Raw genomic sequence first — 82626 nt, 5'->3', positions numbered from 1 at the left:
GGGTAGCCAGTTTCGGTGCCGGGTTCGCGCCCTTGTCGGCTCCGGTGGTGGTCACGGTCAGACGGTCTTCGGCGAGGTCTGGCAGGCCCGCCATCTGGGCGAGGCTCATGATCGGGACGAGCCCGGTAGTGGCCGTCAGGTTCGCATCGTCGAAGGAGTGAGACACAGACGCGGGTGTGTGGTTGAATAGCACCTGAGAGGTGCCCCTTTCTTGAACGGGAATGTTGACTTCGAACATCATCATTTTCCCAGTTCAGAAGGGGCATTTCCATTTCACGCGCGGCTTGATCCTGCTACTCGCATCGGTGGATCAAGGCTAAGCTGAAAGGATGACGGAGGACAGAACGAGCGAACCACGGACCTCGGCACGCCTGTCGGCCGAGGCTCGCAAGCCGAACCGTTCCGACTTCTGGCTCGTTGCCGCCCTTACCGTCGGCTCGCTCATCTTCGCCATCCTCTATGAAGGCAGCGGGTTCTGGGAATTCAAGGCCCCTCTGTGGGTCGTCTGCATCCTCTCCGTCGTTGTCACCGTGCCCCTGGTGTGGCGTCGTCGGTTCCCGAATTTCATCGCATGGTTCATCACCACGCTCTACGTCACCGCGCAGATCCTGCAGATGATGGAACCCGGCGTCTCTCAGATCGTCCTCTTCACATCGGTCTATGCGATCGGCGCGTTTCGCTACAGTCAACGTGCCGCGTTCATTTCACGCTGTCTGCTGTGCCTGGCCATCCTCATCTATGTCATCGTCTCGGCGGCCCTGCAGTTCCAGGATCTCGGCGACCTGACTTTCGTCCAGTTCGCCGCGGCTACCGGGGTGACTTTCCTGATCAACACGGTCTTCTTCGGTGGAGCGTGGCTCTTCGGCAACCGGGCGTGGAAGCAGCGGCGACTGCTAGAGGAACTCCGTGCGGCCAACGAAGAGGTCCGTGAACAGGAGCAGCAGCTGACTCGGCAGGCTCTCGACCTCGAACGCGTCCGCATCGCGCGGGAACTCCACGATGGAGTCGCCCACCATATCGCCGGGGTCGGAATCCACGCCGCTGCCGCACGCCGCAGCCTTGAGAAGAACCCCGCCAAGGCCAAGGAATCGCTCCAGGTCATAGAATCCTCGACTCGCGAGACCGTCGACGAACTCCGAGCCCTCGTCTATACGCTGCGCGAAACGGACTCGTCGACCGACGTCACCGCCGCCACGGACGGCACAGCCGCGACCGGCGGCCAAACGGCTGAAAAGCTGGCTGACGCCGCTACGGCGGCATCGACGAAAGGCAACCCCAGCCTCGGCGACCTTCCGGAACTCATCGAATCGGCCCGACGATTCGACCAAACCGTCGAGTACGCAACGATCGGGGACCCTCGCCCGCTCACTCCGATCACCGAGATGTCGATCTACCGGGTCATCCAGGAATCCCTGACCAACTGTTCTCGTTACGCGGGCGTCGGCGCCGAGGTGGATGTGCGGCTGCGCTACGGCAGCACCGATCTCGAGGTGGAGGTCAGCGATTCGCGCCCGTCACGAGGTTCGGTCACGTCCGGTTCCACTGAGACCCGGGCCGAGGTCAAGGGGCTAGCAAAGAGCGAAGGATTGGGACTGGGCATCGTCGGCATGAGGGAACGCATGACCGCTCTCGGCGGCAACCTCGAGGCAGGACCGAAGTCCCGCGGAGGATGGATCGTCCGCGCCCGCATCCCCTACCCGCGCAGCACCGCAGATCACTTGTCCTCTGATACTCCAGCAAAGGCAACCACATGATCCGAGTCCTCCTCGTTGACGACCAGTCGATGGTCCGCACCGGCTTCCGCACGATCCTCGAAGCGGAGGACGGCATCACGGTCGTCGGTGAGGCCGAGAACGGGCAGATCGCCATCGACAAGGCACTCGAACTGTCCCCGGATGTCATCTGCATGGATGTGCAGATGCCGGTCATGGACGGGCTCGAGGCGACCGAGGAGATCGTCCGCCGAGGTGCTGCCGGAGCCGTCCTCATGCTCACGACCTTTGACCGTGACGACTTCCTGTTCCGCGCACTCGCTGCCGGCGCCAGTGGGTTTCTGCTCAAGACCGCCGAGGCCGAACAGCTCATCGACGCGGTCACTGCTCTGGCTGCCGGAGACGGACTGCTCTCCCCCGAGGTCACCCGCCGGGTCATCGAACGCTCCGTGTTCACCCCGGAACCGTTAGCACCGAGCGCGCCCGAACTCGCGCAGCTCACCGACCGCGAGCTCGAGGTGCTGCGGCTGGTAGCAACCGGAGCGAGCAATTCCGAAATCGCCGGCGGACTGTTCGTCGGCGAAGCGACCGTGAAGACTCACGTGTCGAATCTGCTGTCGAAGCTCGGCATCCGCGATCGCATCCATGCCGTGATCTGGGCGTATGAAAACGGGGTCGCAAAGGTCGACGGCTGAGCGCCGAGCGGGCGTCGGCCCGATCCCGACCAGCTGCCTCGGTGAGAGGATCGTCAGTCTCGGGGAGGGTGCCGACGGTCAGAAAGCGGACGCAGGATTTGAGAAATCGACAACGGGAGTGATATACGTCTCAGTGTAATAGCGAAATACTTTTCATCCCTCCCCACCGACCCCACCCACCACATTCACGGTCGCCCCGGCGAACGGCATCACGGGCCTCCTCACGGCCGCTCCGCTTCGCAGACCGGAAAGGCTGCGTCTCCATGCACAGTGTGGACGGCTTCGTGCCCGTCGATCCCGCCTACGACCGACTCGTACACCGGGCCCCGACACGCAGTCGCGAGTCAGCGCAGATCCTCAGCTTCCTCGATTCCGGGCAGTCCGTCCTCGTGGTCTGTCTCCCCGGGGACGGAGCCTTGGACTTCGCCCGCTTCCTCGCAGCCGCGCTCGGTCGACCTGAGCAGACCCTGTTGCGGGTGAGTGCCCACACCACCGCCGAGGAGGTCGCCGAGTTCGTCGACGACGCCACGCTGAGCGGAGGCCCTCGGATCATGAGCGGAGCACACCTGCTGACTTCCGAAGCCAACATCCTCATCGACCAGGCACTGCACGAGAAACGGGTGCCCGTCGCCTACCTTGTCGATGGTGATCAGCTGCGCCTGGTCCATCAGGGCGACGACAGTGTGCTCAAGCAGATCGCCGAGAGTTGGAGCGCCGGGGAGATCGGACGGGTCGACCTGGCTCCGCTCACGGGCCGCGAGTCCATGGCGCTCGTGGCAGGCCTGTCCCCGATGACGCCGCTCGATGATCTTCAGCTGCGCACCCTGGCGGCGCTGTGCGCCGGCAGACCGCTCGTGGCTTCCGACCTCGTCGCCTGGGCTGAGGAGGACCCTCTCCGGGTTCCTCGCCACTACCCTCACTCCAGTTCGGATACCCCGTTCTTCAGTTCACGCGTGCTCTCGCGGTTCGCTCCGGTCTATCCGCGGATGCGCGCCTCCACGCTTCTGGCCGCTCGCCGCCTCGGCGACCTCAGCCCGATGCCCACGCGCACAGCAAAACAGCTCTTCGGGGATGCGGTCGTCACCCGGCTCGTCGACCTCCGTCTCGCTCGGGAGTTCGAGGTCAGCGGTCAGCCATCGGTGGCGGTCTCGCCGCTGCATGTCGGCAGCATGGCAACCAGCTCATCGGGGAGGCCGATGCTGCAGATGAGGAGAAGTTCGCTCGTCGTCTCACGATTCTGTGGAAGGCCGGCTATCCGGTCGGCGAGGCCGCAGAGATCAGTCTGGCTCGCGACATCATCAACGGGGGTCGTGAGATCGATTCCTCTGAGGCCGAACTACTGCTGACGGCTGCACGCGTCCTCAACCGCCTCGGCGATCCGATGGAGGCGATGATCTTGCTCCATGTGGTCGAAGACGCAGCGAAAGACGATGCTCTGATGCTGCTCGAATGGAAGCTGCAGTCGATCACGGCACGACTCCTGAGTGGCGATCGGACCGGAGCGATCGAACTCGTCAGAACCGGTGTCGAGCATGGACCGCTGAGCTGCAATCGGGAGGCGGTTCTGCTCGAGCTGTTATTCACATCGGCCGCGGCGATGGCAGGTGAGCCCGAATTGCCCCAATGGTGGACGGATCACCTGCGGGATAAAGTCGACCCACTCATCCCAGGCATCGCGAACCTCGTGACTTCGTTTGCCGGGAGCGGGATGACCCGAGTCGACGATGCGCGGGCGGTCGCGGACTCCCCGCAGTCGTCAGATGCCCTGCGCTTCGCCGCATACGCGGCTCTGTGCCAGTACTATCTCAAAACCGACAATGCCGATGCGCTCCGCGCCGCCGCCAAAGAAGGCTACGAACTCTGCGTCAAACTCACGACCGTCCGTCCCGGGGAACCGGTCGGCTTCACCTACACCATGGCCTGGTACTTCATGGTCGGAGCGACGGTGAATTGCCTCCTGGCCGGGATCGAACCTCAACGGTCGGAGTTCATCACTCACAAACTCCTGGAAGCCGCCAGTGCAGCCTCCACGCACAGCGGCTGGCAGCTGGATGCGACAGCGTCATGGTGCATCGGCGTCCAGCGTCTGCTCGATGGGGAGACCGATTTGGCAGCTCGGGACTACGAGGCGTTCGCAGCGTCGGTCACTCCTGCACTGCTCGCCGTCGGTTGGGGACTGCGCGACACCCTCGGACGGTGGCAGCGCAGCAACGCCCCTTACTATCGCGCCGCGTCGAACGAGGCCTCGACTCCGGCGCGGGGCTATCGCTTCCACGACGGGCTGGCCGCCTTCTTGTTGGGCCCCGGGGCGAAGAATCCCGGACCGATGCCTGCATGGATGCATACCATGTTCGCTCATGCGCGCGTCCTCGACGGCACCATCACCGCCGCCGAGGCGTGTGCGAGCCTTCCGGACGAAGCCGCTGACCTGAATCTGCCCGGGCCGCGTGCCGCGCGGCGGCATCTCGATGCCTCGGCCGCTGGGGACGCCGAGGCGCTCCTGGCCGCCGGTCTGGAACTGCGGTCCGTCGGCTACCGGGGTGCTTGCCCGCCACGCCTTCGCCGAGTCTAGGGCTCTGTTCCTCGCTCAACGTCTCAGTTCCCGCGCACGCGTGGCCGGCGAAGCACTCGATGCGCTGCGTCAGCGCGCAGCTACGCCTCCGGAACATCCGCAGCCACGTGAAGACACCGCGATCTCCGATGCTGCGGCTCCGGCCGTCACCCTGACTGAACGGGAGCTCGAGGTGTGCCGACTCGTCGCCGAGGGACTGACGAATGTGCAAATCAGTCAACGTCTGGTCCTGTCGGTGCGCACTGTCGAGTCACATGTGCTGCAGGCTCGAGCGAAGCTCGGTGCCGAACGTCGCCGGGACATCCCGAAGCTCATGCTGGCACTTCGCGATACCGGCCGAATCAGTGCCGTGGGCCGGACGGGGGCTTAGCCGTCTTCGTGAACTGAGCTGCCGCCTCGGCGGGGATATCGGTCACCGGCTTCCCACCTTTCGGTCGCACGGGTCGACCTGACCACCAGACGTAGATTCCGGCGGCCACGAGGCCTGCGGCCATGATGACGATCCACCAGGGGAACCCGGGCAGATCGGATTCCGCGAGCCCTGATTCCTGGTCGGCGGCGGGGGTCGGGTAGACACGTTCCGCGGTGACGAGGATCCGCTGGGAGTTGATGCCCAGGGGCGTGCACGTGACGAGGGTGACGAGGTCACGGTCGGAGATCGTGCCCAGGGATTCGGTCTCATCGGGGTCGACGACCTGAGTCCTGATGACCTGGTAGCTGAGCACCTGCCCGAAGGTCGTGAGCGTGAATCGGTCGCCCTTGCCAACCTTGTCGAGGTTCGTGAACATCGTCGCCTCGGCGAGTCCCCGGTGGCCGGTGATGACCGAATGGGTGCCTTCTCCGCCCACGGGCAGGCTGGTGCCTTCAAGGTGACCGAGTCCTTTGAGCAGGGTCGCGTCGTCGGTGCCGTGGTAGACGGGCAGGTCGACGTCGATGGAGGGAATCCGCAGCCGGGTCATCACTCCGGGTCCGCCGTCAACGAGCACATCCTCATACGCCGGAGCACCAGCGGCCGAGATGCCTTTCCCGGACGGCAGACGGTGGTTCGATTCCAGCTGCGCGCCCGATTCGAGCGCCTCGTTGTACTTGTGGGCGAGCGCGATCTGCCGGGCGTTCTCAGCCTTGTCACCTTCGGTCACCCCAGCTGCGTTGTCGACGATCTTCGACTGGTCGAGCTGGGAGAACCACGCCGCCGCACTCGGGTAGATCCAGATGCCCAGACCGGTCAGGGCGATGAGCGCGATGACGAGGGAGAGAACAGGCACGCGCCAGCGGCGCCCGTCGGTGGACGGACGCCGCGTGGACGTGCCCGGCACGGCAATCTGGGTGGACTGCCTGCCGACAGGTGAATGGGTCACACCTGGTTCTTGCGGCGGTTGGCTGCGACGATGCCTGCACCACCGGCGATGAGCATGAGGCCGACTCCGGCGATCATCGCGAGCAGTTTGCCGTCAGCACCGGTCAGCGGCAGGTCGGGGTGACCCTGCTGGGTGTTGGCGAATTCGTACTTGACTGCGGCAGCGGTCTCGCCGGCCTTCACGGTGACTTCATTGATGCTCTCGTCGAGGATGTAACCGGTCGGAGCCTTCGTCTCCTTGACCCAGTACTTCTTCTCGGCGACATCGTTGTTGCCGACCCACAGGGTGATCGAAACAGTGCCGTCAGCTGCGGTCGTCACCGAGGCGACCTTGTTCTGTCCGTCCTTGTCGGAGAAGATGTCGAACTCGGCGCCAGCCAGGGTGCGCGCTTTGTCGCCGGCGACGTGCTTGATGATCTGCAGCGAGCCCCAGTTGGTGCTCACGGCCGGGGTTTCGACGGACGAGTCGTTGGTGTTGACCAGCGCGGTGTTTTCGATGGTGCCGTCGCCCTGCGAGGTGACCTTCGTTGTGACGGTTGCAACGACCTTCTGCCCGGTCTCGAGCTTACCGATGCCGGCTGCGGTGAAGTTGATGGTGATCTTCTGACCAGCTTCATCGATCGTGTAGTCGGTGCCTGCGGTGAAGCCGGCAACCTTGGCTGAGACGAAGCTCAGACGTGGGTCGAGCTGGTCGACGATCGAGAACTTCTTGATGCCGTTGTTCGCAGCCGGAACCGGTGCGGTGATCGTCCAGTCGACGGTCTCTCCCAGGACGGGCGCCGAGGGGTTCGAGACCTCCTTGGTCGGTTCCGTGTTGTTCACCGAGTTCTTCGGGTAGACGTTGACGTCGTAAAGCCACTTGCCGTTCGACTGTGCAAACGGCAGGGTGACGAGGAACGGGTCGGTCGTCGACGTCGCGTTCGTCGGAGCCTTGGTCTCTTCCACGAGGTAGAGGCCCAGCGGCAGTCCGCCGAAGGTCGCAAGTCCGCCGTTCGCGGTGGTCTTCGAAACACCGTTGCCCAGCGAGAATCCTCCGCCCTTGACATCGGAGGCCTTGAGACCGCTGATGAGGTCCCAGCCTTCGGGGGTCTTGAGGTCGATGGTCTGGCCGTCCTTGGCCGTGACCTGCTTGACCGTGAACTCAGCACCGTCGAGTGGCTTGCCGAGGTTCGAGGTGTCGGTCTTCACCGATCCGTCACCGCCGTCGGTGCCATAGGCACCGTCGTACTTGTGGACGATGATCGAGCCGGTCTTTCCGGTGTCGATGTTGCCCACGTTGCTGTCGGCCTGCGCCGTGCCGGCCAGGCCGAGCACGCTCAGCGAGGCGATCGCGGCCACCGCGGTCAGACGCCGCAGAAGACCCATTTTCTTAACTTTCATTGTTTCCCTTTCAGTGCTTCCGGTTCCTGCGGCGCAGGCCCTTGAGAAGTGCGATGGCACCGGCGGCTGCGAGCAGTGCTGCTCCGCCGATGAGGTAGATCTGGCTTCCGGTTCCACCCGTGAGTGGCAGCGCCACCTGGGGCTTCTGCTCGTTGGTGTACGACCCGAGCTTCTTGTCGAGCTCGGATCCGGAGACCGTGAACGTGTGTGGGGTGTCGTCGAGGATGTATCCGGCCGGGGCCTTCTTCTCCGTCAGCGTGTAGTCGCCCCATTTGAGGCCGGTGACCGAGAATTTCCCTGCCACCGGGTCCTTGTCCTGACCGTTGCATTCACTCGCCGAGGCGGCTGCGCAGTCCTCGATGGTCAGTTCGGATCCGTCGGGTCCGGTGAGGGTCCACACCGAACCCTTGAGGGCATTGCCGGACTCGTCGGTCTTGCCCCAGGTCACGGCGCCGGTCTTCGCGGTGTTCGTGATGGTGCAGGTGACGTCGTCACCGGACTTCAGGGTCACGGAGCTCTTGTCAGAGGTGACGACTCCGGAGCCGGAGGTCGGCTTGCACACCCAGTCGGAGGCCTCGTAGCCCTTCGGAGTACCCGCCTCGGACAGTGAGTACTTGCCGGCCTTGACCTTAGCCTTCGTGACTTCGGTCGATCCGGTCTTGCCTTCGATCGTCTTGTTTCCTGAGGCGGTGTCACCGGCTGCCTTGAGTGTCCAGTCGGTGTCCTTGGCGGTGCCGGCGGCGGCCTTGTTGTCGACCTTCTTCACCAGGGTCAGCGCGGTGTCGCTGACCTTGTTGACGTAGGCGCAGTCGACGTTGTCGCCCGGCTTGATTCCGGTGAGATCGGTGCTCTTGTCGCTGGTGAGCTTCTTCGTGTCCTTCGACCCGTCGAGATGGGTGATCTCGCAGGAGCCGCTCTTGAACTCGAAGCCGTCCTGCTGGGTTTCGGAGATCGCAACCGTGGCCCGGCCGGTGGTCTTCGAGAACTTCAGTCCCCACTTCGCGTCGCCGTTAGAGTTGGTCTTATGTGTGGCAGCGGTGGGGTTTGAGGTCACCGAGTCAGTGGTGGCCGTCGCTTTCGCACCGACCGTCCAACCCTGGCCCGGCTTCTTGTTCGCACCGTTCTCGTCGACAACGTCCTTATGGATCGAGACATTCGCCGTCAGCGGAGCGTTCGTAATCGTGCAGACGACGGCTTCGCCGGTATTGGGAATGGTCACCGTGCCCGAGGTTCCAGTGCCCGAAGATTCGGCGAGTTCCTTACCGTCGACGGTGCACGAGTAGGTTCTGGCGTAGTCGCCCAGGTCGGCGCCTGTGGCTGCGGATTCGGAGAAAGTGATTTCGGCGCCGCGCTTGGCTGGCAGTGGTCCGACGATCTCGTCCTGGATTCCGGTCGCCGTCCCGGTGGTCGTTGTGGCTCCGAGTTCTGTGTCGCCCTGTTTGAGGGAGAGGCCGAACTGATCGCTCGATTTCGCGCGGCCACCCTGCACGTCCTTCTGGAGAGTGATAGTCGCCGGGGAGGAGCACGAGGCGAGGTCAGTGCTCGACCATGATCCGCTGGCGAACGACTGTTTGTTCGACCAGTTGGGCATGTCGTAGCTCGTAATGGTGTCACCGGTGCCGAGATAGGCCTTGCCGGCGGCGTCGAATGACACACCGTTGACGTTGGAGTTCGTCGTGAAGCCGGCGGAGTTCGACGAGGCAATGGTCCCGCCGTTCGCCTTCGCCAAGCTGGCCGCGGTGACGGAGAAGACGGTCGTCGTGGTCTCGGATCCCCTGACGATGAAGAGGTTGCCGTTAGTATCGAAGGCGATGTCACCGTTGGCCGCGCCACCGGAGCCGGCGCTCGTATCGATGGTGCCTTTGTACGCGATGGCATTGGTCGAGGCGTCGTAGACATAGAGCCTGAATGACGTGCCGCTTCTGGTGTAGCCGCCGAAGTAGTACCGTCCAGTGGAGAGATCAACCGCCCCGCCGATGAACCCGATTCCGCTTACGGTCACTGATTTGCCCGTAGACGCCCACTTGCCCGTGCTCGAGTTGAACCTGAAGACGGTAAGACCTGTTTCCGAACCCAACCAGTTGAAGTTGCGCTCATAGGCATAGGTTGCAGAGCCGTCCGGTCCAATGCCCAGTCCGTTGAAGTTGCTGACGCGACTTGCAGCATCGCCAACATTCTTTGGCGATCCGCCAGAGATCTCACGTATCTGCCCCGACTGCGACACCGAATAGACGACGCCGGGCTCGCAGGTGATCGACACCGGGGCCGCCTGGACAGGAGCGGCTGGCAGCACGATGGCACCGCCGGCGGCAACCAGGAGCACAGCAGTGAGTGCAGCCCACCAGGCGCGCACGCGCAGACCTAACCGGGTCATACATTCCTCATTTCGAAGTCGAGCAAGGTGTTTCAGCTCGCTTCGGGTCCCTGAGCGCGCACGACGAAGTGCGATCGATTTCGGGGATGGGGAGAGACGAGCTGGTCGAGCGCCTCCGAGCTATGGAATCGCAGGCTCAACTTCATTGCTCAGACCCTGCCCTTCAGCAGTATTCGAGTAGTCCGCGACCATCTGAGTAGTTTCGGTTTCGACTACTCAGTAGTTTGACTTTCAATCACTGAAATATCTGTCGAGTGCTTCTCCACCGCAGGCAGGGCCGCAAATTCACCCTCAAGACTGATCCGCTCACGCCGGTCTCCGCATAGCGTTGAGACATGATCACCTTGGAGAACATCAACCGCAGCTTCGGCGGCAAGCAGGTGCTGCACGACCTCAGCTTCGACATCGGCGACGGCCGGATGACCGGCTTCGTCGGCTCGAACGGCTCCGGCAAGACCACAACCATGCGGATCCTCCTCGGGGTGCTGGCCGCAGACTCCGGCCGCGTCCTCGTCGACGGCACCCCGATCACCGCAAGCCACCGCAGTGCGATCGGCTACATGCCCGAAGAACGCGGCCTCTATCCGAAGATGCCGATCATCGACCAGCTCATCTACTTAGCCCGCTTCCACGGGCTGTCCCGTCAGGCCGCGAAGAAGCGCGGTCTCGAGCTCCTCGACCAGCTCGACCTCAAAGGCGAACCCACCGATACCCTCGAATCGGTCAGCCTCGGCAATCAGCAGAAGGTCCAGATCGCCGCGGCCCTCATTCACGATCCGCAGGCGCTCGTCCTCGACGAACCGTTCTCCGGACTCGACCCTGTCGCCGTCGACCGCACCCTGAACGTCCTCACCTCTTTCGCTGCCTCCGGTGCTCCGGTTCTGTTTTCCAGCCACCAGCTCGACCTCGTCGAACGTCTCGTCGACGACCTCATCATCATCAACGACGGCCGGCTCGTCGCCGCCGGCACCACTTCGGAACTGCGCCGCCAACGCAGCCTGCCCGAATGGACGCTGCAGACGGATTCCGACCTCGGCTGGGTGCGGGGACTACCCGATATCTCCGTCGTCGAATTCGACGGCAATTGGGCCCGGTTCACAGCCCCGAACGCCGATTCCGCCGAGGCGGTCCTGCGCAAAGCGCTCACCGTCTCCTCGGTGTCATCCTTCACCCCGCACGAAGTCGCCCTCAATCGTCTCTTCCAGGAGGTCACACAGTCATGAGCGCTACCGACACGACCAGCACTGATAGCGCCCACACGACGCAGACCGGGGCGAACCGCGCCGGATTCACCACCGCGATCGGACTCGTCATCGAACGCGAGATCATGGTCAGGCTGAAGTCGAAGGCCTTCATGGTCTCGACGATCTTGAGCATCGTCCTCTTCGGCGTACTCGTCGGGGTCTCCGGAGCGCTGCCCTCACTGTTCTCCTCCACGGACAAGGTGGCGGTCACCTCGGCGGGGGCGAAGGCAATCGAGGGGATCGACGGTATCGAACCCGTCGCCGTGGATGACGTCGACGAGGCAAAAGCCCTGATCAACTCCGAGGAGGTCGAATCCGCCGTCGTCGAATCGGAGGATTCGCCGACCGGGGTGGCGGTGCTGTCCCTGCGTTCGGCACCGGAATCGCTCATCGGCGCACTCAGTCTCACCCCCCAGGTGGAGCTGCTCGACCCGGATGCCCCGGACCCGGCGCTCACCTACTTCATCGGGCTCGGGCTCGGGCTCGTGTTCTTCATGGCGGCGATGACGTTCGGGAACACGATCGCCTCGTCCGTGGTGGAGGAGAAGCAGTCGCGGATCGTCGAGATCCTGCTCGCGTCCACCTCGGCGCGGGTGCTCATGTTCGGCAAGGTCATCGCGTGTACGATCCTCGCCTTCGCGCAGATCGGGCTCACCGCGGTCGCGGTCCTCGCGGGTGCCGCCATCAGCGGAAACGACATGGTGTTGGGCAAGGTCGCCGAACCGATCGCCTGGTTCATCCCGCTCTTCATCGTCGGCTTCGTCATGGTCGCCGCCCTCTATGCGGCCGCCGCCTCTATGGTCTCGCGCACCGAGGACCTTCCCTCGACGAGCACGCCGATCATGATGCTCATCTTCCTGCCCTATATGGGCGTCATCATCTTCTCCTCGAACGAAACGGTCATGGCGGTGCTGTCCTACATTCCGTTCTCGGCAGCGGTGGCAGTGCCGATGCGCGTCTTCCTCGGCACCATCGCCTGGTGGGAGCCGCTGGTGTCCCTGCTCATCCTCATCGTCACTACATTGTTGGCGTTGCTGCTGGCCACAAGGATCTTCGAGCGCTCGATCCTGAAGTCGGGTCCGAAGCTGTCGTGGGGGCAGGCGCTGAAGAAGTGACGATGCTCGGGCCGAACAGTGAGTTAACTGACGCTTCATGTTCTCTCCACTCGTTTCGCGTGAGTACTGAGTAGGTTGGAGGCCGTCCGCTCCCTCACCTCATCCACGCACCCGTCCGGGCCCAGCCTCCGGCGCTGCTCGGAACCCTCCGACTCAATCGACTTCGTCAACGAGGCGAATCTGGACTCGCTTGTGCTCGGTATCTTCGCAGAGGGCAATTTCCCCGTTCGCTGGGAGAAGCCGAGCGCCACAATTTATAGTCGAACCCGCGCCGATCACCGGCGTCATTCGTCATCCCCACAGGTCGACCTGGCAGAGTAAGCCCATGGAATCACTCGAGCTCCCGCTGACCACTGACCGACTGCGCCTGCGCTCGTATCGCGAGACCGACGCCGAGGCGCACCTTCCGATCTATTCTCGCGAGGACGTCTCCCGGTTCCTCCTCCAGGATCCCTGGACCGCCAAGGTGGCCGAGACCGAGATCGCCAAACGCCTCACCCGCACTGGACTCGAGACCGAATCCCGTACCCTGGCGCTGGTCATCGAAACTGCCGACGGTCTCTATTCCCTAGAAGGCTCACGCGTCATCGGCGATATCGCGCTGTGGCTCGAAGACGGCAGTGATGAGAAAGCGGAGATCGGCTGGATCCTCGATCCGGCCGCCAGCGGCCACGGCTTCGCCACCGAAGCGGCCATCGCCGTCCTCAACGTCGCCTTCGATCACTACGGCCTCCACCGGGTATTCGCACAGATGGACTCGCGGAACACAGCCTCGGCGAAGTTGGCTCGCAGGATCGGCATGCGCGAGGAAGCACACCTGCGCAAGGACTGGTGGTCGAAGGGCGAGTGGACCGACACCCTCATCTTCGGAATGCTCGCCAGTGACAGGCAGACGGCTTGAGTGATCTCTGACTCTTTGCTCCGGGGTCCGTCTACTACCTCCTTGTCCATATGAGATTCTGAGATGGCCGTGGGGCCGAGACAGAACGCGGATTCGAAGGGTGGCCCCGGGCAGTCGAGAGTCAAGGACACCCATGGTTTCAGCCGACGAGCACGGGGAGAACGCAGGCCTGAAAAGAGGCCTGACCGCTCGCCATATCCGTTTCATGGCCCTCGGCTCGGCCATCGGCACCGGCCTCTTCATGGGCTCGTCGGAGTCGATCCAATCGGCCGGACCTGCCGTACTGCTGGCCTACATCATCGGCGGCGCCGCCGTCTTCATGGTCATGCGCGCCCTCGGCGAACTCGTCGTCCGCCACCCCGTCTCCGGCTCCTTCGGCCAATACGCCTCCCACTATCTCCACCCGTTCGCAGGGTTCCTCGTCGGCTGGACCTTCGCCTTCGAAATGGTCCTCGTCGCCGTCTTCGACGCCACCGCGATCGGCGTGTACATGGGCTTCTGGTTCCCAGAGGTGCCGCGGTGGATCTGGGTGCTCGCCGTGGTGTTCTTCATTGCGGCGATCAACATGATCGGAGTGAAGGTCTTCGGTGAGCTTGAGTTCTGGTTCGCGCTCATCAAGATCGTCACAATCATCGCCCTCATCGCCTCAGGCATCGCGATCATCATCTTCGGCTTCGGCATCGCCGACCACGACCATATGGGACCGCAGGCCCTGTTCGACCACGGCGGCTTCTTCCCCAATGGAATCTGGGGTCTGCTCACTTCGTTCACCATTGTCATGTTCGCCTTCGGCGGCGTCGAAATCATCGGCGTCACCGCTGGAGAGGCGCAGAACCCGAAGAAGGTGATCCCGGCAGCCATCAATTCGGTGCCGGTGCGCATCCTGCTGTTCTACGTGCTCACCCTCGGCGTCATCATGTGCATCCTGCCGTGGAACCAGATCACCTCCGACGTCAGTCCCTTCGTCGCGATCTTCGACTCCGTCGGTTTCACGGCAGCCGCTGCCGTCCTCCAAGTCGTCCTCATCACTGCGGCGCTGTCTGCGATGAACGCCGATATCTACGGCGCCGGCCGGATGCTCCATGGGCTGGCTGAACAGGGACAGGCCCCACGGTCCTTCGCCCGCACCTCCCGCAATGGCGTGCCCGTGATGACAGTCATCACCATGGTCGTCGCCCTGCTCGTCGGAGTGCTTCTCAATTACCTCTACCCCGACCAGGCTCTGTTCCTGCTCGGGGCACTGGCCACCTTCGCCACGCTGCTGGTCTGGCTGGTCATCCTCGCCGCCCACCTTCGGATGAAACGCGCGATCACCCGGGAGAACCGTCTGCCCAGCGAATTCCCCGTGCCTTTATGGCCCCTCGGTTCCTGGCTCACCGTGGCATTCATTCTCTTCGTGCTGGTCATGGTCGTCCCCGACTCGCGCCCGGCGCTGTGGGTCGGCCTGCTGTGGGCTCTCGCCCTGTGGCTGTGCTACCTCGCGTTCGTCCGCGGGGACGGTCGCCGACCCCACGAACTCAGTGACCGCACCGAGCCCATGGGGTCCGGAACGAACTGGTGCCTCAGCTCGTGGCACCCCATGGGCTCGGTGCGTCTCACGGCGTCCGACGCCGAAGGGTGAGCGAACCGACGATGACGGCGCCGACGATCCAGCAGGCGATGAAGAGCACTCTCAGCCAGATATAGGCGGTGTCCTCGTCACCGGTCGACACCGCGTCCAGTGCATCGATCGCGTGCGAGAGCGGTAGCCAGTCGCCGACCACTTCGAGCACGTCGGGCAACTGGTCACGCGGAAGGAAGATCCCGCCGAGCAGGATCTGCGGGAACACGAATACCGGCATGAACTGCACGACTTGGAATTCGGTGCGCGCAAAAGCGCTGGCCAGCAGGCCCAGAGCCGTACCGAGCAGGGCGTCGGCGATTGCCACGACGAAGAGGAGGACCACCGATCCTTCGATCTCCAGACCGCACACCAGAGTCGCGTAGCCGACCGCCACAGCCGTCTGAATGACGGCGAGCAAGCCGAAGGCCAAGGTGTAGCCGAGGATGAAATCGCCGCGTCCCAACGGCATCGACAGCAGCCGCTCCAGCGTTCCGCTGCGGCGTTCGCGCAGGGTCGCGATGCTCGTGACGAGGAACATGACGATGAACGGGAAGAGCGCGAGCATCGCCGGACCGATCCGCGAGAACACATCGGTCTCGTCGAAGATCCATGCCACCAGGCCGATCAGCAGGCTGGGCACGATGAGCAGCAGGGCGATCGTACGCGGGTCGTTGCGGATCTGGACGAGCACCCGTCCCGTCGTCGCCAGGGTGCGCATCGGGTTCATCGCCGGCCTCCCTCCCTCGTCCCGCGGCCCCGCCGATCGTGGCTTGGCCGACCGGCACCGTTCACGTCCCGGGAGAGCAGATGGGTCCCCGACCGGCGTCCGTGCCCGGCAGATCCCCCACCGGCCACGTCCTTCTCGATGATGTCGAGGAACGCCTCCTCCGCCGAGGCGGCCCCAGTGCCTGCGAGCAGATCGTGCGGTGTCGTGTCCGCGATGATCGCGCCCTCCCGCATAAGCAGCAGCCGGTCACAGCGCGTGGCCTCATCCATGACGTGGCTCGAGACGAGCAGCGTGGTCCCCTCCTCGGCGAGCCCGCGGAAGAGATCCCACAGATCATTGCGCAGCACTGGATCAAGGCCCACCGTCGGTTCATCGAGGACCAGCAGGTCCGGGGAACCGAGCATCGCCGCAGCCAGGGACACCCGGTTGGCCTGGCCGCCAGAGAGCGTCCGGGCCAGCTGATCGGCCTGCCCGATGAGGTCCGTGCGCTCGAGCACACGGTCGACATCGGTCTTCGGAGCGCCCTGCACCCGTGCGAAGTAGGCCAGGTTCGCCCGCACGCTGAGGTCGTCGTAGATGCTCGCCGACTGGGTCATGTAGCCGACCCGATGCCGCAGATCCGCCGATCCGGCAGGCTGGCCGAGCACCTGCACACGTCCGCCCGCGACGATCTGCACTCCGACGACGGCCCGCATCAGCGTCGTCTTCCCACTGCCGCTGGGACCCAACAGCCCGACGATCGCCCCGCGGGGCACATCAATATCCAGTGAGTCGATGACGGTCCGACGACCCCGCCGAATCGTGAGACCCCGCACCTCGACTGAATTGTTCTTCATAAGGTGAATGAGACATCCGTGAACGCCAGCCGTCAATGGCTCCGCATATGCGACGCCGTTACCGAAACCGCCCAGATTCCACTGAGATCCCGGGAGTAAGGTGAACCCGGCATCCCAAAGGTCTGCACAACGGTCCTCCGAACCGAGCAAAGGTCTGGGAAACGGGCCTCTGATTGGTCAGGGCCGCCTCGGCGAGGGCATAGCGTGGGAGGTGGAGCACTCCCCGAATGAAAGGTTCCACGGTTCACATGTTCAGGCAGTCGTCGAAGTTGGCCAATGTCCTCTATGACATTCGAGGACCCGTCCTCGAAGAGGCCCAGGCGATGGAAGCCGCCGGGCACACGATCCTCAAGCTCAACATCGGCAACCCTGCCCCCTTCGGATTCGAAGCCCCCGAGGCGATCGTCCAGGACATCGCCGCGAACCTTCCCGTGACGCAGGGGTATTCGGACTCGCGGGGGATCCTGTCGGCCCGCCGTGCCGTCGTCCAGTACTACGAGACCCGCGGCATCCACAATCTCGGCACCGACGAGGTCTACCTCGGCAACGGAGTCAGCGAACTCATCACCTTGAGTCTGCAGGCCCTGTGCAACCCGGACGACGAGATCCTCGTGCCCGGCCCGGACTATCCGCTGTGGACCGCCTCGGTGGCGTTGTCCGGCGGCACCCCGGTCCACTACCGCTGCGCGGAGGAAGACGCCTGGCAGCCGGACCTCGACGACCTCGAATCCCGGATCACCGAACGTACCCGCGGAATCGTCGTCATCAACCCGAACAACCCGACCGGTGCGGTGTACTCGCAGGAGACGCTGCAGAAGATCGCCGACATCGCCCGCCGGCACGGCCTCATCGTCTTCTCCGACGAGATCTACGAGAAGATCACCTACAACGGCGTCGAACTGGTCAACATGGCCACGCTCACCGGCGATGATGTTCTGTGCCTGACCTTCTCCGGGCTGTCGAAGGCCTACCGGGTCGCCGGCTACCGTTCCGGCTGGCTGGCGATCACCGGACCTCTGGACGAAGCGCACAGCTACCTCGAGGGCATCAAGCTGCTCGCGAATATGCGCATGTGCTCGAACGTTCCGGCCCAGCACGCCATCCAGGCGGCCCTGGGCGGAAAGCAGTCGATCGACGACCTCATCCTGCCGACGGGCCGCCTCGGCCACCAGATGCAGGTCGCCTACGAGGGGCTGAACTCGATCGACGGGGTCTCGGCCCACCGCGCCGACGGCGCCCTGTACATGTTCGCGAAGCTCGATGTCGAGAAGTTCGGCATCACCGACGACGAGCAGTTCGCCCTCGACCTGCTGCGCGAACAGAAGATCCTCGTCTCCCACGGCACGGCCTTCAACTGGCCCAAGCCCGATCATTTCCGACTCGTCACCCTGCCGTCGGTCGAGGTGCTCTCCGAGGCGATCGAACGTCTCGACACGTTCCTCTCCGGTTATCGGCAGGTCGCTCCGACGACGTGTGAGCTGCCCATCGTGCGCGAACCCGCACACGCCGGATCCGCAGCAGCCGGCTGACGGCGACGACCACTCAGGTGCTGCGCCCGTCCGCCATCGGGTGCAGCGGAGAAGACGGAGCCCTGCGACACTGGTCTCATGACTGAGATCGAAGATGAATCGGGGACCGTGTCCGCGGCCGCCGTGGCCGAGATCGTCAGAGCTCTCTCTCGCGGAGTCGATCTCGACCGCACGGCGCTGGCCCGCGGTCTCGAGCACCACCCCGAGCTCATCGACTCCTTCTCCGATCTCTCTTCGACCATGACCCGGTGGAAGCAGAAGGATCGAGAGCGTTCGGCCCTGCTCGAAAGCGCCTCGGAGCTCATCCGTGTGCGAGACACCGAGAAGCTGCTGCAGAAGCTCGTCGACCGTGCCCAAACACTCATCGGATGCGATATCGCCTACCTCTCCCAGTACTACCCAGAGACCGACGACCTACGTGTTCAGGCAAGTCGCGGAGCGATCTCGGCGAATCTCAAAGAACTGCGAGTGCCTCCCGGCGTCGGACTGGCAGGACAGGTCGTGCGTGATCGCGCCGCACAGTGGACGTCGAACTACGATCTGACCCGACTGCCTCACGAAAGACGCGTCGACTCCGCGGTGAAGGCCGAGCGCATGGAATCACTCCTCGGAGTGCCGATGGTCGTCGACGGCGAAGTCCTCGGCGCCCTCTTCGCGGCCAACCGCTATCCACATGACTTCACCACCGACGAGATCACCCTGCTGTCAGCTCTCGCAGACCACGCTTCCGTGGTGCTGAAGACGGCGCAGCTGATGGGAGACCTCGCAGAGGCGGCCCAAGCCTCCGCGGAAGCCGAGGAGACGGCAGCCGCGCAGGCCAGCACCCTCCAACGGCTCGTCGAGGTCGAGGAGCAGCTGACGCAGCTCGTCCTGCAGGGACAAGGAGTCCCCGCAGTTCTCGACGCCATCTCCAAATTGCTCCAGGCCGACGTGATCGTCGTCGACAGTGGACGCCTCGGCTCTCCGAACTTCCCCGCCGACGAGGAATTCTTCGACGGCATCGCGGTGGACAATGCTGACGTCCACGCGGCGCTGAGTCACAGCCGGGCGACGGGCCGAAGCGCACAGGTCGATGGAGCACAGCACCTGTATGTCGCCTCGGTGGCTTCCCACCGCCGACAGCACAGCGGACTGTTCGTCCGCTTCACCGACGAACCGGCGGACGGTGACGCGAACATCGTCGCCCAGGCGGCGCAGACGCTCGCGCTCATCCGAATGAACGAACAAGCCCGGGCTGATGCCGAGAACCGAGTCCGTGGCGAACTCGCAGTCGACATCATTGCCGGCACTCGTGATCTCAGTGAGCTCGAAGCCCGTTCCCGAACCGGCAGCTTCAGCCTCTCCGGGCCCTGGAGACTCATGACGATTCAGGGCGATATCGAAAACGATGACCGCATCGCCGCTCGCCTGGTCCGCGTCGAGCCGCGCATTCTCATGACGCAGCGATCCCCCGGGATCACGGTGCTCCTGCCCAGCGCCGTGATCCGCGACAGGCCCACCCTGGACACCCTGTTCGAAGAGTCGGGCGCCCTCGAAAGTTCGCTGGTGATCATCTCCGACACCGATTACGACAGGAAGCAGCTGCGCACCGCCGAGGACGAAATGTGGTCGTGCATCCGCATCCTCAATTCCCTCGGCATCAGCGAAGGAATCTTTCCCACGGAGGATTTCGCGCCTTACACCGCAATGTTTGGCACCGCGCCGGAGCAAACGGAGAGATTCATGCAGCGGATGCTCGAGCCGCTGCGCCGATGGGACCGAACCCATTCAGCCGAGCTGCTCTCGACTCTGCGGGAGTATTTCGAGTCCGGCATGAGCATCCGTCGAACCGCGACTCAGATGTCAGTGCATGTCAACACCGTCAAGCAACGACTGGAGAGAGCCGATCTCGTGCTCGGTCAGGAGTGGAGGACACCGGAGCGGGCGTTCCGCCTCCAGGTCGCGCTCCGCCTCGAAAAGTTGAAGTCATCCTTCTAAGCCTCTATGTCTGGAACAGCCAAAGGCGAGCGATATTCACATCCGAAAAAGACATGGCAGATTCACGCGTGCATTGTTTGACTGATCTCTGCGGAGGAACTCCGACCGACAGCCTATGTCGGCCAATGACGACCTGACTGGAGATACACGATGGCAGTGAACAGCCGAATTGCCGACTTCCGAAACATGTCGGTCGGTGATCGCAGGAAAGCCGTCGCAGCCTCGACTGGGCTCGACGCCCAACTGTTGAGCCAGCTCGATGCGGATGCCTTCGGTCCCGAAGACGCCGCCAACCTCAGCGAGAACATCTTCGGCGTGTTCTCGCTTCCTCTCGGCGCAGCCACCAACTTCACGATCAACGGCACCGACGTGCTCGTACCCATGGCGACCGAAGAGGCCTCGGTCATCGCCGCCGCCAGCAACGCAGCACGAATGGCACGTCCGCACGGCGGTTTCTGCACAAGCTCGACCGAGCCCGTCATGCAGGCACAGATCCAGCTCATCAACGTGGCGGACCCGCAGGCCGCGCGCACACGTGTCCTCGAACGGCAAGCCGAGATCATCGATCTGGCCAATGCGCAGGACCCCAAGCTCGTCGAGGTCGGCGGCGGAGTCAAGGGCCTCGAGGTCCGTCTCGTCGAAGCGCGGACGACCACGTACGTTCTCGTCCACCTCCTCGTCGATGTCCGAGACGCGATGGGGGCGAATGCAGTCAACACGATGGCTGAGGCGGTCTCCGGAGCCGTGGCAGCCATTGCCGGAGGCGACGCACTCCTGCGCATCCTCACCAACAAGGCGGACCGTCGACTGTCTCGGGCACGGGCCGTCTTCGACAGGGATCTGCTCGGCGGGAATGAGGTCATCGACAACATCCTCCATGCCTACGAACTCGCCGCAGCCGACCCCTATCGAGCGGCCACTCACAACAAAGGCATCATGAACGGCGTCTCCGCGGTCGTCCTCGCAACCGGGAACGACACCCGTGCGGTCGAGGCCGGAGCGCATTCCCATGCGCTCGTCGACGGCCGATACTCTTCTCTCTCGACGTTCGAGAGGAATGCCGACGGCGACCTGGTCGGCACCCTCGAGATGCCCATGCCCGTCGGCCTCGTCGGGGGCGCCACCAAGGTCCATCCCGCCGCGCGCACTGCTCTGCAGATCGCCGAGGTGGCGACCGCACAGGATCTCGCCGAGATGATCGTCGCCGCCGGCTTGGCGCAGAACCTCGCGGCACTGCGAGTTCTCGCCACCGAGGGTGTGCAGCGCGGACACATGTCTCTGCATGCGAAGAACCTCGCTGCCTCTGCCGGAGCGAACGCCGAGGAGACCGCGATCATCGTGGACCGCCTCATCGAAGAGAAGGCATTCCGGTTCGACAGGGTCCAGTCCATCCTCGACGAACTCCGCTCCGGTGCATCGCGATGACGGCACAGCTCCCACAGCAGTTCGTGCCGTCGAACCTGCCGACCGAGGTCAGTGTCTGCGAGGTCAGCGCTCGAGATGGTCTGCAGTCGCAAGCACGCACGCTTCCTGTCTCAACCCGGCTCGAACTGATCCGGCGGCTCTCCGATGCCGGCCTGAAGACCATCGAAGCCGGAAGCTTCGTCTCTCCGCGGGCCGTTCCCCAGATGGCCGACACACGATCGGTGCTCGCAGGCCTCGACCTGAACTCCGAAATCGCGTTCCCCGTCCTCGTCCCGAATCGAAGGGGTCTCGATGATGCCGTCGCGGCGGGAGCGAAAGACGCCTCGGTCTTCATCAGCGTCACCGAATCGTTCGCCCAGGCCAACCTCGGCGGTCCACTTCAGCACACCACAGACCGCAGCATCGAGGTGGCACGCGCAGCAACTGCGGCGGGGATGCGGGTGCGGGGCTATCTGTCGATGGTCTTCGGGGATCCCTGGGAGGGCGCGGTCGATCCTGAGCACGTCGCCACGGCTGCGCGTCGCCTCGTCGATGCCGGCTGCCTGACGATCTCGCTCGGCGATACCATCGGAACCGCGACTCCCGGTCATGTGACCGCTGTTCTTGATAGCCTGGTCGGCGCCGGGATTCCGATCGATCGGATCGCCCTGCACACCCACAACACCTATGGCCAGGCGCTTGCGAATGTCTACTCCGCGCTTCAAGCAGGTGTCAGTCAGTTCGACGCATCGGCAGGAGGGATCGGTGGCTGCCCCTTCGCCCGCACAGCGTCCGGAAACCTGGCCACCGAAGATCTCCTCTGGATGCTCCAGGGTCTGGGCATCTCCACCGGCGTCGACATCGACGCCGTGGCGACGGTCAGCCAGTGGCTGGGCAAGCAGCTCGGCATTCCGCTTCCATCCGCAACATCATCGGCCGTCCTCGGCCGGTAGTTCCATCGTTCACGTTCCCGACAGCCGTCGGCCGACAGAAGGCAGGCAATGATGCCGCAATTGCTCGAGGTGTGGAATGACACCGTCGACCCCAGACATCTCATCGGCGGTATCGCCATAGCCGTCGGGACAGCAGTCCCGGCCTACCTCATCGCCGATCATCTCTTCGCCGCCGGAGGCGATGAAGCGCTGGGTCACTCCTATGCTCTACTCGTCGGCATCGTCGGCTGCATCGTCGGGGCCGTGATCTCCGGGTTTCTGTTCAAACCCAAGAGAGTGATCACCACCTCGGCGGCCGACACGCGCAACCGGCAGGAGATCATCGACGAGGTCGTCGAGGAATACGGGGATCTCGGCGACCCCCGCGACCTCGGCCCGGCGGTTCAGGCAGAAGTCCGAGCCCTCGGTCTCTTCGACGCCCTCGTCGACAACCATGAGGCACGCGCCCAAGAGAAGGGTGGGCACCAGTGACCGCGGAACTCATCGAACCAGTCCTGTGGGCCGTCGGGATGGCGCTTCTCTCCGGGGTGCTCTTCACCGGAATCGGACTGATCTCGGGCACGGACGAGACGGCGATCGTGGCACCGCTGGCGTTGCTTGTCATCCTCATCGGGGTGCCTCCTGCCGGGGTGCTCGCGTTCTTCCTCGCCGCGATCATTGCCAAACACATCTCCCACGCCGTACCGACGACTCTCCTCGGAATCCCCGGTGACACCACAGCGGTGCCGATGCTGCGTGAGGCGCAGCTGCTGAGGTCGCTCGGAATCCCGCATATCGCACTGCAGAAGGCGATCTCCGGTGGAGTCGTCTCAGTTGCCATTGCCATTCCGCTGTCGATCGTGTTCGCCCTCGTACTCACTCCTTTCGCCGAGGCGATCGGCGCTGCCGCTCCCTGGATCTTCATCGCCGCGGCCGTCCTCGTCGCCTACACCTCGAAGGGCAGACTCGCTGCGGTTGCGGGGCTCGTCCCGTTCGTCCTGCTCATCGTCGGGCTGCAGGCCTTCATCATGGAGCAGAAGGAAGCGACCTTCACCACCTCGTTCTTCCTCGGCATCGCCACCGGGCCGCTCATCTTCGACCTGTTCGCTGCGCTCTCCCCCGCCGGACGCCGCTCGATGCAGCAGTCGGGCAAGCGGGAGTTCAATCTTGCTCCCGACGTCCGGCCCGCAGGGGGATCGAGGATGCCGCACCCCTTCAAGGTGCTGACCGGAAAGCAGCTGGCGTATACCAGCGGTTCGGCGGCGATCACCAGCGCGACCTTCGTCTTCTCCCCCGTGGCCATGGCGGTGCTCATGGGCGAGATCGTCGGAAGCCGGGTCAAGAACGGGTATGAACGACTCACCACCGTCATCACTGTCCGCAACGGAACCACAGAGTCGACCTATATCGCCGAGACTCTCATCCCGCTCATCGCGATCGGCTTGCCCCTGTCACCGATGGCGGCCGGTCCTGCAGGGCCGCTGTTCAACGCTCCCCCCGTCTACACGCTCGATGCTGAGACGGGAACGACGAACAATCTCCACGACCTGCTCACGACTGGTCAGTTCGCTCTCTTCTCCGTCATCGCGGCGATCATCGCCGTCGCCATTGCCTACCCCTTCGTGATGACGAACGCTCACCGGGCGGCGACCTGGGTGATGAAGTCGGTCTCCCACGAAGCGATCATCGCCGGCTTCGCCGCGCTCATCTGCGTCATCTGCCTCTATGAAGGCGGACTGTTGGCTCTGGGTGTGACGCTCACCGTCGGACTCGTCGGCGGCCTGTTCAACCGGTTCATCGGCATGCACGCCGGCGTCCAGTTCATGGGCTACTACGTCGCGGTGCTCACGGTGCCCGCGATCCTCGCGCTCTGAGACGCATTCTGACCGCTGCTCTGAAACCGCGGCGTCACCGCCACTGCCGGGTGACGGTACGGACGTCGGCGACCACCTCGGCGATGGCGGAATTGTGCGCATCGACGATCGGGTCATGACGAGGGCGCCCCTGCGGCCGCGAGGACCGGGAGACGAGCAGCACGTCACGGCGGCAGTCGCTGAGCGGCATCGGGATGACGGTGATGTCCGGGTCTGGCGACAGCGATGACTCAGGGATCATCGCCACCGCCAGACCGGCCGAGATCATCCGGTTGATAGCCGCATAGTCGTCCATCCGCATCCCCACGCGGGGCTCAAACCCAGCGCTCAGACAGAAGGAGCGGACCACCTCGTCGATGGCGTCACCGGGGTCGATGCTGAACGCCCAGGTCTGGGACACCAGCGCTGTGAGGTCGGGTCGGCCATGATCGTCGAGGCCGATCGACCCGATGGTCTTCGGCACGCACAGAAACAGCCGCTCCGAATACAGGTGAGCAGCGGTCAGCGTCGCCGGAATCCACGTCCGATCGAGATCGGTCGACACGAGCAGCGCGAGATCGAGGTCCCCGGACTCGAGCCGGGAGACGAGCTTCGCGTGCTCATCCATCGTCACGTCCAGGGCCGCGGTGAGCACGTCGGTCCTGTCGCCGGCGACCGCCTCGTCACGGGTCTGCCATCTGGGGCGAGCCTGCAGCTGATCGTGGAGGCGCGGGATGACGCGAGCGCCGACGGTGGGCACGGCCCCGATGCGCACCGGCACAGCCTGAGATTCGCGCCAGAGGGCCACCTCGGCGCCGAGGCGCTGGCACAGTCCTAGGATCTCCACGGCTCGGGTCACCACGAGGCTGCCCACTGTCGTCGGCTCTGATCCGCGCGGAGTGCGATCGAGCAGAGTCGCGCCGAGAGCCCGCTCGAGATTGCGCAGATGATGATTGACCGTCGGCTGGCTCCACTGCAGCGCGGCGGCGGCCGCGGCGACGGATCCGGTCTCGGCGACGGCACGCAGAGCGGTGAGGCCGCGAGTATCCAGAGGTTCCATTGCTCTCCTCCATCGAGTTCGATACTGACTATAGAGCAAGGGAGGAAAGTTGCTATTCTCCCGTACCCACTCACCTCTTTAACCTGGACGCATGACCGTGCACCAGGACTCCCCCATGCCCCCGGCCCCGCACTCCTCCTCGGGGTCGGCGACGCATCCTGCCTTCACACAGTCCCGCGCACCCTATGCCGACGCTCTGGCGTACGCGGCCGACCGCAATTCGCTGCTCCTGTCCACTCCCGGACACGGCGGCACGATTGAAGGCATATCCGCAGGTCAGGCCGAATTCTTCGGCGAGCACACCCTCTCCCTGGACATCCCCCCGCTCTTCGACGGAATCGACCTCGGCATCGATACCCCGAAGGACGAAGCTCTGCGCCTGGCCGCCGAGGCCTGGGGCGCCCGCCGCACCTGGTTCCTCACCAACGGATCCTCTCAGGGCAACCGCATGGCCGCCCTGGCCGTCGGCACGCTCGGGTCCGGCGTCGTCGCCCAGCGCAGTGCGCATTCGAGCTTCATCGACGGCATCGTGCTGGCCGGGCTCAACCCCGGCTTCGTCTACCCCAACGTCGACGAGGTCAACGGCATCGCCCACGGCGTCACCCCCGACGCACTGCGCCGGGCCATCCGCAATCACCCCGAGCCGGTGACCGCCGTCTACCTCGTGACCCCGAGCTACTTCGGTGCCGTCGCCGACGTCGAATCCCTCGCCGAGGCGGCCCACGAAGCAGGTGCGGCACTGATCATCGACGCCGCGTGGGGTGCCCATTTCGGCTTCCACCCTGATCTGCCGGCATCGCCTGTCACCCAGGGCGCCGACATCGTCATCATGAGCACGCACAAGCTCGCCGGTTCGCTTACTCAGTCCGCGTTGCTTCACCTCGGTGACACCGAGTTCGCCGATCGCCTCGAACCGGCGCTGGCACGCGCATTCATGATGACCGCCTCGACGAGCGAGAACGCCCACCTCATGGCCTCGATCGACCTGGCCCGCCGCGAACTCATGACCTCGAACGAGGCGATCACGGATTCGCTAGAGAACATCCGCCATATCCGTGCGCAGATCGAGGCCACCGACCGCTACCACCTGCTGTCCGGCGAGTTCCTCGGCCATGCCGACGTCGTCGATATCGACCCGTTCCGCCTGCCCATCGACATCACCGCCACCGGACTCGACGGCCACACCGTGCGCAAACGTCTGGCCGAGGACTTCGACATCTTCCCCGAGATGTCGACGGCGACCACCCTCGTCGCCCTCATCGGCATCGGAAAATCCCCGGACATCGGTCGCCTCATCGACGCCCTGGAGACTCTGCGCCGCGAAACCGCAGACTCCGCCGCCGCGCCGACGCAGGCCGCCGGCCTCCCGCCGCTGCCCATGGCCGGCCGACTGGCGATGACCCCGCGTGAGGCGTACTTCGCCGATTCCGAACTCGTCACCGCCGCCGAGGCGGTCGGACGGGTCAGCGTGAGCTCGCTGGCCGCATACCCGCCCGGGATCCCCAATGTCCTGCCCGGCGAGGAGATCACCGCCGACACCATCGACTTCCTCCAGGCCGTGGCGGCGAGCCCGTCCGGACACGTCCGCGGTGCCGCCGATCCCGGGCTCGAGACCTATCGGGTCGTCAGGAACTGATCGGCGCGCAGTCACCGCCCCGGCAGGCCCAGGCAGTCTTTTGGCACTGTCTACTCTGAACTGCTCACGTTCCTCCCTGTGCAGTTGAGAAGAAGGTGTACCGATTCGCCGCAGCGGGCTTCAGCCGTCGGCTGTGGCCGGGACGCGTTTGAAGAAGTAGAGGTTCGCCGTGACGAGGTCGGCCGCCTTGGCGGAGTCCCCCGACTCGATGAGGTCGACGATCCTCGGCAGCTCGCGAGCGGACTCGACCGCGATGGTCCCGATCTGATCCTGGCGTCGGTAGAGGCGCGACTGATCGCGCAGGCGCAGGCTGATCGCGGCGGCTCGCCCGCCGAGGCCGTGCTCGAGCAGAGCCTCATGGAACCTGCGGTCCTGCGTATAGAACTCGGCGGGTTCGCCGGCCTCGGTCGCGGCCACGGTCGCCTCGGCGAGTTCGCGCAGTCGGACGATCGCCTCGGATTTGGTCGTTGCCTCGCCGGTCTCGGTCACCGACCCGTCCGTCACCGCCTGTACGCCGTCAGCATTCAGGACACGACCGACGATGTCATCGCTGCCGGCCTCTGCCAGACTGCGGGCGGCGGGGACAGCGAGAAGAACGCGGATGGCGATGATCTCCTCGAGGTCCGCCTCGGTGATGTTGACCAGGCGGAAGCCGCGATTGGGCACGGCCTCGACGGTCCCTCGGTCACGAGCGCCATCATCGCCTCGCGCACCGGGCTGAGTGAGATGCCGAGCTGTTTGGCCAGGCCCGCGGCCGAATAGATCTTATCCTCGGTGTCGCGACGCTGTGCGGCGGCCGGCTTCCAGCCGGAACAGGCCCATCAGTCTCGGGAGTGGGAGACGGGTGCGTCGTTGGTCTCCGCGGGACTCGGAGTTGCGCTCATTCCTCGCCTGGCACGCCTGCCGGACGGCTTCGATGTGGTGCGTGTGCCGCTGCGCGGTGATCCGGTGCCGTCGCGGAAGATCCTCTCGGGCGTCCGCCGTGGTTCGGGCGCTCAGCCGATCATCGCCTCGGCGTTGGAGGTCCTCCGGGAGTCTGCTGAAACGGCGGCCCGCCAGGGGGCCTGACCATCCGGACCTGCGGTCGCATTCGGCGCCGCTTCCTCGCGACGACGGTGGTGAGGACGATCCCGGCGATGAGCACCAGAACGGATATGACAGCCACAACGAAACCGGTGATGAAGAAGCCGGAGGCGACATCGTCGAAGGCGTCGACGTTGCCACCGCCTCCGAGGAGGAACAGGAACATCGGGATGACAAGGATGCACAGTCCCACCCCGAGGCCGAGAACTCCGGCGATGATGAGGAGGATTCCCCACACCACCGACGGTTTCTTCGCAGGCACGCCTTGCGGCGGGACCCCTCCGGGCTGGATCATCTGCGGGTGATGCGTCATCCGGGCCTCCTTCTTTTCCCCCGATCCTATCGGGGACTCGAAACCACGCCATGACCTGCGCGTAGAGTTGAAGCACATACTTCGAAAGACGGGCACCACGATGGACGATATGACCGCCGATGATCGGTCCAACCAGGTCGACAGCGAAACTCAGCCTTCCGCACCCGAGGGCACGGCCGCCTCGGCGCGAGGTGGGACGCTCAAACGGACGATCGGCCTGAGCGAGCTCGTCTTCTTCGGACTCGTCTTCATCGGCCCGGCGGCCGCCGTCGGGGTGTTCGGCACTCTCGATGCCCGGTCGGGCGGGGCGGTGGCATTGGTCTATATCGTCGCCACGATCGTCATGGCCTTCACCGCGGTCAGCTATATGCGCATGTCACGGGAGGTCCCCCGCGCGGGCACGGTCTTCGCCTACGCCTCGGCGGGAATCGGGAAACCGGCCGGCTTCGTCGCCGGGTGGATGATTCTCCTCGACTATCTCTTCATCCCCTCGGTCGCCTATCTGTTCACCGGGATCGCGCTGAACTCGATTTTCCCGGCCCTGCCTGTCTGGGTGTTCGTGGCCGTCGCCGTCGTGCTGACCACCGGGCTCAATCTCGCCGGGGTCAAGGTCGCCTCCCGCGTGATCACCGGGGTCGTCCTCGCCGAGGTGGCCGTCCTCGCCTTGGTCCTCGTCCTCGGCATCGCCTACCTTATCCAGCAGGGGCCGGCACGGGGATGGTTGACGCCGCTGACCGGGGTCGATGCGTTCTCCGTGACCGCGGTGCTCGCGGCCGTGTCCGTGGCCGTCCTGTCCTACCTCGGCTTCGATTCGCTTGCGACGTTCTCCGAGGAGGCCAAGGGCGGGCCGCGGATCGTCGGCCGGGCCACGCTCATCTGCCTCGTGCTCGCCGGCGTCTTCTTCGTCGCGCAGACCTGGGTGGGCAGTCTGCTCTCACCGCTGACCCCGGCGGAGCTGCAGGCAGATCCTTCGCTCGAGGGAGCCGCCTACTACGACGCCGTCGACTCGACTCTCGGCCCGTGGCTGCACTGGCTGCTCGCCTTGGCCAAGGCCGTGGGCGCGGCGTTCTCCGCGATGATCGGTCAGGCCGCAGGCTCCCGCATCCTCATGGACATGGGACGGTCCCGTCAGGTGCCGAAATTCCTCGCCGAGGTGGCCCCGAAGACCGGTGTTCCGTGGAAGGGAATCCTCGTGGCCGCCGGCGGCAATGTGATCGTGGCCGGGTGGGCGGCGACCCGTGCCGACGGGCTCGACCAGCTGACCTCGATCGTCAATGTCGGGGCGCTGACGGCGTTCATCTTCCTGCAGGCGTCGGTGGTCGGATACTTTCTCGTGAAGAAGCAGGGCAGCGAGACTCCCAATTGGTTCAACCACGGCGTCATTCCGGTCATCGGCGCCGGTCTGCTCATCGCCGTGCTCGTCAGCGCAAACCCTCTGGCCCTGGTCATCGGAGCGATCTGGCTCGTCATCGGCATTGGGGTATTCGCGGTGAACAACCGGCGCAAGATCCGAGCGTGAAATCTCGGTGCCCTGGTAGGTCCACGGTCGGGCCGCCTCGGCGAGGGGTTCGTCAGTCCTGCAGGCGGGTCGTTCCGTCGTGGCCGCCGGAGGTGTTGAGCTGTTTGGCATAGCAGCTGTCGGGGCCGAGTCCGTGCGATGAGCACCAGGACAGGGCGTCTTCGGGGTCGTCGTATCCGATGCCGACGACGGTGACCCAGAAATTGTCTTCCTTGAAGCTGCCGAAGTCGCCGGACCAGATGAGCTTCACGCGGGGGAACTCTTCGCGCAGTCCTTCGAATTCTTCGAGGATCGCTTCTTCGTCCCAGGTCTTTCCTTCGGCTTTAAGACCGACCTTCTTCGAGCTCAGCTGCGGCACCCATTTGCCGTTGAGTTCGCTCTTCGCAGTCTTCCCGTCGGAGTCGGCGAGCTGTTCGAGTGCCTTCTTCGGGTCGTCGGGCAGCGCCGATTCGGTCTCGGTGGGTTCGGGTGGCTGGCCGGCCGCGGCCGAACCGTCGTCGCTGGCGGAGTTCGTCGGCTCAGTCGTGGAGGCGACGGTGTCGGGATCATCGGAGTCCTTCGAGAAGAAGGTCGCCGCGCCCCATCCGATGCCACCGGCGAGGACGATGCCGACGATGACGAGAAGAGCGATGAGTCCTCCGCGCTTCTTCTGCGCGGGCTGTCCGGCCCGCTGATACGGTCCCGGACCATAGCCAGGTGGCGGCGGGGGCGGTTGCTGGTGAGGAGGCTGGCCGACGCCGTGAGGCGGGCCGCTCTGCGAGTGCGGGGTCTGGATATAGGGGCGCTGCGGCGGAGTGCTCCAACCGTTGCCCGACTGGGGTCCTGACTGCGGGCTCGGCGGGGGTCCCGGCTGGGATCCGGGCTGCGAGGACCATTGGCTTCCCGACCGGTCGTTGACGTCCCATTCGTTCTCATCCCCGCGCCCGGGAGGGTTCGTACTCATCCGTAACTCCAGATCGATCACGCCGTATTTCAGAAAAAGTCCCAATATAGAACTTCTCTTGCATTAACAGCCTAATATAAGTTGTGAACTACACATGCTTGATCTGCTCAGTTGATTGTTTCGATTTGAACTACATTGCGCAGCTGTCAGGCAACTGCACTTGAGGACTGGGTATGCACGACGAATCCGACGAGACGACACCGACCGCCGCCGAGGATCCGAAGGATCAGACCGCCGAAGACCAGGCTGCTGAGGACCAGGAGAGTCCCGAATCGTCTGATGAGGCGGGCACCGAGGCTCCGGACTCTCCCCAGGCTCAGGAAGATGACGCGACCGAAGTGATGGATTCTGTCGGACCCGACTCCACTTCCGATCCTGCCTCCGATGCCGAGAGCTCGGAAACGATCGGTTCTGCAGATTCAGCAGCGGCCGACAATTCCGATTCCACCGAGGAGACCGCTCGCTGGGCACCGCCCGAAGACGGATCACCCACCGCCGGACAGACAGCCGACCCGTACGCTCAAGGGCCCGGCACCAACCAACCCGATCCCTACCAGCAGAGCCCCGACCAGCAGAATGCCTACCAGCAGGGCGCCTATCAGCAGGGCGCGTACCTGCAAGGCTCGGGCCCTTACCAACAGGACGCTTACCAACAGGACGCTTACCAACAGGACGCTTACCAACAGGACGCTTACCAACAGGACGCTTACCAACAGGGGCTCTACCCACAGGGCTCCGGCCCCTACCAGCAAGCCCCTCACCAACAGGGACCCTACCCTCCTGGCCAATCCGGTCCGATGCCCTACCCTGCACCACCGGGTTACCCTGCGAACGCACCGAAGTCGAAGTTCGCCTCGGCGCTGGGGAAGGGATCCACGTGGAAAACCGCGCTGATCCCACCGGGGATCGCCCTCCTCGGCGGCATCATCGTCTCCATCATCCTCACTGCCATCCTCACGTCGATGTCGGAGTTCGACTCCGTGACGGGGGAGACCGGACTCAACCTCGACAGCCTCAACTACGCCCTGCCGTTCATCCTCATGGCGCTGTCGCTGTTCGGTTCGGCGGCGCTGCGCCTGGACATCAACGCCCCTGACGGCTTCAATGCCCAGCTGAGCATCTTCACCACCGGAGCACCTCTGGTGGTCACCATCGTCATTGTGGGTCTGCTGTGGTGGATGACGAAGATCAGCGAACGCCGATCCCCCGCGCCCAATCGGGTGTCCACGTGGATCCGCATCGGGGTCGCGACTCTGGCGATGACGCTCGTGCTCTTCCTCCTCCAGGTCATCTTCGCCGCCCGCGCCTCCGCCCTCGAAGAGGAAGGATCGTTCACCTTCTCCTTCTCCGCGGTCACCGCCCGATCGTTCTTCCTGCCGCTGCTCGTCATCCTCATCACGAGCATCGCCGGCCGGGTCGCCGGGCATTTCAAGGGCACCGAGGCGATCGGTGCACCATTCCTGCGCTGGGCCGTCCCACCTCTGCTGGTGACCTGGATCCACCTGGCCCTCACCGTGGCCGTGTTCTCGATCGTCGCGCTCTTCGTCTTGCCGCTGTCCGTCGAGATGCCGGGCCAGCTGGTCCCGCTGACGTTCGTCAACATGGGCCTCATCCTCACCTCGCTGACCCACCTCGGCGGAATCAGCGCCACCGCCCAGGGCGACTTGGGCTTCTACTCGGACACCTTCTCCGAAAGCCTCACCCTGTTCAGCCGCGAGGCTCCCGGCCTGCTGTGGCTGGGACTGCTCGTCGTTGCGGTCACCGTGCTGATCGCCACGGTCGTCGCCACCGTCACGCGTCGACCGGCCTGGACCGTGATCGAGCAGGACAAGCAGCAGTGGTCGAGTGCGTGGAAGCTGCCGGTGGCGTTCTGCCTCGTCTGGGGTCTGCTGTCGCTGCTGGCCATTCCCGCGAACATGTCGATGTCCGGATCCGCCGAGGCGGCCATGTTCTTCGGCGGTTCCGGTGCGGCTCGTGCGGGGATCGGCCCGTTGGCCTGGACCTTCCTCATCTTCGCCCTCTGGGGTGGGGTCATCGAGGTGCTCTCGCGCACGCTCGGCCCACGTCTCGCCCTCACCTTCCCCGCGGTGGCACGGATCGCCGCCGGGCGGACGGTGCACCCGCACTGGGGACCGTATCTGGGAATGAGCGAACCGCAGTTCGCGTTCGTCCATCCCGATCTGGCTGGGGCTGCAGCTCCGACACCGCCGCCGATCGCTCCCGGACCTGGCGAAGTCGGACCGCAAGGGCCCGCCGGTTATCAGGGCCAGCCGGCATCGCCGGACGCGTTCGGCTCGCAGGGTCAGGGGCAGGGTCAGCCGCAGGCCCATCCGGGAAGCCAACCTGGCAGTCATCCGGGCGCTCCGCAGCAGGGACTGCAACAGGGCCCCCAGCAGTTCTCCGCCCCGGGCGCTCCGCAGCAAGGCCCGCAGCAGGGTCCACCGCCGCCTCCGACTCCGTCCGACCAGCAGGCTTATGCCTGGCCGCAGGGTTCGGCCGGCCAGCAGTCGTACTCGGCTCCGCAGGGAATGTACGCCGCGCAGCCGTACGCGGGTCCGGCCCAACCCTTCGACAAGAAGAAGGCGAAGCTCGTCTCAGTCGTCGCCGGCGGTGCCGCCCTCCTCCTCGTGGCCGCGATCATCGTCGTCACCCAGCTCAACGGGCACATGTTCGGCCCCGAGGCGACGGTGGAGAAGTACTTCTCGGAGCTCTCCGACGGTGACGCCAAAGGTGCACTCAAGGTCGCTGACGTCGACGTTCCGCAGGAGTCACGCACCCTGCTGACCAACGACGTCCTCGGCGGCTCGAAGGCACTGCCCGACGATGTCGCCGTCGAAGACGCCGAGATCTCAGGAGACACGGCGACGGTCGCAGTCACCTACGATGTCGGCGGTTCCAAGGGCAACAGCACCCTGACCCTGTACAAAGCGGGGAAGAAGGCGCTGTTCTTCGACGACTGGGCGCTCAAGAGCCCGGACCTGCTCACTCTCACCGTCGACACTCCCGGCCTCAAGAAGGTCAAGGTCAACGGAATCGACGTCGACAGCGACGGGTCGACCCTGTCCCTGCCGGCCTTCCCCGGTCTCTACACGATCGACCTGGCCGAGAAGTCCGATCTCATCACCGCCGACGCGGTCGAGGTGCGGGCGTTCCTCGGCGATGACGCGAACATGGAGGGCGAGGAGACGCCGGTGCTCTCAGCCCACCCCTCGGACGCGTTCCGCACCGAGGTCGACAAACAGGTCAAGACCCTCATCGACAGCTGCGCGAAGAAGTCCGTCGCCCAGCCCGACGGGTGCCCGTTCGGATCCTCACTGGCCGAAAGCTATGACGCCACCGGACTCACCTGGTCGATCTCGTCGTATCCGACGGTGACCGTCGCCGATGACTCCTTGGGTGCCGACCAGTACTCGAACCCGGAGGACGCGACCGGTCCGAACGGCGGTCCGGCGTGGCTGATCTCCTCGAACACGTCCGGTGAGGCCCTCGTGACCGGCACCTACGACATGTTCGACGAGTCCGAACCCTTCGATGACACCGTGTCCTTCGACCTCAACGGCACCGCCGAGATTGTCGACGGCAAGATCGTCATCACTGTCAGCGACAACCCCTGGGACTGGTGACCGACGCGGCGTGGCCCGGCCCCAGCCGGGGCACGCCGTTCAGTCCAGGGACACGCTGGTCGACACACGGTTCAGTCGGGAGCACGTGGTTCAGTCGACGAAGATCGCCGAGGCGGTGCTGCCGATCCGTTCCACGAGCCCTCGTCCTTCATCGACGTAGGCGGCGCACTCATCGTCGGGGACCATCGCCCCACCGGTGAGCCACACCAAGTGGATGCCCGGCGCCGATTCGGCCGCTGCGTCGCCCATCCGCCACGGGATGGTCAGTCCGGCGGTTGCCGAGGGTTCGACGTCGATGCCTTCGGTTTCGTGGAGCACCCCGACTCCGGCCCGGATGACCTCGTCGGGGATCGCAGCGAAACCGGAGATCAGCGGCCCGATCGTCGGTCCGATGAAGCGTGACGGGCGGGCGACCGCCAACCCGTCGGCCGCGGTGACTCCGGTCAGGCCGATGTCCTGCACGGAGATGTCGCTGTGCCGGCCGGTGCGCACGCCGAGGAACATCGCTGGGGCCCGACTGGGTTCGACGAAGATGCAGCGCACCGCCGTGCCGAAGACACGTCGGAGTCCGAAGGTCACTCCCCCGGGCCCGCCTCCGATTCCGCACGGCAGATAGACAGTGAGCGGATTGCGATCATCGATGGTCACGCCGACGGCCGCGAACTGGCGTTTCAGTCGCAGCGCTGCCACCGAGTATCCGGCGAAGAGGCTCACCGAGTCCTCATCGTCGACGAAGTGCGTGTTCGCAGCAGTTTCCGCCGAGGCGCGGCCGGCTTCGACGGCTTCGACGAAGTCGCCGACATGTTCGATGACGTCGACGCCGTGGTCGCGCAGCATCGTCTTCTTCCATTCCCGGGCATCGGCAGACATATGCACCGACGCAGCGAATCCGAGTCGAGCGCTCAGAATTCCGATCGACAGCCCGAGGTTGCCGGTCGATCCGACGACGATGCGGTGGTTCGCGGCGATCTCACGGAACTGAACACTCGAATAGGTGGCGGGATCGAGTACGTCGAGGCCATGGTCAGCGGCGACCGCCTCGGCGAATTCGAGCACCTCGTGGAAGCCGCCACGGGCCTTGATCGACCCGCTCACCGGCAGACTGTCGTCGCGCTTGAGCCACAGCCGTCCGACCAGGTCGGATCCGAACAGATCGTCGAGGCGACGCTGCGCCGCCGGTGCCGGCATCAGGGTCGATTCGATCATTCCGCCGCCGGCTTCCGGGAACGCCTCGGCGAGTTCGGCCGGGACCGTCGATGTCTCCGGGAAGGTCGTCGCGAACCAGGGGGCGAAGCAGTCGAACCGGGCCGCCGCGGAATCCATGACCGCGCCGAGATCGGGCAGGGCCGCCTCGGTGGGGGTGGAGCGGAGCCACGTCGTCGGTCGGCCCGATGCCAGGGATCGGATGATCTCGTCGGTGCTGAGGTCGTCAGGCAGTGCGGTCATGCACCGATCGTAGCCCGGCAGGGTGCGGGCCTCAGTTCTTGACGATCTTCTTCGCGGATTCGAGGACATCGGCGAGTTCGTTCAGCCATGTCGCGTAGCCGTCATAGGTGTAGGCGCGTTTGTCGTCCCAGGTGCCCAGCTGTCCTGCCTCGACTGCGGGCAGTCGTCTGTAGACCGGATTGTCCTCGTAGTCGGTCGAGGCGTCGTGGACGAGGACGACGTCGGCCGGGTAGTCCGACATCTTCTCCCAGGAGACTTCGGCCCAGCTGCTGTCTCCCGTGGCGTCGGGTCCGACGAGGGTGAGCCCATCTTCGGTGAGCATCTCGGCGATGCCCAGGGAGTTCGAGGTGTAGTTGATCTCTGCGGTGAAGTTCGCCAGCAGAACTGTCAGATCGTCCTGCTTCTTCGCCACAGTGCGGATGCGTGCTCGAGCGTCATCGAAGGCCTTGCGCTTGTCCGCGATATCGCCGGTCTCCGTGTCCTTGCCCAGTGCCTTCGCGATGGCCGCATACTGGGCGAACATCGCGTCGGGACTCTGCCCGCCGAGTTTGACCGGGACGAAGGGCACGAGCTCGCTGACCTGGCCCTTCACCTTCTCGTCCCACCACGTCCACCCGTCGCCGGTCTCATTGCCGTAGGCGACGAGGATGTCCGGCTCGGCGACGGCGAGGGCTTCGATATCGAGTTCCATATCGGTGCCCACGACCTCGACGCCATCTTGGTCGAAGGCCTTGCCGGGGGATTCGTTCTGTCCGAAGCCGAAGACCGCGACCGGCGTGATTCCGTACTGCGCAAGGCCGGCCGCCGAATAGAAGTCCGCGGCGATGCGCTTCGCCGGACGGTCGAGTTCGATCGTCAGTCCGTCATATCCTTCCGGCGAATACCTGAAGTTCGGGGCGCTGTCAGTAGCACCGGAAGCACCGCTTCCCGCCTCACCGTCGGCCTCGCCCCGGCAGGCGACGAGGGCGAACGGGGCGAGCACTGACAGGGCAAGAAGCTGACGACGACGCATCGAGAGCCTTTCGGTGAGCGTCCCCGCGGGGACGGAATTGGTGCGCCTGTAGTGACGCCGGGACCACCGTAGCATTATTTGGAAAGGCTAGCCTTACTAAATTAGAGTAGAGTAGCGTTGCGGATGTTCCGTCTTCCACGACAGCTGCACACACGAACAGAACGCGTCCCCGCGGGGACGACCTCACGACCACGTGGTCGCTGAGGATGCGAAGGAGTATCAGTGTCACGAGCCCCCATCGGCGCCTTCGAAGCAGAGGTCCTCGCCGTCGACGATCTCAGCCCGTCCTTCCGTCGGGTGACGTTCGGGGGTGCGGGACTCGAAGACTTCGGCCCGAACACCCACCCTCGTGATCTGCGGATCAAACTCGTCATCCCGCCTCAACGCTCCGCCGCACCGAAGTTCGATCTGCCGGCATTCCTCACCGAGCAGGAAGCCGCCGGGGTGTCCTGGTACCAGGCCTGGCTGCAGGTCAGCCCCGAGGAGCGCGGTGCGATGCGCACCTACACCGTGCGCGAATGGAACGATGCCGACCGCCGACTCGTCATCGACATGGTCCTCCACACCGATGAGCACGGCCATTCGGGCCCGGCAGCCGAATGGGCCGAGGCCGCCGAGGTGGGGCACCGTCTCCACATCATCGGCCCCTCCCGCACTTCGGAGACTCCGTGCGCCGGGATCGAATTCGCCCCCGGCGATGCCCACCAGATCCTGCTCGCCGGCGACGAGACCGCCGTACCCGCCATCGCCTCGATCCTCGATTCGCTCAAGGACAGCCGGGCCCGAGGGAAAGCCGTTCTCGAGGTCCCCAGCGCCGAGGACATCATCGACATGACTGCTCCCGCAGGCTTCGAGATCGAATGGCTGCCGCGCGGGGAGGCCGAATTCGGACAGCTGCTCGAACCCGCCGTCCGCGAGGCGGTCCGTTCGGAGACCCGGATCCCCGCCGAGGTCGGAGCCGGATCGGCAGGGTCAGCGGGCACCACAGATGGTCCGGCCCGAGAACTCGACGACGTCAACATCGACGAGGAGATCCTCTGGGATGTTCCCGCGGCCCTCACCGAGGCGGCTCAGGGAAGTTCGAGTGCCACAGAGAAGGACGAGCGTCCCTTCTATGCCTGGATCGCCGGTGAGGCCGGGCCGGTCAAACGTCTGCGCCGCTACCTCGTCCAGGAAGTCGGAGTCGACCGCAAGCAGATCGCGTTCATGGGCTACTGGCGTCAGGGCAAGGCCGAAGGCTGAGCCGCGGTCACCGCTAGGAGTGGGACTTGGGCCGATACCAAGGCTGAAGCTAACCCTGAGTTCAGGCCTGAAGCTGGGCCTGAGCCGGTGACCGCCGCAGAGCCCGCACGATCTGCGGCCCGATCGCAGTGGCCGCACCTCCCAGGCAGAGCACACCGCCGAGCGCTGCCAGCGGAGGCGGAACCTCCCCGAGAACGAGCCAGGCCATCACCACGACGATGGCGGGGACGAGGAGGCTCGACGAACTGAGCAGTCCCGCCGGCAGGAACTTCAGCGCATATCCCCAGAGATTGAAGGCGATAGCGGTCGGAACGACGCCCAGGTAGACGACCTGAAGCGTCATCTCGATGGGTGCCGCGGCCACCTCGTCGATGAGGCCGGGGGCGAAGACGAGACTGACGAGTGCACCGATGAGGATTCCCATCCAGGTGACGGTCACCGAGTCCTCCCCGGACAGGAAGTGCTTCTGCAGCAGCACGCAGGCTGCGTAGAGCACCGCGGCAACGAGGCTGAGGATAAGACCGCCGACCGTGAAGAAGCCGGTGAAGCTGGCTGCCGTGATCATCCCGATGCCGAGCAGGGAGACGAAGATGCCGATGAGCAGACGCTTCGGCAGCCCCTCTCCGAAGACGAGGCCGGCGAAGACGGCGATGATGAGCGGTGCGATATTGACGATCATCGAGGCGGTTCCGGCATCGATCGACCGCTCTGCGGCGTTGAGGACGACGACGTAGGCGGAGAACCAGGCGATGCCCCAGAGGGCTAGGATCAGCCAGACGACCTTGCCGGAGGGGAACCTCGGGCGGCGGAAGAGCATCCAGACGGAGAGCACCACGGCTGCGGCCGCGCCCCGCAGCAGCGCCATCGGACCGGGCGAGAACGCTTCGCCGGCATCGCGGATGACGACGAAGGATGACGCCCAGAAGGTCATGGTGAGCAGGGCAGCGATCCACGGGAGGACGCGGGGAGCCGTCATCTGTCGGGGACTGGGACTCGCGACTGGAGTACTGAGCGCTGATCTGTTCATAAGGATGATTATTCGTCTCTTCACGATGAAAGAAAAGCGCACACAATTGCACGACTGTACGTGATATGCGTACGGTTCAACTGTGTACAACGTCGCGCATCTGAAAACGTTCAAATCGGTCGCACTCACCGGGTCAGTCCGTTCCGCAGCGCAGCATCTCGACCTCTCCCCGTCCGCAGTCAGCCATCACCTCAAACTCCTCGAACAGGAGACGGGGCTGACGCTCTTCCAGCGACAGGGACGCGGTCTGTGCCTGACCGACACCGGTGGGGCGATCATGTCTGACGTGGACTCCGTGCTCGAGAGTTCCGGGCGCCTCGGGCAGCGCATCTCGGAGCTGCATGAGAATCGAATCGGACGCCTGTCGATCGGGTATTTCGCGACGGCGGGGACTCGGTGGCTGCCGGAACTCGTCGTCTATCTCGAGAACCGCCACCCCGACGTCACGGTGCAGCTCAATCTGGCTGAGGGGCCGTGGAACGAGTTCCACTCCGATCTGCAGGTGATCATCTCGGAATCGAAGAACCCCGAGTTTCCACCGCAGGTGAAGGGGCACTTCCTCACCGCGGATCCGTATGTGGTCGCGGTGCCGGATGACCATCCGCTGGCCGATCGTGCGGGGGTGAGCCTCAGTGAGCTGGAGAGATACCCCTGGATCGACAATGACACCGGGGACGGCCCGTGCCGGACGATTCTCTTCGACGCCTGCTCCCGCGCGGGAGTGCGAGTGCACTTCAAACACGAAGCGCACAGCTTCGTCACGGCCCTGCACATGGTCAGTCGGGGCCTGGGTCTGACTCTGCTGCCTCGGCTCGGTGTCGAACCCCTGCCACCCGGGGTGGCCATCATCCCGCTGGCAGCGCCCGAACCGATCCGCTTCATCCACGCGATCAGCGATCCGGGCCACCCGCAGCAGGACCTCATCGAGGATGCGGTCACGGCCTTGTGCGAACTCGCCACCAGCTGACGAGGGGCCAGACGGCCGAGCCCCTCCGCTTTTGGGGCGCGAGCCGGCACATGCGCCCTACGACGGCGGCCCGGCTGCCCTCAGATCTCGGCGAGCATCTTGCCCGGGTTGAGGATGCCCAGCGGGTCGAGCGCGTTCTTGACAGCCATCTGGATCCGTCGTGACCCTTCGTCGAGTTCGTTCGGCAGCCAGGCCCGCTTGAGGAACCCGACCCCGTGTTCGCCGGTGATCGTGCCGCCGAGTTCGAGGCCCACGCGCATGATCTCTGCGAACACGTCCTCGGCCCTCCCCGTCTCGACCGCGTCCGAGGAATCGAAGAACACCGACGGGTGCATATTGCCGTCACCGGCGTGGGCAACGAGGGCGATCTCGAGCCCGGATGATGACCGCAGCTCGGCCAGCCGGTCGCAGAACTCGGGCACGGCGGTGCGCGGCAGGCACACATCGTCGAGCAGCTGACCGCCACCGTGGGCGGTGGCGAACTTCTCATAGGCCGGCTGGATCATCCGCCGCGCGGCGATGAGTGCCGCGGAGTCGCTCGGGTCGTCGGAGTACGCGACGTCGAGGGCACCGCAGCGCTGGGCCACCTCGGTGAAGGCCGACATTGCAGCTTCCGCATCGGTCGGGTTGTCGTCGACCTGCATGATGAGCATCGAACCGGCGTCACCGTCGAGGCCGAAGTCGCCGTAGTCGTTGAGCATGCGCAGGCTTGCCCCGTCGAGGAATTCGAACAGGCTCGGCACCCCGCCGTCGGCCATGAAGTCGGCGACGGTCTGCAGTCCGCTGCGCTCATCCGGGAAGGTCGCGATCGCGGTGAACGGCTCGGGCAGGGCGGGCACGAGGCGCAGCGTCGCCTCGACGACGATGCCCAGGGTGCCTTCGGAGCCGATGAAGAGGTGACGCATATCGAGCCCGGCCACGCCCTTGGCCGTCTGCGGGCCGAGCGTGGTGATGGACCCGTCGGCCAGAACGACCTTGAGTGAGCGGACATAATCCCTGGTCACACCATATTTAACGCAGCAGAGTCCGCCGGCGTTCGTCGCGATGTTTCCGCCGATCGAGGACAGGGCCACCGACCCCGGATCCGGCGGGTAGGACAGTCCGAACGGTGCGAGGTGGTCCTTGAGATCCTGGTTGATGATGCCCGGCTGGACGGTGACGAGGCGTTCAGCCTCGTTGACTGCCACGACGTCCTTCATCTTCGACACGTTGAGCAGGATCGCCCCTGGTGAGGCGTTCGCGCCGCCCGAGATCCCGGACCGAGCCCCCTGCGGGACGACCGGCACCCGATGTGCGCTGGCGAACCGCATGACCTCTTGGACGTCTTCCGCCGAGGCGGCCCTGACCAGGGCGATCGCCCCTTCCCGCGGACAGAACAGGGCTTCGTCGCTGGAGTGGGCGTCGATGACATCGGGGTCCGTGGTCAGCGCGCCCGGGCTCAGTCGGGCGATGAGGTCGGTGAACTGGACGGTTTCCGATGGTGTGGCAGTGGACAAGGAGGCTCCTCAGTTCGACGGGGATTTCACACTATCGGGTGCGGGCGCCGCCTTGAGGATGAGGGTGACGATTCCGGCGGCCACCATGACCGCTCCGACGACCCACATGCCGGCGTTCTGAGTGCCGGTGAGGTCAGCGAGCCAACCGGTGATGTAGGGGGCGAAGAACCCGGACGAGTTGCCCAGCGAGTTGATGAGCGCCAGACCTGCGGCGGCACCGGCGCCGGCGAGGAAGGTCTGCGGCAACGGCCAGAACGTCGGCAGGGCCGCGCAGATGGCCATGCAGGTGATGGTCACGGCGATCATCGTGGTGAACGGTGAGGACAGGTAGAGCGCGATCGGGATCGTGACTCCGCCGACGAACAGCGGCAGGGCCACGTGCCAGACTCGCTCACCGGTGCGGTCGCCGTGGCGGGACCAGAAGTACATGGCCAAGGCGCCGAAGACATAGGGGACGGCCGTGATGAAGCCGATCTCGACGATCGAGTACTCGACACCGAAGGTCTCCTGGAACCCGGAGATGATCGTCGGCAGGAAGAAGCTCATGGCATAGAGGCCGTAGACCATGCCGAAGTAGACGAAGGACAGTGCCCACACGCGCGGCTGGAGCAGGGAGCGGCGGACCGGGTAGTGGAAGGTCTCTTCCTTGCTCCTCTCCTCGGCGTCCATCGTCGCCTGCAGCCAGTTGCGTTCTTCGGAGCTCAGCCATTTCGCGTCGCGCGGGTGGTCGGTGAGGTAGAAGATGCACATGATGCCCAGCAGCACGGCCGGAACGCCTTCGATGATGAACATGAAGCGCCAGCCGGCGAAGTTCTCGAAGATCGCGTTTCCGCTGGAGATCAGCCACGAGGACAGGGGCGTGCCGATGACGCTCGACATCGGAATCGCGAGCATGAACAGGGCGGTTGCCCGGGCGCGCATCGAGGTCGGGAACCAGTAGGTGAGGTAGAGGATGATGCCGGGGAAGAATCCAGCCTCGGCGACGCCGAGGAGGAACCGCAGCACGTAGAGCCATCCGTGGTTGGGCACGAAGGCCATGGCGGCCGCGACGATGCCCCAGCTGATGAGAATGCGGGCGAGCCAGATGCGGGCGCCGAATCTGTGCAGGGCCAGGTTGGAGGGCACCTCGAGGATGAGGTAGCCGAAGAAGAAGATGCCTGCCGCAAACCCGAATTGGGTCGCGTTCATCGCGAGGTCTTCGTTCATGCCGCCGGGTCCGGCGATGCCGAGGTTCGTCCGGTCGAGGTAGTTGATGAAGTACATCGCGATGATGAACGGGATGAGGCGGATGAGAACCTTGCGCAGGGTCCTCTTCTCGAGAGCCGAATCGGCGGGGGTCTGTCCGCTGGTCGGCGGGCTCACCTCGGATGACATGGGATCTCCTTCGATCAGGTCGGGCCACTGTGGTGGCTCAGCGGTGGCGCGGACTCGTGCCGCGGACGTGCGACAGCGGTTCGCTGCGGGTGCATCGGCGCGGCAGCCAGCGCACTACGGCAACACACTACGACAGTGCAGACGGCTGACCTAGAGTTCACGCCGAAAGTACCGAATACCGGGACGCCGCGCCGAATCCGCGCCCACGTGCACACCAGCTGGTTCAACGTGCAAACGCTTAACGCAAATGCTGGGCGCACACACTTTGAAGCAGTTGTTGCGCTGTCCGGTTGCGAGTGCAGCTGCGGCGACACGGTTACGATGAGTGCAGACAACCCGATTGCGAAGGGGAGCCGCAGTGCAGCCGATGACCGAGCTCGAGGCCGAGACACTGCGCGACTACTACGGCACGTTCGCCCGCCTCGAAGCGGCCGGCACCTCCCCGATCTACGCCATGTGGGCCGAGGGAGTGGCCGCGGACGACGCGGTCATCTCGCTCCTGCTCGAACTGCCCCGACCGAAGCGCCAAGCCAACCTCCTCTTCGCAGCGGCGCGCCACCTCGGTGCGGGCGAGGGTTCCTATGCTCAGCTGCGATCGTGGCTGCTCGAACACTGGGACGACATCCGGGAGTTCATGCTCGCCCGGTCCACGCAGACGAACGAGGCCGGCCGCTGCGCCACGCTGCTGCCGGTGCTCGCGCAGATCCCCGGACCGCTTGCGCTCATCGAGGTCGGAGCCTCGGCGGGTCTGTGCCTCGATCCCGACCGCTACAGCTACAGATTCACCGTCACCGAGGCGGCCGAACGCACCGCAGCCGACGATCGGACCGCTCACGGAGGCGCAGTTGCCACCGATCGTTCTGCTCCCGGGACGTCCGGTGCGAAGTTCGAGCAGTCGGTGACGCTCGACCCGCCAGAGGGTCCGAGCCCGGTCCTGCTCGAATGCGCACTGGCGAACACCACGGTGCCGGAAGACCTCCCCGAGGTGGCGTGGCGGGCCGGAGTCGATCTCAATCCTCTCGATATCACCGACGCTGACCAGCGGGAATGGCTGACGTCGCTGATCTGGCCGGAGCATGAGGCGAGACGGGCGCGCCTCCTCGCCGCCGCCTCGATTGCAGCTGCCGATCCCCCGCACCTCGTCCGCGGCGACCTGCTTGAGACCGTCGAATCTCTGCTCGCCGAAGTGCCCTCCGGAACCCAGCCGGTCGTCTTCCACAGTGCGGTGCTCGCCTATGTCGATGCCGAGGCACGTGCCCGCTTCGCCGCCCTCATGCAATCACGCGACGACGTCGTATGGATCAGCAATGAGGGAGCCGGAGTCCTCCCTGACACTCGCGCGCAACTCGAGACACTCGGGATTGAGCCCGATGGGCGATTCGTGCTCAGCGTCGACGGCCGAGCTCTCGCCCTGACCGGTCCTCACGGGCAGAGCTTCACCGGACTGTCACAGGCCCGCTGATTGGTCCACCCGCTTCGAACAAGTCACAACATGGTGCCGAATTCGCGCCCACGTGCACACCAGCTGGCTCAACGTGCAGGCGCATAACGCAAATGCTGCGCGCACACACTTTGAAGCAGTTGTTGCGCTGCAAGCCCCGCCCCGCTCACGCCCAACCGACGACGAGGCGGGCCGCCTCGGCGGGGATCATCGGGTCGACGCCGGTGAGGTCGGCGAAACGGCGCAGGCGATTGGCCACAGTGTTGCGGTGGCAGAACAGCCGCTCGGCCGACGCGCCGATGCTCCCCGTCGCCAGATACACCTGCACCGCCTCGATGAGACGCTCTCGCTCGACCGGCCCGCACTCACCCAACGCCGATTCGACATCGGCGAGGATCGGGTTGCCCGCGGCATTGAGCGACCGAGCGGCCAACCGTGCCCATCCGCGCCTCCATGTCATCGCAGACGTCTCATCAGCGGCGATGACGTCGGCGAGGTCTCGGGCCGTCAGAGCCGAACGCCGCAGGGCCCCGATTCCTTCGGCGCGGACGTACCCCACCCTGGCCTCGGCGATCCTGCCGGCGAGCGCCCCCAGCGAATGACCGACTCCGCCACCGACGGGATCGGAAACATGGCCCACGCCTTCTGGAACCTGCGTGAACGCGATGAGAACCTCGCCGAGGTGGTGCGCGAACATGGTTCCGCCCGCGCGGACATGATCGGAGATGATCACCTGCAGGGCCCGGACATCGTCCCCGGTGGCGGCGATGACGAGCAGCGGGCAGTCGACGTCGAGACCGAGCCCGGTCGCGATCGTCGACAGTCGTTCGCCGGTCGGGTCCGGATCCTCGAACAGACTGGCGATGAGGCCGGCGTGCACCGAGTACTCCTCGGCCCGCATCCGCGCGAGCTCGGCCGTGTAGGCCTGTTGGACCTGGGAGACGTATTCGTCGACCGTGGACAGCACGATGCCCGTGTGGCGGATGACCAACTCCGCATCGTCCTGGGTCGCCACCCGAGTGAGCACCTCCCAGAGCACGCTGAAGTCGAGGCGGATCGCCGTCATCAGCGCCTCGAGCGGGATGCCGGCCCGGGCCCGGGAGACCCCGACCTCCGTCGAGACAGTCACAGGCCCGTCGAATCCTCCTGCGCGCAGTCCTTCGATGAGGGTACGGAACGAATCACGCCCGGTCCGACGAAGTTCCGAGACCGGGATCGGCGCGGGATCATAGCCGGGAACGCGGACGACACGGGCCATGAAGCGATCGGTCAGCTCGTCGAGGTCGAGGGCATCGAGGAGCTCGAGCCATCGGGCCGCGTCTCCCGGAAGCGGACGATCGCGGAGTCGGCGGTCACGATAGGCAGTCATCACCCCACAATATGTGCAGATGCACAATCCTGCTGTCCTATTCGGCGACAAATGTGTCTGGGAAGAGACGTACGACACTCGGTAAGGTCGATATCTGCCGGTCACACACCACCGAATGCGACCGGTCCGAACGACTCGACCGACACCGGACCCGCATGGGCCCACCGGCCCAGCCGCCGACCGGCGGAGCCGCGGACCGCGTCCCGATCCTCAACGGAGCACACTATGAGCGAGCAGAAAACCACGGCGTCCGCCGAGGCCAGCGCCACAACAGAACTGAGCATCAAGGACGCGAACAAGGTGGCCGCCGGTGCGCTGATCGGCACCGCCCTCGAGTGGTACGACTTCTTCCTCTTCTCGGCCGCGGCCGCCCTGATCTTCAATGTCCAGTACTTCACCAGCGAGAACGCCACCGCAGCCGCGCTGGCCTCCTTCGCGACCTTCGGTGTGGGTCTGGCCGCTCGCCCGATCGGCGGTCTCATCTTCGGCCGCATGGGCGACAAGGTCGGCCGTCGTCGGGTCCTCATGATCACGATCGTCGGCATCGGCGTCGTCACCGGCCTCATCGGCCTGCTGCCGACCTATGCGGCCATCGGGTTCGCCGCTCCTGCCCTGCTCGTCCTCCTCCGCATCTTCCAGGGTCTCTTCGTCGGCGGCGAATGGTCGGGGGCGATGACCCTCGTCGTCGAGAACGCGCCCCTGCACCTGCGCGCCCGCTATGCGGCGATCCCGCAGATCGGCTCGCCCATCGGCACGATCCTGTCCTCGGGCGGATTCTTCGTCTTCACCCTCATCCTGTCCCAGGACAGCTTCCACTCGTGGGGCTGGCGCATTCCGTTCCTCGTCGCCATCCCGCTCCTCCTCGTCGCCGTCTACATCCGCAGCCGCCTCGAGGAGTCACCGGTCTTCCGCCAGTTGGAGGAGTCGGGAGAGGTCGAGAAGAGCCCGATCACCACAACCTTCCGCGACTCGTGGAAGCAGATCATCATCGGCATGGCCGCAGCCCTCCTCGGCGTCGGCGGTTTCTACCTCGTCACCGCATTCTGCGTCTGGTACGGCGTCAACGTCCTCGGCTACGACGATTCGCTCCTGCTGCTCGGCAGCATGGTCGCCGCCGCCGTCGAGATCTTCGTCCTGATCTGGGGTGGCATGCTCGGCACGAAGTACGGTGCCAGCCGGGTCATCCTCTGGGGCGGTGTCGCCTCGGCAGTGGTCGCCGTTCCGGCCTTCTTCATGTTCGAGTCCGGGGTCCCCGCACTCGTCGTCATCGCCATGACCCTCGCGGTCGGCACACTGTCCCTTCCCTACGCGGCCTCGGGTACCGTGATGACCGGCCTGTTCCCGGCGACCACCCGGTACACGGGCGTGAGCATGTCCCAGAATGCCGCGGGCATGATCTCCGGATTCATCCCCCTGCTCGCGACCGGCTTCGTCGCCTCGGCGGGCGACCACTGGTGGCCGGCAGCCGCGATGCTCGCCTTCCTGTCCCTGTTCACCGCTTTCGCCGGCGCCATCGCCCCGAAGCTGAGCGTCGATCTGCCCGGCTTCAAGCACTGAGAACCGTTCGACCCTCGAAAGGACACCCAATGTCGCGTTCCGCCGGCCACCTCATCGTCGACACCCTGGAGAGCGCGGGCATCGAACGCGTCTACGCGGTCCCTGGCGAGTCCTACCTCGACGTCCTCGACGGACTGTATGACGCGAACATCGAGACCGTCGTGTGCCGGCAGGAGGGCGGTGCGGGGTTCATGGCGCTGGCCGAATCCCGGCTGACCGGTCGTCCCGGAATCGCCATGGTCACCCGCGGTCCCGGGGCGGCGAATGCGATGATCTCCGTCCACACCGCCTGGCAGGACGCGACCGCGCTCGTCCTCTTCGTCGGCCTCGTCCCCCTCAACGATCGATCCCGCGAATCCTTCCAGGAGTTCAGCCTGCCCGAATGGTTCTCCTCGACGGCGAAGCGCGTGCTCACCATCGATGACGAGGCCCGTGCCGGTGAGATCACCGCCGACGCCCTGCGCATCGCCGCCTCCGGTCGCCCCGGCCCCGTCGTCGTCGGCCTGCCCGAAGACGTCCTCGTCCGTCTCACCGAGTCCCCCACCCCGACACTCGCCGAGGTGGCCCCACCGACCCCGGCCCCCGCCGTCATCGACGGGTTGGCTTCTCGGATCGCGGCGGCCGAGCGTCCCGCGTTCGTCCTCGGCGGGGATGGGTGGCACAACGGGTGCGGCGCCGAGCTGGCCGGTCTGGCCGCCTCGGCGGGGGTGCCGATCTTCTGCGATTGGCGCGCCTACGATGCGATTCCGCATTCCTCGCCGGCGTGGGCCGGCTGGCTCGGCTACGGTCGCGCCGATGCCGTGGCGGCCGGTTTCGCCGAGGCGGACCTCGTCGTCTTCGTCGGCTGCACCCGGTCCGACGTCTTGAGCGACGGGTACACGATCGGCTTCGACGCCGAAACCGTGCTCGTCTCCCTCGACATGGAGGCAACCCAGCACGCAGGGCGCATCGATGAGCACATCATCGCCTCCCCGGATTCCTTCACGCAGGCCCTGACCAGGAACGATGCCGGTGGCGCTCGCGATCCCGGGCAGCTGCGCGGGACTCGGACGGATGAGTGGATGCAGTCACGTGCCGACGTGCAGTCCCGGTTCGCCGCGCACCGCCCCGACGCCGAGGCGGCACCGGAGAACGCGAACCGTGCCGGGGTCGATCTCGGGGTGGCGTTCGGGATTCTCGATGACCGCCTCGGCGGGGATGCGATCCTCACCTATGGAGCCGGCAATGCGACGATCTGGGGGCACCGGTTCATCCGGCATGAGCGCCCGGCCGGCCTCGTCGGAGCCCGCAACGGGGCGATGGGCCTCGCCGTTCCCGCCGCGGTGGCGGCCTCTCTGGCGTACCCGGAACGGCGTGCGGTCGCGATCTGCGGCGATGGGGACTTCCTCATGAACGGCCAGGAGATCGCCACGGCCTTCGCCCACAGCGGATCACCGCTCATCATCGTCGTCGACAACGGTGTGTACGGCACGATCGTGTCCCACCAGGAGAACCACTATCCCGGGCGGCCCTCGGGCACGCGGATGGTCAACCCGAACTTCGCGGCGTGGATGTCGGCATTCGATCTCGGCAGCTCCGGGGTCGCCTCGGCGAGGGTCTCCGGCTCTGTTCCACCGGGAGCAGACGGTACTGCGACGGGAGCGGGAATGGTCGGCCACGGCGAGCGCGTCGAGGCCACCGAGGACTTCGCAGCCGCGCTCGACCGGGCCTTGGCTCACGACGGGCCCGCCCTCATCCATGTGCTCATCGACCCGGCGACGATGCCTCCGGCCGCAGACGAAACCGCCTGACAGCTCTCCGAAAGGACCCCTCATGACCGTTTCACCCTCCCTGATCAGCGCCGATCGCGAAGCCGAGTTCCTCGCCGATTGGGCCGTGCATTCGCGTTTCGGTGCCGTCGAGGGCACGAACGGGGTCGACCGTCAGGCGGCGAGCGCCGCCGATGGCCAGCAGCGGAAATGGTTCGAAGAGCTGCTCGTCAAGCACGGTTTCAGCGTCCACCGGGATGTGATCGGCAATCAGTTCGGGCTCCTCGAGCTCGTGCCCGGGGCCCCGTATGTGCTCACGGGTTCGCATATGGACTCGCAGCCGACGGCCGGTCGTTTCGACGGTGCCTACGGGGTGATGGCTTCGGCGCATGCGTGTTTCGCGATCGCCGATGAGCTGCGGGCGGACCCGTCGAAGGCGACGTTCAACCTCGCCGTGGTCAACTGGTTCAATGAAGAGGGCTCACGGTTCAAACCGTCGATGATGGGATCCAATGTCTTCACCGGCAAGGCCGAGTTGGAGGCGGCCCTGACCACGCGTGATGCCGCGGGAATCACCGTCGCCGAGGCGCTCGATGAGCTGGGGGAACGCGGAGACTTCACGCCCCCGGAGATCGCCGCCTATGCGGAGATCCACGTCCAGCAGGGCCGCAGCATGGAAGAGGACGGAGTGAGCATCGGGCTCGTCAATGCCACGTGGGCGGCTCACAAGTACGAGTTCAAGGTCACCGGCGCACAGGCCCACAGCGGGTCGACGCTCATGGCCGATCGGCAGGATGCCCTGCTCGGTGCCGCCCGCCTGGTCGTGGCCGCACGGGAACTCGTCGACGACTTCGAGCCGGGTGCCCTGCACACCTCATGCGGACAGCTCACCGTCTACCCGAACTCACCGGTCGTCGTCGCCAGCGAAGTCAGCCTGTTGCTCGATCTGCGGTCCCCCAGCGCCGAGGTGATCGCCGCCGCCCATGAGACGCTCATGGCCACGATCGCCCAGGTCAGCGCGGAAGATCGCGTGGAGATCGAGATCGTCGCCGAACACAGTTGGGATCAGAACCCGTATTCCGAGGACGGGGTCGAGCTGGCGCGCACGGTCGCCGATGATTTGGGACTCACCTCGGCGACGGTGATGACCGTGGCCGGGCACGACTCGACGAACATGAAGGACGAAGTGCCCACCGTCATGCTCTTCATTCCCAGCGTCGACGGGGTCTCGCACAGTCTTGCCGAGTTCACGAAGGACGAGGATCTCGTCTCGGGTCTCCATCACCTCACCGAGGTGGTCCGCCGGCTCACCGCCGGCGCGCTGGCAGAGTGACCGCGAAGGAGGTCAGTCCTCCCAGGGATTGAGCAGTCTGACTCCGATATTCGCGAAGTCCGCGATGTTCCTCGTGACCAGGGTCAGAGAGTGTGCGAGTGCGGTCCCTGCGATCAGGCTGTCCATGTCGGGCATCGGGTCAGGGACGTGCAGTTGCGATGCCTGCACAGCCACTTCGGCATCGACGGCAAGAATTCTTCCGTCGAAGACCTCAGAGACCTGTTCGTCGAACCACTGCCGAAGGACGGACCCAGCGCGGGCGTCCCGTCGCTCTTTCCGTCGGACGCCGACGTCGAGTCCGAGGACCGTGATGGCGCTGATGGCCAGATCATCGATCTTCTGTGCGGCGATCCAGGATCCGACGGGCGTCCGGTTGCCGCGGCGAGCGTCACTGATGATGTTGGTGTCCAGCAGATACCTCACAGTTCGGGCACCCGCAGCGTTCGCTGAGAACGATGAGGCAGATCGAGGTCCGGATCATCGTCGTGGATGACGAGGGCATCTCCGACGAGGTCCGATCTGCCGCTGAGTTGATCGTACTCATCGGCAGTCAGCAGAACGTGCGCGCGACGACCATGTTCGGTGATGGTGACCGGTCCGTGCTTGGCCGCACGTTTGGCAGCCGATACGTCCCGGTTGAATTCCCGACTCGACATCGTGGTCATCGTCCACCTCCCGAAATGTCACTACTGTAGGTACATTCTATCTCGGGGTTGTGGACGAATCCATAGCCAGATGCCGAGTTGACAGGACTCTCGGACCCGCGGTCATCAGTCGATGGAGTCGACGTCCTGGTTCTCGTCGACGAGCTTCTTCGCTAGCGGTTCCCACTTGTCGTAGGCGTCGGGGTAGCCGGAGTGCTGCACTTCCTGTGCGGCATCACCGGGGTCGATGCTCTCCCAGTCGGCGATCTGGGTCAGACCCGGGTTGGCGGTGCCGGAGTCGACCCCGTAGAAGGCTTTCGACGCGTACACGGTGTCGGTGACTTCGTCGGCCGATCCCCAGTTCATCGAGGGGCGCTGCTGGAAGGCACCGGCGGAATCGCGGTCGCCTCCGTCGAGGTCATTGAGGCTCGATTCCTGCAGTGCGGTCATCACGGCGATCGTCTGTGCCTGCTTGGACAGGTCTGCGCCCTTGCCGACGCCGATGATGGTGCGCGCATTGTCGATCTGTTCGGCGCTCAGCTCATCCGGGTCGTCGATCCCTCCGGTCGAGCCGGCGTCGGACTGGGCGGCTTCACCGTCCTGGCTGACGTCTCCGGTGATCGGGTCGGCCGAGGCCGAGGTCGCCGTTGCCAGGGAGACTCCTCCGGCGAGGACGGCGGCGGACAGTGCAGTCACCGCAAGTGTGCGCGCACGTTTCATCTGTTCTCACTTTCTCTTGATCGGGTCCTCGACCCGGTCGGCGACTCCTGGTGCGCGGCACACGTGGTGGGTTCTGCGGCATCTGCCCTGTGGTCGGCACAGGAACACCCATGCAGAAGGTGCCGTGGAATCGCCCCACACAACACTGACGGACCGGACGGCCCCGTTCAATGCAGAGAGACTTCGAGATGACTCATTCTCGCCGCAACGAATCTTCACGGGTCCGCGTGTAAGCGATCAGAGTTCACTGAACGCCGCGCGGTGACCAGCGGTGCTCTCACCCGCCCGTGACCGGGGTCTCGATCCGCTCGTCGGGCTGTTCGCAGGCGTGGGCCATGGAAAGTTCAGGCGCTCGAACGCGACCGTACTGCTGCCGGCGAGCGCTGCGGACGCAGCGGTGGGACGTGATCCTGGATAACCTGGCCGCATGCGCTCACAGCTGCCGCCGGACGCCGCAACCGCCATCAGGTCCTATCTGCGTATTGCCGATCGGGTCCTGCCCGGCGGCATCATCGCCTGCGCTGTGACCGGGTCCATCGCGCTCGGTGCCTACCGCCCGGGCCGCAGCGACATCGACCTCGTCGCGGTCATCGCCGATGAGTACCGGACACGGCCAGATCTCCTCCGCCGCCTGCGGCTGCTCTATCTCTCGCAGGTGCCCCGCCTGGTGGTCGGGGCGGCGCGCGGGCGAGGTGTGAGCGCCTGTTGCAATACCGTCTTCATCGCCGAATCCGAGGTCGGTCGACCCGTCACGCAGATCCGTCCGATCGCTTCTCACACCGGTGAGGTCTTCGACTCGAACGGCGCGTTCGACGTCAATCCGGTGACCTGGAAGGAGCTCGTCGACGGCGGGATCACGGTGCGAGGTCGGCCGATCGCCGAGTGGGATGTCGATGCGCAGCCGGAGGCGCTTCGCCCGTGGATCCGCACGAATCTGCGCGAGTACTGGACTCCGTTGGCCGCACAGCTGCGCGACCGACCGTCGCGCAGCCCGGGATCGCTGCTTCGTCGATTCGTGACGTCCCCGCGGGGACTTTCAGCCGGTAGCGTCGAGTGGTGTGTGCTCGGTCCCGCGCGGATGCATCATACGCTTGCGACCGGTGAGATCATCGGCAAAGAGGAAGCGGGATTCCACGCGCTGACCGCATTTCCGCAGCATGCCCCCATCACCGAGGTGGCCCTGGCCAAGGTGCGCGGCGCGCGGATTCCGTCCGCACCGTCACGACGGCAGTGGCGGGGGCTGACCGCCTCGGCGATGGATGACATGATCACCGCATCACTCGGCTGACTGACGACCGTCGTGGGTTGAGTCGCAGCCGGGAGCTCGACGACGATTGCAGTGGTCTTGGGGTGAGGCGAACTGACCCTATTTTGCGATGAAGTGGAGGCGCTTATTCACGAACTCGCCCATCCCGATCGGCCCCATCTCACGACCGAAACCAGACCGCTTCACCCCACCGAACGGCAACTCAGCCGCCTCCGCCGCAATCGTGTTCACATGCGTCATCCCCACCTCAAGACGAGCCGCCACACGATCAGCACGCCCCTCATCAGTGGAGAACACCGACCCACCCAAACCAAGGGCACAATCGTTGGCCAACTCGAGAGCCTCCTCGTCACTGCTGACCTTGAACACAGTGGCCACCGGCCCGAAGATCTCCTCACCATACGACTCGGAATCCCGGGGCACATCGACGAGCACGGTCGGGGCATAGTAGGCCGCCGGACCGTCGCCCAGCTCACCACCGATGAGCACCCGGGCACCTTCAGCCACGGCCTTGGTCACCTGTGCGTCAACAGTCTCCGCGGCAGCACGGCTCGACAGAGGCACGTATTCGCTGTCGCCGAGGTTCAGCGGATCTCCCGGTTTCAACCCGGTCCCCAACTTCACGAGCTCGGCAACGAAGTCGTCATAGATGTCGTCCATGACAATCAGGCGCTTATTCGAGTTGCACACCTGACCGGCGTTATACGTCCGAAACTCCCACGCCTCACGAGCCACCGCGGCCACATCGTCGGCGTCGAGAACAACCATCGGATCGATGCCACCAAGCTCCAACACAGCCTTCTTCAGATTCTGACCCGCCTGGGCACCGATGATCGCACCCGCCCGCTCCGACCCGGTCAACGACACTCCCTGAACCCGGGAGTCAGCGATCATCGCAGCGATCTGATCATGGTTGGCAAACAAGTGGCTATATCCGCCGGCAGGGACACCGGCGGCGAGGAAGATCTCCTCGATCAGCAGCGCCGACCGTCCACAGATATCGGCATGTTTGAGCATGATCGTATTGCCCAACACCAGATTCGGGGCAGCGAACCGGGCCACCTGGTAGTAAGGGAAGTTCCACGGCATCACACCCAACAGAGCACCGACCGGCAGAGACTCGATGCGGGCGATACCAGGGATGGTCGACGGGATCTGGTAATCCGTGACCAGACTGGGTCCGTGGACGCCGTAGTAGTCGATGATGTCGGCAGCGAACTCGACCTCGTCAACAGACTCGGCATACGACTTGCCCATCTCCACCGAGATCGTCCTGGCGAGTTCGTCCTTGCGTTCATGGAAGATCTCCGCCGCCCTGCGCACAATCGACGCCCGTTTCTGGATGTCGGTGTCCTTCCACGTCAGGTAGGTGGTGTGGGCGCCAGCGACGGTGGATTCGATCTCGGCGTCGGTCGCCTCGGGGAAGGTCTCGACGATGTCGCCGGTGGCGGGATTCTCAACACGATAGTTCGACATGTTTGCTCCTGTGATGGTTCCGAAATTGCAGAGGGGTGAGGGAATAATGGTGTGCTGCGGCCCCATCACCGCAGTCAGTTATCACCCATACCATCGACGGAAGCGCCGGAGACGGCGCGAACGATCATTCCGACATGATCGTAATACAGGTCACGGGGATTCGCCGAGGCGGCTGCCCACCGACCCGAGGATCGATCGGCTATCGCGGATGCCCGACCGATGGTGCCGTGCCCGTCCTCAGCGCACGACTTCGCGGTGTGTGGTGTCGAGTCGGCGCGTCCAGCCCCGGCCGTCGAGGTGTTCGAGCAGGGGGATGACGACGCGTCGGGTCGTCCCCAGCGCCTGCCTCGCCTGGCTTGTGGTGAAGGGCCGGTCAAGACCGGCGAGGATCCGCATCGCCTGCGCGGGGGTGCGCGGAGCCACGATGATTCCGGCGCCGAGGCGCAGGATCCGTCCCGCCTTCGCGGCGACCGCAAGCTCCCGCGCTCCGAGACCGAGTTCGCGCAGGTCGTCGGCTTCCGGTGCCGCGAACGGGTCGGCTGCGAGTCGGCGCTCGATCTCGGCGGTACCGGCTTCGGCGGCACCGAGTCTCGAGGTATGCCCGGGCGGGCGGACCATTCCGTCGACGGCTTCGAGCCCGGCGCGGGAGATGATCGCATCCAGCAGTGCCCGATTTGCGGTCCCCGTCCCTTCGGGCAGGGTCGGCTGATCGTTCGCTTTCGACACGGCATCGCGCCTGGTTTCGCCACCGTGTCTCCGGCTCGTGTTCGGGCTCCTGCGCAGCGCCTCGGCGACGGCTTTGACGGGGACTCCCGCGGCCATCGGTGTGGCGGCGAGTTCACGGCTGACCAGGGATTTCGCCTCCTCGACCCAGGCGGTCAGCGTCGGTGAGTGAACGAGCCAGCCGCCCACACTCTCGACATCGGCAGGCAATCCATCGTCTTCGGGCACCTGCAGACCGAACCGAGTGAGGTCGGAACGTTCGACGGCTCCGCGGCGGGCCACCTCGACGAGGATATCGCCTGCGATGGGTCGTTCGGCGAGCTCTCGGCCGCGCCTGGCACCGTCGCCTCTCCGGGACAGTTCGGGCGGGTCGACGTCGAGGACGAGGAGGCCTGCGAAGACGTTGCGGCTGCCCGGGGCGCGCAGCACGATCCGGTCGCCGACCTGCAGGGGAAGCGGCCGGTCAAGGGTGAGTCGAGCGTGATCGGCATCGAAGTCCCGCAGCCTGGCGGGCACGGCGGCGGTGCCGATATGGGCCATGAGTTCGTGGATGCCGGAGTCGAGGGCCTCGCCCATGGAGCGGCGCACGTCGATCGTGTCGACGATCGGCCAGGCCCCGCTCGTGAGCAGAGCATCGCCGCGGTGGAGGTCGTCGGCGGGAACGTCGCGGAGGTTGACGGCCACGCGGGCCTGCGGGACCACCTCGGTGGTGGTGGAGTTCCGGGACTGCAGGCCGCGCACGCCCACGGTCCGAGCGATGGCCTCTCCGCGCAGTTCGACACTGTCGCCCGTGGTCAGGGTGCCTGAGGTGAGGGTGCCGGTGATGACGGTGCCGGCTCCCTTGATGGTGAAGGCCCGGTCGACCCACAGTCGCACCCTCCCCGAGGTGGTCGGAGGCTCGGCTGAGGCCGTGACCTCGTCGAGGACGCTGATGAGTTCGGGCAGGCCCTCCCCGGTCGTCGCCGAGACCGTGACGATCGGCGCTGCTTCGAGTGGTGTTCCCCGCAGTTGAGCGCTGACCTGCGCTTGTGTGGTCTCGAGAGAGTCGGGGGCGAGGTCGGCCCGGGTGATGACGACGAGGCCGTGGGTGATGCCCAGCGCATTGATCGCGTCGCGATGGTCGCTCGATTGGGCTTGCCAGCCCTTGTCGGCGGCGATGACGAAGCAGGCGATGGGGGCGGGGCCGAGTCCGGCGAGCATGTTCGCAAGGAATTTCTCGTGTCCGGGAACGTCGACGAAGGCGAGTTCGCGTCCCGAGGGCAGGGTCGTCCAGGCGAAACCGAGGTCGATGGTCAGTCCGCGTTTCTTCTCCTCGGCCCAGCGGTCGGGTTCCATCCCGGTCAGGGCGCTCACCAGCGTCGACTTCCCGTGGTCGACGTGCCCGGCGGTGGCGATGACGAAGGTGCCCGGGGTCGCGTGCGCGGATCCGTGCGGTGTTTCAGGCATGGCTGCCACGGACTCGGGCGATGGCATCGGCGACGCGTCGATCGTCGCTTTCGGGCACGCAGCGCAGGTCGATGAGGCATCGTCCCTGGTGGACACGGGCGACGATCGCCGGTTCGCCGAGGCGCAGCGGCTCTGCGAAGGTTTCGGGCAGTTCGACTGCCCAGCCGGGCAGGGGCACGCCGGGAGCTCCCCCGCCGCCCACTCGTCCGTCGTGTTCGACGACCGTGGCACCGACCGCCTCGGCGAGTTCTTCGGTGCGTTCGCGCAGACGGTCCGGGTCGATGTGGAGGGCATCATTGATCGGGTTCGCTGCGTGGGTGATCGTGGCTTCGAGCGCGGCGAGGCTGAGTTTGTCGGTGCGCAGCGCTCTGGCCAAAGGGTGTTTGGCCAGTGTCTGCACTGCTTCGGTGCGGCCGAGGATGAGGCCGGCTTGCGGGCCGCCGAGGAGCTTGTCTCCGGAGACGATGACGAGGTCGGCACCGGCGCGCAGGGCGGTGTCGATATCGGGTTCGTCGGGCAGGGCCGGGTCGGGGGTGAAGAGTCCGGAGCCGAGGTCGACGATGAGCGGCAGGTCGTGCTCATCGGCGAGTCTGCGCAGGTCAGCGACCTCGACGGAGGAGGTGAATCCTTCGACGCGGAAGTTGCTCGTGTGGACCTTGAGCAGGCACGCCGTGTCATCGCTGATGGCGTCGACGTAGTCGGCCAGGTGGGTGCGGTTCGTCGTGCCGACTTCACGCAGCCTGGCGCCGGTGGTGGTCATGAGGTCGGTGAGGCGGAAGCCGGCGCCGATTTCGATGAGTTCGCCGCGGCTGATGATGATCTCGCCGGGATCGCCGGGGCAGGACCTCGCACGAGGCCTGCGGCCGCGCAGCGCAGTGACGGCCAGCAGCAGGGCGGCCGCTCCGTTGTTGACGACGAGGGCGTCCTCGGCTGCCGGGCAGGCCCGCAAGAGTGCGGCTTTCGCTCCGGTTCCGCGCTTGCTGCGTTTGCCGGTGCCGAGGTCCATTTCGACGTCGACGTAGCCGGCCGCCTCGGTGATGGCCTGAGTTGCCGCAGGTGAGAGCGGTGCTCGGCCGAGGTTCGTGTGGACGAGGATGCCGGTGGCGTTGAGCACCGGGGTCAGGGAGGAGGCCGAACGGGAACCGAGCTCGGCGGTGATGGTGGGGGCCACCTCGGCGACGGGGATCTCACCGGTTCGGGCCGCGGTCTGCACTTCGGAGATGATCGCTTTGATGGTCGCCTGGTTGAGGTTCTCACCTGCGGCGATGACCTCGGGAAGGGCGAGGAGGTGATCCGTGCGCGGAATGGATCGACGCGGGTCGGGATCGACCATGGGGCGGCCTCCTCGGTGCAGGGTCACGGCGGCGCCGCTGGGTCGGCGGGACCGCAGAACGGTTGGCGGAGGCGGACGGGAATCGAACCCGCCAGACCGAGATACTCGGTCTCACTGGTTTTGAAGACCAGGGCGCCCACCAGGACACGGACGCCTCCATCGGTCATCCTATCGCGGGTGTGGGCGAGTGCTCACAGCTGAGCGCGGAGCAGGTCGCTCTTCTCGAGGTGCACGCCCATCGGACCTGGTGACGGTCTCGTCATGTGAGTGTTAGTCTCCGAGTATGACTGCGATTCAGGACCGTCTGACCTCGTTTGCCCACGGTGGAGGATGCGCCTGCAAGATCCCGCCGGGCGAGCTCGAGGATGCGGTGCGCGGGCTGGTCGGTCAGTCCGGTCCAGACGTCCTCGTCGGCCTCGATGACGGCGATGATGCCTCGGCGGTGCGGGTCCGTAACGATCTCGCGGTGCTCTCGACGGCGGACTTCTTCACCCCCGTCATCGACGACGCGTACGACTGGGGACGGATCGCCGCAGCCAATGCGCTCTCCGACATCTACGCGATGGGCGGAACCCCCGTCACGGCGATCAACCTCGTCGGGTGGCCGCGGGAGAAGCTGCCGATGGAGCTGCTCACCGAGGTTCTGCGCGGCGGGCTCGACGTTGCGGCACAGGCGAACTGCCCCGTGGCCGGCGGGCATTCGATCGACGACCCCGAACCGAAGTACGGGATGGCCGTGACCGGTGTGGCCCACCCGGATGAACTCATGCGCAATGATTCCGCCGAGGCGGGGCTGCCCCTGACATTGACCAAGCCGATCGGCGTGGGGATCCTCAACAATCGGCACAAAGCCACTGGTGAGACCTTCGACGAGGCAATCGCCACGATGACCGCGCTCAATGCCGAAGCGTCACGGGCGGCCGTGGCTGCAGGCGTACTAGCGGCCACGGATGTCACCGGTTTCGGTCTGCTCGGGCACTTGTTCAAGATGGCGCGGGCCTCCGGGGTCGGAGCGGTCATCGATGCGGCCGCGGTTCCCCGCCTCGGCGGTGTCGATGAGTCGATCGCTGACGGGTATGTGTCCGGCGGGACGAGGCGAAACCTCGACTGGGTACGGCCTCATCTGACCGCGGATGATTCGGTGACCGAGGACGACCTGCTGCTTCTGGCCGATGCGCAGACCTCGGGCGGATTGCTCGTCGTCGGCGAACTGCCTGGTCACCCGGTGATCGGCGAGGTCGTCGCCGGCTCGGGCGTGCACGTGCGGTGAGGTCAAAGTCAATCGCTCAAAAGTCATGTCAGTGCGGCTCTATAAACTGCTCAGGTAGCCAAGGTAGAATTAGAAACATTCTGAAGGAGGCGCCATGACTGCAATGACCCCGGTGTATTACACACTTGACCAAGCACATGCTCGCCGTAACGAAATCCTCAGCATTGTCGGCGACGAAGCTACGTTCAAAGAGCGCGGCGCCAGATATGAGCTCGACGCTCAACAACTTGCTCTATATAACGAGCTTACTGATCTCGAGTTCCTGATCGGTGACTGAATTTTCCTCGCTCGAACGTCAGGCAGCAGAATTCGCAGATGAGTTGACGGACACGGTTAAAGCGGTCTCTCCCAACTGCTCGCCTTTTGTTGCCAAGGCAATCCAAGACGGATCCCGCTTCACGGTTTCTCAAACTCCATCGGAAGGCATACCACTAAACGTCGATGAGAAGCCGCTTTTATCGATGACTGCAGGCTACTGGTGCACTGTCGACCGCGCCAAGAGGTTTTTGGCTGTAGAACGCTCAGATATTGCCGTCTACCCTGGGGCGAAGGCCCGCGGGGAGCCCCTATTTCGCTACGAATATCTTAGAGAAGCTCGCGACGTCCCGGCGGCGCACATTCAAGTACATGGCCATCGTGATGCACTTTCACATGTCCTGTCTAGATCTGGAACTTCCACTAACCGGGGTAAACGGAGAGCCACGGTTGATGACATTCCCCGAATGAGTGAGCTTCATCTACCAGTAGGCGGACATAGATTCCGACCCTGTTTGGAAGACATTCTAGAAATGCTTCTCGATGAGTTTGGGATTGACGGAGCAGCTGAATCACGAGCTACGTTGCAATCGGGACGCAAACGCTGGAGGATGACCCAAACTGCCAGCGCAGTCCGAGACGATCCTGATTCTGCAGTTTCTGTTTTGAAAGAGTTGGGATATCATATAGAACTTGCCGACGGGGAAGAGGCACCGCCGACCAACGAGTCTCGTCTGACCGCGAGATAATCGGGGCACTGAGGACGCAACGAGCGCGGGTTCAGAGCTGAAGTTTAGACATCGCCTTGCGTGCCTCTTCAACGGCTCGGCTGGATACCCTGAGACTTTTCATCGATGAGGCCAGTCTCTCCAACGCCTCTTGTTCCGCACGCGATCCGCCGATCAGTTGCTGAAGTCGCTGACCTCGTTGACGAAGTTGTTCGCGTTGTTGTTCGAGTCCCGCTTCCAGGTTCTCCAGTTGCTGGTTGAGACCCCGCAGATTCTCACGCAATTGCTGCACCATGCTGCCACCAGTCGTTCCACCGACTGTCGCGCCGACCACGCCACTACCGAGTCCACCAGTTCCGGAGGCCCCTCCTCCCGAACCACCTGAGGAGTTTCCGCCTTCACCGTCTGATTCAGATCGCTTTGCGGCCCAGAGTGCAACTCCTGCACCGGCAATCGACAACCCTGCTCCAGCCGCCATCAGCGGCACGACTGGCGCTAGTCCGAACGCTCCCGCAACTACAGCAGAACGCCCTATGACGGTGCCCAGATCTGTAAGCAGAGAAGAACTGGCCGCCGCTCCGGAGGCTGCCTGAACCTTCCACCCCTGACCACGTGCTTTGCCTACGGCTTCAGAAATCTTGAGAATGTCACCTGGCACCGCGGTGGCCGCGCGGCCAAAGTCCAAACTGCGTGATGCCATCGTCAGAGACGAACTGATCGCCTCTGCCATGTTCTTGTCGTCGACATTCTTGTCCACCCACTCGGAGCCCTGGTCGACCATAGTTTTCGCCACGGCAATGCCCTCACTGACTACCGTGACTTTCCGGGCGAAACTCCCCGCGGCGGCACCGCTTCGGCGGAAGCTCGCCGCAGCCGACTGTCTAAAGCCATTACCGGTGGACATAAGTGTTTCTTCAGCGTCTCAATTCGTTTCTGCCGCGGACGCGGTCAAGTCCAAGCGGCCCAGGTCCACTGCCAGCATGTGCATCAATGCGGCAGACACATCCGACTCACTCGCATTGGAAACATTGGAAACCGCAGCCTCCATGCGCAAGAACTCGAGCACCTCCGCGATGGACCGACCAGTTCGGGAGTACAGCCACAACCAGTAGTAGACAGGCGCCACCTGATAGACCTCATCAGAAGGGGAAAGTAGGTTCAGAGCCCCATCCCACCCCAAGCTGCGACCCCATGGCACAATCGTGCAGTCCTGCAACCAATCCATTGCCGATTCATCAGTACCGATCCGCAAGAGTCCAGCTTCGACGAGTTCGTCAAACACCGTGGAATCGATCTGTTCGTTCCCCAACCACTCGTCGAGCTCCGTACGCAGACGCAGATGCCTACAGAAAGCCATCACGTCGGCCTGCTCATCGCTCAGGCGAATTAGGGTTCCTGCGATCATCTGCGCGTCCACGAAAACCGGTTCCCTATTCGTGCCCTTCTCGTGGAACGGCAGAGAGCCGAGGTACTCGCCGATCGGCACAACAACCTGTTCAGACATCAGAAGCCCTAGTTCGCCAGGCTGACGCCGAACCGATGGGCTTCCATAGCAGCTGCCTTGGATTCGGCTTCGATCTCATCCCAAACTGCCGCCGCATTGTCCAAGCCATCGACCAAATCACCTGCATCATAGCTGCTGTAGAGAGACGATTTGGCTGCTTTCAAGGATGCAACAGCTCCGTGATCGGCATCGGATAGCCGAGCACACGACTCCCCGAACATCTTCACGGCCTGGGCCAACTGTCGAATTTCGCTCATGATCCGATCCCTTCCACGGTTTAGTCATGCGATTCACGATCCAACGCAGCACGGAGCTCTATCTCCAAGTATTCGTATTCACGATCCAATTCGTCGATGCGCGAACTCATCTGCGCGTAGGCATCCTGCAGATGCTGTTTGAACCGTCTTCCGCCTTCCGCCGCAGCGTTCAAACGCGCGCTTATCCGCCCATCAGCTCCGCTTGCGGCGCCGCCGACCAATCCCGCGGTCGTCACCGAAGCGTTTCCTGCGCCTCTGATCAGACGATCAGCATCAGACATCGGAGCATTCAACCGGCCTTGGGCCGAACGGATCGCTTCCTGAGCGATTCGAACCTCCCTCATCCGCGCGAGAATATCGTCGGAGTCCACAAGTGCTCAATTCAGGCCAAAGACTTGGCGTAGTTCGAACTCACCTTAGAGGCGTTCTCCAGCGCCGAAGTGGCGTTCTTCACCGCCTTACGCGCAGCTTCCAGGGCGTCAATGACCTCTTGGTCCTTGCGTTGTGTGGAACCTTCGATGGCTTGCTTGACCGAAGTCACGTGCTTGGTGAATTGCGAGTCGAAAGCCTCGAGGTTGGCAGACGTCTTCTTTGTCGCCTGTGAAATTCCGATCACCGTCTGCGATAGTTTCTGCAGATCTGAACCTGCCATATCGATTCCCTCCTGTTTGCTCTGAACAATCGAAGTATTGCTTCAGTTCGCCAGACTGGCGAACACGACCATTGCTACCGTACCCACTCCGGTCAGGCCCAACCACCCCCACAACAGCCATGGTTTAGATTCGGCCCTGAGTGCCATCTCTAGAGCATTGAGCTCGTCGATGTGCTCCCATGACTTCTTCAATTGACCGATCTCTTCTGCCAGCTCCTGCATCGTGCGCGGGGTCCCGCCGAAGTCGCTGCCGATGATGCCGCGCTGCTGGCACTCGTATTCAAAACCGCCGATCTCCTGGCCTGCGAGCTGTTCGGCAGCGGCTCGCGCCCCATCCACCTGTACGCCTAGCGTGTTCGCTACGTTTGCACCTGCGGAATCATACTCGTGCTTGGCTCGTTGCTTTGCCTTCGCATAGGCGTTGTCGGCATCGCGCATGGATTTGGCATAGACGGTGTCAATCTTCGCCCGTTCGGATTCTGCTGAAACCAGAGTTGCAACGGCATTGTCGATCGTCTTTTGATTGATCTGCGTCATGGCGCTTCACCTGCCTCGTCTCCCCCGAATGGAATCGTCAGAACTCCGCCCGTGCCCGAGCCCGCCTGGCTGTAGATGAAGCGGGGGGACTCATCGGTCTGTTCGGCTCCGTATCCAAGGAACTGCCGCAATTCCTGCAACGGCACCCGGGCCAATGCATAGGCTGCGATTCCATTTCCGCCATCGCGGTCGTAGCCGAAAATTCGTTCCAGGGTGGAGAACAGCTGAGCGCTGACAACCAGATCGGACCGGGTCTTGCTCGACTTCGCCAGATCGGCCAACACCGAGGCGGCCGTCCGGTCGTTCCAACCCGCAGACGTGGATGCGAACACGTCCTCGAAGTCGGCCCCGTCATCAACTGGAGCAAACAGTTTCGCGACCTCCTCTTCGCGGTCAGCGGCGGAATCTGAAGCATCGATTGGCTCGTCTATCGACACTATGCTCGGCAGTTCAGTGATGACGACGAGGGTCCGATCCTGCCGCAGCTGTTCCTCGTGGCCGAGAATCCAGACTGCGGCCTCGTCGTGGGTGACTAGATCCGCAGAGATCCCGGTTTCGGCCTGCAACGAGCGGGCCAAGTCCAGTAGGCGAGCGTTGCCGATAACGATGATCTGTTCATAGGATCCACTCCGGAATCCACTGTGGATCGCCGAGACTTCAAGTTCTCGGGTCACCATTTGGTCGGAACCGAGAATGGCGAGCGCTCGGAGCGGATTGTGGGTGAACTCATGCACCACCTCGGTGCCGGATACATTCACTGCCTGGCCCAGCCCCAGGGTGCGCGGGCGTGGAGTTGATTCCGCACGCGGAGCGAACTCCGTGCCCCTGAACAGGCGCGGTGGGTGCTTGGTGTTAGCTTCTGTGAAGAGGCGTTCTTGGAGCTGCGTGGTGTATCCGATCTCGGCGTGGGTGACGACACCGGTGATGTTATGGTCTTCGTCCTCGCCGGTGTTGTTGTTCACGACAACCTCACCGCGATGCTGCAACCTGGCCGCTGCCGTATTGCCCTGGGCGAGCATGAGTTGGGAATCGTTTCGCCCGAGTTTAAGCGCTATACGCACCTGCATCTGTCCGAAGATTGCATCGCCCTGCACGGAAAGTTGCCGGATTCCGCTCAGTGTCTGTGTGGAGAGCACCAGGTGGATGCCGAATGCACGTCCTTTCCGTGAGATCTTGGTCAGTGCCTCGACTGCACTGGCAGCGATCTCATCGTCGTTCTCGAACAAGGTCTGGAACTCATCGATGATGGTCACCAATCGCGGCATAACCGCTCTGGTAGACCGGAACGAGTCGTAATCACTCGTTCCTGCAGCTTTGAAGGCATCGGCCCGTCGGTCCATTTCGACCAACAGTTCCTCCAGCACCGAGAGTCCGAAGGCCCGGTCGCTTTCAAGACCGACGAGCCTGGCGTTGGGCAACCAATTCGATGTGCCGTTGCCCGCGGAGGTCGTTTGGCGAGCGTAGCGCTGGAACTCGGTGCCACTCTTGAAGTCAAGCAACATCATCTCGACCTCTTCGCGACGGTACTTCGCAGCGATCGAGTAGACCAAGGTATGCAATAGATTCGACTTACCGGTGCCCACCGCACCGCCGATGAGAGCGTTCGATCGCGGCGGATTGGCGGAGCGAAGTTCGAATTTCAACGGTGAACCGTTCTCGCGGTCGCCTATGTTGACCTCGATACCCTGAGCCGCCGAGGCTGTTCCCTCTTCGGGCAGCAGACGTTCCGGCCCCACAACTGGCCCCGTCTGCTGTGACTGCAGGGTAGCGACTTGACCGATGAGTTCTTGTACCGAGAGGTGGTTCATTCCCCCAACAGGACGAATCGTCAGGTCGCCCTGGGGCAGGCAGAGAACCGCGTCGTCGGTGCGCTCGTCGAGGGTGATCAAGTTGAGTTTGTCGTCAAGGTAGAGCTCATTGTCGATCTGTTCTGGGGTCCGCTCATCGAAAGCATTCCGTGAGGAAGTGCGATCGACCCGGTCCCCGGTCTGAAGCAGGATGACGAAGGCTCCGCTGGCGGGTCCACTGTCGATGATCCTGCGCAGCAGTTTGCGAGTCTGATCATCCATGGTGCCCGGGCGGTCATCGATGACGAGGACTTCGACCACCATCTTCGGTGTGGCCGACTCCCAGATCGAGAGTATATTGCGGTTGCCTGAGGATCTGATTCGTTCGGTATTGCGTTGTAATCGGCCCAGCACACCTTCGAGCTGTGTACGCAGAACATCGTGGCTGTAGCTGGCGGGTTTGAATCGATCGACCATGGTCGCGCCCAGTTCACCGAAGGTACCAAGTAGACCTCCGATATCTTCTGGATCGAAGCGCGTGACATAGAGTGAGCTGAGCGGGATGGATGCGATGAGTCTGGCGAACACTGCGTCAACCACTTCCGCAGCAGCAGTCGCAGAGCCACGCAGCAGCAGGCCCTTCTGCCCCAGCAGCGGGATCACCACGGGCACTGGCTGTTCTCGGTCTTCTGTTCCCGACACTTCGCCGATGACACCGTGTGAGGGAGGAACGGTCAGAGTTTCTGCACTGACCCGATTCTGCAGCCGGCCGAAAGGACCCTGTATCTTCTGCGATTCTTCACGCAGGGCAAATTCGGCTGAAGCCAACAGCCCGTCCAGACTGCTCCTATCCTCAAAACGGGTCCGATCGGCTCGTTCAGTGTCATCGTTGCGCTTCTGCTCGGCCGCCGCTTCTGCCTCACGTCGAGCGGCAGTCGCAGAGGCATGAGCTTCGTTCTGATACTTACGGGCGTAATCTTCGGCAGCAGCGTAATCAGCATTCGCCTGTCCCCTATTCAGTTCCCGCCGGGCACGGTATTCCCCAAGGACGTCTGCGGTGCGCGCACGCAACCTCACTCCCAGACTGTTATTCATCAGCGATCACCGCTCTTCACTACCAGAATAATGAACCAGACAATCAGACCGATGAACGCAAAGGCGGCAAAACCGCCCACACCCCCTTGGGCAGAAACGATAGCAATCATTCCGGCAGGGAAGAGCCACAGCAGACCGATGAAACCGAGGATTGCGATGATTACCCGCAACCACTTTGCCCATCCGACCAGGATTCCAGCGAAGCACAGGAAAACAAGAACATAGGGTGCGTACGCCATAAAAGTGAATGTGGCAACTTCTGACGGCGTGCCATGTTCTTTGATTTCGGCCCAGAGCGGCCCGCCCCGGCCGAGGCCCATTAGATTGAACAAGAGGATGAAGACCAGGACGAGATTGATCAGCGTCGACACGCTGGCACGCGGCCGTAGACCGCTCTGCCCTCGATTCTTCGACTTCAGATAAGAGACCGCTCTTCGCGCCCGGTAATGTTCTTCTGCGTTGAATCCCTGCTCACCCGAGCTCACCCAATTCTGCAATCTGATGGCATCGAGGTGATCAAACGTCCTACCGCTGAGGTTCACCATTCGTAGACAACTTCCTATTTCCTGGCCCAAAACAACCCGACGCGGCCTCTAAACACCAAGCACCTTGTCAGACTACTCAACAACTTAGCACAGCCTTATGGCTACCGGGTCTCCATCCGTGCTTCTTCGAACCATGCCGGATACCGGACATCTATTGACGAAATATGTACCCTGCGACATTTGGTCTTGTCAGGGCCAGTCATCTGGCTGATTTAGTCGATGATTTAAGTGGGCGCAAGTGGACCGAGTCTGCTTCAAGGTCAACATCGATTCTGCGCTTTCACCAGAAGAGCAGCTCACAGCGCAGCGGCAGGTGCGAGAGAGGACCAATATGCCCGACGACGCCTACGAAGCGGCGGTTCGCAAAATCAAAGAGAGCCAGACTACCTGGGAGTGACGTCCTCGTCGCGGAACTGGCGGAAGCTGGACGTGAAGAACCAGAAGAAAACTCCAGTGAAGAGCCCGCCCAGCAGAGTCTGCCACCAGTTGAATGAATCGCTGCCCCAGCCGAGCAGATGCATGGCGAAATAGACCAGTGGGAACATCAGAGCCACAAGCACACCGGCTCTAATTGACTGACGATCCTGGAGCAGCTTCTTCATAGGTCTCTCACGCTACCCGAAACACTTTGTTTCGCAAGGTTCGTCGCCTAGTAGGTGGCAGGCCCGCGAGGATCTTCGTCGACTCGTCGCCCGAATCATGGCCCGGCCAGCCAGAGTGTGCCGCACTCCTCACCGGCAGCGGCAAAACACCCCGTTGCACAGGGGTGATATCGAGCCAACGGTGCGGGATGCCGAGCGAACTGTAGACGGTGGCGGCCTTGTAGGCAGCGGCGCTGGCTGTCAGGGATGATCGCGAAACACCAGTCGGTGCCCCGGCGGTGAGGGATGCTTGCGAGGCACCGACCGGAACGTTACCGGCCAGTCGTGATGGAGTCGTCGGTGATGCCCGCTGCGCGACGCTCTTCGAGGCGAGCGCGCTGCGGTTCGACCACGTGACGCGGGTCCTTCGTCGATTCGATTCCGGCTTCCAACACGCCGAAACGCGTGTACGCCGAGGCGGCAGCGAGCGCCGCACCGGAGACGACGGACAGCCCCCGCAGCACAGCCCGAGTCTTCCAACTCCGCTTTCCCGAGACGCTGGTCCCAACCACAGTGCCCACAGCATCGGCGATCGCACCGGCGACTCCTCCGCCGGAACCACCAACACCACCACGTTCCAGCTTCTTCGCGAACACGCGCGCCCCCACCTCGACGGCGGCGGTGCCGACGGCTCCGGCGATGAGCAGCTTCTCGGCGCGGTGGAGCTTGTGACCCGGTTCGCCGTCGTCCATCGGATCGACCTCGGCCGGATGCATGCGCTTCCTCATCGCCGACATCGCGTAGGCCTCACCAGCGGTCCCGGCGAGCGCGAGCAGCCGGGCCGGGCCGGTCTCGGCCACCGGCGCCAAGGCCATCGCGGCACCACCGGCGGCCATCGACGCCGAGGACACGAACACGTACGGCAGACCGTTGCGGCCGGCGGCGTTCCAGGTCGGAACGGCCGTCGCCCCGAGCAGCACAGCGGTATAGGCAGCCAACGGTGTGGCAAAGAACGCGGACTCGACCGCAGCCGGCGTCTCCAGACCATGGAGCACCTTGCGCAGCGGGCCCAGCGGCAGCAGCTTCTCGCCGGTGATCCGGTCGAGTTCGATCGCGAAGGTCACACCCGATCCGACGCCGAAGCCCGAGAGGATCCACGTGCCCAGGCTCATCGGCGACGACACTTTGACGACGCGCATCATATTGAGGAATCGTTCGGGCCTGCCGAGGTCGGCCACGAGAGCGGCACCGCCGATGCCGGTGGCCGCTATTGCAGTCATCCGGGAGGCGATGCGCAGACCCGGCCGGTCGGTCAGCTGCGCGCCGAAGCCGAGCAGAGACGAACCTCCGGCCAGACCGCCGAGGAACAGGTACGTCCCGATCTCATCGCCCCACGGCGGGGCCTTGACGATCGGTCGACCGTAATAGGACGTGAACTCGACGTCCTCGACCATCGGCATCTCACGGTTGCCGTCGGCACCGCGGTTCTTCCACCCGCCGCCCCGGCCGTTGCCGCCGCGACCGCCCCGACGGCCACCGGGACCCTCAGGTCCGCCGGAACCTCCACGTCCGCCTCGGCGACGTTTTCTGCGTCCGCCTTCCGGCTCGGGTGGGCGGTAGGAATCGTATTCTGATGTGCTCATGAACGGCGGCTCCCGAGGAACGCGAGTCCGGCGGCGGCGACCATGCCCAGCGCCGCGATCCCGGCGTTGGCGTACATCTTCGGCAGATCCTTCGTCGCGACCCGCGGGTCCGGCGGCAGGCCGTAGACCTCGGGTTCGTCGAGGAGGAGGAACACGGACCCTGTGCCGCCGACTCCGTCGTTCGGGTTCGCCCCGTACAGGCGAGCTTCGGTCAGTCCCTTCGCATGGAGTTCGGCCACGCGGTCATGTGCCTGGTCGACCATGTCGTCCCGGTCGCCGAACTTGATCGACTGGGTCGGGCATGTCTGGGCACATGCCGGTTCCTGGCCCTCGACGAGGCGGTCATAGCAGAGGGTGCACTTGTTCGCCGTGCCCGCGTTCGGCACGTCCATGTCCGCGGCTTTGCGATCATCCCGGTCGGTGGGGGTGTTGATCGTGCCGTCGTCGCGGCGTTCGATGACGCCGAAGGGGCAGCCGGCCACACAGGTGCCGCAGCCGTTGCAGACGTCGTTCTGGACGACGACGGTGTCGAATTCGGTGCGGAAGAGCGCCCCGGTCGGGCACACGTCGAGGCAGCCGGCGTGCGTGCAGTGTTTGCACACGTCAGACGACATCAGCCAGCGGAAGTCAGCGGTGTCCGGAGGCGTCGTATCGACGTTCGACAGGTCGGTCGGTTCCAGTGCCCCGGGGGCCAACAGGTCGACTCCCAGTTCAGGAGTCGTCGGCAGTCCGGCGGAGGTCCGGCCTTCCGCCGCCGCACCCAGGGCCCCATCCAGCGGCTGCGCACCGGCGTTCTCATCGGTGCGCGGACGGATTGTGGGCATGCCGAGGTTGACGAGCTTGCGCCCGGATTCCCGGGCCTTCTCGATGCGGTCGGAATCCTGTTCGATGAACGCGACGTGCCGCCACGTGTTCGCCCCGAGACTGCCCGTGTTGTCATACGAGGAACCGAGCAGTTCGAAGGTGCCGTCCTGCGGGTTGCGGTTCCACTCCTTGCACGCGACCTCGCAGGCCTTGCAGCCGATGCAGATCGAGGTGTCGGTGAAGAATCCCTTACGGCCGTGCGCGGAATCGTGCCAGTGCCCGTCCGCGAGCGCGCCCCCATCGATCGTCGGTGTCGACATCAGTCCTCCTCCTCGTTCTCCTGCCGGTCCCGGGCCGCGCGGGCGCGAGCTTCGGCCTCGGCCACCTCGGTTTCGGCGATCGCACTGCCGTCGGCATGCCGTCCGTGGTCCGGGTCGCCGTCGCTGGGGTCCCCGTCGTCGGCGCGGTTCGACACCGCAGTCTCGGTGGGTTCGGCAGGTTCGGTGGGCTCGGCGGGTTCGGTCGCCTCGGTGGGTTCGATGGTGATCCTACCGCTGCGATCATCGGCACTGGCGACCGTCGCCGAGGCGTCGGTGTCGCCCTCGCCGGATCCCCTCGCCGAGGCGGTCGTGCCGTCCCGATCGGAGGCTCCATCCCGTCCCCCGTCCAGGGTCCTGCCCGGGGTGACGCCGACGGCCGAGTCGCCGCCTCGGTGAGCGTGCCCACCGGCGCTGCGGCCCTGCCCGGTGCCATGGGCGGCTGCGACATCCTCGGCGGACACCGTGACCTGCTGGTTTCCGGATTCGGGGCTGAGCCCGGCCTCTCGTTGGTACTTCTCGACGAAGTCGACGAGTTCGGGTCCGCGGGGACGGCGGCCGGGCATGATCGTTCCGGCCACGTATTTGCTGTTCTGGATGTAGACGTTGGGGTCCATCGTCACTCCGAGCAGGTCGTTGGCGGAGTCGCCTTCGACGACGGCTCCCTGACCGCCCACGCCCCAGTGATAGGGCAGACCGATCTGGTGGACGGTCTTCCCCCCGATGGTCAGCGGGGTCATCCGCTTCGTCACGAGCACACGGGCCTCGATCGCCGCCCGCGGGGAGACCAGGGTGGCCCAGCCGTAGGGCTCGAGTCCCACCTCGGCGGCGAGTTCCGGTGAGATCTCGCAGAACATCTCCGGCTGCAGCTCCGACAGGTACGGCAGCCACCGGGACATGCCTCCGGCGGTGTGGTGCTCGGTGAGCCGGTAGGTCGTGAACACGTAGGGGAAGACCTCGGATCCGGGCACCCCGGCACCGGGTGCGGACAGGTTGTCCTCACGGCGCATGACCATCCGGGTCGGGCTGTTCTGCTGGGAGTACAGCGGGTTCGACACCGTCGATTCCTGCGGCTCGTAGTGCGTGGGCATCGGACCGTCGACCATGCCGCTGGGCGCGAACAGCCACCCCTTTCCATCGGCCTGCATGATGAATGGATCGTCGCCGTCAAGGTGTGCCGGGCCCCCGTAGGCCTGATCCGACTTGGCCGCCGGTGCGCGGTCGATCGGGAAGTCGGGCACGTCCTTGCCCGTCCACTTCCCGGCCTCGTCGTCCCACCAGACGAACTTCTTCCGCTCCGACCAGGGAGTTCCATCGGGCGCGGCCGAGGCACGGTTGTACAGGATCCGACGGTTCGCCGGCCATGCCCACGCCCATTCGGCGGCGGTTTCGTCCTGCTCATCCCGCGGTTTGCGGCGGGCAGCCATGTTCTGGCCTCCCGCGTAGACGCCGGCGTAGATCCAGCAGCCGCCGGCGGTGGCCCCGTCGTCGGTCATCTGGTTGAAGTTCTCCAAGGGCTCGCCGTCGCGGTCGCCGCCGATGAAGTAGCCGTTGATCTCCTTGACGACTGCCTCCGCGTCGACTTCGCCCTCCTCATCGACGGGGTAGTCCCAGGTCATGTCGAGCAGCGGCCGATCGCGGGGGTCGTCGGAGTCTTTCAGCTTCTCGCGCACGGCTCGGCCGAGTTCGTAGAAGAAGTCGAGTTCGCTCTGTGCGTCCCCGGGCGGGTTGACGGCCTTGTGGCGCCACTGCACGAGACGTTGGGTCTGCGTGAATGTGCCGGCTTTCTCCGTGTGGTTGGCCGCGGGCAGGAAGAACATCTCGGTGTCGATATCCTCGGTCTTCAGCTCCCCGGTCTCGATCTCGGGGCCGTCCTTCCACCAGGTGGCGGATTCGATGAGGCTGAAGTCGCGGACGACCATCCACTTCAGGTGGCTCATCGCCATCCGCTGCATGCGCCCGTTGGCCGAGCCCACGGCCGGGTTCTGCCCGAGCAGGAAGTACCCGTCCACACCATCATTGAGCATGCGCACCTGCGTCTGGTAGGTGCCGTGGGCGCCGTTGATGCGCGGCAGATAGTCGAAGGCGAAGTCGTTGTCCTGCGTGGCCGCATCACCCCACCAGGCCTTGAGCAGGCTGGTGGCGTAGGCACGACCGTTGGCCCAGTAGCCCTTGTGGGTCTCCGGGGTGCCGACGGCGGCAACATAGTCGTCGAAGGTGTCGTGGACTGCGGCGCTGGGCATCGGCAGGTAGCCGGGCAGCAGATTGAACAGGGTCGGGATATCGGTCGATCCCTGGATCGTCGCGTGCCCGCGCAGCGCCATGATTCCGCCGCCTGGGCGACCCATGTTGCCCAGCAGCAGCTGGAGGATCGACGCGGTGCGGATGAATTGCGCGCCGAGGCTGTGCTGGGTCCAGCCGACCGCGTAGGCGAAGCACGTGGTCCGTTCCCGGCCCGAGTTCTCGGTCACCGATTCGTAGAGGTAGTCGAAGTCTGCGGGTCTGATTCCGCAGTTCTCCTCGACCATCTCGGGCGTGTAGCGCGAATAGTGGCGGCGGAGGATCTGGAAGACCGACTTCGGGTCTTTCAGGCTGGGGTCCTTCAGCGGTGCACCGTGCTCATCCGTCTGATACGAACACGTCGAGTTCTCGTACGAGTTCGTGTCCGGGTCGAACCCGGAGAACAGTCCGTCGAGATCCTCGGTGTCGACATAGTCGTCGCTGATGAAGTTCGCGGCGTTGGTGTAGGCGCGCACGTACTCGTCGAAGTAGCGTCCCTCGGTCAGGGCACGGTTGATGAGCGCACCGAGCAGCACGATGTCGGAGCCGGCCCGGATGGGCACATGCTTATCGGCGATCGCGGTGGTGCGCGTGAAACGAGGATCGACGTGGATGATGCGGGCACCACGGGCCTTGGCTTCACTCACCCATTGGAAGCCCACGGGGTGGCACTCGGCCATATTGGAACCCTGGATGATGATGCAGTCCGCATTCGCCATATCCTGGACGGGTTGAGTGGCGCCGCCGCGCCCGAACGAGGTTCCCAGACTGGGAACGGTGGCGGAGTGTCAAATACGCGCCTGGTTCTCGATCTGTATCGCCCCGGCTGCGGTGTAGAGCTTCTTGGCGAGGTAGTTCTCCTCGTTGTCGATCGTCGCTCCGCCGAGGCTGGCGATGCCCATCGTCCGCCGCAGCGGGTGGCCTTTGTCGTCGACGTCTTCCCAGTGGTTGCGGCGGGCGTCGATGAATCGGTCGGCGATCATGTCGATCGCGGTCGACAGGTCGATCTTCGTCCAGTCCTTGGCCTTCGGGGCCCGGTAGAGGACGTCGGTGACGCGACCGGGGGCGTTGACGAGCTGTTCGCTGGCTGCGCCCTTCGGGCACAGGCGGCCGCGCGAGATCGGTGAGTCCGGGTCGCCTTCGATCTGCACGACCTTGTCGTCCTTGACGAAGATCTTCTGCCCGCAGCCGACAGCGCAGTACGGGCACACGGATTGGACGACCTTATCGGCCGTGACCGTGCGTGGGGTGGTGTCTCGGGTCTGCTGGGACACAACGGATTCACCGCGTCCCGTCTTGTCAGACGTGCGGAATTGCCGGAGTACCGGCCACTCGAGGAAGCTGAACCGAGCCATGGCACCACCTTAGCCCCTCAGCGGGCGGAAATGCACCAGGTGAGACCGGGTTTTCGGCCTCGTCCCAGGAGGTGGGAATCACCCGGTTCGCCGAGGCGGCTGCGCGGTCATGATCGACTGCGCAGCCGCCTCGGTGTTGGGTGCCGGGTTCGGGTCCCCTGGTTGAGGTCGCCTGGTTCAGACCCGACGGGCCAGGAGGATTGCGTCCTCGAGTTCGGCGGGCTCGCCCGACGGGGAGGTCGCTTCTCGGGTGCGGGTGTCGGCGAGTTCGATCTCCCACCGGTCAGGGCTGGCGCCGATGAGGAGGGCGAAGTCTCCGTTCGGGCTGACCAGCTCATGGTGGTGGTCCATGCCGTGTTCGAACTTCTCGCTGTGTTCGGCGGCCCACGGAGGCATCGTCGCGTGGGAGACGAGGAGGAGTGCCCCGCCCGGTGCCACGTGGGCGGCGACGCGGGTGAGGAGCTCTTCCCGGGTGTCCGGCAACCGGGTGTGGAGGAAGGATCCCGTGACGAGGTCGAAGCCGCCTCGGCGATCGGGGTCCTCCGGTTCCCAGGTGGAGACGTCGGCGACAACGAATTCGGCGGTGGCTCCACGGGATTCGGCAGCCCCGAGGGCACGGTCGATGGCTGTGGTCGACAGGTCGATGCCGGTGGCGTCCCAGCCGTTCTCGGCCATCCAGACGATGTCAGCGCCTTCACCGCAGCCGACGTCGAGGACGCGGCCGGGGGTCATTTCGGAGACGACGGCCACGAGGGCCTCGTTCGGGTTGCCGGACCAGATGGCGTCGTCGGCCTCGGCGTAGCGCTCTTCCCAGGCGGCCACGGAATCGGGCACGCCTGAGTTGTCGGCGTTGTCGGGGTGGGAGTGGTCGTTGTGGCTGCTGGTTGCGGTCACTTGTCGACGCCCGGATCGGCGGGGATCGAATCGGGGGCGGCACCGTCCGCGCCGTCGGTCTCTGCGGCAGCGGCGGCTTCCTGCTTGGCCAGTTCGGCACGGACTTCGTCCATATCGAGACCCTTGACTGCGGTGATGACCTGTTCGAGCTGCGGGGCGGCGAGCGCGCCGGGCTGGGCGAAGACGACGATGCCCTGGCGGAAGGCGACGAGGGTCGGGATGGAGGTGATCGAGAAGAGTCCGGCCAGCTGCTGTTGGGCTTCGGTGTCGATCTTGCCGAAGACGATGTCGGGGTTGGCCTCGGCGGCCTGTTCGTAGACCGGGGCGAACTGTTTGCAGGGGCCGCACCAATCGGCCCAGAAGTCGAGGAGGATGATCTCGTTGTCGTTGATGGTCGACTCGAAGTTGTCTTGCGTGATTTCGATCGTAGACATGTCGGCCAGTCTAGGAGCCGCAGATGAATATCGCCTGGACGGAGGGGGTTGACTCAGTCGAGGACGTCGGCGATCGGCGAGGTCACGGCGTCGAGCAATCCGTAGAGGCGGTCGGGCCGGGTGAGGACCTGGCCGCTCTTGGCGCGGTCGATGATGGCTTCCATGACCATCTGCTGGTTGCCCATCCGTGAGATGTCGCTGCCATCGCCCACGGCGTGCCGTGTCCGGGCCAGAGCGAGGGCGTCGTCGCCGCCGATGGTCTGGTGGCCTGCGGGCAAGTCGAGGTTCGCCTTGGGGTCGGTGAGCGGTTCGTCGAGGTCGACGGTGATCCCGTCGAGTGCGTCGACGATCGCTGAGAATCCGTCGAAGTCGACGTTGATGAAGTGGTCGACGCGCACTCCGGTGAGCACCTCGGCGGCGGAGACCGAACAGGCGGGTCCGGCGTTGAGGGCCGAGTTGATCATTCCGTGTGTGGCCTCTGTGGCTCCGTGGCCGGTGTCGTCGCAGGCGGGAATGTCCATGATCGTGTCACGTGGGATCTGCACGGCGTCGATGCGGTCGCCATCGGCGGCGACGTGGGCGAGGATCATCGCATCGCTGCGAGCCCCTTCGGCGCTGCCGAATCCCTTCGCCGAGGCGGCCCCGGAGTTCGCTTCGGAATCCGAGCCCGAATCATCGGAGGCATCCTTTGCCGACTCGAGATCGCGAGTGTCGGATCCGATGATGAGGACGTTCGTCTCATCGGTGAGCTTCTCGGGGACGTCGCCGCCGTGGGCGCGCAGCGGTGAGGAGGCGATGTTCGCGCCGAGGTTGTGCACCGCCACCGCGATCGTCACGGGGGCGCCGATGATGAGGACCGCGGCCACGGCGACGAAGGTGCGCCGGCGCCGGTACTTCGCGGCGAGGCGTCGCTGTCGGCGGGGTCCTGGCGGCGGTGACGATTCTTCGTTGTCCACGGTTCGGGTGCTCCTGCGTCCGGGGTCACGACGGATTGCATACAAAACGGAATGTATACAATCCTAAACACTGGCGCGGTCGTGTGCATAAAACCGTGTGCCATCTCTCGATTGAAATAGATCGCCCGAAATCACCAACAGTGCGATCGCTCTGTTAAGCTGGAATCGTTCTCGTACAGAAATGTGCGGAGCAGATGGTGTCTGAAGAGCAGGTAGATTCGCTCGTCACCATGTGTTTGCCCGTCGGCGCGTGCCTGCCTTCCGCGCCCCTCATGATTTTTCCCAGTTCAGTCGTTTTTCGACTTCCGTCCAGCACCTTCGAGTGCATGATCGAAACCGAGTATCCCCACGATTTCGTCTGAGACAGAGACCTCACATCAGAGAACTCACCCTCACCTTCGATTCCGAGTCCTCGGTTCACCCACAAGTTTTCGTTGGATCTGCGTCTGAAGATCCAGTCCAGCCAGCGGGAAAGCCGGATCCAGCAATGGGTTCGACCATCACGATCGCAGCAGCGGTCATCAGTTAAAAAATAAGGATACAAAGATTATGGCAACAGGTACCGTGAAATGGTTCAACGCGGAAAAGGGTTTCGGATTCATCCAGCCTGACGACGGTTCGGCTGACGTGTTCACTCACTTCTCCGCGATCGAAGCCTCCGGCTACCGCGAGCTCACCGAGGGTCAGAACGTCGAGTTCGACTCGGAGATGGGCTCCAAGGGCCTGCAGGCGACTCGCGTCCGCGGCCTCTGAGACTCTTTGAGAGTCTCACCTAGAGACTTCTGAGATTCACCAGCGACCCTGCGTTCACCCACTTGGTGTGAACGCAGGGTCGCTGTCGTCTCCTCCCCAATTGCTACCTGACGGGGGCCCAGATACCTCGCGAGAGGTTGCTGGGCCGCCGTCAGGTAGCAATTAGTGGTGGGCTAGGAAAGTGCAGAAGTCCTCGACTCCGGTGAGGTCGATGTCGTTCCGCCGTCTGGTTTCCCACGCTTCGCGGGTCAGGCGCCAACGTTGGAGGAGGCCCGGCTCGCCTCGGCGGATGTCCCATTCGACGCCGTTGTGCTCGTAACCCAGGTTCTCGGATACTCGGTTCGACCCGACGTTGTCGACGAAGGCATCGGAACCGGCCTCTCTCGCCCCGAGTCCGGCGAACGCGAGATGCAGCAGAGCACTGCGCATCTCCGTGCCGAGGCCGCGACCACGCACATCCGTCGACAGCCAGGAGAAGGAGGCGAAGGTGCCGCAGGTATCGAACTTCTCGGCAATGAGGTCCTGCATCCCCACGGGCTCACCGTCGACGATGACGGCGAACGCCAACCGGAACTCGGCGGGAGAGAATCGCCCGCGTCCGCGCCACACACTCTGGAGCCACCTGCTCACCCGCACGTCCGTGTCGGATTCGTAGAACGACATCGGATCATCGTAGGGAGCGGGTTCCGCGAAGACCTTGCCGTCGCGGACCAGCGGGGCAAGCTCCGCCAACCTCTCATCACTGGCACCGACGAGCTCGAGTCGGGGCGTCCTCACCCGAATCTGCAGTGGCGGGTAGCCGATCATGAAACCAACCTAGGCCAGCCGGACCGAATCCACAATGGTCCGTCGGCTCCGGGTAGCGTGGGGTTTGACTCCAGGATGCCGATAACAGGTGGTGGCCCATGACCGAACCCGATCGCCCGACCCCGACGACCATCGTCTTCGACCTCGGCAATGTGCTCATCGGCTGGGATCAGACAGGGCCTCTGGCCGATCGTATGAGTGCCGATGAATGGCATTCCTTCGCCGAGGCGGCCGACTTCCCCACGCTCAATACCGCAGCTGACTCCGGCGTTTCGATCACCGATATCGTCGCCCGAGCCGCCGAGGCGGACCCCCGCCACGGTGAGATCGTCGCCGGCTACTACGAGAACTTCGACAAATCCCTGACCGGTCCGATCGACGGCATGGCCGAGATCGTCGCAGATCTCAAGACCGCCGGCGTCCGCCTGCTCGGGCTCTCGAACTGGTCGGCTGAGACCATCCACCATGCCCCCGTCGTCGCGCCTGCGATCAGCGAACTCGAAGACATCGTCGTCTCGGGTGAAGTCGGGCTGGTCAAACCCGATCCGGCGATCTTCGAACTGACTCGGGACCGATTCGATCTCGACCCGGCCCGGACGGTCTTCGTCGATGATCTGCCCGCCAATGTGGAGGCAGCACAACGCCTCGGCTTCATCGGCCACGTGTTCTCAGGAGCCGCCTCGCTGCGCACGGACCTGTCCGAACGGGGTCTGCTCGCTCAATAGGGTGCTCAACTCGCGCCGCCCGGGCAACACCCCTGAACGGGCTCCTCACCCGCTGATCCTGTGAGAAATGTCCGCGTCGTCACCGTCGGTGCGTCGAACGCTGGGCCGAAGTCGAATATCACCCCTGATCGCGCCGAGCTGCTGCTCAACGTCCGCACCTACGACACTGCGGTGCGCAAGAGAGTCATCGCGTCGATCGAGCGGATCGTCCGCGGCGAATACGAGGCCGGCGGGACGCCGAAGGAACCGACCTTCGAGTACTTCGACCAGTTCCCGCTGACGGTCACCAGTGAGGCGGTCAATGACACCATCACCGAGGCTCCCACCGAGTTCTTCGGCACCGAGGCGGTCCAGGAGGCGACACCTGCGACCGCGTCGGACCGCGGTCTCTCCTACGAGATCTTCCCGTGTGGTTCGGGCATTCGGTCTCGGTCATAGGTGATCGTCGTGTACCCGTGGGGAATCGGAGTGCCGTCCTCGTCGACACCGACGAATACGATCTTGTCGATGCTGAGGATGGATCTGCGAGTGATCATATTGCGCACCCGGGCCCTCATCGTCAGTGAGGTGCGTCCGAAATGCGTGGCGAGGAGCCCCATCTCGATGAGATCGCCTTCCCTCGCCGAAGCCTGGAAGTCGATCTCGGAGATCAGCTTCGTCACAACTCGATGGTTGCCGAGCTGGATGATCGCGTAGATCGCGGCCTCCTCGTCGATCCACCTCAGCAGGCTGCCGCCGAAGAGGGAGCCGTTGGCGTTGAGGTCCTCAGGCCGCACCCACTTGCGGGTATAGAAGTTCATCCCCTCCACATCGTGGCGGGCGGAGCTCTCTGTGGACTGTGCCGTCGCTGTCATGCGATCAGAATAGCGAGGAGTTGTTTCGCCCTCGTTTCGTCCGTGTCACCGCTTTTCGACGTCATCCTTCATGGCGGTGAGGGTTTGCCGGATGTTCAAACGCTGGAAGTCCGCGAAGCTCCGGCCCCGTGTGACAATGTGGTCGAAGACCCAGGCCAGCCAGTCGGGCCACGCGCGGCGATCGTCCGTCCACGACTCTGTCACTCGAGTCGCCTCGCCGAGGTCCTCGAACTCGTATGCCCAGCTCGCGTTCGGTCCTTCGATGCTGGCAGTTCGGGGCCCGATCCGGCGCACGGTGAAGGCGAACCGTTTGCCGGGCACAGATTCGGTGACGACGCATTCGGTCACCCACGTCGCCGGCCCGCGACGGTTCGTGCCTTCGAAGACGTCGCCTGTCTGCAGCGGACCTGCAGTCGTGCGCGTGCTTGCGCCCGTGTTCTCCGGGCTCCATCGGGTCATCTGGGTCGGATCGGCGATCTGCTCCCAGAGCCCGGCGGCGTCGGCTTTGATCACCATACTGTCGCTGACCTGCATCGTTCGCGTCATCGTCGTCCCTTCTCATTGTGGTCGTGCACGCACCTGAAGCCGGCCGTGCACATGGCCCCATTCAAACACGGGTCCTGAGCTAGCCTGGGCACATGGCCGACTCCGCGACGAACGACGAGATCATCGCCTTCCGCCTCCGAGCTCATCACCTCGATGAGCGACTCAGCCGCAACTCACTTCTTGACGCCGCGGGAGCCTGCGGCATCCAGAACAGCCCACCGGGATCCGCGCTGACCGCACTCCATGCGCGGGGCGCCGCCCGCATCCGACGACAGCGAAGGCGACCGGACCAGATCCGAGCTGCTGCGCTGTTGACTGCTCTGCTATAAATCGACGACTGAGCATGACGATCGCACCGTTCGGCACCGTCCCGAAGTCGGTGAAGAGCGCACTGACCGCTGAGGCAGAGGCGATCGGCGCACTGCGCGAGGCAGACGCCGTCGACATCGAATTCGCGTCAGACTGAGATCATTCGGCGAGTTCGCTGATCAGCAGACGCGCGAGGGCTCCGAGTCGGAATCGCTCGGGAATCACGGTTCTGATGCCCTGTTCATGCAGCGGCGCCGCGGTGACGTCGCCGACTGCTGCGGCCACCACCGATTCGTTGAACGCCTCGATCACTGCCGGCAGCAGTCCCTGTTCCTCGGCCGCGGTGAGAAAGGCTGTCGCCCCGGGTGCTGAGGTGAAGGCCACGGCATCGCACCTGCGCTCCGCGACGAGTCGGACCGCGTCGACCACGGCGGCCGGGTCGGGGGCCGGACCCCACCGGTAGATGACGAGGGAGCGGACATCGGCACCTGCTGCGGCGAAGGACTCATCAAGTCCGTCGGCGCCGGCACCGTGATGCTGTACGGCGATGCGCTGACCGTCCACGCCCTCGCCGAGGAGGACCTGCTGGATCTCTGCGCTCGTCTCGGATTCGGCGACCCAGTGAGCCCTCAGTCCGGCCGCTTGAATCGCTCCGCGTGCCTTGGGACCGCGGGCGTATATCCGTGCTCCGGCGAGCATCGAGTGCCATTCTTCGCGAAGACCCGCGGCTTCAGCCACGTCGCCCCAACCGATGAATCCGACTCCGGTCGTGACCACGACGATATCCGGCCGGGCCTCGATGAGGTCACGGGTGTGGGTGACGAGTTCAGGGTCGTCGATATGCGGGATGACGGACAGGGTCGGGGCGTGCACGATCTTGGCACCGTGACGCTCGAGGGCGGAGGCAAGCTGCTGCGCGCGCCGCTGAGCTGTGAGCACGATGCGACGTCCGGCCAGCTCGTCGCCGATGTCAGTTTGGGGCTGGTTCATGCTCATATCCTGGTCGCGCCGCCTCACCGGGGCAACTTCCGGCCTTCGAGAGCAGCCTGGTGGGCGAGCATCTCATCCTTGAGCCCCTGGACGACGGCGGCGATCGCCGGTCGCCGCATCGAATCGGGTCTGAGCACCATCCAGTAGGGCAGCCGCTCGGCCACCGAATCGGGGAAGAGCCGCACGAGGTCGGGGTGCCGGTCGGCCATGAAACACGGGAGGAAGCCGATTCCGGCACCGGCACGCGTCGCTTCGACGTGAACGAAGACGTTCGTCGAGGTCAGTGCATCCTTCATCTCGGGAAACAGTCGCCTCGGCGCATCGAGGTCGTCGACCTGGAGCATGGAATCGACGAAATAGACGAGCCGGTGGTCGCTGACTTCCTCCACCGAGGCGGGGGTGCCGTTGGCCGCGAGATAGTCGCGCGAAGCGTAGAGACCGAGTTCGTAGTCACCGAGCTCGATCGCCTCTGCCCGATGCACGCGCGGTTCGCCGACGACGACCTCGATATCGAGACCGGACCGCTGCTGCAGGGCCTGCCTGGTGACGGTGACGATCTCGACGCTCAGCCCGGGATGCCGACGTCGCAGCTTCGCAACCGCCGGGGAGGCGACATAGGCGCTGAACCCATCCGTCGCGGTCATCCGCACCACTCCGGACACCGTCTCCGGGCCCTGTCCGGGACTCTCGAGTTCGGCGACCGCGGTCTCCATCTGTTCGGCCACCGCAACGGCTCGTTCCCCGAGGTCGGTCAGCTCCCATCCGTCATCCGAGCGAGCCAGCACGCGTCCGCCCAAGGACTTCTCCAAGGCGACGATGCGGCGGGAGACCGTCGAGTGGGTGAGCCCGAGGTTGTGTGCCGCCGTCGTGAACTTGGCGGTGCGGGAGACAGCCAGCAGCACGAGCAGATCGTTGGGAGTGGTGTCCATGTCAGCCATAGTGGCATACCTGCAACAAGTGCGGCCTCGTCAGCGCACGTGCTGCTGCGACGGCGAGCGTGTCCAGCGCAGCAGCACGACGATCAGACAGATGAGGAACACGATCCCCGAGGTGACCAGTCCGGTGACGAGGATGCCGATATCGGCAGGCAGATCCACGTCCTCGGCCGGTTTGGTCGGTGCCTTCCGCTCCGGATCGATGAGGACGGAGATCGTATCGCCTTCATCGAAGTCGTCGAAGCCGTCCTTGCCGCGGTAGATCAGCGGTTCGGCGACGGGGGTGCCGTCGGTGCGTTCGAGGCTATAGGTATGAACATAGACCTGCCGCGACCTGGGCGGATTGGAACTGTGCACGGTCTTCTGCTCGACTTTGTGATCGGCGACGACCACCTCGGTGAGTTCGCCAGCCTGAGACAAAGCGAGATCCTCACCGAGCATCACAGTGCCGATGAGCGCAATGGCCACGAATGGTCCGGTGTACCAATACGCCGGCGTGTGTCCCATGAACCTGCGCATCGCCAGAGTGACGCCGAGGAACACGAAGCATCCGAGGATGATCGTGAACAGCAGTTGGTCCGGATACAGGTATCCGATCGTGAAGACCGCACCCGTGCTGACGAAGAAGACAGCACCGGTGATGATAATGGTCAGCGGATTCCGGCTGCCCTGGTTCCAGCGGCGCTCACTCTTCCCGCCGTCGCCCCACTTGCCGCGCATCCAGTAGGCGTCCATTCAAGCCCCGTTCGTCACTGCGGCATGTTGACGAATCGGGACTTCGCGCCCTGGAACGCCACGGGGATG

76 protein-coding genes, 1 tRNA gene and 2 pseudogenes (1 of these 79 cut by a window edge) are annotated in these 82626 nt (G+C 64.6%); 34 read left to right on the top strand and 45 right to left on the bottom strand.

Translation table 11 applies throughout. The features are described 5' to 3' along the window. A pseudogene (locus BLIN9172_RS09960) lies at positions 1 to 166 on the bottom strand (IS1380 family transposase); the annotation flags it as partial. A gap of 163 nt (positions 167 to 329) precedes the next feature. Here BLIN9172_RS09960 and BLIN9172_RS09955 point away from each other — a divergent pair. The 5 genes from BLIN9172_RS09955 (at position 330) to BLIN9172_RS09935 (ending at position 5349) form a co-directional block, all read left to right on the top strand. Next, positions 330 to 1754, top strand: coding sequence for a sensor histidine kinase (locus BLIN9172_RS09955; RefSeq protein ID WP_101554928.1), 1425 nt, complete (start codon positions 330 to 332; stop codon positions 1752 to 1754). Beyond that, complete coding sequence (locus BLIN9172_RS09950; protein WP_101554927.1) at positions 1751 to 2407, top strand: response regulator; 657 nt, start codon at positions 1751 to 1753, stop codon at positions 2405 to 2407. Before BLIN9172_RS09955 ends, BLIN9172_RS09950 begins: the two co-directional genes overlap by 4 nt. Positions 2408 to 2670: 263 nt before the next feature. Further along, on the top strand, positions 2671 to 3753 hold the full coding sequence (locus tag BLIN9172_RS09945) for a hypothetical protein (protein ID WP_101554926.1): 1083 nt from the start codon (positions 2671 to 2673) through the stop codon (positions 3751 to 3753). A gap of 44 nt (positions 3754 to 3797) precedes the next feature. Next, the gene (locus tag BLIN9172_RS09940) at positions 3798 to 4979 is read left to right on the top strand and encodes a hypothetical protein (RefSeq protein ID WP_101554925.1); all 1182 of its coding nucleotides are present in this window, start codon (positions 3798 to 3800) and stop codon (positions 4977 to 4979) included. Beyond that, positions 4948 to 5349: a helix-turn-helix transcriptional regulator gene (locus BLIN9172_RS09935; RefSeq protein WP_240812040.1), complete on the top strand. Its 402-nt coding sequence runs from the start codon at positions 4948 to 4950 to the stop codon at positions 5347 to 5349. Before BLIN9172_RS09940 ends, BLIN9172_RS09935 begins: the two co-directional genes overlap by 32 nt. On the opposite strand, the gene BLIN9172_RS09930 is transcribed toward BLIN9172_RS09935, so the two are convergent. The 3 genes from BLIN9172_RS09930 to BLIN9172_RS09920 are packed head-to-tail and all read right to left on the bottom strand — an operon-like array spanning position 5321 to position 10090. Continuing rightward, positions 5321 to 6337, bottom strand: coding sequence for a class C sortase (locus BLIN9172_RS09930; protein ID WP_101554924.1), 1017 nt, complete (start codon positions 6335 to 6337; stop codon positions 5321 to 5323). The two genes, BLIN9172_RS09935 and BLIN9172_RS09930, sit on opposite strands and share 29 nt — an antisense overlap. Beyond that, positions 6334 to 7716: a SpaH/EbpB family LPXTG-anchored major pilin gene (locus BLIN9172_RS09925; protein ID WP_101554923.1), complete on the bottom strand. Its 1383-nt coding sequence runs from the start codon at positions 7714 to 7716 to the stop codon at positions 6334 to 6336. The genes BLIN9172_RS09930 and BLIN9172_RS09925 overlap by 4 nt, the downstream gene beginning before the upstream one ends. A gap of 10 nt (positions 7717 to 7726) precedes the next feature. Then, positions 7727 to 10090 (bottom strand): SpaA isopeptide-forming pilin-related protein, encoded by a 2364-nt coding sequence (locus BLIN9172_RS09920; RefSeq protein WP_101554922.1) that lies wholly within the window; start codon positions 10088 to 10090, stop codon positions 7727 to 7729. 335 nt (positions 10091 to 10425) lie between these two features. Between BLIN9172_RS09920 and BLIN9172_RS09915 the strand changes: the two genes are divergently transcribed. The 4 genes from BLIN9172_RS09915 (at position 10426) to BLIN9172_RS09900 (ending at position 14971) form a co-directional block, all read left to right on the top strand. Beyond that, on the top strand, positions 10426 to 11313 hold the full coding sequence (locus BLIN9172_RS09915; protein WP_101554921.1) for an ABC transporter ATP-binding protein: 888 nt from the start codon (positions 10426 to 10428) through the stop codon (positions 11311 to 11313). Further along, positions 11310 to 12449: an ABC transporter permease gene (locus BLIN9172_RS09910; protein WP_101554920.1), complete on the top strand. Its 1140-nt coding sequence runs from the start codon at positions 11310 to 11312 to the stop codon at positions 12447 to 12449. Before BLIN9172_RS09915 ends, BLIN9172_RS09910 begins: the two co-directional genes overlap by 4 nt. Before the next feature lie 325 nt (positions 12450 to 12774). Continuing rightward, on the top strand, positions 12775 to 13350 hold the full coding sequence (locus BLIN9172_RS09905) for a GNAT family N-acetyltransferase (RefSeq protein ID WP_101554919.1): 576 nt from the start codon (positions 12775 to 12777) through the stop codon (positions 13348 to 13350). Between the two features lie 133 nt (positions 13351 to 13483). Continuing rightward, a complete protein-coding gene (locus BLIN9172_RS09900; protein ID WP_101554918.1) occupies positions 13484 to 14971 on the top strand; it encodes an amino acid permease in 1488 nt (495 codons plus the stop codon). Here BLIN9172_RS09900 and BLIN9172_RS09895 read toward each other — a convergent pair. Together BLIN9172_RS09895 and BLIN9172_RS09890 are read right to left on the bottom strand one after the other, a co-directional pair. Next, positions 14946 to 15680 carry an ABC transporter permease gene (locus BLIN9172_RS09895; RefSeq protein WP_101554917.1) on the bottom strand — a complete coding sequence of 245 codons (735 nt, stop codon included), beginning with the start codon at positions 15678 to 15680 and terminating at the stop codon, positions 14946 to 14948. The genes BLIN9172_RS09900 and BLIN9172_RS09895 overlap by 26 nt on opposite strands. Continuing rightward, positions 15677 to 16516 (bottom strand): ABC transporter ATP-binding protein, encoded by an 840-nt coding sequence (locus tag BLIN9172_RS09890; RefSeq protein ID WP_101554916.1) that lies wholly within the window; start codon positions 16514 to 16516, stop codon positions 15677 to 15679. The genes BLIN9172_RS09895 and BLIN9172_RS09890 overlap by 4 nt, the downstream gene beginning before the upstream one ends. Positions 16517 to 16764: 248 nt before the next feature. Between BLIN9172_RS09890 and BLIN9172_RS09885 the strand changes: the two genes are divergently transcribed. The 6 genes from BLIN9172_RS09885 to BLIN9172_RS09860 all read left to right on the top strand — a co-directional run bounded on the left by BLIN9172_RS09885 (position 16765) and on the right by BLIN9172_RS09860 (position 24232). Continuing rightward, a complete protein-coding gene (locus BLIN9172_RS09885) occupies positions 16765 to 18045 on the top strand; it encodes a pyridoxal phosphate-dependent aminotransferase (protein WP_101554915.1) in 1281 nt (426 codons plus the stop codon). Between the two features lie 78 nt (positions 18046 to 18123). Beyond that, positions 18124 to 20022, top strand: coding sequence for a helix-turn-helix domain-containing protein (locus tag BLIN9172_RS09880; protein WP_101554914.1), 1899 nt, complete (start codon positions 18124 to 18126; stop codon positions 20020 to 20022). Between the two features lie 150 nt (positions 20023 to 20172). Continuing rightward, entirely contained in the window at positions 20173 to 21447 is a 1275-nt protein-coding gene (locus tag BLIN9172_RS09875) for a hydroxymethylglutaryl-CoA reductase, degradative (RefSeq protein ID WP_101554913.1), read from the top strand. Further along, positions 21444 to 22379, top strand: a complete 936-nt coding sequence (locus BLIN9172_RS09870; protein WP_101554912.1) for a hydroxymethylglutaryl-CoA lyase — start codon at positions 21444 to 21446, stop codon at positions 22377 to 22379. The genes BLIN9172_RS09875 and BLIN9172_RS09870 overlap by 4 nt, the downstream gene beginning before the upstream one ends. Before the next feature lie 48 nt (positions 22380 to 22427). Then, positions 22428 to 22850 carry a CTL/SLC44 family protein gene (locus tag BLIN9172_RS09865; protein WP_145997949.1) on the top strand — a complete coding sequence of 141 codons (423 nt, stop codon included), beginning with the start codon at positions 22428 to 22430 and terminating at the stop codon, positions 22848 to 22850. Next, on the top strand, positions 22847 to 24232 hold the full coding sequence (locus BLIN9172_RS09860) for a tripartite tricarboxylate transporter permease (RefSeq protein WP_101554910.1): 1386 nt from the start codon (positions 22847 to 22849) through the stop codon (positions 24230 to 24232). The genes BLIN9172_RS09865 and BLIN9172_RS09860 overlap by 4 nt, the downstream gene beginning before the upstream one ends. Positions 24233 to 24266: 34 nt before the next feature. Here BLIN9172_RS09860 and BLIN9172_RS09855 read toward each other — a convergent pair whose 3' ends face one another. Beyond that, positions 24267 to 25271, bottom strand: coding sequence for a LysR family transcriptional regulator (locus BLIN9172_RS09855; RefSeq protein ID WP_101554909.1), 1005 nt, complete (start codon positions 25269 to 25271; stop codon positions 24267 to 24269). A 91-nt stretch (positions 25272 to 25362) separates the two neighbouring features. On the opposite strand from BLIN9172_RS09855, the gene BLIN9172_RS09850 reads away from it, so the two are divergent. Continuing rightward, the gene (locus BLIN9172_RS09850; RefSeq protein ID WP_101554908.1) at positions 25363 to 26907 is read left to right on the top strand and encodes an aminotransferase class I/II-fold pyridoxal phosphate-dependent enzyme; all 1545 of its coding nucleotides are present in this window, start codon (positions 25363 to 25365) and stop codon (positions 26905 to 26907) included. 120 nt (positions 26908 to 27027) lie between these two features. Here the strand turns inward: BLIN9172_RS09850 and BLIN9172_RS09845 are convergent, their stop codons facing one another. After that, positions 27028 to 27573 (bottom strand): FCD domain-containing protein, encoded by a 546-nt coding sequence (locus BLIN9172_RS09845; protein WP_101554907.1) that lies wholly within the window; start codon positions 27571 to 27573, stop codon positions 27028 to 27030. Positions 27574 to 27681: 108 nt separating this feature from the next. Here BLIN9172_RS09845 and BLIN9172_RS09840 point away from each other — a divergent pair, with 108 nt between their 5' ends. Next, on the top strand, positions 27682 to 27975 hold the full coding sequence (locus BLIN9172_RS09840; protein ID WP_240812039.1) for a LysR substrate-binding domain-containing protein: 294 nt from the start codon (positions 27682 to 27684) through the stop codon (positions 27973 to 27975). On the opposite strand, the gene BLIN9172_RS09835 is transcribed toward BLIN9172_RS09840, so the two are convergent. Beyond that, positions 27911 to 28303: a 6TM ABC transporter family protein gene (locus tag BLIN9172_RS09835; RefSeq protein WP_101554905.1), complete on the bottom strand. Its 393-nt coding sequence runs from the start codon at positions 28301 to 28303 to the stop codon at positions 27911 to 27913. The two genes, BLIN9172_RS09840 and BLIN9172_RS09835, sit on opposite strands and share 65 nt — an antisense overlap. 109 nt (positions 28304 to 28412) lie before the next feature. On the opposite strand from BLIN9172_RS09835, the gene BLIN9172_RS09830 reads away from it, so the two are divergent. Next, the gene (locus BLIN9172_RS09830) at positions 28413 to 29822 is read left to right on the top strand and encodes an APC family permease (RefSeq protein WP_101554943.1); all 1410 of its coding nucleotides are present in this window, start codon (positions 28413 to 28415) and stop codon (positions 29820 to 29822) included. Between the two features lie 52 nt (positions 29823 to 29874). Here the strand turns inward: BLIN9172_RS09830 and BLIN9172_RS18545 are convergent, their stop codons facing one another. Continuing rightward, the gene (locus BLIN9172_RS18545; RefSeq protein WP_240812038.1) at positions 29875 to 30765 is read right to left on the bottom strand and encodes a flagellar basal body-associated FliL family protein; all 891 of its coding nucleotides are present in this window, start codon (positions 30763 to 30765) and stop codon (positions 29875 to 29877) included. A 173-nt stretch (positions 30766 to 30938) separates the two neighbouring features. Here BLIN9172_RS18545 and BLIN9172_RS09820 point away from each other — a divergent pair, with 173 nt between their 5' ends. Next, entirely contained in the window at positions 30939 to 34388 is a 3450-nt protein-coding gene (locus BLIN9172_RS09820) for a zinc ribbon domain-containing protein (RefSeq protein ID WP_257904166.1), read from the top strand. 90 nt (positions 34389 to 34478) lie between these two features. Here the strand turns inward: BLIN9172_RS09820 and dsdA are convergent, their stop codons facing one another. Together dsdA and BLIN9172_RS09810 are read right to left on the bottom strand one after the other, a co-directional pair. Continuing rightward, the gene (gene dsdA / locus BLIN9172_RS09815; protein WP_101554904.1) at positions 34479 to 35834 is read right to left on the bottom strand and encodes a D-serine ammonia-lyase; all 1356 of its coding nucleotides are present in this window, start codon (positions 35832 to 35834) and stop codon (positions 34479 to 34481) included. A 31-nt stretch (positions 35835 to 35865) separates the two neighbouring features. After that, positions 35866 to 36846, bottom strand: a complete 981-nt coding sequence (locus tag BLIN9172_RS09810) for an ABC transporter substrate-binding protein (protein WP_164742861.1) — start codon at positions 36844 to 36846, stop codon at positions 35866 to 35868. Positions 36847 to 37068: 222 nt separating this feature from the next. On the opposite strand from BLIN9172_RS09810, the gene BLIN9172_RS09805 reads away from it, so the two are divergent. After that, the gene (locus BLIN9172_RS09805) at positions 37069 to 38088 is read left to right on the top strand and encodes a siderophore-interacting protein (protein ID WP_101554902.1); all 1020 of its coding nucleotides are present in this window, start codon (positions 37069 to 37071) and stop codon (positions 38086 to 38088) included. A 61-nt stretch (positions 38089 to 38149) separates the two neighbouring features. Here the strand turns inward: BLIN9172_RS09805 and BLIN9172_RS09800 are convergent, their stop codons facing one another. Beyond that, the gene (locus tag BLIN9172_RS09800) at positions 38150 to 39064 is read right to left on the bottom strand and encodes a DMT family transporter (RefSeq protein WP_101554901.1); all 915 of its coding nucleotides are present in this window, start codon (positions 39062 to 39064) and stop codon (positions 38150 to 38152) included. A gap of 133 nt (positions 39065 to 39197) precedes the next feature. On the opposite strand from BLIN9172_RS09800, the gene BLIN9172_RS09795 reads away from it, so the two are divergent. Then, the gene (locus BLIN9172_RS09795; protein WP_101554900.1) at positions 39198 to 40082 is read left to right on the top strand and encodes a LysR family transcriptional regulator; all 885 of its coding nucleotides are present in this window, start codon (positions 39198 to 39200) and stop codon (positions 40080 to 40082) included. A gap of 80 nt (positions 40083 to 40162) precedes the next feature. Here BLIN9172_RS09795 and BLIN9172_RS09790 read toward each other — a convergent pair whose 3' ends face one another. After that, positions 40163 to 41578, bottom strand: a complete 1416-nt coding sequence (locus BLIN9172_RS09790) for an FAD-binding oxidoreductase (protein WP_101554899.1) — start codon at positions 41576 to 41578, stop codon at positions 40163 to 40165. Between the two features lie 9 nt (positions 41579 to 41587). Further along, entirely contained in the window at positions 41588 to 42952 is a 1365-nt protein-coding gene (locus tag BLIN9172_RS09785) for an MFS transporter (protein WP_101554898.1), read from the bottom strand. Positions 42953 to 43319: 367 nt separating this feature from the next. Between BLIN9172_RS09785 and BLIN9172_RS09780 the strand changes: the two genes are divergently transcribed. After that, on the top strand, positions 43320 to 44414 hold the full coding sequence (locus BLIN9172_RS09780; RefSeq protein ID WP_101554940.1) for a DUF2332 domain-containing protein: 1095 nt from the start codon (positions 43320 to 43322) through the stop codon (positions 44412 to 44414). Positions 44415 to 44559: 145 nt separating this feature from the next. Here the strand turns inward: BLIN9172_RS09780 and BLIN9172_RS09775 are convergent, their stop codons facing one another. Further along, on the bottom strand, positions 44560 to 45762 hold the full coding sequence (locus BLIN9172_RS09775) for an RsbRD N-terminal domain-containing protein (protein WP_101554897.1): 1203 nt from the start codon (positions 45760 to 45762) through the stop codon (positions 44560 to 44562). 225 nt (positions 45763 to 45987) lie between these two features. On the opposite strand from BLIN9172_RS09775, the gene BLIN9172_RS09770 reads away from it, so the two are divergent. From BLIN9172_RS09770 to BLIN9172_RS09760, 3 genes are read left to right on the top strand one after another with little or no spacing between them, the layout of a single operon-like run. Next, entirely contained in the window at positions 45988 to 47319 is a 1332-nt protein-coding gene (locus BLIN9172_RS09770) for an MFS transporter (protein WP_101554896.1), read from the top strand. Positions 47320 to 47348: 29 nt separating this feature from the next. Then, positions 47349 to 49109 carry a thiamine pyrophosphate-dependent enzyme gene (locus BLIN9172_RS09765; RefSeq protein ID WP_101554895.1) on the top strand — a complete coding sequence of 587 codons (1761 nt, stop codon included), beginning with the start codon at positions 47349 to 47351 and terminating at the stop codon, positions 49107 to 49109. A 22-nt stretch (positions 49110 to 49131) separates the two neighbouring features. Continuing rightward, positions 49132 to 50400 (top strand): M20 family metallo-hydrolase, encoded by a 1269-nt coding sequence (locus BLIN9172_RS09760; protein ID WP_101554894.1) that lies wholly within the window; start codon positions 49132 to 49134, stop codon positions 50398 to 50400. A 12-nt stretch (positions 50401 to 50412) separates the two neighbouring features. Here the strand turns inward: BLIN9172_RS09760 and BLIN9172_RS09755 are convergent, their stop codons facing one another. The 3 genes from BLIN9172_RS09755 to BLIN9172_RS09745 all read right to left on the bottom strand — a co-directional run bounded on the left by BLIN9172_RS09755 (position 50413) and on the right by BLIN9172_RS09745 (position 51740). Beyond that, entirely contained in the window at positions 50413 to 50823 is a 411-nt protein-coding gene (locus BLIN9172_RS09755; protein ID WP_101554893.1) for a type II toxin-antitoxin system VapC family toxin, read from the bottom strand. Continuing rightward, positions 50820 to 51065 carry a type II toxin-antitoxin system prevent-host-death family antitoxin gene (locus BLIN9172_RS09750; protein WP_101554892.1) on the bottom strand — a complete coding sequence of 82 codons (246 nt, stop codon included), beginning with the start codon at positions 51063 to 51065 and terminating at the stop codon, positions 50820 to 50822. The genes BLIN9172_RS09755 and BLIN9172_RS09750 overlap by 4 nt, the downstream gene beginning before the upstream one ends. A 105-nt stretch (positions 51066 to 51170) precedes the next feature. Then, complete coding sequence (locus BLIN9172_RS09745; protein ID WP_240812036.1) at positions 51171 to 51740, bottom strand: hypothetical protein; 570 nt, start codon at positions 51738 to 51740, stop codon at positions 51171 to 51173. Positions 51741 to 52191: 451 nt separating this feature from the next. Here BLIN9172_RS09745 and BLIN9172_RS09740 point away from each other — a divergent pair, with 451 nt between their 5' ends. Beyond that, positions 52192 to 53052 carry a nucleotidyltransferase domain-containing protein gene (locus BLIN9172_RS09740; RefSeq protein WP_101554890.1) on the top strand — a complete coding sequence of 287 codons (861 nt, stop codon included), beginning with the start codon at positions 52192 to 52194 and terminating at the stop codon, positions 53050 to 53052. A gap of 78 nt (positions 53053 to 53130) precedes the next feature. On the opposite strand, the gene BLIN9172_RS09735 is transcribed toward BLIN9172_RS09740, so the two are convergent. The 4 genes from BLIN9172_RS09735 to BLIN9172_RS09720 form a co-directional block, all read right to left on the bottom strand. Beyond that, on the bottom strand, positions 53131 to 54507 hold the full coding sequence (locus BLIN9172_RS09735; RefSeq protein ID WP_101554889.1) for an NAD-dependent succinate-semialdehyde dehydrogenase: 1377 nt from the start codon (positions 54505 to 54507) through the stop codon (positions 53131 to 53133). Between the two features lie 237 nt (positions 54508 to 54744). After that, a complete protein-coding gene (gene selB, locus BLIN9172_RS09730; RefSeq protein ID WP_101554939.1) occupies positions 54745 to 56676 on the bottom strand; it encodes a selenocysteine-specific translation elongation factor in 1932 nt (643 codons plus the stop codon). After that, positions 56669 to 58009 carry an L-seryl-tRNA(Sec) selenium transferase gene (gene selA, locus BLIN9172_RS09725; protein ID WP_101554888.1) on the bottom strand — a complete coding sequence of 447 codons (1341 nt, stop codon included), beginning with the start codon at positions 58007 to 58009 and terminating at the stop codon, positions 56669 to 56671. Before selA ends, selB begins: the two co-directional genes overlap by 8 nt. Before the next feature lie 63 nt (positions 58010 to 58072). Further along, a tRNA-Sec gene (locus tag BLIN9172_RS09720) sits at positions 58073 to 58167 on the bottom strand. A gap of 125 nt (positions 58168 to 58292) precedes the next feature. Here BLIN9172_RS09720 and selD point away from each other — a divergent pair. From selD to BLIN9172_RS17910, 3 genes are all read left to right on the top strand, one after another. Beyond that, entirely contained in the window at positions 58293 to 59279 is a 987-nt protein-coding gene (gene selD / locus BLIN9172_RS09715) for a selenide, water dikinase SelD (protein ID WP_101554887.1), read from the top strand. 94 nt (positions 59280 to 59373) lie between these two features. Next, the gene (locus BLIN9172_RS09710; protein ID WP_101554886.1) at positions 59374 to 59556 is read left to right on the top strand and encodes a hypothetical protein; all 183 of its coding nucleotides are present in this window, start codon (positions 59374 to 59376) and stop codon (positions 59554 to 59556) included. Further along, the gene (locus BLIN9172_RS17910; RefSeq protein WP_145997948.1) at positions 59549 to 60283 is read left to right on the top strand and encodes a hypothetical protein; all 735 of its coding nucleotides are present in this window, start codon (positions 59549 to 59551) and stop codon (positions 60281 to 60283) included. Before BLIN9172_RS09710 ends, BLIN9172_RS17910 begins: the two co-directional genes overlap by 8 nt. A gap of 31 nt (positions 60284 to 60314) precedes the next feature. Here BLIN9172_RS17910 and BLIN9172_RS17905 read toward each other — a convergent pair whose 3' ends face one another. From BLIN9172_RS17905 to BLIN9172_RS09630, 15 genes and pseudogenes are all read right to left on the bottom strand, one after another. After that, positions 60315 to 61166, bottom strand: a complete 852-nt coding sequence (locus BLIN9172_RS17905) for a hypothetical protein (RefSeq protein WP_145997947.1) — start codon at positions 61164 to 61166, stop codon at positions 60315 to 60317. Between the two features lie 18 nt (positions 61167 to 61184). Continuing rightward, positions 61185 to 61766, bottom strand: a complete 582-nt coding sequence (locus tag BLIN9172_RS09700; RefSeq protein ID WP_101554884.1) for a hypothetical protein — start codon at positions 61764 to 61766, stop codon at positions 61185 to 61187. A gap of 8 nt (positions 61767 to 61774) precedes the next feature. Beyond that, positions 61775 to 62023 (bottom strand): hypothetical protein, encoded by a 249-nt coding sequence (locus BLIN9172_RS09695; RefSeq protein ID WP_101554883.1) that lies wholly within the window; start codon positions 62021 to 62023, stop codon positions 61775 to 61777. 20 nt (positions 62024 to 62043) lie between these two features. Next, positions 62044 to 62394 (bottom strand): hypothetical protein, encoded by a 351-nt coding sequence (locus BLIN9172_RS09690; protein WP_101554882.1) that lies wholly within the window; start codon positions 62392 to 62394, stop codon positions 62044 to 62046. An 11-nt stretch (positions 62395 to 62405) separates the two neighbouring features. Continuing rightward, on the bottom strand, positions 62406 to 62675 hold the full coding sequence (locus BLIN9172_RS09685) for a hypothetical protein (RefSeq protein ID WP_101554881.1): 270 nt from the start codon (positions 62673 to 62675) through the stop codon (positions 62406 to 62408). Between the two features lie 42 nt (positions 62676 to 62717). After that, positions 62718 to 63212 (bottom strand): hypothetical protein, encoded by a 495-nt coding sequence (locus tag BLIN9172_RS09680; protein ID WP_101554880.1) that lies wholly within the window; start codon positions 63210 to 63212, stop codon positions 62718 to 62720. After that, positions 63209 to 66094, bottom strand: a complete 2886-nt coding sequence (locus BLIN9172_RS09675; RefSeq protein WP_101554879.1) for an FtsK/SpoIIIE domain-containing protein — start codon at positions 66092 to 66094, stop codon at positions 63209 to 63211. The genes BLIN9172_RS09680 and BLIN9172_RS09675 overlap by 4 nt, the downstream gene beginning before the upstream one ends. Then, complete coding sequence (locus tag BLIN9172_RS09670; RefSeq protein WP_101554878.1) at positions 66094 to 66639, bottom strand: hypothetical protein; 546 nt, start codon at positions 66637 to 66639, stop codon at positions 66094 to 66096. Before BLIN9172_RS09670 ends, BLIN9172_RS09675 begins: the two co-directional genes overlap by 1 nt. 383 nt (positions 66640 to 67022) lie before the next feature. Then, entirely contained in the window at positions 67023 to 67241 is a 219-nt protein-coding gene (locus BLIN9172_RS09665; protein ID WP_101554877.1) for a hypothetical protein, read from the bottom strand. A gap of 311 nt (positions 67242 to 67552) precedes the next feature. Then, positions 67553 to 68863, bottom strand: a complete 1311-nt coding sequence (nrfD, locus tag BLIN9172_RS09660) for an NrfD/PsrC family molybdoenzyme membrane anchor subunit (protein WP_101554876.1) — start codon at positions 68861 to 68863, stop codon at positions 67553 to 67555. Then, positions 68860 to 69987 carry a 4Fe-4S dicluster domain-containing protein gene (locus tag BLIN9172_RS09655; protein WP_101554875.1) on the bottom strand — a complete coding sequence of 376 codons (1128 nt, stop codon included), beginning with the start codon at positions 69985 to 69987 and terminating at the stop codon, positions 68860 to 68862. Before BLIN9172_RS09655 ends, nrfD begins: the two co-directional genes overlap by 4 nt. Before the next feature lie 470 nt (positions 69988 to 70457). Beyond that, positions 70458 to 73619: pseudogene (fdnG, locus tag BLIN9172_RS09650) on the bottom strand (formate dehydrogenase-N subunit alpha); the annotation flags it as partial. A 177-nt stretch (positions 73620 to 73796) separates the two neighbouring features. Further along, positions 73797 to 74513 carry a class I SAM-dependent methyltransferase gene (locus tag BLIN9172_RS09640; protein ID WP_101554872.1) on the bottom strand — a complete coding sequence of 239 codons (717 nt, stop codon included), beginning with the start codon at positions 74511 to 74513 and terminating at the stop codon, positions 73797 to 73799. Continuing rightward, positions 74510 to 74947, bottom strand: a complete 438-nt coding sequence (locus BLIN9172_RS09635) for a thioredoxin family protein (protein WP_025776566.1) — start codon at positions 74945 to 74947, stop codon at positions 74510 to 74512. The genes BLIN9172_RS09640 and BLIN9172_RS09635 overlap by 4 nt, the downstream gene beginning before the upstream one ends. Positions 74948 to 75000: 53 nt before the next feature. After that, entirely contained in the window at positions 75001 to 75903 is a 903-nt protein-coding gene (locus tag BLIN9172_RS09630; protein ID WP_101554871.1) for an LCP family protein, read from the bottom strand. A 549-nt stretch (positions 75904 to 76452) separates the two neighbouring features. Between BLIN9172_RS09630 and BLIN9172_RS09625 the strand changes: the two genes are divergently transcribed. Further along, on the top strand, positions 76453 to 76656 hold the full coding sequence (locus BLIN9172_RS09625) for a cold-shock protein (RefSeq protein ID WP_062240453.1): 204 nt from the start codon (positions 76453 to 76455) through the stop codon (positions 76654 to 76656). Positions 76657 to 76818: 162 nt separating this feature from the next. Here the strand turns inward: BLIN9172_RS09625 and BLIN9172_RS09620 are convergent, their stop codons facing one another. Then, positions 76819 to 77463: a GNAT family N-acetyltransferase gene (locus BLIN9172_RS09620; RefSeq protein ID WP_101554870.1), complete on the bottom strand. Its 645-nt coding sequence runs from the start codon at positions 77461 to 77463 to the stop codon at positions 76819 to 76821. Positions 77464 to 77561: 98 nt separating this feature from the next. Here BLIN9172_RS09620 and BLIN9172_RS09615 point away from each other — a divergent pair, with 98 nt between their 5' ends. Both BLIN9172_RS09615 and BLIN9172_RS09610 read left to right on the top strand, forming a co-directional pair. Then, the gene (locus BLIN9172_RS09615; protein WP_101554869.1) at positions 77562 to 78188 is read left to right on the top strand and encodes an HAD family hydrolase; all 627 of its coding nucleotides are present in this window, start codon (positions 77562 to 77564) and stop codon (positions 78186 to 78188) included. A 60-nt stretch (positions 78189 to 78248) separates the two neighbouring features. After that, positions 78249 to 78626, top strand: coding sequence for a peptidase dimerization domain-containing protein (locus BLIN9172_RS09610; protein WP_101554868.1), 378 nt, complete (start codon positions 78249 to 78251; stop codon positions 78624 to 78626). Here BLIN9172_RS09610 and BLIN9172_RS09605 read toward each other — a convergent pair. Together BLIN9172_RS09605 and BLIN9172_RS09600 are read right to left on the bottom strand one after the other, a co-directional pair. Further along, positions 78581 to 78988, bottom strand: a complete 408-nt coding sequence (locus tag BLIN9172_RS09605) for an acyl-CoA thioesterase (protein WP_101554938.1) — start codon at positions 78986 to 78988, stop codon at positions 78581 to 78583. The two genes, BLIN9172_RS09610 and BLIN9172_RS09605, sit on opposite strands and share 46 nt — an antisense overlap. A 99-nt stretch (positions 78989 to 79087) precedes the next feature. Further along, a complete protein-coding gene (locus BLIN9172_RS09600) occupies positions 79088 to 79588 on the bottom strand; it encodes an SRPBCC family protein (RefSeq protein ID WP_101554867.1) in 501 nt (166 codons plus the stop codon). 92 nt (positions 79589 to 79680) lie between these two features. Between BLIN9172_RS09600 and BLIN9172_RS09595 the strand changes: the two genes are divergently transcribed. Next, complete coding sequence (locus tag BLIN9172_RS09595; protein ID WP_101554866.1) at positions 79681 to 79917, top strand: hypothetical protein; 237 nt, start codon at positions 79681 to 79683, stop codon at positions 79915 to 79917. Between the two features lie 14 nt (positions 79918 to 79931). Beyond that, on the top strand, positions 79932 to 80054 hold the full coding sequence (locus BLIN9172_RS18540) for a hypothetical protein (RefSeq protein WP_257904165.1): 123 nt from the start codon (positions 79932 to 79934) through the stop codon (positions 80052 to 80054). Positions 80055 to 80056: 2 nt separating this feature from the next. Here the strand turns inward: BLIN9172_RS18540 and BLIN9172_RS09590 are convergent, their stop codons facing one another. The 4 genes in view from BLIN9172_RS09590 to dnaB are tightly spaced (at most 39 nt apart) and all read right to left on the bottom strand, a layout consistent with a single transcriptional unit that may run on beyond the window. Next, positions 80057 to 80887, bottom strand: a complete 831-nt coding sequence (locus BLIN9172_RS09590) for a uroporphyrinogen-III synthase (protein WP_101554865.1) — start codon at positions 80885 to 80887, stop codon at positions 80057 to 80059. Positions 80888 to 80910: 23 nt separating this feature from the next. Further along, on the bottom strand, positions 80911 to 81816 hold the full coding sequence (locus BLIN9172_RS09585) for a LysR family transcriptional regulator (protein ID WP_101554937.1): 906 nt from the start codon (positions 81814 to 81816) through the stop codon (positions 80911 to 80913). A gap of 39 nt (positions 81817 to 81855) precedes the next feature. Next, positions 81856 to 82557, bottom strand: a complete 702-nt coding sequence (locus tag BLIN9172_RS09580) for a hypothetical protein (protein ID WP_101554864.1) — start codon at positions 82555 to 82557, stop codon at positions 81856 to 81858. A gap of 14 nt (positions 82558 to 82571) precedes the next feature. Continuing rightward, a protein-coding gene (gene dnaB / locus BLIN9172_RS09575; protein WP_025779630.1) for a replicative DNA helicase crosses the window boundary here: on the bottom strand, positions 82572 to 82626 show its 3' portion. 1283 nt of this gene lie beyond the right edge of the window; 55 of the gene's 1338 nt are visible here — the last part of the coding sequence; its start codon lies beyond the right edge, outside the window — the gene reads right to left on this strand; it ends in the stop codon at positions 82572 to 82574.

It is taken from the genome of Brevibacterium linens ATCC 9172 (genome assembly GCF_900169165.1).
GTDB lineage: Bacteria > Actinomycetota > Actinomycetes > Actinomycetales > Brevibacteriaceae > Brevibacterium > Brevibacterium linens.
The sequence above is the reverse complement of the archived record's forward strand: the minus strand, read 5'-3'. Positions and strand labels throughout refer to the sequence as shown.

Coding starts and splice junctions, on each gene's coding strand:
- BLIN9172_RS09955 (WP_101554928.1), top strand. CDS start 330: ATGACGGAGGACAGAACGAGCGAACCACGGACCTCGGCACGCCTGTCG.
- BLIN9172_RS09950 (WP_101554927.1), top strand. CDS start 1,751: ATGATCCGAGTCCTCCTCGTTGACGACCAGTCGATGGTCCGCACCGGC.
- BLIN9172_RS09945 (WP_101554926.1), top strand. CDS start 2,671: ATGCACAGTGTGGACGGCTTCGTGCCCGTCGATCCCGCCTACGACCGA.
- BLIN9172_RS09940 (WP_101554925.1), top strand. CDS start 3,798: ATGATCTTGCTCCATGTGGTCGAAGACGCAGCGAAAGACGATGCTCTG.
- BLIN9172_RS09925 (WP_101554923.1), bottom strand. CDS start 7,716: ATGAAAGTTAAGAAAATGGGTCTTCTGCGGCGTCTGACCGCGGTGGCC.
- BLIN9172_RS09920 (WP_101554922.1), bottom strand. CDS start 10,090: ATGACCCGGTTAGGTCTGCGCGTGCGCGCCTGGTGGGCTGCACTCACT.
- BLIN9172_RS09915 (WP_101554921.1), top strand. CDS start 10,426: ATGATCACCTTGGAGAACATCAACCGCAGCTTCGGCGGCAAGCAGGTG.
- BLIN9172_RS09910 (WP_101554920.1), top strand. CDS start 11,310: ATGAGCGCTACCGACACGACCAGCACTGATAGCGCCCACACGACGCAG.
- BLIN9172_RS09905 (WP_101554919.1), top strand. CDS start 12,775: ATGGAATCACTCGAGCTCCCGCTGACCACTGACCGACTGCGCCTGCGC.
- BLIN9172_RS09900 (WP_101554918.1), top strand. CDS start 13,484: ATGGTTTCAGCCGACGAGCACGGGGAGAACGCAGGCCTGAAAAGAGGC.
- BLIN9172_RS09895 (WP_101554917.1), bottom strand. CDS start 15,680: ATGAACCCGATGCGCACCCTGGCGACGACGGGACGGGTGCTCGTCCAG.
- BLIN9172_RS09890 (WP_101554916.1), bottom strand. CDS start 16,516: ATGAAGAACAATTCAGTCGAGGTGCGGGGTCTCACGATTCGGCGGGGT.
- BLIN9172_RS09885 (WP_101554915.1), top strand. CDS start 16,765: ATGTTCAGGCAGTCGTCGAAGTTGGCCAATGTCCTCTATGACATTCGA.
- BLIN9172_RS09880 (WP_101554914.1), top strand. CDS start 18,124: ATGACTGAGATCGAAGATGAATCGGGGACCGTGTCCGCGGCCGCCGTG.
- BLIN9172_RS09875 (WP_101554913.1), top strand. CDS start 20,173: ATGGCAGTGAACAGCCGAATTGCCGACTTCCGAAACATGTCGGTCGGT.
- BLIN9172_RS09870 (WP_101554912.1), top strand. CDS start 21,444: ATGACGGCACAGCTCCCACAGCAGTTCGTGCCGTCGAACCTGCCGACC.
- BLIN9172_RS09865 (WP_145997949.1), top strand. CDS start 22,428: ATGATGCCGCAATTGCTCGAGGTGTGGAATGACACCGTCGACCCCAGA.
- BLIN9172_RS09855 (WP_101554909.1), bottom strand. CDS start 25,271: ATGGAACCTCTGGATACTCGCGGCCTCACCGCTCTGCGTGCCGTCGCC.
- BLIN9172_RS09850 (WP_101554908.1), top strand. CDS start 25,363: ATGACCGTGCACCAGGACTCCCCCATGCCCCCGGCCCCGCACTCCTCC.
- BLIN9172_RS09835 (WP_101554905.1), bottom strand. CDS start 28,303: ATGACGCATCACCCGCAGATGATCCAGCCCGGAGGGGTCCCGCCGCAA.
- BLIN9172_RS09830 (WP_101554943.1), top strand. CDS start 28,413: ATGACCGCCGATGATCGGTCCAACCAGGTCGACAGCGAAACTCAGCCT.
- BLIN9172_RS18545 (WP_240812038.1), bottom strand. CDS start 30,765: ATGAGTACGAACCCTCCCGGGCGCGGGGATGAGAACGAATGGGACGTC.
- BLIN9172_RS09820 (WP_257904166.1), top strand. CDS start 30,939: ATGCACGACGAATCCGACGAGACGACACCGACCGCCGCCGAGGATCCG.
- dsdA (WP_101554904.1), bottom strand. CDS start 35,834: ATGACCGCACTGCCTGACGACCTCAGCACCGACGAGATCATCCGATCC.
- BLIN9172_RS09810 (WP_164742861.1), bottom strand. CDS start 36,846: ATGCGTCGTCGTCAGCTTCTTGCCCTGTCAGTGCTCGCCCCGTTCGCC.
- BLIN9172_RS09800 (WP_101554901.1), bottom strand. CDS start 39,064: ATGACGGCTCCCCGCGTCCTCCCGTGGATCGCTGCCCTGCTCACCATG.
- BLIN9172_RS09785 (WP_101554898.1), bottom strand. CDS start 42,952: ATGTCATCCGAGGTGAGCCCGCCGACCAGCGGACAGACCCCCGCCGAT.
- BLIN9172_RS09780 (WP_101554940.1), top strand. CDS start 43,320: ATGACCGAGCTCGAGGCCGAGACACTGCGCGACTACTACGGCACGTTC.
- BLIN9172_RS09775 (WP_101554897.1), bottom strand. CDS start 45,762: ATGACTGCCTATCGTGACCGCCGACTCCGCGATCGTCCGCTTCCGGGA.
- BLIN9172_RS09770 (WP_101554896.1), top strand. CDS start 45,988: ATGAGCGAGCAGAAAACCACGGCGTCCGCCGAGGCCAGCGCCACAACA.
- BLIN9172_RS09765 (WP_101554895.1), top strand. CDS start 47,349: ATGTCGCGTTCCGCCGGCCACCTCATCGTCGACACCCTGGAGAGCGCG.
- BLIN9172_RS09760 (WP_101554894.1), top strand. CDS start 49,132: ATGACCGTTTCACCCTCCCTGATCAGCGCCGATCGCGAAGCCGAGTTC.
- BLIN9172_RS09750 (WP_101554892.1), bottom strand. CDS start 51,065: ATGACCACGATGTCGAGTCGGGAATTCAACCGGGACGTATCGGCTGCC.
- BLIN9172_RS09740 (WP_101554890.1), top strand. CDS start 52,192: ATGCGCTCACAGCTGCCGCCGGACGCCGCAACCGCCATCAGGTCCTAT.
- BLIN9172_RS09735 (WP_101554889.1), bottom strand. CDS start 54,507: ATGTCGAACTATCGTGTTGAGAATCCCGCCACCGGCGACATCGTCGAG.
- selB (WP_101554939.1), bottom strand. CDS start 56,676: ATGCCTGAAACACCGCACGGATCCGCGCACGCGACCCCGGGCACCTTC.
- selA (WP_101554888.1), bottom strand. CDS start 58,009: ATGGTCGATCCCGACCCGCGTCGATCCATTCCGCGCACGGATCACCTC.
- selD (WP_101554887.1), top strand. CDS start 58,293: ATGACTGCGATTCAGGACCGTCTGACCTCGTTTGCCCACGGTGGAGGA.
- BLIN9172_RS09710 (WP_101554886.1), top strand. CDS start 59,374: ATGACTGCAATGACCCCGGTGTATTACACACTTGACCAAGCACATGCT.
- BLIN9172_RS17905 (WP_145997947.1), bottom strand. CDS start 61,166: ATGTCCACCGGTAATGGCTTTAGACAGTCGGCTGCGGCGAGCTTCCGC.
- BLIN9172_RS09700 (WP_101554884.1), bottom strand. CDS start 61,766: ATGTCTGAACAGGTTGTTGTGCCGATCGGCGAGTACCTCGGCTCTCTG.
- BLIN9172_RS09695 (WP_101554883.1), bottom strand. CDS start 62,023: ATGAGCGAAATTCGACAGTTGGCCCAGGCCGTGAAGATGTTCGGGGAG.
- BLIN9172_RS09685 (WP_101554881.1), bottom strand. CDS start 62,675: ATGGCAGGTTCAGATCTGCAGAAACTATCGCAGACGGTGATCGGAATT.
- BLIN9172_RS09680 (WP_101554880.1), bottom strand. CDS start 63,212: ATGACGCAGATCAATCAAAAGACGATCGACAATGCCGTTGCAACTCTG.
- BLIN9172_RS09675 (WP_101554879.1), bottom strand. CDS start 66,094: ATGAATAACAGTCTGGGAGTGAGGTTGCGTGCGCGCACCGCAGACGTC.
- BLIN9172_RS09670 (WP_101554878.1), bottom strand. CDS start 66,639: ATGGTGAACCTCAGCGGTAGGACGTTTGATCACCTCGATGCCATCAGA.
- BLIN9172_RS09665 (WP_101554877.1), bottom strand. CDS start 67,241: ATGAAGAAGCTGCTCCAGGATCGTCAGTCAATTAGAGCCGGTGTGCTT.
- nrfD (WP_101554876.1), bottom strand. CDS start 68,863: ATGAGCACATCAGAATACGATTCCTACCGCCCACCCGAGCCGGAAGGC.
- BLIN9172_RS09655 (WP_101554875.1), bottom strand. CDS start 69,987: ATGTCGACACCGACGATCGATGGGGGCGCGCTCGCGGACGGGCACTGG.
- BLIN9172_RS09635 (WP_025776566.1), bottom strand. CDS start 74,947: ATGTCTACGATCGAAATCACGCAAGACAACTTCGAGTCGACCATCAAC.
- BLIN9172_RS09625 (WP_062240453.1), top strand. CDS start 76,453: ATGGCAACAGGTACCGTGAAATGGTTCAACGCGGAAAAGGGTTTCGGA.
- BLIN9172_RS09620 (WP_101554870.1), bottom strand. CDS start 77,463: ATGATCGGCTACCCGCCACTGCAGATTCGGGTGAGGACGCCCCGACTC.
- BLIN9172_RS09615 (WP_101554869.1), top strand. CDS start 77,562: ATGACCGAACCCGATCGCCCGACCCCGACGACCATCGTCTTCGACCTC.
- BLIN9172_RS09605 (WP_101554938.1), bottom strand. CDS start 78,988: ATGAACTTCTATACCCGCAAGTGGGTGCGGCCTGAGGACCTCAACGCC.
- BLIN9172_RS09600 (WP_101554867.1), bottom strand. CDS start 79,588: ATGACGCGAACGATGCAGGTCAGCGACAGTATGGTGATCAAAGCCGAC.
- BLIN9172_RS09595 (WP_101554866.1), top strand. CDS start 79,681: ATGGCCGACTCCGCGACGAACGACGAGATCATCGCCTTCCGCCTCCGA.
- BLIN9172_RS18540 (WP_257904165.1), top strand. CDS start 79,932: ATGACGATCGCACCGTTCGGCACCGTCCCGAAGTCGGTGAAGAGCGCA.
- BLIN9172_RS09590 (WP_101554865.1), bottom strand. CDS start 80,887: ATGAACCAGCCCCAAACTGACATCGGCGACGAGCTGGCCGGACGTCGC.
- BLIN9172_RS09585 (WP_101554937.1), bottom strand. CDS start 81,816: ATGGACACCACTCCCAACGATCTGCTCGTGCTGCTGGCTGTCTCCCGC.
- BLIN9172_RS09580 (WP_101554864.1), bottom strand. CDS start 82,557: ATGGACGCCTACTGGATGCGCGGCAAGTGGGGCGACGGCGGGAAGAGT.